General features: G+C 59.7%; 114 protein-coding genes and 1 pseudogene (1 of these 115 running past the window's edge). 26 read left to right on the forward strand and 89 right to left on the reverse strand.

Translation table 11 applies throughout. The annotated features are described in order from the left end of the window. Positions 1–123 (reverse strand): annotated as a pseudogene (locus LNV07_RS09085) (IS66 family transposase); the annotation flags it as partial. A gap of 114 nt (positions 124–237) precedes the next feature. Here LNV07_RS09085 and tnpB point away from each other — a divergent pair. Then, on the forward strand, positions 238–564 hold the full coding sequence (gene tnpB / locus LNV07_RS09090; RefSeq protein WP_263570852.1) for an IS66 family insertion sequence element accessory protein TnpB: 327 nt from the start codon (positions 238–240) through the stop codon (positions 562–564). Positions 565–647: 83 nt separating this feature from the next. On the opposite strand, the gene LNV07_RS09095 is transcribed toward tnpB, so the two are convergent. The 34 genes from LNV07_RS09095 to LNV07_RS09260 form a co-directional block, all read right to left on the reverse strand. Beyond that, positions 648–2,522 (reverse strand): polysaccharide biosynthesis protein, encoded by a 1,875-nt coding sequence (locus tag LNV07_RS09095; RefSeq protein WP_263570853.1) that lies wholly within the window; start codon positions 2,520–2,522, stop codon positions 648–650. 97 nt (positions 2,523–2,619) lie between these two features. After that, positions 2,620–3,792 (reverse strand): DegT/DnrJ/EryC1/StrS family aminotransferase, encoded by a 1,173-nt coding sequence (locus tag LNV07_RS09100; protein ID WP_397545553.1) that lies wholly within the window; start codon positions 3,790–3,792, stop codon positions 2,620–2,622. A gap of 436 nt (positions 3,793–4,228) precedes the next feature. Then, positions 4,229–4,888, reverse strand: coding sequence for an acetyltransferase (locus tag LNV07_RS09105; protein ID WP_263570855.1), 660 nt, complete (start codon positions 4,886–4,888; stop codon positions 4,229–4,231). Between the two features lie 84 nt (positions 4,889–4,972). Continuing rightward, on the reverse strand, positions 4,973–5,569 hold the full coding sequence (locus LNV07_RS09110; RefSeq protein WP_263570856.1) for a sugar transferase: 597 nt from the start codon (positions 5,567–5,569) through the stop codon (positions 4,973–4,975). Between the two features lie 52 nt (positions 5,570–5,621). Continuing rightward, complete coding sequence (locus tag LNV07_RS09115) at positions 5,622–6,836, reverse strand: glycosyltransferase family 4 protein (RefSeq protein WP_263570857.1); 1,215 nt, start codon at positions 6,834–6,836, stop codon at positions 5,622–5,624. Between the two features lie 24 nt (positions 6,837–6,860). Next, positions 6,861–7,991 (reverse strand): non-hydrolyzing UDP-N-acetylglucosamine 2-epimerase, encoded by a 1,131-nt coding sequence (gene wecB, locus LNV07_RS09120; protein WP_263570858.1) that lies wholly within the window; start codon positions 7,989–7,991, stop codon positions 6,861–6,863. Further along, positions 7,988–9,103, reverse strand: coding sequence for a UDP-2-acetamido-2,6-beta-L-arabino-hexul-4-ose reductase (gene wbjC / locus LNV07_RS09125; RefSeq protein WP_263570859.1), 1,116 nt, complete (start codon positions 9,101–9,103; stop codon positions 7,988–7,990). The genes wecB and wbjC overlap by 4 nt, the downstream gene beginning before the upstream one ends. A 1-nt stretch (position 9,104) precedes the next feature. After that, complete coding sequence (locus LNV07_RS09130; RefSeq protein ID WP_263570860.1) at positions 9,105–10,139, reverse strand: polysaccharide biosynthesis protein; 1,035 nt, start codon at positions 10,137–10,139, stop codon at positions 9,105–9,107. Between the two features lie 829 nt (positions 10,140–10,968). Continuing rightward, a complete protein-coding gene (locus LNV07_RS09135) occupies positions 10,969–12,156 on the reverse strand; it encodes a glycosyltransferase family 4 protein (RefSeq protein ID WP_263570861.1) in 1,188 nt (395 codons plus the stop codon). Next, the gene (locus tag LNV07_RS09140) at positions 12,141–13,310 is read right to left on the reverse strand and encodes a glycosyltransferase family protein (RefSeq protein WP_263570862.1); all 1,170 of its coding nucleotides are present in this window, start codon (positions 13,308–13,310) and stop codon (positions 12,141–12,143) included. Before LNV07_RS09140 ends, LNV07_RS09135 begins: the two co-directional genes overlap by 16 nt. Then, positions 13,307–14,434 carry a glycosyltransferase family protein gene (locus LNV07_RS09145; protein WP_263570863.1) on the reverse strand — a complete coding sequence of 376 codons (1,128 nt, stop codon included), beginning with the start codon at positions 14,432–14,434 and terminating at the stop codon, positions 13,307–13,309. Before LNV07_RS09145 ends, LNV07_RS09140 begins: the two co-directional genes overlap by 4 nt. A gap of 26 nt (positions 14,435–14,460) precedes the next feature. After that, entirely contained in the window at positions 14,461–15,657 is a 1,197-nt protein-coding gene (locus LNV07_RS09150; protein WP_263570864.1) for an O-antigen ligase family protein, read from the reverse strand. 37 nt (positions 15,658–15,694) lie between these two features. Next, a complete protein-coding gene (locus tag LNV07_RS09155) occupies positions 15,695–16,432 on the reverse strand; it encodes a class I SAM-dependent methyltransferase (RefSeq protein ID WP_263570865.1) in 738 nt (245 codons plus the stop codon). Positions 16,433–16,520: 88 nt separating this feature from the next. Continuing rightward, positions 16,521–17,789 carry an oligosaccharide flippase family protein gene (locus tag LNV07_RS09160; protein WP_263570866.1) on the reverse strand — a complete coding sequence of 423 codons (1,269 nt, stop codon included), beginning with the start codon at positions 17,787–17,789 and terminating at the stop codon, positions 16,521–16,523. Between the two features lie 43 nt (positions 17,790–17,832). Next, a complete protein-coding gene (locus LNV07_RS09165) occupies positions 17,833–18,975 on the reverse strand; it encodes an N-acetyl sugar amidotransferase (RefSeq protein ID WP_318013705.1) in 1,143 nt (380 codons plus the stop codon). 3 nt (positions 18,976–18,978) lie between these two features. Next, entirely contained in the window at positions 18,979–19,746 is a 768-nt protein-coding gene (locus LNV07_RS09170) for an AglZ/HisF2 family acetamidino modification protein (protein ID WP_263570868.1), read from the reverse strand. 2 nt (positions 19,747–19,748) lie between these two features. After that, a complete protein-coding gene (gene hisH / locus LNV07_RS09175; protein ID WP_263570869.1) occupies positions 19,749–20,363 on the reverse strand; it encodes an imidazole glycerol phosphate synthase subunit HisH in 615 nt (204 codons plus the stop codon). A 50-nt stretch (positions 20,364–20,413) separates the two neighbouring features. Further along, a complete protein-coding gene (locus LNV07_RS09180) occupies positions 20,414–20,740 on the reverse strand; it encodes a hypothetical protein (protein WP_263570870.1) in 327 nt (108 codons plus the stop codon). 51 nt (positions 20,741–20,791) lie between these two features. Continuing rightward, complete coding sequence (locus LNV07_RS09185) at positions 20,792–21,967, reverse strand: DegT/DnrJ/EryC1/StrS family aminotransferase (RefSeq protein ID WP_263570871.1); 1,176 nt, start codon at positions 21,965–21,967, stop codon at positions 20,792–20,794. Then, a complete protein-coding gene (locus LNV07_RS09190; protein WP_263570872.1) occupies positions 21,954–22,454 on the reverse strand; it encodes an acyltransferase in 501 nt (166 codons plus the stop codon). Before LNV07_RS09190 ends, LNV07_RS09185 begins: the two co-directional genes overlap by 14 nt. 1 nt (position 22,455) lies before the next feature. Then, entirely contained in the window at positions 22,456–23,514 is a 1,059-nt protein-coding gene (locus tag LNV07_RS09195; protein WP_263570873.1) for a Gfo/Idh/MocA family protein, read from the reverse strand. Further along, positions 23,511–24,833, reverse strand: a complete 1,323-nt coding sequence (locus tag LNV07_RS09200) for a UDP-glucose dehydrogenase family protein (RefSeq protein WP_263570874.1) — start codon at positions 24,831–24,833, stop codon at positions 23,511–23,513. The genes LNV07_RS09195 and LNV07_RS09200 overlap by 4 nt, the downstream gene beginning before the upstream one ends. A gap of 503 nt (positions 24,834–25,336) precedes the next feature. Next, positions 25,337–26,524, reverse strand: a complete 1,188-nt coding sequence (locus LNV07_RS09205) for a GNVR domain-containing protein (protein WP_263570875.1) — start codon at positions 26,522–26,524, stop codon at positions 25,337–25,339. 4 nt (positions 26,525–26,528) lie between these two features. Then, complete coding sequence (locus LNV07_RS09210; protein WP_263570876.1) at positions 26,529–28,673, reverse strand: polysaccharide biosynthesis/export family protein; 2,145 nt, start codon at positions 28,671–28,673, stop codon at positions 26,529–26,531. A gap of 523 nt (positions 28,674–29,196) precedes the next feature. Further along, on the reverse strand, positions 29,197–30,690 hold the full coding sequence (locus tag LNV07_RS25435) for a sugar transferase (protein ID WP_318013706.1): 1,494 nt from the start codon (positions 30,688–30,690) through the stop codon (positions 29,197–29,199). Positions 30,691–30,694: 4 nt separating this feature from the next. Continuing rightward, positions 30,695–31,864 carry a DegT/DnrJ/EryC1/StrS family aminotransferase gene (locus LNV07_RS09220; RefSeq protein ID WP_263570877.1) on the reverse strand — a complete coding sequence of 390 codons (1,170 nt, stop codon included), beginning with the start codon at positions 31,862–31,864 and terminating at the stop codon, positions 30,695–30,697. Then, a complete protein-coding gene (locus tag LNV07_RS09225) occupies positions 31,861–32,562 on the reverse strand; it encodes a class I SAM-dependent methyltransferase (protein WP_263570878.1) in 702 nt (233 codons plus the stop codon). Before LNV07_RS09225 ends, LNV07_RS09220 begins: the two co-directional genes overlap by 4 nt. Then, on the reverse strand, positions 32,559–33,788 hold the full coding sequence (locus LNV07_RS09230; RefSeq protein ID WP_263570879.1) for a glycosyltransferase family 4 protein: 1,230 nt from the start codon (positions 33,786–33,788) through the stop codon (positions 32,559–32,561). The genes LNV07_RS09225 and LNV07_RS09230 overlap by 4 nt, the downstream gene beginning before the upstream one ends. Then, positions 33,785–34,897, reverse strand: a complete 1,113-nt coding sequence (locus tag LNV07_RS09235; RefSeq protein WP_263570880.1) for a glycosyltransferase — start codon at positions 34,895–34,897, stop codon at positions 33,785–33,787. Before LNV07_RS09235 ends, LNV07_RS09230 begins: the two co-directional genes overlap by 4 nt. Continuing rightward, positions 34,894–35,481: an acyltransferase gene (locus tag LNV07_RS09240; RefSeq protein ID WP_263570881.1), complete on the reverse strand. Its 588-nt coding sequence runs from the start codon at positions 35,479–35,481 to the stop codon at positions 34,894–34,896. Before LNV07_RS09240 ends, LNV07_RS09235 begins: the two co-directional genes overlap by 4 nt. Beyond that, positions 35,462–36,709 carry a lipopolysaccharide biosynthesis protein gene (locus LNV07_RS09245; protein ID WP_263570882.1) on the reverse strand — a complete coding sequence of 416 codons (1,248 nt, stop codon included), beginning with the start codon at positions 36,707–36,709 and terminating at the stop codon, positions 35,462–35,464. Before LNV07_RS09245 ends, LNV07_RS09240 begins: the two co-directional genes overlap by 20 nt. Before the next feature lie 23 nt (positions 36,710–36,732). Further along, the gene (locus LNV07_RS09250; protein ID WP_263571261.1) at positions 36,733–37,830 is read right to left on the reverse strand and encodes a DegT/DnrJ/EryC1/StrS family aminotransferase; all 1,098 of its coding nucleotides are present in this window, start codon (positions 37,828–37,830) and stop codon (positions 36,733–36,735) included. Between the two features lie 5 nt (positions 37,831–37,835). Continuing rightward, positions 37,836–38,423, reverse strand: a complete 588-nt coding sequence (locus LNV07_RS09255; RefSeq protein ID WP_263571262.1) for an acyltransferase — start codon at positions 38,421–38,423, stop codon at positions 37,836–37,838. A 2-nt stretch (positions 38,424–38,425) separates the two neighbouring features. After that, positions 38,426–39,484: a Gfo/Idh/MocA family protein gene (locus tag LNV07_RS09260; RefSeq protein ID WP_263570883.1), complete on the reverse strand. Its 1,059-nt coding sequence runs from the start codon at positions 39,482–39,484 to the stop codon at positions 38,426–38,428. A 95-nt stretch (positions 39,485–39,579) separates the two neighbouring features. Here LNV07_RS09260 and lysS point away from each other — a divergent pair, with 95 nt between their 5' ends. Beyond that, positions 39,580–41,103 carry a lysine--tRNA ligase gene (lysS, locus tag LNV07_RS09265; RefSeq protein ID WP_263570884.1) on the forward strand — a complete coding sequence of 508 codons (1,524 nt, stop codon included), beginning with the start codon at positions 39,580–39,582 and terminating at the stop codon, positions 41,101–41,103. Between the two features lie 44 nt (positions 41,104–41,147). Here the strand turns inward: lysS and LNV07_RS09270 are convergent, their stop codons facing one another. The 6 genes from LNV07_RS09270 to LNV07_RS09295 all read right to left on the reverse strand — a co-directional run bounded on the left by LNV07_RS09270 (position 41,148) and on the right by LNV07_RS09295 (position 47,350). Beyond that, on the reverse strand, positions 41,148–41,936 hold the full coding sequence (locus tag LNV07_RS09270) for an enoyl-CoA hydratase (protein WP_263570885.1): 789 nt from the start codon (positions 41,934–41,936) through the stop codon (positions 41,148–41,150). Positions 41,937–41,984: 48 nt separating this feature from the next. Continuing rightward, the gene (locus LNV07_RS09275) at positions 41,985–43,049 is read right to left on the reverse strand and encodes a DUF3108 domain-containing protein (RefSeq protein ID WP_263570886.1); all 1,065 of its coding nucleotides are present in this window, start codon (positions 43,047–43,049) and stop codon (positions 41,985–41,987) included. Between the two features lie 47 nt (positions 43,050–43,096). Further along, complete coding sequence (locus tag LNV07_RS09280; RefSeq protein ID WP_263570887.1) at positions 43,097–44,902, reverse strand: M61 family metallopeptidase; 1,806 nt, start codon at positions 44,900–44,902, stop codon at positions 43,097–43,099. Positions 44,903–44,910: 8 nt separating this feature from the next. Then, on the reverse strand, positions 44,911–45,372 hold the full coding sequence (locus LNV07_RS09285; protein ID WP_263570888.1) for a DUF3429 domain-containing protein: 462 nt from the start codon (positions 45,370–45,372) through the stop codon (positions 44,911–44,913). Between the two features lie 116 nt (positions 45,373–45,488). Beyond that, positions 45,489–46,196, reverse strand: a complete 708-nt coding sequence (locus tag LNV07_RS09290; protein ID WP_397545541.1) for a DsbC family protein — start codon at positions 46,194–46,196, stop codon at positions 45,489–45,491. A gap of 41 nt (positions 46,197–46,237) precedes the next feature. Continuing rightward, positions 46,238–47,350 (reverse strand): FAD-dependent monooxygenase, encoded by a 1,113-nt coding sequence (locus tag LNV07_RS09295; RefSeq protein ID WP_263570890.1) that lies wholly within the window; start codon positions 47,348–47,350, stop codon positions 46,238–46,240. 106 nt (positions 47,351–47,456) lie between these two features. Between LNV07_RS09295 and ychF the strand changes: the two genes are divergently transcribed. The 3 genes from ychF (at position 47,457) to rpoH (ending at position 50,303) form a co-directional block, all read left to right on the forward strand. Next, complete coding sequence (ychF, locus tag LNV07_RS09300; RefSeq protein WP_263570891.1) at positions 47,457–48,548, forward strand: redox-regulated ATPase YchF; 1,092 nt, start codon at positions 47,457–47,459, stop codon at positions 48,546–48,548. Positions 48,549–48,711: 163 nt separating this feature from the next. Next, complete coding sequence (locus LNV07_RS09305) at positions 48,712–49,218, forward strand: chemotaxis protein CheW (protein WP_263570892.1); 507 nt, start codon at positions 48,712–48,714, stop codon at positions 49,216–49,218. Positions 49,219–49,373: 155 nt separating this feature from the next. After that, complete coding sequence (gene rpoH, locus LNV07_RS09310) at positions 49,374–50,303, forward strand: RNA polymerase sigma factor RpoH (RefSeq protein WP_263570893.1); 930 nt, start codon at positions 49,374–49,376, stop codon at positions 50,301–50,303. 84 nt (positions 50,304–50,387) lie between these two features. Here rpoH and LNV07_RS09315 read toward each other — a convergent pair whose 3' ends face one another. The 5 genes from LNV07_RS09315 to LNV07_RS09335 are packed head-to-tail and all read right to left on the reverse strand — an operon-like array spanning position 50,388 to position 54,522. Further along, positions 50,388–51,017, reverse strand: a complete 630-nt coding sequence (locus tag LNV07_RS09315) for an SCO family protein (protein WP_397545542.1) — start codon at positions 51,015–51,017, stop codon at positions 50,388–50,390. Between the two features lie 3 nt (positions 51,018–51,020). Then, the gene (cyoE, locus tag LNV07_RS09320) at positions 51,021–51,941 is read right to left on the reverse strand and encodes a heme o synthase (RefSeq protein ID WP_263570894.1); all 921 of its coding nucleotides are present in this window, start codon (positions 51,939–51,941) and stop codon (positions 51,021–51,023) included. Positions 51,942–51,970: 29 nt separating this feature from the next. Further along, the gene (locus tag LNV07_RS09325) at positions 51,971–53,095 is read right to left on the reverse strand and encodes a COX15/CtaA family protein (protein ID WP_263570895.1); all 1,125 of its coding nucleotides are present in this window, start codon (positions 53,093–53,095) and stop codon (positions 51,971–51,973) included. Between the two features lie 4 nt (positions 53,096–53,099). Then, positions 53,100–53,765, reverse strand: a complete 666-nt coding sequence (locus LNV07_RS09330) for an SCO family protein (protein WP_263570896.1) — start codon at positions 53,763–53,765, stop codon at positions 53,100–53,102. 1 nt (position 53,766) lies between these two features. Next, entirely contained in the window at positions 53,767–54,522 is a 756-nt protein-coding gene (locus LNV07_RS09335) for an SURF1 family protein (RefSeq protein WP_263570897.1), read from the reverse strand. Positions 54,523–54,552: 30 nt separating this feature from the next. Between LNV07_RS09335 and LNV07_RS09340 the strand changes: the two genes are divergently transcribed. Continuing rightward, entirely contained in the window at positions 54,553–54,780 is a 228-nt protein-coding gene (locus LNV07_RS09340; protein ID WP_263570898.1) for a DUF2909 domain-containing protein, read from the forward strand. An 84-nt stretch (positions 54,781–54,864) separates the two neighbouring features. Here LNV07_RS09340 and LNV07_RS09345 read toward each other — a convergent pair whose 3' ends face one another. From LNV07_RS09345 to LNV07_RS09375, 7 genes are all read right to left on the reverse strand, one after another. After that, positions 54,865–55,749 (reverse strand): cytochrome c oxidase subunit 3, encoded by an 885-nt coding sequence (locus LNV07_RS09345; RefSeq protein ID WP_263570899.1) that lies wholly within the window; start codon positions 55,747–55,749, stop codon positions 54,865–54,867. 48 nt (positions 55,750–55,797) lie between these two features. Further along, entirely contained in the window at positions 55,798–56,037 is a 240-nt protein-coding gene (locus LNV07_RS09350) for a DUF2970 domain-containing protein (RefSeq protein WP_263570900.1), read from the reverse strand. Further along, the gene (locus LNV07_RS09355; protein WP_263570901.1) at positions 56,034–56,660 is read right to left on the reverse strand and encodes a cytochrome c oxidase assembly protein; all 627 of its coding nucleotides are present in this window, start codon (positions 56,658–56,660) and stop codon (positions 56,034–56,036) included. The genes LNV07_RS09350 and LNV07_RS09355 overlap by 4 nt, the downstream gene beginning before the upstream one ends. Before the next feature lie 10 nt (positions 56,661–56,670). After that, positions 56,671–56,787 carry a cytochrome oxidase small assembly protein gene (locus LNV07_RS09360; protein ID WP_263533982.1) on the reverse strand — a complete coding sequence of 39 codons (117 nt, stop codon included), beginning with the start codon at positions 56,785–56,787 and terminating at the stop codon, positions 56,671–56,673. A gap of 6 nt (positions 56,788–56,793) precedes the next feature. Then, positions 56,794–58,416, reverse strand: a complete 1,623-nt coding sequence (gene ctaD, locus LNV07_RS09365; protein WP_263570902.1) for a cytochrome c oxidase subunit I — start codon at positions 58,414–58,416, stop codon at positions 56,794–56,796. 39 nt (positions 58,417–58,455) lie between these two features. Continuing rightward, positions 58,456–59,649, reverse strand: coding sequence for a cytochrome c oxidase subunit II (coxB, locus tag LNV07_RS09370; protein ID WP_397545543.1), 1,194 nt, complete (start codon positions 59,647–59,649; stop codon positions 58,456–58,458). A 169-nt stretch (positions 59,650–59,818) separates the two neighbouring features. After that, positions 59,819–60,739, reverse strand: a complete 921-nt coding sequence (locus tag LNV07_RS09375) for a biotin synthase (RefSeq protein ID WP_263570903.1) — start codon at positions 60,737–60,739, stop codon at positions 59,819–59,821. A gap of 22 nt (positions 60,740–60,761) precedes the next feature. Between LNV07_RS09375 and LNV07_RS09380 the strand changes: the two genes are divergently transcribed. Both LNV07_RS09380 and trmL read left to right on the forward strand, forming a co-directional pair. After that, positions 60,762–61,517 (forward strand): ComF family protein, encoded by a 756-nt coding sequence (locus LNV07_RS09380; protein ID WP_263570904.1) that lies wholly within the window; start codon positions 60,762–60,764, stop codon positions 61,515–61,517. A 31-nt stretch (positions 61,518–61,548) separates the two neighbouring features. Beyond that, the gene (gene trmL / locus LNV07_RS09385; RefSeq protein WP_263570905.1) at positions 61,549–62,019 is read left to right on the forward strand and encodes a tRNA (uridine(34)/cytosine(34)/5-carboxymethylaminomethyluridine(34)-2'-O)-methyltransferase TrmL; all 471 of its coding nucleotides are present in this window, start codon (positions 61,549–61,551) and stop codon (positions 62,017–62,019) included. 4 nt (positions 62,020–62,023) lie between these two features. Here trmL and LNV07_RS09390 read toward each other — a convergent pair whose 3' ends face one another. From LNV07_RS09390 to LNV07_RS09425, 8 genes are all read right to left on the reverse strand, one after another. Beyond that, positions 62,024–62,986, reverse strand: a complete 963-nt coding sequence (locus LNV07_RS09390) for a Bug family tripartite tricarboxylate transporter substrate binding protein (protein ID WP_263570906.1) — start codon at positions 62,984–62,986, stop codon at positions 62,024–62,026. A gap of 1 nt (position 62,987) precedes the next feature. Further along, entirely contained in the window at positions 62,988–64,013 is a 1,026-nt protein-coding gene (locus LNV07_RS09395) for an NAD(P)H-dependent glycerol-3-phosphate dehydrogenase (RefSeq protein WP_263570907.1), read from the reverse strand. 73 nt (positions 64,014–64,086) lie between these two features. Then, on the reverse strand, positions 64,087–64,557 hold the full coding sequence (gene secB, locus LNV07_RS09400; protein ID WP_263533976.1) for a protein-export chaperone SecB: 471 nt from the start codon (positions 64,555–64,557) through the stop codon (positions 64,087–64,089). 107 nt (positions 64,558–64,664) lie between these two features. Next, positions 64,665–64,925 carry a glutaredoxin 3 gene (gene grxC / locus LNV07_RS09405; RefSeq protein WP_263570908.1) on the reverse strand — a complete coding sequence of 87 codons (261 nt, stop codon included), beginning with the start codon at positions 64,923–64,925 and terminating at the stop codon, positions 64,665–64,667. 2 nt (positions 64,926–64,927) lie between these two features. After that, positions 64,928–65,338, reverse strand: coding sequence for a rhodanese-like domain-containing protein (locus tag LNV07_RS09410; RefSeq protein WP_263570909.1), 411 nt, complete (start codon positions 65,336–65,338; stop codon positions 64,928–64,930). 115 nt (positions 65,339–65,453) lie between these two features. Continuing rightward, complete coding sequence (locus LNV07_RS25440) at positions 65,454–66,932, reverse strand: methyl-accepting chemotaxis protein (protein WP_318013708.1); 1,479 nt, start codon at positions 66,930–66,932, stop codon at positions 65,454–65,456. A 93-nt stretch (positions 66,933–67,025) separates the two neighbouring features. Next, positions 67,026–67,460 (reverse strand): type 2 periplasmic-binding domain-containing protein, encoded by a 435-nt coding sequence (locus LNV07_RS09420; protein WP_263570910.1) that lies wholly within the window; start codon positions 67,458–67,460, stop codon positions 67,026–67,028. A 13-nt stretch (positions 67,461–67,473) separates the two neighbouring features. Continuing rightward, entirely contained in the window at positions 67,474–68,715 is a 1,242-nt protein-coding gene (locus LNV07_RS09425; RefSeq protein WP_263570911.1) for a porin, read from the reverse strand. A gap of 208 nt (positions 68,716–68,923) precedes the next feature. On the opposite strand from LNV07_RS09425, the gene gpmA reads away from it, so the two are divergent. Genes gpmA through LNV07_RS09440 form a run of 3 tightly spaced genes read left to right on the forward strand, consistent with a single transcriptional unit; the run spans position 68,924 to position 71,739 of the window. Further along, positions 68,924–69,667, forward strand: a complete 744-nt coding sequence (gene gpmA / locus LNV07_RS09430) for a 2,3-diphosphoglycerate-dependent phosphoglycerate mutase (RefSeq protein WP_263570912.1) — start codon at positions 68,924–68,926, stop codon at positions 69,665–69,667. Between the two features lie 24 nt (positions 69,668–69,691). After that, positions 69,692–70,495, forward strand: a complete 804-nt coding sequence (otnI, locus tag LNV07_RS09435) for a 2-oxo-tetronate isomerase (protein ID WP_263570913.1) — start codon at positions 69,692–69,694, stop codon at positions 70,493–70,495. Between the two features lie 2 nt (positions 70,496–70,497). After that, positions 70,498–71,739, forward strand: coding sequence for an LVIVD repeat-containing protein (locus LNV07_RS09440; protein ID WP_263570914.1), 1,242 nt, complete (start codon positions 70,498–70,500; stop codon positions 71,737–71,739). A gap of 106 nt (positions 71,740–71,845) precedes the next feature. Here LNV07_RS09440 and LNV07_RS09445 read toward each other — a convergent pair whose 3' ends face one another. Next, positions 71,846–72,736, reverse strand: coding sequence for a ribose-phosphate diphosphokinase (locus LNV07_RS09445; protein WP_263570915.1), 891 nt, complete (start codon positions 72,734–72,736; stop codon positions 71,846–71,848). A gap of 12 nt (positions 72,737–72,748) precedes the next feature. Beyond that, positions 72,749–74,320, reverse strand: coding sequence for a thymidine phosphorylase family protein (locus tag LNV07_RS09450; RefSeq protein WP_263570916.1), 1,572 nt, complete (start codon positions 74,318–74,320; stop codon positions 72,749–72,751). Positions 74,321–74,436: 116 nt separating this feature from the next. Here LNV07_RS09450 and LNV07_RS09455 point away from each other — a divergent pair, with 116 nt between their 5' ends. From LNV07_RS09455 to LNV07_RS09470, 4 genes are all read left to right on the forward strand, one after another. Next, positions 74,437–75,717, forward strand: a complete 1,281-nt coding sequence (locus tag LNV07_RS09455; RefSeq protein ID WP_263570917.1) for a cyclic nucleotide-binding domain-containing protein — start codon at positions 74,437–74,439, stop codon at positions 75,715–75,717. 130 nt (positions 75,718–75,847) lie between these two features. Next, the gene (locus tag LNV07_RS09460; RefSeq protein ID WP_263570918.1) at positions 75,848–76,063 is read left to right on the forward strand and encodes a hypothetical protein; all 216 of its coding nucleotides are present in this window, start codon (positions 75,848–75,850) and stop codon (positions 76,061–76,063) included. A 161-nt stretch (positions 76,064–76,224) separates the two neighbouring features. Beyond that, a complete protein-coding gene (locus tag LNV07_RS09465; protein ID WP_263570919.1) occupies positions 76,225–78,096 on the forward strand; it encodes a patatin-like phospholipase family protein in 1,872 nt (623 codons plus the stop codon). Between the two features lie 2 nt (positions 78,097–78,098). Then, positions 78,099–80,075, forward strand: a complete 1,977-nt coding sequence (locus LNV07_RS09470; RefSeq protein WP_263570920.1) for a bifunctional acetyl-CoA hydrolase/transferase family protein/GNAT family N-acetyltransferase — start codon at positions 78,099–78,101, stop codon at positions 80,073–80,075. Here LNV07_RS09470 and LNV07_RS09475 read toward each other — a convergent pair. From LNV07_RS09475 to LNV07_RS09490, 4 genes are all read right to left on the reverse strand, one after another. Continuing rightward, positions 80,072–80,479: an ATP-binding protein gene (locus LNV07_RS09475; RefSeq protein WP_263570921.1), complete on the reverse strand. Its 408-nt coding sequence runs from the start codon at positions 80,477–80,479 to the stop codon at positions 80,072–80,074. The two genes, LNV07_RS09470 and LNV07_RS09475, sit on opposite strands and share 4 nt — an antisense overlap. A gap of 14 nt (positions 80,480–80,493) precedes the next feature. Beyond that, positions 80,494–80,835, reverse strand: coding sequence for an STAS domain-containing protein (locus LNV07_RS09480; protein WP_263570922.1), 342 nt, complete (start codon positions 80,833–80,835; stop codon positions 80,494–80,496). A gap of 86 nt (positions 80,836–80,921) precedes the next feature. After that, the gene (locus LNV07_RS09485; RefSeq protein ID WP_263570923.1) at positions 80,922–82,199 is read right to left on the reverse strand and encodes a PP2C family protein-serine/threonine phosphatase; all 1,278 of its coding nucleotides are present in this window, start codon (positions 82,197–82,199) and stop codon (positions 80,922–80,924) included. Between the two features lie 15 nt (positions 82,200–82,214). Then, on the reverse strand, positions 82,215–82,688 hold the full coding sequence (locus LNV07_RS09490; RefSeq protein ID WP_263570924.1) for a hypothetical protein: 474 nt from the start codon (positions 82,686–82,688) through the stop codon (positions 82,215–82,217). A 247-nt stretch (positions 82,689–82,935) separates the two neighbouring features. On the opposite strand from LNV07_RS09490, the gene LNV07_RS09495 reads away from it, so the two are divergent. Further along, complete coding sequence (locus tag LNV07_RS09495) at positions 82,936–83,676, forward strand: Crp/Fnr family transcriptional regulator (protein WP_263570925.1); 741 nt, start codon at positions 82,936–82,938, stop codon at positions 83,674–83,676. Positions 83,677–83,830: 154 nt separating this feature from the next. Beyond that, positions 83,831–86,656, forward strand: a complete 2,826-nt coding sequence (locus LNV07_RS09500; RefSeq protein WP_263570926.1) for an ATP-binding protein — start codon at positions 83,831–83,833, stop codon at positions 86,654–86,656. 3 nt (positions 86,657–86,659) lie between these two features. Here LNV07_RS09500 and LNV07_RS09505 read toward each other — a convergent pair whose 3' ends face one another. The 7 genes from LNV07_RS09505 to LNV07_RS09535 form a co-directional block, all read right to left on the reverse strand. Continuing rightward, positions 86,660–87,397: a PEP-CTERM sorting domain-containing protein gene (locus LNV07_RS09505; RefSeq protein ID WP_263570927.1), complete on the reverse strand. Its 738-nt coding sequence runs from the start codon at positions 87,395–87,397 to the stop codon at positions 86,660–86,662. A 360-nt stretch (positions 87,398–87,757) separates the two neighbouring features. Then, positions 87,758–88,054: a YciI family protein gene (locus LNV07_RS09510; RefSeq protein ID WP_263570928.1), complete on the reverse strand. Its 297-nt coding sequence runs from the start codon at positions 88,052–88,054 to the stop codon at positions 87,758–87,760. A gap of 71 nt (positions 88,055–88,125) precedes the next feature. Further along, on the reverse strand, positions 88,126–88,767 hold the full coding sequence (locus LNV07_RS09515) for an MBL fold metallo-hydrolase (protein ID WP_263570929.1): 642 nt from the start codon (positions 88,765–88,767) through the stop codon (positions 88,126–88,128). A gap of 142 nt (positions 88,768–88,909) precedes the next feature. Further along, positions 88,910–89,098, reverse strand: coding sequence for a hypothetical protein (locus LNV07_RS09520; protein WP_263570930.1), 189 nt, complete (start codon positions 89,096–89,098; stop codon positions 88,910–88,912). Between the two features lie 306 nt (positions 89,099–89,404). Then, on the reverse strand, positions 89,405–89,641 hold the full coding sequence (locus LNV07_RS09525) for a DUF6429 family protein (protein WP_263570931.1): 237 nt from the start codon (positions 89,639–89,641) through the stop codon (positions 89,405–89,407). A gap of 169 nt (positions 89,642–89,810) precedes the next feature. Continuing rightward, positions 89,811–90,257 (reverse strand): DUF4265 domain-containing protein, encoded by a 447-nt coding sequence (locus tag LNV07_RS09530; protein WP_263570932.1) that lies wholly within the window; start codon positions 90,255–90,257, stop codon positions 89,811–89,813. 108 nt (positions 90,258–90,365) lie between these two features. After that, positions 90,366–90,785 (reverse strand): DUF3806 domain-containing protein, encoded by a 420-nt coding sequence (locus LNV07_RS09535; RefSeq protein ID WP_263570933.1) that lies wholly within the window; start codon positions 90,783–90,785, stop codon positions 90,366–90,368. A 183-nt stretch (positions 90,786–90,968) separates the two neighbouring features. Here LNV07_RS09535 and LNV07_RS09540 point away from each other — a divergent pair, with 183 nt between their 5' ends. The 3 genes from LNV07_RS09540 to LNV07_RS09550 all read left to right on the forward strand — a co-directional run bounded on the left by LNV07_RS09540 (position 90,969) and on the right by LNV07_RS09550 (position 93,119). After that, the gene (locus LNV07_RS09540) at positions 90,969–91,214 is read left to right on the forward strand and encodes a FitA-like ribbon-helix-helix domain-containing protein (RefSeq protein ID WP_263570934.1); all 246 of its coding nucleotides are present in this window, start codon (positions 90,969–90,971) and stop codon (positions 91,212–91,214) included. Continuing rightward, entirely contained in the window at positions 91,211–91,606 is a 396-nt protein-coding gene (locus LNV07_RS09545) for a type II toxin-antitoxin system VapC family toxin (protein WP_263570935.1), read from the forward strand. Before LNV07_RS09540 ends, LNV07_RS09545 begins: the two co-directional genes overlap by 4 nt. A 904-nt stretch (positions 91,607–92,510) precedes the next feature. Next, on the forward strand, positions 92,511–93,119 hold the full coding sequence (locus tag LNV07_RS09550) for an outer membrane beta-barrel protein (protein ID WP_263570936.1): 609 nt from the start codon (positions 92,511–92,513) through the stop codon (positions 93,117–93,119). A 66-nt stretch (positions 93,120–93,185) separates the two neighbouring features. Here LNV07_RS09550 and LNV07_RS09555 read toward each other — a convergent pair whose 3' ends face one another. Both LNV07_RS09555 and LNV07_RS09560 read right to left on the reverse strand, forming a co-directional pair. Beyond that, positions 93,186–93,473 (reverse strand): BufA1 family periplasmic bufferin-type metallophore, encoded by a 288-nt coding sequence (locus LNV07_RS09555; protein WP_263570937.1) that lies wholly within the window; start codon positions 93,471–93,473, stop codon positions 93,186–93,188. 100 nt (positions 93,474–93,573) lie between these two features. After that, positions 93,574–94,074, reverse strand: coding sequence for a YHS domain-containing (seleno)protein (locus tag LNV07_RS09560; RefSeq protein ID WP_263570938.1), 501 nt, complete (start codon positions 94,072–94,074; stop codon positions 93,574–93,576). A gap of 68 nt (positions 94,075–94,142) precedes the next feature. Here LNV07_RS09560 and LNV07_RS09565 point away from each other — a divergent pair, with 68 nt between their 5' ends. Together LNV07_RS09565 and LNV07_RS09570 are read left to right on the forward strand one after the other, a co-directional pair. Continuing rightward, a complete protein-coding gene (locus LNV07_RS09565) occupies positions 94,143–94,301 on the forward strand; it encodes a hypothetical protein (protein WP_263570939.1) in 159 nt (52 codons plus the stop codon). Positions 94,302–94,473: 172 nt separating this feature from the next. Next, positions 94,474–95,898, forward strand: coding sequence for an MATE family efflux transporter (locus LNV07_RS09570; RefSeq protein WP_263570940.1), 1,425 nt, complete (start codon positions 94,474–94,476; stop codon positions 95,896–95,898). On the opposite strand, the gene LNV07_RS09575 is transcribed toward LNV07_RS09570, so the two are convergent. Beyond that, positions 95,876–97,972, reverse strand: a complete 2,097-nt coding sequence (locus tag LNV07_RS09575) for an FAD-binding oxidoreductase (protein ID WP_263570941.1) — start codon at positions 97,970–97,972, stop codon at positions 95,876–95,878. The two genes, LNV07_RS09570 and LNV07_RS09575, sit on opposite strands and share 23 nt — an antisense overlap. A gap of 15 nt (positions 97,973–97,987) precedes the next feature. Continuing rightward, positions 97,988–98,608: a glutathione S-transferase family protein gene (locus LNV07_RS09580; RefSeq protein ID WP_263570942.1), complete on the reverse strand. Its 621-nt coding sequence runs from the start codon at positions 98,606–98,608 to the stop codon at positions 97,988–97,990. Positions 98,609–98,982: 374 nt separating this feature from the next. Between LNV07_RS09580 and LNV07_RS09585 the strand changes: the two genes are divergently transcribed. Together LNV07_RS09585 and LNV07_RS09590 are read left to right on the forward strand one after the other, a co-directional pair. Then, positions 98,983–99,459: a rhodanese-like domain-containing protein gene (locus tag LNV07_RS09585; protein WP_263570943.1), complete on the forward strand. Its 477-nt coding sequence runs from the start codon at positions 98,983–98,985 to the stop codon at positions 99,457–99,459. Positions 99,460–99,503: 44 nt separating this feature from the next. Further along, the gene (locus LNV07_RS09590) at positions 99,504–101,627 is read left to right on the forward strand and encodes a putative bifunctional diguanylate cyclase/phosphodiesterase (RefSeq protein WP_263570944.1); all 2,124 of its coding nucleotides are present in this window, start codon (positions 99,504–99,506) and stop codon (positions 101,625–101,627) included. 42 nt (positions 101,628–101,669) lie between these two features. Here LNV07_RS09590 and LNV07_RS09595 read toward each other — a convergent pair whose 3' ends face one another. Then, positions 101,670–105,149: an ATP-binding protein gene (locus LNV07_RS09595; protein WP_263570945.1), complete on the reverse strand. Its 3,480-nt coding sequence runs from the start codon at positions 105,147–105,149 to the stop codon at positions 101,670–101,672. A gap of 121 nt (positions 105,150–105,270) precedes the next feature. Here LNV07_RS09595 and LNV07_RS09600 point away from each other — a divergent pair, with 121 nt between their 5' ends. Further along, the gene (locus LNV07_RS09600; RefSeq protein WP_263570946.1) at positions 105,271–105,873 is read left to right on the forward strand and encodes a 2-hydroxychromene-2-carboxylate isomerase; all 603 of its coding nucleotides are present in this window, start codon (positions 105,271–105,273) and stop codon (positions 105,871–105,873) included. A 211-nt stretch (positions 105,874–106,084) separates the two neighbouring features. Here the strand turns inward: LNV07_RS09600 and LNV07_RS09605 are convergent, their stop codons facing one another. Beyond that, a complete protein-coding gene (locus LNV07_RS09605; RefSeq protein ID WP_263570947.1) occupies positions 106,085–107,092 on the reverse strand; it encodes an alpha/beta hydrolase family protein in 1,008 nt (335 codons plus the stop codon). Positions 107,093–107,500: 408 nt separating this feature from the next. On the opposite strand from LNV07_RS09605, the gene LNV07_RS09610 reads away from it, so the two are divergent. After that, on the forward strand, positions 107,501–108,382 hold the full coding sequence (locus tag LNV07_RS09610; protein ID WP_263570948.1) for an alpha/beta hydrolase: 882 nt from the start codon (positions 107,501–107,503) through the stop codon (positions 108,380–108,382). Between the two features lie 183 nt (positions 108,383–108,565). Here the strand turns inward: LNV07_RS09610 and LNV07_RS09615 are convergent, their stop codons facing one another. From LNV07_RS09615 to LNV07_RS09650, 9 genes are all read right to left on the reverse strand, one after another. Then, positions 108,566–108,835, reverse strand: a complete 270-nt coding sequence (locus LNV07_RS09615; protein WP_263570949.1) for a hypothetical protein — start codon at positions 108,833–108,835, stop codon at positions 108,566–108,568. A gap of 26 nt (positions 108,836–108,861) precedes the next feature. Next, positions 108,862–109,827 carry an RNA polymerase sigma factor SigJ gene (gene sigJ, locus LNV07_RS09620; protein ID WP_263570950.1) on the reverse strand — a complete coding sequence of 322 codons (966 nt, stop codon included), beginning with the start codon at positions 109,825–109,827 and terminating at the stop codon, positions 108,862–108,864. After that, on the reverse strand, positions 109,824–110,351 hold the full coding sequence (locus LNV07_RS09625) for a hypothetical protein (RefSeq protein ID WP_263570951.1): 528 nt from the start codon (positions 110,349–110,351) through the stop codon (positions 109,824–109,826). Before LNV07_RS09625 ends, sigJ begins: the two co-directional genes overlap by 4 nt. Continuing rightward, positions 110,344–110,763, reverse strand: coding sequence for a hypothetical protein (locus tag LNV07_RS09630; RefSeq protein ID WP_263570952.1), 420 nt, complete (start codon positions 110,761–110,763; stop codon positions 110,344–110,346). The genes LNV07_RS09625 and LNV07_RS09630 overlap by 8 nt, the downstream gene beginning before the upstream one ends. A gap of 535 nt (positions 110,764–111,298) precedes the next feature. Further along, positions 111,299–111,367, reverse strand: coding sequence for a Stealth CR1 domain-containing protein (locus tag LNV07_RS25510; protein ID WP_397545554.1), 69 nt, complete (start codon positions 111,365–111,367; stop codon positions 111,299–111,301). Between the two features lie 162 nt (positions 111,368–111,529). Next, positions 111,530–112,060 carry a TlpA family protein disulfide reductase gene (locus LNV07_RS09635; RefSeq protein WP_263570953.1) on the reverse strand — a complete coding sequence of 177 codons (531 nt, stop codon included), beginning with the start codon at positions 112,058–112,060 and terminating at the stop codon, positions 111,530–111,532. 8 nt (positions 112,061–112,068) lie between these two features. Further along, positions 112,069–112,521, reverse strand: coding sequence for a group I truncated hemoglobin (locus LNV07_RS09640; protein WP_263570954.1), 453 nt, complete (start codon positions 112,519–112,521; stop codon positions 112,069–112,071). Between the two features lie 17 nt (positions 112,522–112,538). Continuing rightward, positions 112,539–113,465: a DUF3034 family protein gene (locus LNV07_RS09645; RefSeq protein ID WP_263570955.1), complete on the reverse strand. Its 927-nt coding sequence runs from the start codon at positions 113,463–113,465 to the stop codon at positions 112,539–112,541. A 369-nt stretch (positions 113,466–113,834) separates the two neighbouring features. After that, positions 113,835–114,113 carry the 3' end of a S9 family peptidase gene (locus tag LNV07_RS09650; protein WP_263570956.1) on the reverse strand. Its footprint extends 1,698 nt past the window's final position, so only the last 279 of its 1,977 coding nucleotides appear in the window; its start codon lies beyond the right edge, outside the window; it ends in the stop codon at positions 113,835–113,837.

Raw genomic sequence — 114,113 nt, forward strand, 5'->3', positions numbered from 1 at the left:
CTTGCCGGCCCGACTCTCGGCGAAGTCGTAGACGACGATGCAGCGGTTCTCGAATTGACCCGTGCAGTAGCTCCACAGATAGGCCCGGTGCGTTTTGCCAGCACCGGGGTCAAGCATGGCCACACACCCCAGGGTGGAAACTATTGGACGCTGTTTACCCTGGGAATCTGGAAAGTTTTGCACGCTGTTTCACAGGAAAGGTCGGCAGCCGCTCCGTATCCGTCCGGCCAACCCATCTTGAATCAGCCCATCCGGTCTGTGAGTATTCCGGTCGTGGACATGCGCGGCGGCGCTGAGGCCGCATTGGCGCGGGTGGTCCATGTCTTCGGCCCCGCGCGGCCTCACCACGCCTATTTGTTCGCCAACCGCCGCGTCAATCGAATGAAGGTGCTGGTGCACGACGGCATCGGGGTGTGGCTGGCGGCGCGGCGATTGAACGTCGGCAAGTTCGTTTGGCCGCAGGAAGGCGATACGTTGGCTCTCACTCGCGCGCAACTGGATGCCTTGGTGTTGGGCCTGCCGTGGCAGCGCATCGGTGAGGCCGGCGTTATCAGGGTTTTGTAGTTAGGAAGTAGGTCAAGACCTTCAAGGCCCGCTGCAAAAAAACCAAGTCATTTTGGTCATGGCAGCACCGCCGCAGGCAGGGCTTATCCATAGGTGCCGGTGATGTTCAGTTCTACAGGGATCTGCACAAAGCCAGAGTTCAAGGCCGTCATCTCAGCTGAAAGGCTGTACTCGGGCACCATGCGCTGCAGTTCCGCCAGCATCGCCCTCGCGCTGCCCCGATCACTGGCCAAGCGCAGGGCACTCAACATAGCGTCCAAAGCTATCGGCTCTATGAAACGCTCATGCGCACGCAAGATGCGAGGGTGTTCGCTGAACGCGGCCCCCTCACCAATGAGCAACTCCTCAAACAGCTTTTCGCCTGGCCGCAATCCAACGCACTGAATTTCAATCTCGCCCATCGGCCTATCTGCGGTCTTCTCCGTCAAGCCGGACAAGCGAATCATCGTGCGAGCCAAATCGATGATTTTCACGGGTTCGCCCATGTCGAGCACAAACACCTCACCACCTTTGGCCATCGCACCGGCCTGTATCACTAACTGAACGGCCTCGGGAATGAGCATGAAATATCGAATGATGTCGGGATGGGTGATGGTGATGGGGCCACCTTCCCGAATCTGCCGCCTGAACAAAGGCACCACGGAGCCTGAAGAGCCCAGCACATTGCCAAACCGCACCATCGCAAAACAAGTGCGTGCACCGACCCGTTGCGCGGCCGCTTGAAAGATCAACTCCGAAGCCCGCTTTGAGGCCCCCATGACATTGGTGGGTCTGACCGCCTTGTCGGTGGAGATCAAAATACACATCTCCACGTCACCATCGGCGGCAGCCCTCGCCACATTGAGCGTTCCAATGACGTTGTTGCGCAAGCCTTCCCGCAAGTTGGCTTCGACCAGCGGCACATGTTTGTAGGCCGCAGCATGGTAAACGGTCTGAATGCCATGCCTGCGTATCGTCTCCCTCAGCAACACCTCATCAAGCACCGAGCCCAATACAGCTTGCACTTGCTCAGCTTGGGCCATTTGCTGCAGTTCTTGATCGATGCTGTAGAGCAAATACTCGGAATGATCGAGCAGCACCAAGCGCGCGGGGCCTTGCGTCAGAATTTGTCGGCAAAGCTCACTGCCAATCGACCCGCCAGCACCGGTGACCAAGACGCACTTGCCTTCGATGTTTCGCGCAAGCAAGCCATGGTCCGGCGGCACGGACTCACGCCCAAGCAGATCCATCACATCAACTTCGCGGATGTCAGAAACCCGCACCTGACCCGATACCAAGTCAACCAGACCGGGCAGCATCTTGACCGGCAAACCCGTGCCTTCTAGGCGGGTGATCAAACGCCTTCGTTCGGCAGCGGCCATCGAGGGAATCGCAACCACAATCTGCTGCACATCGAGTCGTCGCAGCGCTTCGGCGAAGGCTGCGGGAGAGTAGACCTTCATGCCAGCCACGGTCTTGCCAAACAACTCGGCTCGGTCGTCGAAGAAGCAAACCGCTTTGTACTCCGGGCTGAATTTCATGCTCAATGAGAGCTGCACACCGGCACTGCCGGCCCCATAAATGGCCATTCGTATTCTGGGGCGACCATCGAAACGCATTGCTTGTCGCAAGATAGCCCGGGCGAAAAACCTCGACAGGATCACATAGAGGGACGCCGTGAACCAAAAGATCAATACCGAAGACCGAGGCACGGCGCGATAGTCCAGCACATTCGCCAAGGTAAAGACCAACACAACCACGATCGCCAAGGAAAGGCAGCTGACCCACACCACCAGCAGGTCCATGTAGCGCACCACCGAGCGGTACAAGCCTGCCGCACCGAGCACCGGCAAGCTCAGCAGTGCGAAAACAATTTGAGCGCCCAGAGCTTTATCGAGTGCCGGCTCCACGGAACCGTAACGAAGCACCACGGCTGCGATCATGCACAAGGGCAAGAACAAGGCATCTGCGCCAATCATCACCCACATCTTGGTGTTTGGATGCAGTGAGACCAGCTCTGTAACCAGCCGCCGACCTAGCCCCGGGGCTTGGCGCTCGGGCGGAGTGAGCTTTGATTCAGTGGCTAGCATTGAAGATCACTGTACGCACGACATCGATTGCCCGTTGGATCGACTGATCCGAAAGGCTTGGGTGAACCAAAAAAGCAAGACTCGTCTCACCGAGCTCACGCGCCACGGGCAGCCGCGCCGACGGGCCCCAGCCTCGATCCACGAAGGCTTTTTCAAGATAGATTTCACTGCAAGAGCCTACCGAACACGTCACCCCCGCAGCGTTGACCTCCGCATTGATGCGATCCCGACTCCAACCCGGCGCCAAACACTCAGGGCGAACAAAGGCATAGCACCTGTAATTGGCATGGCCCACGCCTTCTGCCACGGTCGGTACGCGCAAGCCCGGCAACCCACGCAGTCCCGCCTCAAGGGTCTCGGCCAGATACCGCCTACGGGCGGACCACGCTGGCAGCTTGGCCAGTTGCATACGGCCAACGGCCGCCTGCATCTCAGTCATGCGGAAATTACTGCCAAAAGACTCACTCAACCAACGAAAGCCCGGCGGATGCTGGCGGTTGAAAACAGCATCGAAACTTCGGCCAATGTCCTTGTAAGACCACGCGCGTTGCCAAGCTGCTTCGTCATCCAAGACCAGCATGCCCCCTTCGCCACAGGTCGTGATGATCTTGTCTTGGCAAAAGCTGAATGCGGCCGCATGTCCAAATGATCCGACCGGACGGCCTTTCCAAGTTGCACCATGGGCCTGCGCGCAATCTTCGATGACGACCAAGCCATGCTCCTGCGCCAGCGCCATGATCTCGTCCATCGGGCAGGGCCAACCCGCCAGATGCACGACCATGATGGCCCGCGTGGCCGGCGTCAAAGCTGCGCGCAAGGTCGCAGCGGTGACGACCTGACTATCACGGTCCACATCGGCGATCACCGGCCTGGCACCGCGCAACACCGAGCAGCCTGCCGACGCAATATAGGTTCGAGCGGGCGTCAGCACATCGTCGCCGGTGCCGATACCAAAAGCGTACAGAGCCAATTCAAGCGCGAGCGTGCCATTGGCCACGGCGATGCCATGCCGCCGTTGAGTGGCCGCCGCATACTCCTGTTCAAACGCTCGACCCTCCCCGCCCGTCCAATAGTTGACCCGTCCACTGCGCATGACCTCGGCCACCTTGGCAACCTCGTCCTCTGCAAAAAATGGCCAATGCTCGGATGCGGTGGCCATCCCCGCCGGCGGCAGATTTTGTTTGGGCGCCGCCAAGTCCGAATTCCGAAAAACAGCTACTTTATTCAGCATAGTTTGTTCATTTTTTTGGCTGGTACGCCAACCACGGTGATCCCAGAGTCAACGTTGCGAATGACTACCGCGCCTGCGCCGACAGTGGCAGCGGCCCCTATCATACAAAGAGGCAAGATGGTCGCTCCGATACCGATCCAGGCTGCCGCACCGACTTTGACCGCGCCACCCAACAAAGCCCCCGGGCAAACATGCGCACCATCGGAGATTTCGCAGTCATGTTCAACCACCGCCCTTGTATTCACAATCACAGCGTCGCCAAGTCTACAGTCCGGATTGAGCACCGCTCCAGCACACACAACCGTACCTACGCCGATCTTCGCTGAGGGGCTAATGATGGCATCTTGCCAGACTCCGAAAACGGCTATTTGTTGTCGAGTTGCATAGGCCGAGCCGGATTACCCACAACGGTTGCGCCAGGTGCGACGTTTTTTGTAACAACAGCCCCCATTCCGACTACAGCGCCACGCCCTATAACTAAAGGTTGGCCGGGCTTCCCTTGCCGCAAAATAGCGCCTGTCCCTATGTATGCATGGTCTTCGATCACAACGTTACCATTGCACTTCACGCCCGGGGCAAAGGTTACGAAATCGCCAATTACACAGTCATGCGCTACGTAACTGTAAATATTGGCATGAAACTGTCGGCCTACTTTTATATTACTGGTCAAGGTCACAAACGGGCTTAATACTTCTCCAGGGCCAATCGCCACCTCATCCATTACCACCACGTTGAGCGCCCGCACAGAAAAAAACTCGACTTTATCATTCAAGCAACGCGCAGCCAGTACTTCTCGAATAGAGCTATTGGCAATTGCCAGACAAACATGATGAGAAACCGCCGATTCACTAAGCCACTCAGCATAGCTAAGTACGCGATGACCATTCATCTGAGAGGCGGGCGGGTTGTCGTCAACAAAAACCAAGTCCCAAGGCTGCTCCATGGTTTGGTGTAGCTGCTGGCGCATAAGGGGTAATACTTCACGACCAAACCCGCTGGCTCCAAAGATGGCAAATCGCTTCATAATTTACTCTCTGTAAACTCGCTAATCGATGCAACTAAGTCAGCTACCACCCGCAGCCGCGTGCACCCATGACAACGAGGCGACTCACCTTGTACTGGAGCCAGTGAATGGATTGGCGGTCTCGACACCCGGTGCAGAGATACCGTCTCGGCGCAACACCCGCTGAAACGTCAGCAAAAGTATTCTGACATCCAAGCAAAACGACCGGTTGTCGACATACCACACGTCGAGTTCAAACTTTCTCTCCCAGCTGATGGCATTACGCCCGTTCACCTGAGCCCAGCCGGTGATGCCAGGGCGAACCTCGTGCCGGCGAGCCTGCTCGGCTGAGTACAAGGGCAAATACTCCATCAAGAGTGGCCGCGGACCCACAAAACTCATGTCGCCTTTGAGCACATTCCACAATTCAGGAAGTTCATCCAGGCTGGTGGCGCGCAGAAAACGACCATAGGCAGTGAGGCGTACGCCGTCGGCCAATAACCGCCCATCCGGCCCACGTTCGTCTGTCATGGTTCGGAATTTGAACATCTCGAAGGGCTGGCCGAATCGCCCTGGGCGGGCTTGCCGAAAGAAGACCGGGCTACCGAGCTTGCGCCGAATCTGCCACATCAAAAAAAGCAGGGGCAAGCAAAGTAGCAGCAGCGCAAGGGTGGCCAAAAAACAATCAAGAATTCGCTTCATATTTAGCTAGCTAGCAAAATTTCGATACAAATTGGCAGCCAAAAACCCCAGACTAACACGAACTATTCCCGGCGGCCAAACGCGCAAATATCGTTCCGAATTTAGCCACACCAACCTGCAAGGCTAGGTTATTTGAGTAATAACTCTTGCCTCGACCACCCATTTCCTCCAAATCATCCAAAGGCATCGACGCAAACCGGTCCGCAGCAGATGCCAATGCTTCGGCATTTTCTGACTCGACCACTAGCCCGCAGTCCGCCCTGGTCACTAGCTCTGCAGCATCCCCCTCAACTGCCATTAATAATGGCTTACTTACCGCCATATAGGCTTGAGTCTTAGAGGGGATGGTGACTTCGAACAGCGGATCTTTACGCAAATGTACAAGCAACACATCTGATGCCTCCAAAAAAACGCCAACTTCAGCCATTGGCACAGGAGGGAAGAAAACAATATTTCGCAGAGATAACTCTTTGGCTTTAAATTCAAGCCTCTCCACATCAACCCCGCCACCCAACATAACAAAAGTCACACGCGACTGACGAGCCTGTAACAAAGCAGCAGCATCCAAAACAGAGTCGAGCGCCTGCGCCCGCCCCATATTCCCAGCAAAAACAATTCGAAAACGCTCATTTCCAGGAAAGTTGCTAGGGATATTTCCTTTTGGAGCGGACAAGGCTGTCTCATCGGCCCAGTTGTAAATCACATCCACCTTGGAAGAACTGACTCCACGCTGCTCTAACAGAGTTTTAAACCCTGGGGACAAAACTACAATATGATCCACTCGCCGATAGACCCACTTGCAAACCAACTGGACAACGTTCAATGCGCGCGCGCTGCTAACCATGCCTGTAGAACGCAAGGTGTCGGGCCACATATCCTGAATATCATACACAACCGGGACGCCGCGAAAAAACCGCACCAAACTAGCAACAACACCCACAGTTAAAGGTGGATGATAGGCATAAATAACATCCGGTCGTTTTGCCATAAACAAGCCATAGAGCAACGCGGAAAAAGAAAAGCTGACGTAATTCACTACTCTTTTAAGCGCCGAAGGGCCGTGATTTGGGTACAACGGCACGCGCGTCACCTGTATGCCATCGACAATTTCTCGCCGCAACATACTAACCCGATAACCCGGATAAATTTTCCCGCCTGGGTAGTTAGGAAACCCAGTTACCACTTCAACATCAAAGCCCTGCCGAACCAACTCACGAGCAAACACCAGGCCTTTGAATGTCGGCTCTGGATCAAACCACTGCGTCAACAGAAGTATCCGTATCGGCATACCTTAGTACCTTCTCCAAACTACGCGATTGACGTAATCCGTATAACTATGAATCACGCGAAGTACTTTGTCAGAAACATTCGGCACACTATAATCTTGCACTTGGCGAATACATCTTTTCTCGCCTCGCGACTGATTTTTTAAAATCTCTAAGGCCTGGCGGATTCGCTCAACATTTAGTCCCACCATCATGACCGACCCCTCCTCCATACCCTCCGGACGTTCATGTGCCTCGCGCAAATTGAGCGCTGGAAAGTTCAAAATAGACGATTCTTCAGTAATAGTGCCGCTATCCGACAGCACAGCACAGGCGCGCATCTGCAGATTCACATAATCATGGAACCCGAGTGGCTTTAACAAGCGAACTTGGGGATGAAAACTCACACCCTTGGCGGTGATTCTTTTCTGGGTGCGCGGATGAGTTGACACGATGACCGGCAGACCATGGTCCTCCGCCAACGCATTGAGCACTTCGCACAATTTTGCGAAATTCGCATCAGAATCAATGTTCTCCTCGCGGTGAGCACTGATGACGAAATAACGATTTGCTTCCAAACCCAGACGCTGCAGCGCATCTGAGGTCTCGATCTGGGGCCGATAGTGACTTAACACCTCAAACATCGGACTGCCAGTTTTGATCACCTGATCAGGCGGCAGTCCTTCACGCAACAGATACTCGCGGGCGATATCGCTGTAAGTGAGGTTGATGTCGGCAGTGTGATCAACGATGCGGCGGTTGGTCTCCTCAGGCACGCGTTGATCAAAGCAGCGATTGCCGGCTTCCATGTGGAAGATAGGGATCTTGCGGCGCTTGGCGGGAATCACGGCCAAGCAGCTGTTGGTGTCGCCGAGCACCAGCATGGCTTCAGGCTGGGTTTCTTCCAGGGCCTTGTCTACCGCAATGATCAAGTTGCCAATGGTTTGGGCCGCATTGCCGCCGGCACTGTTGAGGAAGTAGTCGGGCTTGCGCACCCCCAGGTCGTCAAAGAAAACCTGGTTGAGCTCGTAGTCATAGTTCTGGCCGGTGTGCACCAGCACATGGTCGCAATGTTCATCCAAACGGGCCAGTACGCGTGACAAGCGGATGATCTCGGGGCGGGTGCCGACGACGGTGACGACTTTTAGCTTCTTCATGCTTGGCTAACTTTTTGGGCGACGGTGTCGGGCTGCTGGCGGTCGAAAATCTCGTTTGCCCACAGCATGACGATCATCTCGTCGTCGCCAATATTGGTGATGTTGTGCGTCCAGCCCGGCACTGTCTCGACGATGCGGCCCTCGCCACCCTGCGTGACGATCTCATGGGTTTCGTTGCTGACGATGTGCCGAAAGCCGAAATGTGCCTTGCCTTTGATGACCAGGAACTTCTCGGTCTTGCTGTGGTGGTAATGCTCGCCGCGAGTAATGCCAGGGTGCGCGGTGAAATAGGAGAACTGCCCGCAATCGGGCGTCTTCAGCATTTCAACGAATACGCCGCGCGGATCTTCGTAGCGAGCCACCTGGTAGTCGAAGGCCTCAACTGGCAAGAAGCTGACATAGGTCGAGTAGAGCGCGCGTGTCAAACCGGTGCCCACGCGCTCGCTGACCATGCTGTCGCGGCTGTCGCGGAAGGCCTGGATTTGGGCGCCCAGTTCGCCGACCGTGGTTTCGTATTCGGGGCCTGCGTGGCACAGGCCTGAAGGCGCGTTGGCATCCCCGAGCAATGCGCAGAAATGGCTCAGCACATCGTCGACATAGACCAAGCGCAAGGGTGCGTTGGGATCATTGATGGTGATAGGGAGTCCGCGTGCGATGTTGTGGCAAAAGGTCGCAACGGCGGAGTTGTAGTTCGGGCGGGACCACTTGCCAAATACATTGGTCAAGCGAAACAGGTAGACGCCGACGCCGTAACTTTGCCCATAAGCAAACAAAGCATCCTCGGCTTGGCGCTTGCTCAGGCCGTAGGGGTTGCCATACAGTGCCTGTGTTGACGAGGAGTAAGCCACGCGGGGTTTGCGCTCTAGGCTGGTCATCGCCTCGCAAAGCATGCGGGTGAATGAATGATTGCCCTGATCGAACTCTGAGGCTTCTTTAGGACGATTTACTCCGGCCAGATGGAAGACGAAATCGACGCCGTTCAAAAGGGCGCGCAAACCTTCGGGCTGAATATCGTGCGGGATCAACACTTGATCTGTGAACGCCATTTCCTGCAGCCGAACCTGCAAATTGCTGCCGATGAAGCCGCGAGCTCCGGTGATTGCGATGCGCATATCAGTCCTCCGCGTGAACGACTTCGCCGTTGGCGATGCGCCGCATGTAGTCCAGCTTCAGCAACAAGGTCTGCATGGCAGGGCCATCAAGACGCTCCGTGTTGTGAGAGTTGTAGTCTTCGCTGGCACTGATGTTGATCTCACCCTGCTCGACAAACTTGCCATAGTTGAGGTCGCGGCCGTCCGGCGACACGCGGAAGTAAGCACCCATATCCTCCGCCGCAGCGCGCTCTTCGCGGCTGAGCAGCGCTTCATAGAGCTTTTCACCATGACGCGTGCCAATGACGCGAACTTCATGACCCTTGCGATTCATCAAACCCAGAATGGCGTGAGTCAGCACCTGAACCGTTGCTGCAGGTGCCTTCTGCACAAAGATATCGCCGTTGCGGCCATGCTCAAATGCATAAAGCACCAACTCCACGGCGTCATCCAGCGTCATCATGAAGCGGGTCATGGCTGGATCGGTGATGGTGATCGGCTTGCCCGCCAAAATTTGCTCGACGAACAGCGGGATGACCGAACCACGCGAGGCCATCACATTGCCATAGCGCGTTCCACAAATCACGGTTCCCGTGCCCTCAAGATTGCGCGAAGCCGCGACCATGACCTTCTCCATCATGGCCTTGGAAATTCCCATCGCATTGATGGGATACACCGCTTTGTCGGTGCTGAGGCAGACCACGCGCTTCACGCCAGCCGTTACGGCGGCCTCCAACACGTTTTCTGTTCCCAGCACATTGGTGCGCACGGCCTCCATCGGATGGAACTCACATGAAGGCACTTGCTTCAGCGCGGCGGCATGAAAGCAGTAGTCAACGCCGCGCATGGCTGCAGCGACGCTGCGGATGTCACGCACGTCGCCGATATAGAACTTCAGCTTGGGGCTGCCATATCGCTTGCGCATATCGTCTTGCTTTTTTTCATCGCGACTGAAAATACGGATTTCACCCAAGTCGGAATCAAGAAAGCGGCGCAGCACGGCATTGCCGAAGCTGCCAGTCCCGCCGGTGATCAGGAGAGTCTTATCTTTGAACATAGTGCGAATTCGGCATTGTGTATGTGTGTAGTAGCGCAGCGCAGAAAAAATCGTCCTTCTGCTGCGGAGAGAGGTAGTTAATCAGGAAAACTCGATATTTCCATTTGAATACGAAACACTGCCAACCGCGGACTCGATACCCCGAACACGCCAAGCACCGCTATGCCATCAGCAAGCCAGCCCGCAGAGGACGGTCCGCCGCACTTCTAGAGGTGGGCGCAAGTAGCGACCAAAGTCAATCTCTATGCGACTCGCCCGGAGATCGTGAGCGCCAGAATATATCATAATATCAACAGCACCGGTCCATTGCAATAACAGTGGAAATACAATGGGGTACCGAAATCTATTCTTCGTAGAGATATCGGAAACACTTTTCAAATTTTCACCCCCCAATATCTCAATCGAAAATATATACAAATGTTGCCATGCCAGGCTGCATAAATACTGTTTTCAAGGTCTATTTTTCGGTCCCTGAGCCCCTCCCCCCCCTTGCCTGCATCAAAAAATTGCTTACAGCTTGTTCTACGGGGTCAGTATTTTCCGGGCAAGGTGCCTCACACTGCATTTTAGCAACCTGCTAAGGCCTCGGGCCTAGAATGGCGGGGCTTTGTTGTGAAATACTGTAAACTATTAATTTAATATAAACTGAATGTATAGCGGGATACCGATCAACTACTTTCAAGAGCGAGTATCTAAGACTTCAAAGAAAATCTAGCGCTTTGCTACCCAAAACATTGAACCGCAAGACCGATCTATGCAGTCGATGCCTTTCAACTACAGACGCTCTAGTTTGGTCCAACGCCCTGAAAAGCAACCACGGCATCATCGATTACCGCCGAAAAAGGGCCCTATTCGCCGCCAACGCATCAACATCTTGAGTTTGGGAATTTGCAAATTTTTGGCACTCCTGCCGCAAATGCGCCCACTTCACATCATCAAACAACGCGGCCTCCTCTAGCGCCTGGACGAAATCCGCCGGCACATCGAGAGATATGTCCCAGCCCAACTTTCGCCGCTCCAAATCGCGCCACGGCGTCTGATCGCTGACGAGCACTGGGACGCCGGCTGCCCAAGCCTCCAAAAAAACATGGCCAAAATTCTCACCGAGTGTCGGCAAGAAAAAAACATCGTGTTTTGCCAAAGTAGTAACAACCTGTTCATGAGGAACACTACCAGCATAAGTAACTGTAATGTGCTTTGGCAGTTCATCGATAAGATTTTTACACAATCGCCAATAGTCTGGATCTTCCAGCGGGCCATAGATGGTGAAACGCATCGGTACGCTGACGTGAGCCAATATATTCAATGCAAAACCCAAATTCTTCTTCGGCGACAAGCGCGAAAGGAAGCAAACACTTAAACACCCTGCACCTCTCCCACCGCAAGCGCTAGAAATACCACCATTTAATAGCCCACTACTTAAGAGGTCGGCGGCAACCAACATATTGGAAGCCTGAACGATACTTCCCGCCTCAACTTCAAACGTCCTTTTTATATCGACAGACTCGAAATCAGTGGATGCATGCCAAATTACATCGCGATAAATGCCAAAATGCCGCGCCAATTTTATATAAACAGATTTCTTCCATGACTTCAGCTTAAGCGCACCAGACGAAAACTCCCCGCGCGGAGCCAAAACGACGGGCTTTCTCGCCGCCAACCTTAGCCACAAAATAAATAAAGGTAAAATTGAAAATTTCACACCAAAAAAACTATTCAAATACAAAATATCATACTTTATTTCGCGAAGCAGTCTTATTAAATTCAGGAACGAACCCACTGAGGGACTCGCATAGAAAACCTTTGAAGGACCAATCTCGTTCCATGAATCAACATTGACATTCTCGTAAGACCGTTTGTCATCGAGATCCCGATCCGAACTGACGATTAGAAACTCAAACTCATCTGACAGACGGGCCACCATATTTTCGATGCTTCGAATAGGCCCGCCACCACGGTAACCGGGCACATAAAACGCCGCAAAAACCAATACAATTGGCTTCACTGATTGGGGCACCGGATTTCCTCACTTAAGTCTGGTCGTAAAGTATGAATAACTTTACGAATGCACGAACTCCAACTATGGCTGGACCGCATAAGTTCGTGGAGGTTTCGAATACGATCGGGACTGATCATTTCGACAGCTGCGGTCAAAATTGATTTCAAATCAGAAAGATCGTCCGCAACAACACATAAATGCGCACGCAAATCCTCAGGTATTGCATGAAAGTCATTCACCACAACTGAGCCAGGCGCACAAAGGATGTTAAATAGCTTAGACGGAAAGAAATAGGCCTCGTTGAGCCCCAAACTATACCGCAAGCAAAAGTTCCAACTCGCCCTTAACTGCCAAGCCAATACGACTCGTTCGGGTTGAAATCCATGGAAAACAATGCTCTCAGACTGCATCGCGACCTGTCGAACGTGTCGCTCAAGAGACCCTCGACCAAAAACATGCAATTTTTGCTTTATGCCACAAGCCACCCATTGGTCTACCAAAATATCAATGCCGTTGTGGGGTTCAAGAGCTCCAGCAAATACGCCGACTTCCTCCAACCTCTGTTCTGAGCCTTTCATCATTTGATCTGCAAAATCGGTAATTCCGCCCTGGAAGACAAAGCACTTTCTGGGCAAGAAGTTAAAGTCGTCAATGATTGCCGAACTGATCGGCACTATCATGTCAAAGCGTTTGGAGAGGACCAGCGAAGTACGCTCTGCGAGTGCCCGGAGCCCACTTTTAGACAGTTGCGCCTTCCCGCTCTCTATGTGTATGTCCTGGATAAAAATTGCCAATGCACTGCCACGGCGACACAAACGAAAGAGCAGAAGCGCGATATTTTCAAAGACATAGGAGTTGTACTGCAGACATAACTGAGGCCGAACCACCAACAGACGCATTAGTAGCCTCAGTGCGAATATCAAGTGTTTAAGTACGGGCAAGTTCAGGTATCCGATAAATTCGATAGCTCCCTCGGTCCGAGACGGAGCGATGAATGCGCCACGCGGCCAAAATGCCTGAGGTGTCATGACAAAACAGGCGGCCTGTTCAACGCCGCACTGCTGGCGGATATCTTGGAAAATTTGTCGCTGAACCTGGTTGCCAGCAACTGAACTGGCCTGCTCGAGTTCCTGAGATAAAGGCGCGAAATGCCCAACAAATACGATTTTCATGATACGACCTCAGGCAGCAAAGGGGAATCTGCGCCTTCGATAAGCGCCCTAAGGGTCGAGCGGCGTGTCTCCCAAGTGTTTTCTTGGGAGACACGCCGTCGGCGAGCAGCATAGGCAGCCGAGTCCTCCTCAATTGCCCGCAGGCACAAAGAGAGAAATTCATCGTGCGTGGCGGCACGATAAATCAAACCAGATTCGACCAGCTTCAGGTTTGGCATCCACGTCGTGACGACAGGTCGCAAAGCGCTGAAATAGACGAACATTTTGTTAGGCAACTCCATCACCGCCGCTTGCTCTGCAGTGCGGTAGTGATACGGAACAATGAGCACTTCGTAGCGAGCGAGCAAATCGACTGCCTGCTCTGCAGCTACTGCAGGCAGGACATCAAATCGCTCTGGAAAACGCTCTTGCAGCCCTGCGATCAGATGCGCCGTTCCGATTACAGGCCCGATCAGGGCCACATACCAACCGTTGTTGAGTAAGAAAGTCAGTAAGTCAAAATCAATTCGCCAATCAATGTAGCCAAAGAAGCACACCGAACGCTCTAACCTCTCGCTATTTGAGAAGTGATCAAGCGGCAATACCTCGCAGTTGTGGCCAGGATACATGACGTGTACCGGCTTGCCGTGTTGCGAGAGCTTTCGCGCAATGACTTCAGAAACACTGACGACACGGTCGCACAAAGCTATTGCGCGGGCCTGGTCGCGCAAAATGATTTTTCTGGCAAATAGACTCCCTGCCATTGATGCGTGATCATCATTAGCTACATAGATTACCGGAACATGTTGGAAACGAGCAAGTAGAGTTGGATAGTTTGATGTAAAACAGAACACTGCGCTGATATTCGCCGTGTCGACCAATCGCCGGCCCAGTTGCCACGCCAGTATCCGCTCGTAAGCCAACCGGAGCGCGGGGAACCGTAAAAATAGGCGCAAAGGCACTGGGGGGCCGGCCAAGCTTATGACCCGAATACTGCCATCCATTCGGTCAGTATTGCATGCTGGCTTGCGTAAACCAAACGGCAGCGTCACATAGACGATGTCAGAGTCTTGGGACAACACCTCAGCAAGCTGCCTGCGTAGCCGTTTTGGTTCGTCCCACGGACTAACAGTCAGCAAGAGCACGGTTTGCCTAGCAACATTGGACCTGTTCACGAAGTCAACTTTCGAGCCATTGGGTAAGTGTTCAAGGAGTTTCTTTGGCTGGTTTTGGTCCGAGCCGTATCAATCTGTCCAAGCAACGTAAAAAGCAACAAGTACATCGGAAACAGACGATAGTCGTCTATTACTGTATTTATTAAAAATGGAATCAGGAATACTCCGAATAGCAGCACCTGTGTCCGCCGACGAGGGTATACGAAATACAAAATCATCGGCAGAGCGAATACGCCGTATGCAAGGTTAAGGCGAATAAGGTCTGAGTGCGGCCGAAACTCCGATCCCGCACGTTGCAAGTGGTAGCCCGACCCAAAGGGCAGGAGATTCAGATTTTGCAGAAAATATGCGTACTTGCCAGCGCGACCGCCGCCCAGTTCATCCTCCTGCTCGAAGCGGCCTTCGAAAACAGCGTAGGCTGCAGAAATCTCCTCGCTGAAAAGGATGGCGAGCAACCCAACAAAGAGGCCAATGAACAAAATTATGCGAACTTTCTTACCCTGTGGTGCGGGAGACCCGTACATCAAAAAAGAGAAAATTAAAAGCAAGGCGAGGAAAGCACCTCGCGACTGCGTTGCCACAACAGTGATCGTCGCGAGCGTCGCGCAAAAAAAAGTCCACCTGATGTTGCGCTCTATCGACAGGTAGGCAACGAGAGTGAAGCATAAGAAGAAGCCAGCCGTGTTCGGGTCGGAGAAACAGTACGCGAACCGAAGAGTAGATATGGCATCCTCCAATTGATTCTGCATTTCGGGGTAGATGAAGGTAGCTATTTTTGTGTAAAGCCCGGAATCCCAAAAAAACAAAAGCATTGCGAAAAAAACCCATATATAAAAGGCCCGAAGCACCTTCACGAGCTTAGGTCTAATCATAGGTAAATCTACGCGGTAGAAAAAGAATAGAAGAATGGTTAAGAGCTGGAATACTCGTTTGAGGCTCTCGTTTGGCATAAAAATGCTGTCAAATATGGTGCCGTAGGTCACGCAAAAAAACATTGTTGCGCTCAGAGCGCTCCAGCAAATCACGCCGCGCCACCTTAACCGCTCCCGAACGAGACTACCAATGATGATCAGTAAAGAAATCGGGATACCAAAAGCGAATAGCAATCGCGGAAGAAACAACAAATCGATAAACACAAGGACTGCCAGCGCTGTCGTCAGATGTTTCTTCTCTCGCCGAGGGCAATCATGCATAGGTTGAGTCCAAAGTCATCGAGCCAAGGTTTCGTTTCTAGGAGGCCGCCACATCCCCGCGACGCAGGACAGCAATATTCACATTCCCTTCAAACAACGTAGAGACATGCAAGAGCTGAAGAGTCGGGCATTCACGCTGCAGGAACGCTTTCCAGCTCTCAGGACTCCAAAAATTGATATGTTCGATAAGGCTATCCACCCGTCCATTTGGAACCGTCAAGATCAAAATACCGCCCGAACGCGTCGCGGCCTCCAACTGCGCAAGCGCCTTGTGAGGAAACTCCAAGTGCTCAAGCACCTCCGTACAGAAAACCACATCGAAAGTACTTGGTACTGTGTGATAGATATCGTGAATGGTGAAGGACGAGCCGCAGAACTTCTTGCGCGAGTACTCGATAGCTTGGGCGGAAAAGTCATAGCCATGGAGCGAACCGGGCTTGAAGTTCTTCCGTATTTCACTGAGCAGATACCCTACACCACAGCCGACATCGGCTACATCTTTGCCGTTTAGAGTAAGCCCCTGCTCCTTAAGATAACGGACAACACCCTCGTAAAACGAGACTCGTTCCGGGCTGTAGTAGTCTTCGACTGCCGATGTGTCTTTATAAAATGAATCATACAGAGTGACCGAATTTTCTTCGTGCGGCGACAATTCTCCTGTGTTGAAGTACTTCGCGGCGAGCGGCTTGGGGCTAGCGATGCGGGAAACCTTTAACCCAAAAAACTTGAAAAAATTCCTTATTGAACGCTTCAACAAAGGCGATGTTTCTCTCATATCTATTGAACTCAATTAGTGTTGATGAAGTACATTTAATTTTGCGGTTGCGGCGTTGCAGCTCAGTATGGAAAAGAAATTCTGTTATTCAATATCCGCGCGAGGACTCAACCAACGCGATCCTCCAGCCATAAGCGAGGTACATGGCATAGATGGAGCTATTGATAACAACGATCAGTCTCAATGCCACCCACGGATCACCGAGCGACCAACCAATCACCATCGACGCCAGCGACGATGCAGCGAACATCAGCTGCCCGATTAAGTCGATCTTCATACGGTTCCGCACGTAAAGACTCGAGGAGAGCGGCGAGGCGAGCAGTCGTATGAAGTACAGCGGCGAGAGGGCTTCCGCGATTTGACCCGCTGTACTCCACTGGGCACCGAAGATCGTCATGAAAATAGCCTCGCCAAAGATCATCATTGGCACAAAAATTCCGGTTGCGGGAACTAGTAGCAGGAAAAAAGTGCTCGAATATTCCTGACTGAATCCACCTGTTGTAGCGGCAAGTTTCGTAGCCCTAACTCGAAATACAGACCCTATAGCGCCCCCAACTGTATTCAGCGGTGCGAGCAAGACACGATCGACGAGGACGTAGAAGCCCAAGAATGAGGAACCAAAACATGCGCCGAGAAGCAGCGTAGGCAGTTGACTACCCAAGACTCCGATTAACGAAGAGGGAAGATCGACGCGCGGATAGTTAATATACCTCTTGGCGACCACCACCAATCGGCGTCGTGATACACGTGGCCACAACGGCAGGCCGGACATGGCCCACGTCATGGTCGCTACGATAAAGAGCGCAGCCAAAGAGGAGAGCAACAAGCCCCAAACCCCAAAGTGCAGCCAGCCGAAGGCTACCGATAGCGCGGCGGAAATCAATGATCCGGCTATACGAGCAGCGGCAATGTCGCCATATCGCGCATTGCGAAGCAAGTAAACGGTATAGCCCGTTTGCACCGCGGTAAGGAATACTCCCAATGGCAACACCCACAACCACGGACGACCAAACTGCTCACCTAACACGCCTGGCGCAATTTGTGACCAGCCAATGAGCAGGGCAGCACCAATAGGAAGCACAGCAAGAGAGATCAGAACTACCAAAGCAACTAGGGCCCGTGCAATGGCGTCGCTGCGCGGAGTAATTACGGCGGAGTCGTAACGGGCGGAGGAAAGCAAGGCCAGCACCGCAATCGCCGATGTGTAAAGCGCGTATGAGCCCCATTCGTCCGCCGCGTAAATACGCGTGAGAACCGGGCTGACGAGTAGGCTAATCGCCTGGGCAGCCATCGACCCGGTTAACAGAAGTGAGGCGGCTCCAAGGCGACCACGCAAGAAAAAGCCTAGCTTGCTCAAAAGAAGATCAGATACCGCATTGGGATTTAACGCTCATAACGTTCTAACCCCCAACAGACAAACCAGCAAGGCGCCTGAATTGCCCATAGAACATCATGAAGCGATTCCATGCCTCCCTTTCTGAGGGATAAAGTGAGTGCGGCTGCGTTGGTCGAGCAAGATATTCCTGCAAATTCGTCGATGTCCAACCCATCTTTTTTAGGAAATAGGCTTTGTCAGCCTCCAGCTCCAGAAGAGTGGGATAAGGTATTTGTTCAATCATGGCAAGCGCCTCGTTGCGCCCCATTTGACCACTGACGACTAGTGCGCTGAGGTGGACTCGACGCTTGTCCACGCCAAACTTCTGAGGAAGAATGTAGCCTTGATAGAAACGAGTGAACACCGACTCGTAGTGCTTGTAGGGGTAGGGCTTGTAATTGAAATTCAGTTGCAGGTCGACCAATGCGGAGGCCTTGGTATAGTCCAAGTAGTCTAGGAAGGACACCCAACGATACCGCTGTACAGTCTGGTACCAGAAGTTCCTAAAAGCTCCTATAGCCGGGAAAGTCGTCAGCTTCGGGCCATCAAAGCGCTTTGAGATGCCTCGGATATTCCTCGCATCAAACTTGAACCAATTCCAGTCAGAGGGAATCCGTAACCCCTCTGTGGCTTGGTTTGTACCGGCCAGAATGTACTTTACTTTACGCGAAACAGCCTGCTCATAATTAACCGCCAACATAGCATTGTCGTATAGCAATTCCACGTCAATTACGTCGGCGTCAAAAAACGTTTGCATCAACCCACGGTACTCGGACCAGTCAATAACATGAGTATACAAGTCTACATCAAGTTTCTTAACCAAGTTTTCGATGTTGCTCTGGGCTAATTCCGAGTTCCAGCCATTGTCCATATGGACGGCGAGAGGGCGTAACCCGAGCCGCTTAGCCTGAACTAGAGTCCATGAACTGTCGAGCCCCCCAGAGACACCGACAATGCAATCGTAAGGCTTTCCGCGCCCTTGCGATTTAACGTTCGCGATAAACGCATCTAATGCGAATTGCTGAGCTTCCGGCGGCCGAGCAAGGAGTTTCCCAACACTCAGGGAAAACTCTGTGCAATAGTTGCACAGGCCACAGGAATCGAAGCGGATATCGCTTACGCTGGTATCCATCACACAGCGGGTGCAAATACGGTAAGATTTCATCATTATTTATGAGCCCTCCCCAAGAACGGCATCAATTTCGTCCGAACTTGGATAAGTTATGAGCACGGCCCTATGTGGTCCATGGTAGACAAAAAAGGCACCTGCGGCCACTGCACAGGCACCACTACGGAGGCCGTTCGCGATATCCGCAAGTTTGCCAACACCACCAGAAGCAATAACAGGCACCTCGACTTGTTGGGCGATGTCCCGAATTAGTTTGAGGTCCATCCCAGCCATTTCTCCGTCACGATCAACGGAGTTTATGAGTATCTCGCCTGCGCCTGCCCGCACTACGCGCGCAACGTAATCTTGCCAACTGCAGGTATGGTATTTTCCTGCTGAAGCTGAATAGAGCCGACGGCGCCCGAGCCAGTCGGTCTTGATATCAATAGAAGCAACCACGCTTTGGTTACCGAACTGCTTTGCAAGATTACTGACCAAATCAAGTTCAGCTAATGCACCAGTTTGGATGCTAACCTTCTCGACACCGAGTGCGAATAGTCGCCGGGCCTGTTCGACGGTTCTAATCCCTCCACCGTAGCACAAAGGCATAAAGCACTCAGCCGCGAACTGTTCGATCAGGGTGTAATCGGGACCTCTACCATCCCTACTCGCATCAATGTCGAGCACGATCAACTCGTCGACCTCTTTCTCATTGAAGATGCGAATCGCATTAATCGGATCGCCTACGTACTTCGGATTTTTAAAATTTCGTGTTTTGACCAAACCGCCGCGGCGCAGCAGTAAACAGGGAATAATGCGTTTTCGTAGCATGATCAAAGATCGCCAAAACGCTTCATCAGCGCCATTCCGTACCTGTGACTCTTCTCGGGATGGAATTGAACCCCGTAAAGATTGCCGTGACTAAATGCCGCAACGAATTCATGACCATGGTTAGATGTCGCTACTATGTCGTTCGGTTCCCGGCAATGCACATAGTAAGAATGGACGAAGTAGTAACGCTGACGCACATCGTCGAGAGAAACCACTCGATCTTCTCGAGTTAGTTTGATCGTGTTCCACCCCATATGTGGCACTTTAAGATTTGGTTGGTCAGAAGGGATCTGGAACTTGCGGACATCGGCGTCTACCCAACCAAGTCCGAGCCGATTGCCTTCCTCACTTCTACAACACATAAGTTGCATGCCCAAGCAAATGCCGAGTATTGGAACTCGATTTTTCAGGGCAGCTTCAGCTAGCGCTCCAGTCAGCCCAGCTGCTTGCAACTGAGTCATTCCGTAATCGAAGGACCCAACTCCTGGAAGCACTAGTTTGCGTGCTGCTAACACACCCGTAGGGCAATCTACAAATTCAGTTTCCTGTCCGAGCGCGCGAAACATATTAGCGATCGAATTGATGTTCCCCGACCCGTATGAGACGATTGAGATCATTAAGCTTCCATTCAGGGCGATTGCACAAATATTTCTGCTAAATAGCAGGCTTAGTTCCTGTACCGTAAATTAATCATGGATACCTCAACAATGCTGCATGGAGAACAGGGTTTCACGGGACGCGACACTCTTGGCAACTTCCATTCGTTTGATTCCGAAACTGCTTTGCTGGACTTGTCCTGCTTAATCAAGTTCGATGCAATGCGCCGCAGGATTTCAACCTTCTGCTGACTGTCACCGCTGCGAATGCGGCAATTGTCCTCGCTGAAGCTCATGTACTCGTCCAAGAGGGAGGGGCAGTAGCGACCACGCGGATCCTCCAGCGCCGCAAAACACCTCAAAAATCTCAGTGCGGCTGCTTGTTGTTCTGTGTTCAACGACAGCTTCTGTCGCTTACCATGCGCCGCCCATTTGCGGTCACGTCTAATTCAAAAATTGCCACTCGGCATCATGCAATCACCATGAGCTTCCTTCGTGTTCAAGGTGCCGTTCCCGAATGCAGCAATTGACGAGGCGACGTACTCTATCTGCTCATGGGTCATTTCTGGGAAGATCGGCAGCGACAAGATGCGGCTCTGGTCGTGGTGTGCGTTCGGGAAGTCCGACGGCTGGTGACTTAGAGACTTGTAGCACGGCAGGAACGGCAGCGCGACTGGGTAGTTCACCACAGTCTGGATGCCCCTGGACTTCAGGTGCGCGGCCAGCGCGTCGCGGCGCTCGTGCCGGATTACGTACAGATGCCAGACCGGCTCCCGGCCTTGCGCGACCACCGGGAGTCGAACGCCGGCAATGCCCGCAAGGCGCTCCTGATACACCGCAGCCAGTTGCTGGCGGGCGTGGGTCCAATGGGTCAAATGACGTAACTTGACCGATAGGATGGCGGCCTGCAGACCATCCAGTCGGCTGTTGATGCCTTCGATCTGGTGATCGCCCTTGGTCAGGCCGCCGTGGCGTGCGAACATGGCCATGCGCCGCGCCAGATCGGCATCATTGGTCGTGACGGCACCTGCATCGCCCATCGCGCCGAGGTTCTTGCCGGGGTAGAACGAAAACGACGCAGCATCGCCGAAGGTGCCGACCAATTGGCCCTTGTAGCGAGCTAGGTGAGCTTGAGCGCAGTCCTCGAGCACCCAAAGACCGTTTGGCCGGGCCAGGGCCATGATGGAGTCCATGTCTGCTGGTTGGCCGAAGAGGTGCACCGGCACGATGCCCACGGTACGCGGGGTGATCAGCGCGGAGATCTTGGTCGGGTCGATCGTATGGGTGTCCGGGTCGGTGTCGCAAAAAACGACCTTCGCGCCCAACTGAGAAATCGTCTCGGTCGTGGAGATCCAGGAGTGCGCTGGGGCGATGACCTCGTCTCCCGCCTTGACGCCGAGCGCGTGCATCGCGATATAGAGCGAGTCCGTACCGTTAGCGCAGGACACGCAGTGCTGCGCGTTCATCAGTTCGGCGAAGGCTGACTCGAAGCGCTCTACGAAAGGACCACGAATGAAGGCCGACGTGCGGATGACCTCGGCGATTGCTTCGTCAATGTCCGTCTTGATCGTCAGGTACTGCGCGTGTAGATCCGAGAAGGGCACGTAAACGTCATTGATTGCCATGGTTGGGTGGGTCCTCTGAATGCATGGGGCGCAGGAGGCGCGCCGGATTTCCGACGTAGAAGCCAGATTCTGAAATGTCGCGGGTCACGACGGCACCGGCACCAATAACGACGTCATCGCAAATGCGCACGGGCATGATCGTCGCGTTGGAGCCGATCGACACCCGGTCGCCGATATTGGTTGACCGCCAGAGTTCCTGGCGGCCACGCGCAGGACAGCCAACGGCAAACACGTCATTGATGAACATGACGCCGTGGCCAATGAAGCAGTCCTCGCCGATGGCGACCAACTCGCAAATGAAACTATGCGATTGGATGCGCGTACGCGCACCGACGGTGACACCCTTCTGTATCTCGACAAACGGGCCCACGAAGCATTGGTCGCCGAGTTCGCACTCGTAGACGTTGGCTGGTGCAACAATCTTCACACCACTTCCGCAACGAACGTCCCGGATTGCCGCGTTCAGCACCGCGGGTTTAGCGTCCATATCAGCACATTCCCAGTTTGCTGTGCACTGTCTTCAGGGGCAACTCGACTTCCCGACCACTGGCCATCGACTCGTAGAGCGCGGCTACCAATTCCAGACTGACGCGGCCTTCGTGTCCGTCCACCAGAGCTTGCTCTCGTCCTTCGAGTACCGCGACGACATGTTCGTAATACGCTTGGTGGCCGAAGCCATAGACATTGGGTGGATTGACCGAAAAGCGGTCCATGACCTCGCTGTCCTCGGGCTTGGAATCCACGAAATTCCAGTGGCGTATCTTGTTAACGGCGAATCCGCCGATCTCCACGGTGCCGCCGGATCCGAGTACGGACAACGATCCCTCAAGGTCCTTTGGCCGGGTGGCATTGGTCGCTTCGACTATTCCCACTGCGCCGCTACGGAACTTGATCGTTGCGACTGCCGTGTCTTCGGCCTCGATGTCCACTAGCGCCCGCACCCCGCGAGCGTGGATGCTCTCGACGGGGCCCATGAACCAGCCCAACATGTCCACGTGATGGCTGGCCTGGTTTGCAATAACGCCGCCGTCTTGAGCCCAAGTGCCGCGCCATGCGTCTTGAGCGTAATAGCTTTGGTCCCGACACCAGCGAACCCGCACCGTGCCGAGCACGAGTTGGCCGAAACGGCCGCTGTCCAACGCCTCACGGGCCTTGACCACCGGCACGTTGAAGCGATTCTGCTTTACCACCAGCAGATGCACCTTGTTGCGTTCGGCTGCCGCAATCATCGCGTCTGCATCTTCAAGCCGTAGCGCCATTGGCTTCTCGACGATGACATGCTTTCCGGCATTGGCCACCATGATGGCGTGCTCGGCATGCATGCCGCTGGGCGTAAGCACCGCTACTGCGTCAATGTCCTTCATCGCCAGCATGCCGTTGATACTGTTGAATCCAGGAACGCCGAAGCGTTCAGAGAACGCCTTCAGTCGTTGAGGCTCAATATCGCAAACCGCCGCGAGGCAGGCGCCGACAATCTGGCCGGTGCCGAGCAATTCAGCGTGACGCTTGGCAATGCGGCCGCAGCCGATGATAGCGATACGAATCATGGTCTTCCAATACAAAAATATTCAAGGCCTGCTTCTCTGGCTTGAGTAGGGTCAAAAATATTGCGTCCGTCGAAAACGATCGGGGTCAAGAGCTTTGACGTAATCGCATCAAGGTCTGCACTTCGGAACTCTTTCCATTCCGTTACAAGCACTAACGCGTGGGCACCTTCCAGAGCCCGCATCGCGTTGTCAGAGAATTGCATCGCTTCAGAAATACTGATAACTCGACGGGCCTCTTGCGACGCTGCTGGGTCGTAAGCGGATATGGTTGCTCCGGCATTGAGCAAATAGCGAATTAGCACGAGACTGGAAGCTTCGCGCATATCGTCAGTATTGGGCTTGAATGCCAGCCCCCATATTGCGAAATGCCGACCCACCAAATTTTCACCAAATCGCTCTGATATTTTCGCGGCAAGCACATGCTTCTGTGCCTCGTTCGCTGCTTCGACAGCGCCAAGCACTCGGAGTGGGACTTGGTGGTCCGCTCCGATTCTTATTAAGGCTTGGACATCTTTTGGAAAGCAAGAACCACCGTACCCGCAACCAGGGTAAAGAAAATGTGTACCGATGCGTGGATCTGCGCCTATGCCGCGACGTACTTGATCAATATCTGCACCAACTTTCTCGGCCAGCATGGCCAGTTCATTCATGAAGCTGATACGAGTGGCGAGCATCGCATTTGCTGCATACTTCGTCATTTCGGCAGAGCGCGAATCCATCAACATTAGTTTGGTATGGTTGCGCTCGAAAGGTGCGTAGAGGCGTTTCAACGTATCGGTGGCAGCTGTATCCTCCGAGCCGATAACGATTCGATCTGGGCGCATGAAATCTTCTATCGCCGCGCCCTCCTTTAGAAACTCAGGATTCGATACTACAGCGAAATCCAAGTCTAAACCTCTGCCACTCAAAGTATCCTTGATTATTTGAGAGACCTTGGCCGCAGTACCGACAGGTACGGTACTCTTGTTCACGACGATGCGCGCGTCATTCATCATTTCACCGATGGCACGGGCAGCTGATAGTACATACTGGAGGTCCGCCGAGCCATCTTCACCGCGGGGTGTTCCAACTGCAATGAATTGCAAGTGACCGTGTTGAACGGCCAATTCCACATCAGTCGTAAACCGCATCCGGCCAGCCGCCACATTAATGCGCACCATGTCACTCAAGCCGGGCTCATAAATTGAAATTTCACCGGCTTTCAGAGCGGCTATTTTCTCGATATCAATGTCAAGGCAAAGTACGTCGTTACCAATGTCCGCCAAACATGCTCCGGTGACGAGCCCAACATACCCACTTCCAATAACTGTTACTTTCATAAAACTATTCCTCCCTACATGAGTATCTATTCGTTGTAGTCGTAAGCCTTGAAGCCTGCCATCTTGACAAAGTTGTGGTGCCGATCCGAGGTGTAGTCGGCCTCGACCAATTCGCCAAACGTGGCGGGGGCATACAGCCAAGCTTCTCATTGGCTTTGGTCGGATCGCCAAGCAGGGCTTCGACTTCGGTAGGCAGGGTAGTCCAGCAGAATGCTATCGTCCCGGAACTCACTCGAGGCCAGAGCGGCGATGCCACGTCGCACCGCCTGCCCAATCGCTTTAAGCTTCGCCGACTACAGCGCCCCATAGTTAGGCACTTCGGGGCACTGCCCCACAAAGCGCAGCGCCCTTCACCGCACATGACATGGTCTGAATAAAGTTCGACTGCGAATGGTGACATGATCACTCGAGACCCGGCAGGTACGCAGTTACATTGCATGCAACAGGACTCAAGGCCGGAGTCAGGATAGGAATTGAGACCACCCACATCTGAACGCAGTCCATCAGCTTCGGCCCAGTGCTCGTGCAAACGCAAATCGCAATCGAGCAATTTGTTCTACAGCTGCAGGCTTTTTGACAAATCCGTGCAGGGCGCTGCGTGCAAAAACGAACAGCAGCAAGAACATGGAAGTTGTCACCATGACCAACGTAGCAATCAAAGCCTTCTTGGGCTTGCTCTTGCGCTCTGGAGGCTCTGCATAGTCAACAATTTGATTAACAACATTCTCACGGGCCTCGTCAACTTTTGCTGACTCATACTGCCTGGCCAAAATATCGAAAAGTACCTCTTGATATTTTACATTACGGAGCAACCCAAGATAGTCGGCGTCAGAAGGGCCGGGGGCTCCGGTAGACTTATTTAGTTTCACCAATTGACCGCGCAGTGCCGCGAGTTCGGTTTGCCCCTGCTTGTATTCCGGTGCCGATTCCGACAGAAAGCCACGCATGGTAACGAGTTTAGTTTCCTGAACAGTAATTTGGGCTTGCAATTGAGCCACGGCAGACACAACGGCACCGGAGGATTTGAGCACCGAACTATTGATGCCGCTCGCCTTCAACGCCTGCTCTGCTTGAGTTAACTTTTCTTTGGTTTGGGTAAGCTGCGCTTCAAAGAATATCCGTCGGTGCTGAGCTTCAGTGATGGTCATGCGCTTCAGCAAATTGCCCATCTCTTCCACATAAGCATTGGCAAGTTGCGCTGCAACAACGGGATCTCCATCGTCCACCGCCACCGTAATGAAGCCATCTTTTCCAGCTTCAATTTTTGTTCTGCTTTCAAGTGCCTTACGAGCCTGCTCTTTGAGTCTCGCCTCGTAGCGCCCCATCAATTGGAAACGGACGATCAAGGCATCTTGAACCGAGTTGGATTTCAAAAAACCAATAAATTGGTCATTGGGGTTTTTGATACCGGCTGCAGAACCGGCCAAGCCACCGAGGGCACCTAGGCTCTTCAGCAGGACCGCCTCGCCGCTACTTTGCTGCTGCGGAGGCATGAACTTGGTGGTCGCGGTAAAGGTGGGGGGAATAGTGAAAGTGATGCCTAAGGCAAGCAGGCCGGCGGCCAACGGGCCCAACACCAGCAAGCGCAGGTTGTCGACGACTATTTGCAGCAAGTCGAGAAGGCTGGTGTCCGGACTGTCTTCATCGTGAAGGGTGCTTTCGGTCATGGTCTGGATGGTTTTTTCAGTCATGACTTCACAGCGATTTAATTGATTTGAGCGCCGCAACGCTTAAGCCAAAATTGGCAAGAATCTGCGTCCAGTCTTTGACGCCGCGAGTGATGACGCTATAAGTGCTTTCACGGTCAATCTTGCTTGGCACGACGACCGTATCGCCGGGCATGAGTTGCCGTGCCTCGAACCCGCCACCTAACAGACTGCTTTGATCGCGCCTAGCCATCACACTGCCGTCGGCTCGCAAAACAAAGGCTTGATCGAGATCGGCCTCTTCCGTCAAGCCTGCTGACTTCAAAACGTCCGCGACGGTTTTGCCCTGCTTGAACAAGAAAAGGTTTTCGTTGTGAACCGCACCAAAGGCCGAGACAAAACCAGGAACGGAGGGGATGTAAAAGGCGTCCCCGTCTTCGAGCGGCAGAGCCGGCAGCGCAGCCAAGCTCTTCGATTGGGTATCCAATTCAAGCGTCATTCGACCATTGCTCTTGAAGTCTTTGAGCCGCTCCACCTGGGCTTTCAATTGGAGCTGCTGCTGCTGCTGCTGCTGCTGCGCCAGCGCCAGACCCGCCGCGTCCGTCCCTCGATTGGCGACTAGACTGTTGGCCTGCGCTTGGCCTTGCGCCTCCAGACGTCGGATCAAGGTATCCAAACCAGCTTGCTGCTTGGCCCGTACCGATTCGCGACGGAACTCGGAGCCAAACAGATAGGCTTGCGGCGTCAAGCCGCCTATACGTTGAATCAAATCGGGCAAGGTTTCACCAGGGTTGGCTTGATAGACCCCAGGGGCAACTACTTCGCCTTCTAATCGCACCAAGCGTGCTTGCCGCTCTTGAGGTACTCGCAAATCGCTCTGATTCAAGACAGTGATCACATCCCCGACTTGCAGCGGCAGGTTATGTGCAGGGTCTTTTTGCAACACAGCCTTACCTAAATTGAATGGGATCAATGCCGTGGTCAAGGTGTTCTTGTCCATTCGCTCGATGACCGCGTAATCCCAGTTAATTTGGTCATCCGCAGCCCGGATCCGCTTGCTCAGATCAAGGCCTGCAGCCGAGGTCGCTCGCTCGTTTTGCACCAATAAATTCTTGCGCCGGAAATAGTCCCCGGTGATCAATGCTTCCCGGTCAGGAATCAAGTCGAGCACCCTCATGCCTTCAAACCAGTTGTATCGCAATGGGGCCGCCACAGCGCCTTGCAAGGTCACGGCATTGGCGAATGCGGGGCTGATGCCAAACAGGACCAACACATCACCATCCCGAAGGTTCTGGCGCAGCCCCGGCTCATTCAGCACGATCTCCTGGACCTGCCTTGGCGGATTGCTGTCGCGCACGATGCGCTCCAACAAGGCCTTGTTGACGGTCGCTAGTGTTGGCACGCCGCCGCCCAGCGACAAGATGTCGGCCACGGTTGTGGCCGAGGGCTTCAGCTCAAATATCGCGGCTTGATCAATCGCGCCTGTGACGGCAACGCGGGGCCCGACCGGCGGAATCACGATGACGTCACCCGACAGCAGAGCCAAGTCCTTGGACTTGTCGCCGCGCGCGATGAAGTCGTACAAGTCGATCGTGCTGATCGTCTTGCCATTGCGCTTGAGCGAGATGTTGCGCATCGAGCCGCCGGCCGTGGGGCCGCCGCTGACGAACAAGGCGTTGACCAAGGTGCTCAAGCTGGAGACATGGTAGCTGCCGGGTTGCAGCGCATGACCCACCACATAGATTTGAATACCGCGCAAACGCCCCAGTGTGGCGCTGGCATTGAAGTTGGCATACACCTTGGCCAAATGCCGACTGAGTGTCTTGTCAAGATCCCGCAGCATCACGCCGCCAAGTTGCACCACGCCGACTTTGGGCAAGTTGACTTGACCGTTGCGGTCAATCGTCAGATCGAGACTGAAGTCCACCGGACCCCAGACTTTGAGTTGAATTTCATCTCCGCTGCCCAAGACATAGCTGTCGGGGGCGGGTATTGCGCTATCCGCTGCGTAGGTTTGCGGCGATTCAAACAACTCGCGGCCAAAGATGGGCAGCAACTGTCCTGTGGACTCTTGCACAAATCGCTGAAACTGGCTCGGTTGAACTATGCGAGCCGGCAGCTTGCGGCGTCCTTCTTCAGCGCCGTCTTCGGCACGGTCGGAGTCCGCGCGCGCCCGTTCTTTCTTGGTTCGCACGCCAGCCCTGTCCGCCGTGTTTGTTTGTGGCGCCTCAATCGTCGCTTCTGACATGGGCCCAGTGCCTGGGCGCTGGCCCATATTGGCATTGACAGCCGCGTCTGCACCAAGGCCTAAGGCCGCACGGGACCTCGCACCGGCACCCGCCGGCACGCCCCCTAAGCTCGGATTGACACCTGCGGGTGCCGCCCCCAAAACGACGGGTGAGGCTGCCGCTGCTGAACCGCTCGTCTGCGCCTGCGAGGCCAGGCTGAACACAATGGGCAACGCAGCCAGAATTGCACGTACGCGAGATGACTTCAACATGGATATTTTTTGAAATTTACGGTTATGAATCTACTGCGCAGACTCCATGCGGCCCCGCAATACCGAGGGAATGCTCAAGCGAACCCTCATCTGCCCTGTTCACTTAAGTCGAATCAATGGGCATAACAGCTTAATAGGCGCGAAGTATAAGGTAGCAATTTCACCTATCCCGCATCAGTCTATGGCTCCATCAACAACGGATTCGGCTATGGCGACCTCAAGAGTTTCGAAACAAATCCTTCACGCCCCTTTGATCTGCTGATCCATCTTCGAATTTTTGCTGCGCAGCATCATTCGTCTCCTCGCTCAAGCCCATCTGCGCCGACACCGTCATCACGATCAAGCCCGTCTGCCTTGCCATCAAGACCAGCCCCTCCCGCTGCTCAGCCCCGAGCCCAGGCATGGCCAAGATGACATGGGTTGCGCCAGCCAGAATGTGCGGGAGGCACAAGTCGGGCAATTTCCCCTGCACCCTGACGCCAGCGATTCTCAACTCCTGCTTGGCCGGGTCGTCATCCAACAGAGCCAATACCGTCCAGCCATCGTGCCCATGAAGCGATGTCATCAGTCGCCTGGCGGCATAACCTGCACCAAGCACGATGGCGCGCCGCGGCTCATAGGATTCACCGCTCGTCCGGGCCCGCGCTTGCTCCCAAACCAAGCGATAGACCATGCGCGTGCCCGCGAGCGCAAAAATACAAAAGAAGGGGTGGAGCACCAGAACTGCCCGCCAAACCCCGACCAACTGGGCCAGCAAGATAGCGACTGCACTGATCAAGCCCGCAGCCAGGCTGGCCACAACGATTCTCCTGAAATCATCAAAGGCAAAGAATCGCCAAGGGCTGCGGGGCACGCCCGCAAACAGCATGCAAAGCAGGTAGACCACCACCACCCCGAAGGACACATAGTCGTCATACCAAGGGCGGCCGGGTTGCCAGCGCTCGAAACCCAAACGGAACAGGTAAGTGATATGCCAGCAGGCCAAGATCAGCAGGGCGTCAACCAAAACCGCCACGCGTCGATTGCTGGGCCGTAAGGCCGACATCGCCTGATCCAGCCAGGCCCACAGTTTGGGGTTGTTCATGAAATCGAAACTCCTCGGCATGGACAAGTTCGGTACAAAAACCGTGCGTAACGTTAAACCTATGACCCGCAAATCGGTGCTCAAACTTGGGGCGTCCACATAGCGCAACGCATATTGCAGCTTGATTGGCAATATCGTTTCAATGTATTCCCGCTCCGGATCACTTGTTTGCGCCAGCAAGTCACTTTCATCTCGGTATCGTACCGAGGCGAAGTCCGTGATGCCGGGCCTAACGCTGAGCAAGCGGTCGCGCCATTGCGGTGGGTAGTGCTCAACGTAGCGAGGCACCTCCGGCCTCGGCCCCACAAAGCTCATGGTGCCGCGCAGCACGTCGAACAACTGGGCCAACTCGTCAAGCTTGCTCCGTCGCAAAAAGGCACCCACGGTCGTGATGCGGGCATCGCCTGCCACCGTGAGTTGCAAACCAGCAGCGCTTGGGGCGGCAACCGTCATGGTTCTGAACTTGTAGATGTCAAACAGCTTGCCATAGCGCCCGACCCGCTGCTGCCGGAAAAATACCGGGCCGGGCGAATCTAGCTTGATGCTGAGGGCAATCAACACGAACAAGGGGGCGAGCAGCAAGAGCCCAACAATCGCCAAGCAAATATCGAAACAACGCTTCAACATGGCGTCACTGCGAAAAACCCAGAGCCCTTCGTATCGCCGCAGCCACCCGGTCGACATCGGCGACGGTCATCAAGGAATAGATTGGCAGGCTGACCATGCGTTCAAACGCATATTGGCTATGCGGGAACTGTTCCACGCGCAGCTGATAGCGGTCGCGCCAATAGGGGTGCAAATGTAGGGGAACGTAATGCACGCTGCACCCTATCCCCGCCTCATAGAGCTTCTGCACAAAAGCATCACGACCCAGGCCGGCGCTATCCTTGAGCTGGATGACAAACAAATGCCAGGAATGCATATCGCCTTCCGGAGCCTGCGGAGGCAAGACTACAGGCAGTTCGGCCAGAACTTCCAAATAGCGTTGGGCCAATTCGGCGCGCCTAGCTTGAAATGCCCGCACCCGACGCAGCTGATGAATCCCCATCGCCGCCGCAATATCGGTCAGGTTGTATTTAAAGCCCGGTGCCACGATCTCGTAATACCAGCTCGGCACCTTGGACGTAAAGCGGTCAAAGGCGTCACGACTCATACCGTGCAATCGCATCACCCGCGCGCGCTTGGCCAGCTCGGCATTGCGCGTCACCAGCATGCCGCCCTCGCCGGTGGTCATGGTCTTGTTGGCATAGAAGCTGAACACCGTCGCATCGCTGCCCATAGTGCCGATCAGCTCGCGCTCCAGCGTCGTCGGCAAAGCGTGGGCTGCGTCCTCCACCACGCGCAGGCCATGCTTGCGGGCGATGTCGAGGATGGCAATCATGTCCACCGCCAGGCCGGCGTAATGGACCGGGATGATGCATTTGGTGCGCGGCGTGATCGCGGCTTCAACCAGCTTCGGGTCGATATTGAGGGTGGCCGGGTCGATGTCGACCAAGACTACATCGGCGCCGAGGTAACGCACCACCTCGGCGGTGGCGGTGAAGGTGTGGGTGGTCGTGATGACTTCATCGCCGGGGCCGATGCCGCAGGCTTCCAGCGCCAGATGCAGGCCGGCCGTGGCTGAGTTGACGGCAATGCATTCGATTTGAGGTTCGCCGAGAAAGGCGGCGAAATCCTGCTCGAAACGCTTGGCCTTGGGCCCGGTGGTGACCCAGCCGGAGCGCAAGGTGTCGACCACCTCGTTGATTTCGTCCTCGCCGATTTCGGGCAGGGCAAAAGGTAAAAACGGCAAATCACTCATGGTTTTTCGATCACGGCCAGCACATGGGTGCGCAGCCAGGGAATGCTGTTGAACAGGGAATAAGCGCTTGGATGCAAGCGGCAGACGATGCGGGCCAAGGGCGGCGCGAGCGTGACGCGTTGCCATTTGATTCGAGCGCCCGGGAATAACTCCCGCACACGCCCCAGCGGCACGCCGCGCACATCCGGGTTACGCGGATTGTCGACGATGAAGTCATACCAAAGGATGGCGCCGCCCGGTTTGAGCCAGCGCCACATCGATCCCGCCAGGGCTGCTTGCACCTCGTCCGACAAAATCGACGAGAACACCGTCGATTGCAGCACAAGGTCTTGACTGCCGGGCGCAATGTCGGCGTCGGCGGCATTGCCCAGCGTCAGCGCAAGCGAGGCGGGCAGCAACTCGCGCGCTTGCGCATACCGCTCGGGCAAGAGCTCGATGCCGCTGAGATGGGTGGATAGGAAGCCGATGCGCAACATCTCCAGCAAATTGCCGCCGGCGCCACAGCCGACTTCGGTCAAGCGCCAGTCGGCGGGCCTGCCCGAGCGCTTGGCCAATAGCCGCAGCAGCGCGCGCTGGCGTTCATGCAGCATCTGCCAGACCTCCGAGCGCAGCAGGCTGTAGCGGTCGGCAATGGCGGCGCTAGAACGCCGGCCATAACGCTCGGCAATCGCGGCCAGTTCCTGCTGTTCTGGCTTCATTGACCGACAGCCTGAATAAACTTGGCCGCCAACACCGGATAGCTGTGATGCGCCAACACAAAGGCGCGCCCGCGCTGCCCCATCTCGGCGCGCGCTTGCGCACTCAAGGCCGCCAGCTGCAAGGCGCCCTGCGCCACCGCGGCCGCGTCCTCGGGCGCCACCGTCAGCCCCGCGCCGGCTTCGGCCACCGGGTCATTGCCGGCCTCGACCGAATGCAGCACCGGCCGCTCGGCCATCATGTAGTCCATCAACTTGTTCGGCGCGATGCCGAAGCGATAGATGGGCGTGCGCTGCCAGCCGATATAGGCAATATCAAACCGATTCAAGAGTGCCGGAATCTGACCCTTGGGAATCGGCTCGAACAGGCTCACCTGGCTCAAGCCCTCGCTGCGCACACGCTCCGCCAGCCTGGCCTTCTCATGCCCGCCGCCGACCATCACGATGGCGATCTTCTTGCCCTCGGGCGTGGCGGCCAACAACTTGGCCGCATCGAGCAACACATCCAGCGCGTTCGGCAGGCCATGCGAGCCAGCATAGCCCAGCACCACCCGCCCGCTGGCCCGCAACAGCGCCAGATGCGCCGCGAGATCGGCATTCAAGGCCTCCGTCGGGCCCGTCCACTCATCCAACGTGATGCCATTGGGCACGATATGCAGCTTGTTCAAGTCCAGCCCATGGGCGGCCATATGCTCGTGCACCTTGGGCAGCATCGAGACCACCGCATCGGCATCGCGGTAGGCATCGTTCTCGGCCTTTTGGCACAGCATGGCGAAGGGGTGCCTTGGCGACATGCCGCTCAATTCGATCGGAGACAAGGGCCACAGATCATGCACTTCGTAGACCAGCTTGGCCTTGGCCAGCTTGGCGATGCGACGGGCCGGCCAGATGTCCATCGGGTAGGTGCTGGAGGCAATCACCACATCGGGTTGGAAGTTCTCGGCCAGCGCCTCCGCATCGCGCCAGACCTGACGGCAAAACGACCAGATATTGCGCACACGCCCCAAGCCATTGCCGGCATAGGCAGGCGTGCCGTACCAGACATAGGAGACGCCATCAATCGTCTGCCCGCCGGCCTGCGGCTGCGTGCTTCGCACATGCGAATGCGAGGCCGCCAGGATCAGCACCTGATGGCCGGCGCGCCGCCATTCGCGCGCCATGTAGTAGGGGCGAAACTCCATGCCATGCTGCGGCGAGCCGGCGTAATGGTTGATCAGCAATATCTTCAATTCGGCATGTCCAGCTGTCTGAGTTTTTGCAAGAAGCGCTGCACGGCCGGCGCAAACAGACCATGCTGAGCGACCCAGGCACGATTGTTCGCCCCGGCGGCCTCGGCTTGCTCGGCCAGCGCCAAGACCCGCGCGGGAAGCATTTTGGGGAGATTGGCCAGGGTCAGGTCATCCACAATCAGTCCGCGCCCGGCGCCCTCGCACAGCAGTTCGTGATTGGCCGGCAGATCGGACAAGAGTGGCGCACAGGCATGGGCCATCGCCTCCAGCACCGACACCGACACCGAATCACTCTGCGGCAGGCTGATGTACCAACGGGCACGGGCGTAATGCAGAGCCTGAGCCTTGGTATCGAGGCGCCCGACGAATTGCACCCGTTCGGCCAAGCCCAGCTTGTGCGTGAGTACCTCCAGCTCGGCACGCAGCGAGCCATCATTGGCGACCACCAGGCTGGCCTCGGGGATCTGAGCGGCCAGCGCGGCAAAGGCCTCGATCACGAGTTGCGGCCGGTAGATCGGCTCCAGGCCGCGATTGGCGAAAAACAGCCAAGGCTGCTTGCGCACATTGGCCTTGGGCATCGCTTCCAGACCGAAGGGAAAAGTCATCACCTCGCCCGCGCCCAGCTCCTGCATGCGTGCGGTCATATGCTGCGAGTCCGAGGTGCAGAGCGCGCAGGCTCTGAGCACTTGGGTCGTTAGCCAGCGATAGGCAACACCCAGATTCGGCGTTACCAGAATATCGCTGCCCCAGGCCGAGCCAATGATGCGCGCGCGCAGGCGCCAGCCGCGCCGCGCCGCCCAGGCCAAAGTGCCATGCGAGGTCAGGTAATGGGCGTGCAAGAAGTCGGCATCGACGCGCTTGAGCCAGGCGCCCAGGCCGGGCAACTGCATGAACAAACCCAGATTGCCGCCGCCATGGTCGGGCTTGGTATTCATCGCATAGCGTCGCGCGGCCGGCACCAGCGCCTCAAACTCCGGCGTGAACCCCCGTGATGAAGCGGCCCACAACTCGAACCCCGGCGACTGCGCCAGCGCGCGCGCCCATTTGAGAAAATGCGGGCTTTCTCCGTCGCCGATCAGGACCAACTTCAAAGGCCTTGACGGATTCACAGCGGCAACTCCTTGGCCCAGGCTTCATAGTGAACGGCGAGCCAGGGGTGCGCCGCCAGCAGCAGGGCATCGGCGGCCCGCACATCGCCAATCTGCCGGGCCGGCTGACCCGCCATGATGGCAAAGTCAGGCACCTCGCCGCGCACCTGCGAGTAGGCGCTGATCACGACACCCTTGCCCAGCACCGCGCCGGCCTCGATCAGGCTGTGCGGCCCGACAAAACTATAGGCACCGATGCGGATGGGCGCCTTGACGAAGCCGGGCCGGTCGCCGACATGGGAGACATATTGACCCCCTAACAATCTGATCGAGCGGTGCGAGCTGTGAGTGACGATGCTGACGAAGTTGGTGATCTGCACCCCCTCATCGATCTGCAGACCGGCCGTGGCATCAATGAAGTTGAACTGGCCAATGAAGACATGATCGGCCAGGCTCAAGCCCCGTTCGCCCTCGATGCAGGTGCTCGGCGCGATACGGCTATGGGGCAAGGCGCGCCCATCCGCCGCCCGCTCGCCAAAGACGGTGCGAAGGCCGGTCGCCCAGAGCAGGCGGCGCCGCCAATGGTTAAGCCGGGACCGAAACATGTTCATCAGCACAAGGGAAGTCCTGCCAATGGGCCAAGGCCCAGAAGAAGTAAACAAAGTAGCCCAGCATAGCGGCCGACACGCCCCAGGCTGCACCGATCAAGCCACCAAGAGCCAGGCCGCCGGCGAGCCCCGCCACAAACAAGAGCTGCCCGGCCAAGGCCAGCCGCAGGCCCCAGGCCTGTGCGCCCCAAGCCATCATCGCCACCGACAGCGGCGAGGCCACAAAATGCAGCGCAATATAGGGTGACAAGGCCCGCGCCACTTCGCCCGCCTCTTGCCAGCGCTCGCCAAACAAGGCGGCAAAAGCCCATGGCCCCCAGACGAACAGCGCCAGCATCAAGGCCAGCCCGAGCAGCAAGAGCAAGCCCATGGTGCGCCGCACCAGCGCCAGCGCCTCGGCGCCATTCACCGCCGCGACCAGGCGCGGATACAAGACCTGCGACAAGGCGCCGCCGATCAGGCTGGCCGGGGCTTTCGAGTAACGCAGGGCCAAGGCCCAAAACCCGGCCGCCGCGTCACCCGTCCATGCGGCGATCAGCAACATCGCCAGGCTGTCTTGCATGGCGCCGGCAAAGGCATGCGGCGTGTTGAACAGCGGGAAGTCGCGGTGCTTGGCCGCCATCGCGGCCATGGCCGAGCGCGGTATGCGCCACAGGCCCGCCCAGCCCCCCTGCGGTGCCGGCCTGGCCAGCAGCGCCGCGGCAGCCAAACCCGCCAGCACCGGCCCCAGCAGCAGCCCCAGGGCGCCCAGGCCGGCCAGGCCGAACAGCAATTGCAACAGCGCAGCGCCGCCATATTGCAAGACGCGTGACAGCGCCAGCCATTGAAAGCGCCGGGCGCTTGTGGCCCACATCGTCAGCCATTGCGTCGCGGCAGCGCTCCCCACCACCAGCGGCATCAGCCAAACCAGGGCCAGGTCTTGCCACGCCCACCAGATCAAGCCGAACACCGCCGATGCCGCCGTGACCGCCAACAACAAGCGGGCACATAGCGCCATCAGCACCGCCGCCCGAGCCGCATCGGTCTCCATCGGCAGCGCGAATTCGTAACGAGCACAGGCCACCACGGCCACATTGCTGGCCAAGGCCCATAGAAAAGAGAACTGGCCGAATTCGGTCGGCGAGTAGATGCGCGTCAACCAGGGCCCCAGCAGCAAGGGCAATAGTTGCGCCAGCGCACCGCCGGCCAGCAGGGTCAGCGTCGCCCGCAGCAGGCCCCGGCTCATGGCGGGCTCATGGCAGGCTTGGCTCAAACCTGCAAAGCGCGAACCAGCTCGGCAAGCACCTTGGCCTGCTGCGCCTCGCTCAGGTCGGGGCTCATGGGCAAGCTCATCACGCGCTGCGCGGCGCGCTCGGCATTCGGGAAGCTCTTGCCCCGCCCATATTGCACATAGGCCGGCTGCTGGTGCAGCGGCTTCGGATAATGGATCGCGGTCGGGATGCCGGCGGCATTGAGCGCTTGTTGCACGGCTTCGCGACTTTCAACCTGCAAGGTGAACTGGGCCCAGACGCAATCTCGGTCCGCGCGCAGGCCCAGCAGCTGCACAGGCAAGCCCTGCATGAGCGCTTGGTAGCGCGCTCCCAGCGCCAGCCGCCGCTCGATTTCCCACTCGAAACGCTCCAGCTTGGCCAGCACGATCGCGCATTGCAGCGTGTCCATACGGCCGCCCACCCCCAAGCGGGTATGGGTGTAGCGCTGGCTCTGGCCATGCACGCGGATTTCGCGGGCGGCCTGCGCGAGCGCATCGTCATCGGTGAACAGTGCGCCGCCATCGCCATAGCAGCCCAAGGGCTTGCTGGGGAAAAAGCTGGTGGCGCCGAAGGTGCTGAGAGCACAACTCTTGCGGCCCTTGTATGTCGCCCCGAAACTCTGCGCGGCGTCCTCGATCACGGGCAAATTGCCGCGACGGGCCGCAATCGCGTTGATCTCATCCATATCGCAGACCTGCCCGTACAGGCTGACCGGCATGATGGCGCGTGTTTTTGCCGTTATGGCCGCCTCGATCAGGCCCGTATCGATATTGCAGGTATCGGGCTCGATGTCGACAAACACCGGCACGCCGCCCAGCAAGACAATGACTTCGGCGGTGGCGGCAAAGGTGAAGGGCGTGGTGATGACCTCGTCCCCCGGCTTCAAATCGAGCGCCATCAAGGCGATCAACAGCGCCTCGGTGCCGCTGGACACGGTGATGCAATGCTTGGCGCTGGTATAGGCGGCCAGCGCCGATTCCAACTCCTTGACCTCGGGCCCCATGATGTATTGGCCATGATCGAGCACCGCCTGTATGCGCGCATCGATACGCGGCTTGAGGGCCGCGTACTGCGACTTCAGGTCGATAAAGGGCAATGCGCTCAAGACAGGTTTCCTTCTTCGACGAGGCGACAGACCTCGCCCTGGAGTTCATAACGGTCGCCGGTATGCGGGCATTGGGCGAAGCCCCTGGCGTCGAAAGACAACTTCTCGCCGAAACGGCTCATCCAGCCGATGCGCTTGGCCGGCACACCGACCACCAGCGCGAAATCAGGCAGATCCTTTTGCACCACCGCGCCGGCGCCAACGAAGGCATAACGACCAATCTCGTGACCACAGACGATGGTGCAGTTGGCACCCAGCGTCGCGCCCTGTTTCACCAAGGTGCGGCGGTATTCGTTCTTGCGCGCCACGGCCGCGCGCGGGTTGTAGACATTGGTGAACACCATGCTGGGGCCGCAAAAAACATCGTCCTCCAGCGTCACCGCGTCATAGACCGAGACATTGTTCTGCACACGCACGTTGTTGCCAATCAACACGTCGTTGCCGACATAGACGCCCTGCCCCAGCGCGCAGCGCTCGCCAATGCGCGCACCGGCGCTGATATGGGCGAAATGCCAGACCTTTGTGCCTTCGCCGAGTTGAGCGCCCGCGTCGACGATGGCTGATTCATGCTGCCAATAGCTCATCATCAGAACACCAAGGGTAGGCCGACGCGCTGGCCGTCGCGAGCGCTGCGATAGGCGGCGATCAGAATCTCCAGCGAGCGCAGACCCTCATAACCGTCCACCTGTGCGTTGGCCTCGCCGCGCAGCGTCTTGATGACGTTATCGTAGTAAAGCGGATGGCCAAAGCCATAGACGCTGGTGGATTCGTAGTTAGCGCTCAGCACCAAAGCATCTTCGGGCCGCTCGTCGGCGAATTGCCAATGCTCGATCTTGTTGACCGCCGTGCCGCCGATCTTGACCGTGCCTTTTTCGCCCAGGATGGTGATCGAGCCTTCCAGGTTCTGCGGATAGGTCAGCATCGTCACATTGATCGAGGCCAGGCCGCCGTGGCGCAGGCGCACGCTCATCACGCCGGTATCCTCGGCCTCGATGTCGCGGTCCAGCGTGGCGGTATAGGCATGCACGCTGTCGACCGGGCCAATTAACCAGTCGAGCAGATCGACATAGTGGCTGGCCTGATTCATGAAGGCGCCGCCGTCCAGATCCCAGCGGCCGCGCCAGGGCGAGGCGTCGTAATAGGACTGCGGCCTGGTCCAGAACACATTGACGGTGCTCAGGAAAATGCGCCCGAAGCGGCCTTGCTGGATCGCCTCGCGCACCTTTTGCACCGTCGCGTTGAGCCGATTTTGCTTGACCACGAAGAGCTTCACACCGGCGTCGCGGCAGGCCTGCACCATCGCAATGCCTTCGTCGAGCTTGGTCGCCATCGGCTTTTCGCTCAGCACATGGCGGCCGCTAGCGGCCACCAGCTGCGCTTGCTGTGGGTGCAGGCCGCTGGGTGTGGCGAGCACAACGATGTCGGCATCGCTGCCCGCCAGCAGCGCCTCCAGCGAGGGGAAACCCGCCGCGCCGCTCAAAGCCACCGCTGCCGCCAAGGCCTCGGCTTTGGTGTCGCAGACCGCCACCAACTCGGCATCGGCGCCATGTGCTTTGATCGCTTCGATATGGTTTTTCGAAATACGCCCACAGCCCACCAAGGCGAAACGGATAGCGCGATCGACGATGGGCAAACTGGGGCTCATGGCAGGCCAAAAAGAGAGAAGCGCCAGATTCTACGGGGGGCAAGCCAGCGGCCCGTCTAAAATCGCGGCAAATTCAATCAGTTGACGCCCTCCAGATGACCCAGCACACCCCCGCCGCCCCGCACCACAGTCCCGTCGCCATCGACGAGAACCAACTCATCACCGAGCGCCGCGAGAAGCTCGCCGCGCTGCGTGCCGTCAATCCGGTCCCCTTTCCGAACGACTTCAAACCCCAGCACCGCGCGCTGCCCTTGAGCCAGCGCTATGGCAATCTGGAGAACGAAGAGCTGGAACCGCAAGCCGTGGCGGTGTCGGTCGCGGGCCGTTTGATGCTCAAGCGGGTGATGGGCAAGGCGAGTTTTGGAACGCTGCAAGACGCCACCGGCCGCCTGCAGCTCTTCATCACCAAGGACGGCATCGGCGAAGAAAACTACGCCGCCTTCAAGCATCTGGATCTGGGCGACATCCTCGGCGCCGAGGGCACGCTGTTCCGCACCAAGACCGGCGAGTTGTCGGTGCGCGTGACCAATCTGCGCCTGCTGACCAAGAGCTTGCGGCCGCTGCCGGACAAGTTCCACGGCATGGTCGACCAGGAGCAAAAGTACCGCCAGCGCTATGTCGACCTGATCACCGACGAAGCCGCACGCGCCCGCTTTGTGGCCCGCTCCAAGGCGGTGTCCTCGATCCGCAGCTATATGGTCGAGCATGACTTCCTGGAAGTCGAGACGCCGATGCTGCACCCGATCCCCGGTGGCGCCAACGCCAAGCCCTTCATCACGCATCACAACGCGCTCGATCAGGAAATGTTCCTGCGCATCGCGCCCGAGCTGTATCTGAAGCGATTGCTGGTCGGTGGCTTCGAGCGCGTGTTCGAGATCAACCGCAACTTCCGTAACGAAGGCATCTCGGTTCGGCATAACCCCGAATTCACGATGATGGAGTTTTACGCGGCCTACTGGACCCACCATGAGCTGATGGACTTCACCGAAGAGGTCTTGCGCCACGCTGCCCGCGCGGCCACCGGCTCGGCGGCTATTCACTATGCCGGCAAGCCGGTTGATCTGGACAAGCCTTTTGCCCGCCTGTCGGTGCGCAACTCGCTGGTTGAGCATGCCGGCTTGACGCCGGACGAAGCCGATAACGCGCTGGTTCTGCGCGAGCGCCTGGCCGCCTTGGGCGAAGCCGCGCCCAAGCACTGGAATCTGCCCGAGCTGCAATTCGGCATGTTCGAGGCGGTGGTGGAAGAAAAGCTCTGGCACCCGACCTTCATCATCGACTACCCCGTCGAGGTGTCGCCGCTGGCGCGCGCCTCGGACGCCAACCCCAAGATCACCGACCGCTTCGAGCTCTTCATCACCGGCCGCGAATACGCGAACGGCTTCTCCGAGCTCAACGACGCCGAGGACCAGGCGGCGCGCTTCCATGCGCAGGTCTCGAACAAGGATGCCGGCGACGAAGAGGCGATGTTCTTCGATGCCGACTTCATCCGCGCGCTGGAATACGGCATGCCACCGGCCGGCGGCTGCGGCATCGGCATCGACCGGCTGATGATGTTGATCACCGACAGCCCATCGATCCGCGATGTGATTCTGTTCCCGGCGCTGCGCCGAGAAGCGTAAACAAAGCGAAGGCGGCCCGATTTTTCGATGGCCGCTTTTTTTGTTCAGCTCTGCGTAAACCCCGGCTTGCGCTTGTTGATGAAGGCGTCCATGCCCTCGCGCTGATCATCGGTACCGAATAGCGCATGGAAGTAGCGCCTCTCGACCGCCACGCCGTCCTTCAACGGCCCTTGGTAGGCCAGGTTAACGAGTTCCTTGATCAGCATCACCGAGGGTCCGCTGAAGCCATTGATGGTCTCGGCGGCAGTCAGCGCTTCTTCCATCAACTTCTCGGCCGGCACCACACGCGACACCAGGCCTGCCGTCGAGGCCTCGGCCGCGTCCATCATGCGGGCGGTCAAAAGCATGTCCATCGCCCGGCTCTTGCCCACCGCGCGCGGCAGGCGCTGCGTGCCTCCGGCGCCAGGGATGATGCCCAGCTTGATCTCGGGCTGGCCGAACTTGGCCGTGTCGGCGGCGATGATGAAGTCACACATCATCGCCAGCTCACAACCGCCGCCGAGCGCAAAGCCCGCCACCGCCGCGATCACCGGCTTGCGGATCAGCAGAATGGTTTCCCAGTTCTTCGAGATCAGGCCGCTTTTGAAAGCGCTGATGAAGGTGTGCGGCGCCATCGTCGGGATGTCCGCGCCGGCCGCGAAGGCGCGCTCGGAGCCGGTCAAGACGATGCAACCGATGCTGTCATCGGCGTCAAAGGCCAGCAAGGCTTGGCCCATTTCATCCATCAATTGGTCATTCAGCGCGTTCAGCTGCTTGGGCCGGTTCAGCGTGATCAAGCCGGTCTTGCGTTCGCCGTCGCCGCGTACTTCGGCAATGATGCATTCGTAGCTCATTGGAGTTCTCCTGTGAATTGCTTGGCCGCCACTATAGAGCCAGCGGCCTCAGGGTGCGGCCTGCCTGGGCGCTGAGTTCAACATCAGATCGATAAAGGTCTGCTCGTCTTGCCGAATGCGCAGCCGCACGGGCAGGTATTGCAGCGAAGGCGCTATCCAGACCTCGGCGGTCAAGTCGCCACCTCCGGCCGCCTTCGAGGGCTTCAAATGCCAGGTCGCCAGCGGGCCCATCGGCGTTTGCAGCTCCTCTTCGCCCAGCACCTCGTAGCGCCACAGGTATTGACGCTTGGGCAATACCAGCGGGATGTCGATCACATGGCCCGCCTTCAGCGGCTCACGGCCGGTCAAGAACAGCCAGGTCAGCTGCACGAATTGGCTGGACGCATCCTGCACGCCGGCCGGCACCGGCTCTCGGTTGCCATTGGGCATGGTCACGCTGTCACCGTGAAACAGCAGCGTCGAACGCCGCCTCTGGGCAAACATCACCCGTGTGTCTTCGTCATAGCGCAGCGGGTTGACGCCGGCCGGCGTCAGCCGCCCGTCGCTGCTCATGCGGCGTGAAATCAGCGGGGCGAAACTGGGACCTATCGCCACATCCAGATGCATCTGGTAGTGCTGACCTTGCCGTATCCACTCGACTTGCGCGTTACCGTGCACCTCGCCACGGTAATTGCCGCTCAAGCGGTAGCGCAGCAGGGTGGAGAGCGGCCATTCCGGGCCGGGCTCCGCCTCTTCAGAGGCAGGTTCGCTGGCGGCCAAGGCGGGCGGCTTGGGCTCGCTACCCTCGCCTGGCTGCGGGCCAGGTTCCGGCGCCGAAGCGGCGGGCTCCGGCGTGGTTGGCTCGGCATCGCTGGCGGCCTCGGGCGGTTCCGGCACAGGCGACTCTGGCGAAGGCATTGGCTGCGGCGCTGCAGGCTGAAGCTTGGGCCTGGATTTGGGTTTGGCGGTCGGCGCAGCCGGGCGAATAGCAGGCACGGCCGCCTTCAACTCCCGGACATAGGCCACCACCAAGCGTTTGGGCATAGGCGCAACGGCCTCGTCCCAACTCAGGCGCAGCCTATGAACAGCCTCACCCAGCCATAGGTGCGCCAGCAGCACCGGCAGCAGCAACAAGGCAAGCCACCACGCTCGTCTTCTTGCCGTGGTCGCAGGCTTTACCGTCAGCCGCCCAGCCATGCCTTGCGCAGACTAGCGGCGCGCACCGGCGCCTTCTCGGCGAGACTGAACAACACCGGCTCGCAACTGTCGGCATTGGTGGACGAAGCCAGCCCGGACGCCGGCAACTGCGTCGCCAAGGTCAATAGGCGCTGATCGCGCGAAACCAGGAAACTCAACTCCATCGTGCCCGACAGGGTCAGCGCGGCATCCTCAAGGCGACGGATACGCCAGCCATTGCAGCCCAAGATTTCATCCCCGGCACACAAGCCACCGGCCAACGCAGCCGAACCGACAAGCACCTGCTTGACGGACAGGCTGGCACCGGCGCCCGCCCCCGACTCGTTCACACGCAGGCCCAGGCGTTGCGCGAGCGTCGACTTGTCGCTGCGCAGCTGCACCGCGATTCGCTCGAACAAGGCCGGCAGCGGCAGATCGTCGGTGCCATGCACCCATTGCTCGAACCGTTCGGCCAAGGCGCTGCCCCCCAGCTCGGTGATCACGGCCAATATGTCCGCTTCGCCAATGGCGCCACATGCGCCGGTAGTCAAACCCGCATGACTGCGCTGCCAAAGCGCGCGCATCAACTCATCAAGACTGCTTGGTGCCGTGTCGGCGCTGCGCAAGCTCAAGTCCAACGCCAGCGCCACCAAGGCACCCTTGCCGTAATAGCTGATCGTGCTGTTGGGTGAGTTTTCATCCGGCCGGTAATACTTGATCCAGGTGTCGAAGCTGGACTGAGCCAGGCTCTGCACCTTGCGTCCCGGCGTGGCCAACACCCCGTTGAAGTTGGCGGCCAGCAGTTTCAGATAGCGCGCCTCGTCGATCAGACCGCAGCGCACCAGCATCAGTTCGTCGTAATAGGACGTAAAGCCCTCAAAGAACCACAACAGCTCGGTGTAGTTCTCCTGCGCATAGTCCAGCTCGGCAAAAGTATTCGGCTTGAGGCGTTTCACATTCCAGCTGTGAAAATACTCGTGGCTGATCAAGCCCAGCAAGCGCACATAGCCATCACTGACTTCCGTTTGACCGACACGCGGCAAGTCACGCCGAGGCGCAATCAATGCGGTGCTGGCCCGATGTTCGAGGCCTCCGTAAGCGTCTTCAACCGCGTTCAAAAAGAAGGTGTAACTGCCAAAAGGCAAGGGGCTGTGACGCTTGGCCTCAGGCCCATGCCAGAAGGCCAATTGCGCCTCGCAAATGCGCTGCGAGTCGACCAGCAAACGTTCGGCATCAAAGGCCGGCAAGGCCCCGCTAACGACCAGCTTGTGGGCGACTCCGCCGGCCTGAAATTGACCCTGCCAGAACCGCCCCAGCTCGAAGGGATGATCCACCAGTTCGTCGTAATCTGCGGCTTGATAGCGACCGTCGGGCGTCTGCGTCATCGCGGTGGCGACCTGCCAGCCCTCGGGCAGGGGGCCGAACGCGATCGCATGGCTTTCATGCTCACAGCCATGCACCTTCAGACACAGGCCGGTGCCATTGAAGAAGCCACGGTCGGCATCCAAAAACGCTGCGCGCACAGAGCTGTCAAAGGCGTAGACCCGATAGCTCAACAGCAAGGGTTCCGCTGCGTTGCAGCGAAGCTGCCAATTGGCCTTGTCCAGCTGTTCAAGCGCAAGCGGCTGGCCGGCCTGAGTCACCGTGAGCCCGCTCAGGTGGCGGGCAAACTCACGCACAAGGTAGCTGCCGGGGATCCATGCCGGCAGGCTGACCCGCTGCAAGTCTGCGGGTGCGGCAATTGTCAATGTGACCTTGAAGACATGGGTCTTGGGGTCGGCAAGCTCGATCAGATAGTGAATGCTTGTCATCGCGAATCTCAGCTCCCGGCCGCAGCCAAAAAGCAGCACAGGGCCGCCACCGAGCTGAGCCGAAAGCGCAGCGTCAACCAGGCCGCCGCACCCAAAGCCGGGTAGTGGCGCCTATCCACCAGATAACACAGCACCAGCATCACACCATGCAGAACAAAGCCCGAGGACGGCGGCATCAGCACCGCCACGATGGCCACCAGCGAAGGCACAACCCCCCAGACAAAGGGCTGTGCTTGTGGCGCCGACTGCCGAAAAGCCAGCCCCCAGTGGATGCCACCCAAGAAGGAGATCGTCACCGCCGCGAAAGCCGACATCGCCTGGGTGACATGGAAATAGGCCTCCGGGCTGTAGCCGCCCAAGAGCCAGACCAAGGCAGCCCCCAGCGCAAAGGGGACCAGCCCGAGATAGGCAAGCTTGACGGCCATCGGGTTGAGTGGCAGCGGTGCAAGAGTGTTAGCGGCGACGGGCATGCTGCGAGTTCCGGAGCTGAAAATAGTGAGGCCAAAGCCCCAAGTCGAGGTGCTGCCGGCTGAAAAAACGTCGGCTGAAAGTACGCATCAGAGCTCGGCCCCGCCGAGTTTCGGCCTTAGGACTTGCCGATGCTCTGCAGGCGCTTTTCCAATTGTTCGGCGCTCAAGGCACCAGGCGCACGGCTGCCGTCTTCAAAGATGATCGCCGGCGTACCGCTGACATGACTGCGCTTGGACAAAGCGAGATTGCGTTCGATCGCGCCGTCATCACAGGCGCCCACAGGCTTGGCCGGCGCCTTGCCGTCCAGCATCCAGGCGCGCCAAGTGGCTGTGGAGTCCTTGGCGCACCAGACCGCGCGCGCCTTCTCTGGTGAGTCGCCACCCAGAATCGGAATCATGAAGGTGTAGACGGTCAAGTCTTTGACGTCTTGCAAAGAGCGTTCGAAGCGCTTGCAATAGCCGCAGTTCGGGTCGGAGAAAATCGCGATGCGGCGCTTGCCGTCGCCGGTTTTCCATACCACCGCGTCTTTGAAAGGCAGGTTGGCAAAGTCGACCGTTTGCAGCTTGGTGACGCGCTCCTCGGTCAGGTTTTTGCGGGTGCGCAGATCGATCAACTCACCTTCGATCAAATAACTGCCGGTCGCATCGGTGTAGCGAATTTCGTTGCCGATGCGGATCTCCCACAGCCCGGGCATCGGGCTGGGCCTGACTTCCTCGACCTTGGGCAGGCCGGCCAAGCGCTCGGCCAGGCTTTTGCGAATCACCGCCTCATTCGCCTGCGCCAACAGGGGCAAGGCCAGCAGTAGAGCACCAGCAACTGTCATCGATGTCAACTTCTTCATAGGTTCAGAACCAAGCAAAAATATCAAAGACCCAAGGCTCGCGTCGTCAGCCAACGCTTCAAGGGGGGAACAGAGTTCAGTGCGCTCAAGCCCTTGTTGCGCAACTCACGCACAGGCATCGCCTCACTGGCAAAAACTTTCAAAAGCACATCGGTCAACTCGCCCATGGCCCAATTGGGCGCCATCCTTGCACGCGCGAAGCGGCGCAAGAGGCGCTCATCGCCGGCCGAGCGCCAGGCTTCTTTGGCGGCCAGCACCCCAACCAAGGCGGCCACATCGGCCAAGCCCAGATTAAGGCCTTGACCCGCCAAGGGATGCACCAAATGGGCCGCGTCACCCAAGAGCACCCAACCCGGCCCTTGCACGGGCTCGGCCCGCGCCAAGGCGAGCGGCCAAGCCGAACGCCCACTTGCCAGACTCAGCGAACCAGCCTCGCCACCACTGGCGGCGTTGAGCGCCGCTTCAAACTCGGCCACGGGCGCTGCCAGCAGATCAAGCGCTTGCTGCTCGGGCAAAGACCACACCAAACCATACGACGCACCGGCATTGGGCGCATCGATCGGCAGCAATGCCAGCACATCCGGCGACCTGAACCATTGGCGGGCGACGCCTTGATGGGCGCGATCGGTGACCAAGCGCGCAGCAATCGCGCGCTGGCCATAAGCATGGGACTCGAAACGCACGCCCAATTCGGCACGCTGCAACGAGTCGCGACCCTCACACAGCGCCGTCAAATCGGCCAGCACCGGCGTGTCAACGATTTGCACATGGGGAGAAAAACGCAAGGCCGTGGCGAGTTGCTGCTCCAGCGCGCCGGCGTCGACGATAAAAGCCAACTCGGACACGCCCTGCTGCCAGGCTGAAAATTCCAGCAAGGCGCCGGCTTGATCACCGCTGACCTTGATGTCGTAGACCGGGCTGATGGCATCGGCGGGCAATGAATCCCAAACCTTGAGTTCGCGCAACAAGCGTACCGAGGCTGCGTTCAAGGCATAGCTGCGCACATCTTCGCGCTGGGCAGGGCTGACGTCGGCGCTGCCCAGCAAGGCGACGCGCATACCCTGCGCCCCCAGGGCCAGCGCCAAGCTGCGCCCGACACATCCCGAACCACGAACCAAGACCTCATATCTATGCATCCGGCCATTGTAGGCAAGCCGCCGATGGCCTCCAGATCGGGACTTTGCGCAGGAGCGACTAAAATCCCGCCTTTGCGTCTCCCGCACCACACCCAGAAAGCCTTCCATGAGCCTCAAATGCGGCATCGTGGGCCTGCCCAACGTTGGCAAGTCCACCCTTTTCAATGCGCTGACCAAGGCCGGCATCGCCGCCGAGAACTACCCCTTCTGCACGATTGAGCCGAATGTGGGCGTGGTCGAGTTGCCCGACAAGCGCCTCGCCGCCCTGGCCGAGATCGTCCACCCCGAGCGCGTGCTGCCCGCCGTGGTCGAGTTTGTGGACATCGCCGGCCTGGTGGCCGGCGCCTCCAAGGGTGAAGGCCTGGGCAACAAATTCCTCTCCCACATCCGCGAGACCGACGCCATCGTCAACGTGGTGCGCTGTTTTGAAGACGGCAATGTGATTCACGTCAGCGGCAAGGTCGATCCGATCTCCGACATCGAGGTGATTCAAACCGAACTCTGCCTGGCCGATATGGGCACGGTCGAGAAAAGCTTGCACCGCTACAACAAGGTGGCGCGGGCCGGCGACAAGGACGCCATTGCCTTGGTCAAGGTCTTGGAGAAATGCGAAGCCGCGCTGAACGAAGCCAAACCGGTGCGCGGCATTGACTTCAGCAAGGAAGAGCTGGTGCTGCTCAAGCCGCTATGCCTGATCACGGCCAAGCCTGCGATGTTTGTCGCCAACGTGGCCGAAGACGGTTTCGAGAACAACCCCTTCCTGGATCGCCTGACCGAATACGCGACGGCCCAGAGCGCTCCGGTGGTGGCGATTTGCGCCAAGACCGAGGCCGAGTTGTCCGAAATGTCGGATGAGGACCGGGCCATGTTCCTGGCCGAAATGGGCCAGGATGAGCCGGGCCTGAACCGCTTGATTCGCGCCGGCTACAACCTCCTGGGCCTGCAGACCTACTTCACCGCCGGCGTCAAGGAAGTGCGCGCCTGGACCATCCACAAGGGCGATACCGGCCCGCAGGCCGCCGGTGTGATTCACACCGATTTCGAGCGCGGCTATATCCGTGCCCAGACCATTGCCTATGAAGACTTCATCACCTACAAGGGTGAACAAGGTGCCAAGGACGCCGGCAAGATGCGCGCCGAAGGCAAGGAATATGTGGTCAAGGATGGCGACGTGTTGAACTTCTTGTTCAGCTCCTGATTCCACGCCCCGGTCACCGGGGCTTTTTTTTGCGCATTACCCGAAAGAGACGCCATACCGGGCCTGATTCAATGACTGGATCGCCCGGATCGGCGCAAAATGGATTTCGGCACAATTTCAATCTCTAGGCCTTCCCGCAACGCTTTGCTAGCCCGTCCAATCCATGAGCACTACCGCACTGGTTTCATCTTCCGGCTCCAACGCCACTTACTCGTCGGATCAGGCGCGGCCGGGATCAAAACAATTCCTGACCTTTCATGTGAGCACCGAGGAATACGGGCTGGACATCCTCCGGGTGCAAGAGATTCGCTCCTATGAGCCACCGACGCGGGTCGCCAATGCGCCCAATTTCGTCAAGGGGGTGGTCAATTTGCGCGGGGTAATCGTGCCCATCGTTGACCTGCGATTGCGCCTGGGTCAAAGCGGCGAATACAACGCCTTCACCGTGGTGATCGTCTTGAACGTTTGCCAGCGCGTGGTGGGCATTGTGGTGGATGCGGTGTCTGACGTGCTGGAGCTCAACAGCGACCAGATCAAGGCCAGGCCAGAGGTGGCTGCGGCCCTTGATGCGCGCTTCATCACCGGGCTTGGAAAGATCGGCGAACGCATGCTGATCCTGCTCGATATCGAAGCCATGGTGGCCAGCCCCGACTTCGGCTTGATGGATTGAAGATCCGCTAAATTTCCGAAAAGTTAGTAAGCACCCTCGCTGCAGCCCCGCTTTTACGTGGGGATATTTTAGAAACCCCGAACTTTTGGCACTCCTCTTGAGGGAGTGCTAACATTGTATTTGTCGACCTGAAAAGGTTTGCTTTGCGAAAGAAGATGACGATGTCTACCCCCTCTGCTTTGACGGTACGTGACCCTTGGTCGCTGGTGCCCTCTTTGGGCAATCTGGATGCTTACATCTCCGCCATCAACCGCCTGCCCCTGCTGACCGCCGAAGAAGAAGGCGCAGCCGCTCGGCGCCTGCGCGACAGCGGCGACGTGGAGGCTGCCGGGAAATTGGTGCTATCCCATTTGCGCTTGGTGGTCTCGATTTCGCGCCAGTACATGGGCTACGGCCTGCCGCAAGGTGATTTGATCCAAGAAGGCAATGTTGGCCTGATGAAAGCGGTCAAGCGTTATGACCCGGATCAGGGCGTTCGCCTGGTCAGCTATGCGATGCACTGGATCAAGGCCGAAATTCACGAATATGTGTTGCGCAACTGGCGCATGGTGAAGGTCGCCACCACCAAGGCCCAGCGCAAACTGTTCTTCAATCTGCGCTCGATGAAGCACAGCATGAAGGAAGACCAGTCGGACGATATGAGCCACCGCAACAGCTTGACCGAAGCGCAACTGGATCACGTAGCGACAACGCTCAACGTGAAGCGCGAAGAAGTGCTGGAGATGGAAACCCGGATGTCGGGTGGCGATGTCGCGCTAGAGCCGCAGACCGACGATCATGGCGATGGCGGCGAAAGCTATGCACCCATCGCCTATCTGGCCGACGAAAGCCAGGAACCAACTCGGGTGCTGGAAACACAGGCCCGCAATTCCTTGGCCAGCGACGGCATTAACCAGGCGCTGGAGGCGCTGGATGAGCGCAGTCGGCGCATCGTGCAGGAGCGCTGGTTGAACGTCAATGACGACAATAGCGGCGGCATGACCTTGCACGAACTGGCGGCCGAATATGGCGTCAGCGCGGAGCGAATTCGCCAGATCGAGGTGGCTGCAATGAAGAAAATGCGCAAGGCCCTGACGCCGGCCTGATTTGCATCTGACCACTTTGAAAAAAGCCCCAGAGCTTCGCAGCCTGGGGCTTCTTTGTTTTGGTGCAGCAGGCTGGGGCTGGCCTTAACTCTTCTCCGCCAACAGCAGCTTGATGTCGTTGGCCAAGGCCGGCGCGCCCGAGCCATAGCGTGAGAACACCCGCACCCGGCCCTGACCGTCGAAGATGAAACTGGCGGCCGTATGGTCCATGGTGTAGCTCTCGGGCGTCTTGCCCGCCACCTTGGCAAAGTAAATCTTGAACTCCTTGGCCACCGCCTTGGTCTGCTCGTCGCTGCCACGCAAGGCGACGAAACTGGGGTCAAAGCTGGCCACATAGGCCTTGAGCAAAGGCGCGGTATCGCGCTCCGGATCGACCGTCACGAAGATCCCTTGCACCCGCTCGCCGTCGGCGCCCAATGATCGTTTGACCTCGGCCAATTCGGCCAGGGTTGTCGGACAGACATCGGGGCATTGCGTGTAACCGAAGAACACCACGGGTATCTTGCCCTTGAATTCGGCCAGGCTGCGGCTGCGGCCGTCTTGGTCGGTCAAATTGAGGCTGCGAGCGTATTCGGCACCGGTCAGATCAACACCCTGGAACGCGGTCTTGGCCGTGCCACCCAATCCGAGTTGATCGCAGGCCGTCAAAGTCATGCCAAGACCCAACAAGGCTGCCAAAGCGATCGAGCGCTTCAATCCAGGTAGATTTTTCATTGTTCAGGTCGTCCAAGGCAGCAAATAGTGATCGATCAGCAGGGCCGCAAACAACAGCGACAAATGCAGAATGGAAAACCGGAAAGTGGCGCGCGCCAACTCATCCGAATACTCAAGCCAGAGCTTCCAGGCATAGGCACAAAAGCCCAGGCCAAGCAGCACCGCGCTGACCAAATAGATCCAGCCGCTCATGCCAGTCAAAAATGGCAACAAAGTTGCAGCCAACAAGATCCAGGTATACAAAAATATCTGCAAGCGGGTGTACTGGGCACCATGCGTGACCGGCAACATTGGCAGACCCGCCTTGCGGTATTCCTCGGTCCGGTACAGCGCCAAGGCCCAGAAATGCGGCGGCGTCCACAAGAAAATGATCAGGCACAAAAGCATGGCCTCGGGCCCGACATCACCGCGCAACGCAGCCCAACCCAAGACCGGCGGCATCGCACCCGAAGCCCCGCCGATGACGATGTTCTGCGGCGTCATCGGCTTCAGGATAACGGTGTAAATCACCGCATAGCCAATGAAGGTCGCGAAGGTCAGCCACATCGTCAGCGGATTGACCAAAAACCACAAAATTGCCATGCCAATACCACATAGGAGCGCCGAAAAACTCAAGGTCTGAACCCGGCTGAGCTCCCCCCGAGCGGTCGCCCGCCACGCAGTGCGCTTCATCTTGGAATCAATTTGCTGCTCGACCAGACAGTTGAACGCCGCCGCTGCAGCAGCCACCAGCCAGATGCCCAGGGTAGCCGCCAGAATCACCCCCCATTGCGCACCGGAGGGCAGGCCTGGAATGGCCAAAGCCATGCCGATGATCGCGCAAAAAACAATCAACTGAACCACGCGCGGCTTGGTCAATTGGTAGTACTGCTGCCAAGTAGAACTTGGCGACGCCTTGGCGGTAACAGGAGGGGATGAGGCCATAGGAACTTAGAGTACGTGAAATTTATGTATCAATGGCAAATTGGGCGGGCTTGGCGGAGCCGGGCCAACAGCATCGTCAGAAGAACCAACAATGCTGCGGCTCCCCCGCTATGTGCCAAGGCGGCCAACAGAGGCCAGTCCAACACAATATTGGACACGCCGCTGAGCAATTGCCAGGCAGCGACCAGCAATAACCGGCGCGCCCAAAGAATGGCCTCGCGCTGACCTGTGCGCCACAGCCGCCAAGTGAACAACAGCAGCGCCGAGAAGACGACCATTGCGCCAATCCGGTGAGTCAGATGAATCGCTGTCAAGGCGGCAAAGGGAAGCCAAGCACCGTCCGCTCCAACACCCAACTCGCGCCAAAGGGTAAAGCCATGTTCGAAGTCCAGTGCCGGCCACCATTGGCCGGCCTGACATTGCGGAAAGTCCGAGCAGGCCAAGACCGCATAGTTGGTGCTGACCCAACCGCCCAAGGCCACTTGGACCAGGCTGAGCAACAAAAGGACAACTGCCGCCCAGCGAAAGCTCCCGCCCAGCGCCAAGGGCTTGGGTTGATAGGCCTGAGCCTGCCATGCCAGCAACATCAGCAAACCTACGCCGCCCAGCAGATGCAAGGTGACGATGGCGGGGAATAGCTTCATCGTCACCGTCAAGGCTCCAAACGCGCCCTGCAAGCAGACCCAGAGCAAGGTCAAGCTTGCCCACCAAGGGGATACCGGGCCGGCCGCCTTCTTGGCAGCCAAGGCCTGCCGCCAACTCATCGCGCACAAGGCCAGAATCAACACGCCCACTGCGCTGGCTAGATAGCGATGCACCATCTCGACCCAGGCCTTGCCATGCGTGACCGGACCGGTCGGCATCGCCGACTGCGCCGCGTGGATCGAGTCCCGCGCGCCCAGCGGCGAGGCGCTGCCATAACAGCCAGGCCAATCGGGGCACCCCAGGCCGGAATCGGTAAGGCGCGTGAAGGCACCAAACACCACCAGATCAAAGGTCAGGAACAAAGTCAGCAAGCACAACGCTCGCAGCCTGGCCTGCGGGCCGGCACCGGCCGTGCGCATGCGCAACCATAGCAAGGGCCCGCATGCCAGCAAGGTACCTAGCCCCGCCAACTGCCACAAGGGGGTGAAGTCGAACGCTGCAGCAGTCATAGACTCAACGCCCGGCCTTGTCCCAACTCGAATTGGCTTTGAGCAGGCGATTCAAATCGCTCTTGACCCTTGAGGGATCAGGTGTAACCGGCGACCTGAGCATCCAACGCCCCATCGGATCAATCACGAATAAGTGATCCCGCAACGCCATGCCAGCCGCCGGCTTCAACCAAGCCTCCAACTCTGCGCGAGGCGCACGCAAGACGGTCACCGGCACGCCTTGGGCCAAGGCTTGCTGCAAGGCCGGCGTCAGAGCGGCGTCATCGGCCAGCAGCAGAAGTTTGTCGACCTTGTCGCGCTCCTTGCCCAACATTTCTCGTAACTGGCGCTGCATAAAGAGCTGTCGTTCACATTCGGCATCGCAGTCACCCGCCTGCACCAAGGTCAGCAGCCATTGGCCCTTCAACGACTCGGAAGCCACCGGCTTGCCGGCTAAATCATGCAGGGTCAGGTTTGGTGGCAGGTCAACCGTGGGGGTGATCAGCTCACCATAGGCTTGGCCTCTGGGCTGTATCACGTAGAACGTGAAGTACGAAGCCAGGACAGGCGCCGCGCAAGCAGCGATCACCAGCATCATGCGTACGCGGCCACCACGGGTACGTTGCTGCATGGCGACCTCCTGCAGGTCGGGCATGCCGTGCACCGTCATGGCGACGGGGTCGCGATCCAAGTCAAGACGGCTTGGCTTGTTTGCGGATGCGTTTTGTTTGGAACCAGACATAGAGACCCAGAATTAAGGCGGACAGCAAAAACCATTGAAAGGCATAACCATAGTGCTTGTGCAGGCCCGAATCCGGCGGCTGCCATTCACGCAACAGCCCATCCGCAACGGCTTGGCCGTCGCTCCGGGCGGTTGCAAGCTGCAGCACAGTAACCGGCAAAATTGGTTTGTCGATTTCTTGCGCGAAGGCTTGAAGGTCGAGATTTTGCCGGATCGTGCCGAGCGGTGCTGCGGCAAACTCGTAGACCTTGGACGGCGCCGCAATCAAGCGGCCGGATACCGTCACCAATCCCGTCGGCGTAGGCACGCTTTGCAGGCGCGTACGGTCAAGCGCGTCACGCGGCGACCAACCGCGCTGCACCAACACCACCTCGCTGCGGCCCTCAAGCTGCAGAGGCGTTAGGACGAAAAAACCGGTTCGCCCGCCCATCGCCCGGTTATCCAAGAACACCGTGCGCTCGCTCAGCCATGAGCCTCGCAACAAGACCCGACGATGCAACTGCGCCTTGGCGAGTTCGTCCTTGCCGACCACTCCGCTCAATTCAGCGGATTGCAATGGCGGTCTTTCGCCATTCGCCACTACAGCGGCTTGCAGGGCTTCCTTTTGCTTGGCCCGGTCCAACTGCCAAAACCCCAGGCTGAAGGTCAGAGCAAGCGAGAAAATCGTGCCGAACAACAAGGCAACGGCGCGAACAGATAGCTTCATGGGCAAGCGCACAGCGGATAATCGCCGCCCATGAAAACAGTATTTCTATTGGCCTTCATTGGCATTATTGGAGCACTCGGCGCCGCCGGCCTGTTCATGCTCAAGAACAGCAGCGGCTCCGACAAGAGCAAACGCGGCCCGAATATGGCCAGGGCCCTAGCCTTGCGCGTTGGCATCTCGGTGGCCTTGTTCTTGTTCATCTTGTTCAGCTATTTGATGGGTTGGATCGAACCCTCGGGCTTGCCGATGCGCCAGTAAAGAGCCGAGCGCCACACCAAAAGGAAAAAGCGCCGCTGACCGCGGCGCTTTCTTTTTGCAGGGGAGCCACTGGCCCCCTAAGCTTTACATCCAATAGACAATCACGTACAGGCCCAACCAAACCACGTCCACAAAGTGCCAGTACCAAGCCGCACCCTCGAAACCGAAATGCCGGTCCTTGGTGAAGTGGCCTTTCTGCAAGCGCAGCGTGATGAACAGCAGCATCAACATGCCGACAAAGACGTGGAAGCCATGGAAACCGGTCAACATAAAGAAGGTTGAGCCGTAGATACCCGAGTTGAGCTTGAGATTCAACTCGGTGTAGGCATGGTGATATTCGATACCTTGCAAGGTCAAGAACGTCACACCCAACAGCACCGTCATCCACATAAAGCCGATCGTCTTGGCACGATTGCCTGCGATCAGAGCATGGTGAGCGATCGTCAGCGTAACGCCCGAAGTCAACAGCAATGCAGTATTTATGGTCGGCAGCGGCCAAGGACCCATGGTGCTGAAAGGCTCAACCGTTCCCGCGGGCGCAGCCGTTGCTCCGGCAGCGACGCTTGGCCACAAGGCCTTGAAATCCGGCCACAGCAGTGAGTTTTCCAAACTACCCAGCATCGGCACCGAATGCACGCGAGCCCAATACAAAGCGCCGAAGAAGGCGGCAAAGAACATCACCTCGGAGAAGATAAACCAGCCCATGCTCCAGCGGTAGGACAAATCGATGCGGTCGCTGTATTGGCCACTCTCGCTCTCGCCAATCGCCTGGCTGAACCATTGCGTCAGTACGACAGCAAACCACAGCAGGCCAAAGCCCAAGGAGTAGGCACCCCATTGATGGTCATTGATCCATTGGCCGGCGCCGAGGATCACGAAGAACAGGCCGATGGCGGCCATAACCGGATGCCGTGATGGCGCCGGGACAAAGTAATAAGGGGTCTTGCCCGTGGTGGTCGCTGCCGACATAACTCTTCTCCTCGAACTAAATTCAGTCCTGATGACGCTTGATCGAATCTAGGTACCGGCGATACCGCTGCCAATGACCCATTGGACCAGCATCACCAACACCAACACGAATAAAACAGCCCCAGCAATCCCGGCAATGATGACATGCACCGGATTCAACTGGGCCACATCTTTCTCATAATCGGCGCCACGTCGCACGCCGAAAAACGACCACGCCACGGCCCTCATCGTTTGCACAAACGACAGAGGCCGAACCGCGGCTTGTTTCAAATCTTCGCCGGCCTTCATGACGCCGACCCCTTCAAGGAATGGCTCGACGGAGGCACCGCTGCCGTCTTCTTCACCCCCTTACCAGCCACCTCAAAGAAGGTGTAGGACAAGGTGATGGTTTTGACGTCTTTGGGCAACTTGGGATCGATCACGAACACCACCTGCCAGCGCTTGGACTCACCTGGTTGCAAGGTGTATTCATTGAAGCAAAAACACTCCAACTTATTGAAATGCGCAGTCGCTTGCTTGGGTGCATAGCTGGGAATCGCCTGTGCAGACATCGTCCTGTTTTGCACATTGCGAAACTCATACATCACCGTCGTCAATTCGCCCGGATGCACCGTCAAATGCTTGGTCGCCGGGCTGAATTCCCAAGGGCCACGCGAATTGGCGTCAAATTCGATCTCGATGCTACGGCTGTAGTCGATCTGGGTGTTCTTGACATCCTCCGCCCGCACCGCATGCGCGCGCTCGGACAAAGAAAGCACATTGACCCCGAGCGCCGTGCATATGGCTCGGTACAGCGGCACCAAGGCATAGCCAAAGCCGAACATCAAGGCCGTCACCACGACAAGTTTGCCCACCAAGTGCAGGTTATCCCTGCGCAAGGCTGCTGCAAACGTCCAGGTGTCGGTCTTCATGCTCATTAACTTAGAAACCGAACAGCATGATCTTGCTGACAAAACCAACGCCGAACACGATCGCAACGCTAAGCAGAATCAGCGCCAAGCGCCGATTGCTTTTCTGTTGTTCAGGAGTGACTGCCATGCTCGTTCAAGCAATGATCTTGGTGGCCGAGGCATTCAGCTTTGGCGGTTCCTCAAAGGTATGGAACGGCGCCGGTGACGGCACTTCCCACTCCAAACCTTCGGCACCTTCCCATGGCTGCTGCGGGGCCTTTTCGCCCTTGCCGCGCATCATGGGAAGAACCACAAACAAGAAGAACCAGACCTGCATCAAACCAAAGCCGAAAGCGCCGACCGATGCGATCGCATTGAAGTCTGTGAACTGCATTGGATAGTCGGCATAACGGCGCGGCATACCGGCCAGGCCCAAGAAATGCATCGGGAAAAAGGTGATATTGAATGTGATCAGCGAGCCCCAGAAGTGGAACTTGCCCTTCCATTCCGGATACATCACGCCGGTCCACTTCGGTGCCCAGTAGTAGTAGCCAGCGAACATCGCGAAGAGTGAACCAGCGACCAGCACATAGTGGAAATGCGCCACCACGTAGTAGGTGTCTTGCACCTGGATGTCGATCGGAGCCATCGCCAGGATCAAACCAGTGAAACCACCCATCGTGAACACAAAGATGAAGCCCACCGACCACAACATTGGTGACTCGAACGTCATCGAACCGCGCCACATCGTCGCCACCCAGTTGAAGATCTTCACGCCGGTAGGTACCGCGATCAACATGGTTGCGTACATGAAGAACAACTGACCCGTCACCGGCATGCCGGTGGCGAACATATGGTGTGCCCAAACGATGAAGGACAGGATCGCAATCGATGCGGTGGCATAGACCATCGAAGCGTAGCCAAACAACTTCTTGCGAGCAAAGGCCGGCACGATCTGGCTGACGATGCCGAAGGCCGGCAATATCATGATGTAGACCTCGGGATGGCCGAAGAACCAGAAGATGTGCTGATACATCACCGGGTCACCGCCGCCGGCAGGGTTGAAGAAGGAGGTACCGAAGTGGCGGTCGGTCAGCGTCATGGTGATTGCACCGGCCAAGACGGGCATCACTGCGATCAGCAAATAAGCCGTGATCAGCCAGGTCCAGCAGAACATTGGCATCTTCATCAACGTCATGCCAGGAGCGCGCATATTCAAAATCGTCACAACGATATTGATCGAGCCCATGATCGACGAGGCACCCATGATGTGCATGGCAAAAATGCCGGCGTCCATCGACGGACCCATCTGCAGCGTCAACGGTGCGTAGAGCGTCCAGCCGGCAGCGGGTGCGCCGCCCGGCATGAAAAAGGACCCGACCAGCATCAGTGCGGCCGGAATCAACAGCCAGAAGCTGAAGTTATTCATGCGCGCGAAAGCCATGTCCCCGGCGCCGATTTGCAGTGGAATCATCCAGTTAGCAAAACCGACGAAGGCCGGCATGATGGCGCCGAACACCATGATCAGGCCATGCATGGTGGTGAACTGATTGAACAGCTCCGGATTGAAGAACTGCAGACCCGGCTGGAACAACTCGGCGCGAATACACAGCGCCAAGATGCCGCCGATCATCAGCATCGTGAATGAGAACAGCAGGTACAGGGTACCGATGTCCTTGTGGTTGGTAGCGAACACCCAGCGACGCCAGCCCTTTGGGGCGTGATGATCGTGGTGGTCATGAACGTCGTGACCGTGATGGTCAAGCACTGCACTCATGTTGTTTCCTTATTCGATGCTTGTTTGACGTTCAGGCGCCTACTTGCGCGCTGCCAGGACTTCGGCGGGCTGCACCAATTGGCCGGTCTTGTTCGACCAGCTGTTTTTGGTGAAGGTAATCACAGCAGCGAGATCCGTATCGCTGAGCTGTTTCCAGGACGGCATGGTGTTTTGATTTTGGCCGTTCAAGACCACCGCGACTTGCTTGAGCTTGTCGTCGCTGAGCACGACGGCGGCGCCATCAAGCGGCTTGATCGGACCCGCACCCTTGCCGTCGGCCTTGTGGCACGCAGCGCAATTGGTGTTGTAGACCTTTTCGCCGCGAGCGACCAATGCCGGCAACTCCCAGACCTTACTCGGATCATCGGCCTTGGCGGCCATGACCTTCTTCTGTTCATTGACCCATTGCGTGTACTCGGCGGCCGAAACCACCTTCACGTGGATGGGCATATAGGCATGTTCTTTGCCGCACAACTCGGCGCATTGACCGTAGAAGTTGCCTTCCTTTTCGGCCTTGAACCAGGTGTCGCGCACAAAGCCGGGGATCGCATCTTGCTTGACGCCGAAAGCCGGCACCATCCAGGCATGAATCACATCATTCGCGGTTGTGATGATGCGGATCTTCTTGTTAACAGGCACCACCAGCGGATGGTCGACGCGGAACAAGTAGTCATCACCGGCAGGCTTGCCGGAGTCCGACATCTCGCGCTGACCCGCGTCCAATGCGGAGATGAAGCCGATGCCTTCGCCCTCGCCCTTCAGATAGTCATAACCCCATTCCCACTGATAACCGGTCGCCTTGATGGTGACATCGGCATTGGTGGTGTCCTTCATGGCGACCACCACCTTGGTCGCCGGCAGGGCCATCAAGATCACGATCACAAACGGAACGATGGTCCAAGCGATCTCGACCGCGACGCTTTCGTGGAAATTCGCGGCCACCGCACCCTTGGACTTGCGATGCTTGAAGATCGAATAAAACATCACGCCAAAAACGGCCACGAAGATCAGCACACAGATGATCATCATGAAGTTGTGCAGCCAAATTTGGTCGACTGCGATTTTGGTCACCGGAGGATGCAGGTTGAGCTGATTGACGGCCGGGCCGCCCGGCAGATCATTCACCGCCAAGGCCACTTGCGTCGCCAGCGTTGCACCGGCCGCAAGTGCCAATTGCCCCACTTGCCCCAAACGGCGCGCGGCCTGATGCACTCGTGCGTTCATCATTTTCATGGTCGTCACTCTTGTTTCTAATTCAATTCTGGGAAGCCGCGGTTTCAGCTCGCAATTTGAGCCAACTCAAGCCTGCCGGCAAGTCCTGACCCTAGACTACGGGGTCAAATGTTGACTAATTAAATATTTTAGCCTACCGCCATCACTGCTTTGTGGTCTTTGCGGCACGTCATGCACCCGATCTGCGAACCATCGCTCGCATCTCCTCAAGAGAGAAGCTGGTTTCAGCAGTAAGCTGCACTCTTGGTTTGGGCTTGAACGCGTGGCCATAGACCACTTCCAGGCTCAATCTCAAGCGCCCGTCTGCGGCCCGCAAGCTCTCCAGCTCGTTCAATAATTTTTGCCGCCAAGCGCGACCCCGAAGACCCTTGAATCGGGTTGGAGCCATATTTCCGCCGAGCGCACGCAGATCCCGCAGCAAGGCATTGCCATCCGACCAGGTCAAGGTAATCCGTTCTTGATCCATAACCGGATCGGCGAAACCCACACCCACCATGACATCACCGATGTCGTGCATATCCCACCACTCCGGCGCGGTCTTGCCCCATGCCATGCGCTCGAAGATGGGCCTCAATTCAACAAAACTATCGGGGCCGAGGCAGGAGAACATCACGAAGCCATCAACCGCCAAGGCCGCATGCCACGCGGCCAGGGCAGCCGGCAAATCAGTGTTGATGTGCAGACACATATTGGCCCAAACCAACTCTGCCCGCCCCGACGCGACGGCCTCGGCGGCTTCCACGGCCACTACCGCATCGCCGCGCAAAGCCTGCCACCAGGCGCGCTTTTGGCCCGCCTCGCTGCGGGCAAGCAAGAGCGCGGAAGGCTCGACGCAGACCTGTTCGGCCTGCGGATAGGTGGTGCCGAGCAAAGCCCCGGCCGCACCCAGAAAGGCCGACCACTGCAACACTCGGCGAGGCTGCAGCTTGATGATGGGCAGCCGTTCGGCCATGCGCGTCGCCACTTCGAGATGCAGCCAAGGCGGCGTTTCTGCCTGCGCCAAGCGGCGCATATGGCGGGCAAGGGCCGCGGCATCCACTTCACGCGGTCCGGCGGCTTCGTTCTTAGGGGGGGATGACGAGGCAGACATTGGCGGGCAGTATATTGAAGCCATGTCCGAGCGAGCCCTGGCACCCCCTCGACCCAACGCGGTAGAACGGGTCTTGATGCGTTGCCCGGGCCAATGTGCGGTCTGCCGGGCCTGGTGCAAACAGCATGTCTGTGACGAGTGCCTGCTGCGTTATGCCCGGCCGACTCCGCGTTGCTGGACCTGTGCCGCGCGCTTAAGCCCGGCGCTTGCCGGGCGTCTTGAGGCCAAGTGCGGCGCCTGCCTGCGCAAGCCGCCACCGCTGGACCGCACGATTGCCGCACTCGACTACGGATTCCCCTGGGACGGACTGCTGCAGCATTACAAATTTCACCAAGCGATCGAGTTGCGTGAAACCCTGCTGGAGCGCCTCAACCAAGCCCTCGGCATGGCCGGCGCCGAAGCACCGGATTGGCTGCTGCCCGTACCCCTCACAGAGACCCGGCAGCGGGAGCGAGGCTACAACCAGAGCTATGAATTGGCGCGCACGCTGGCCCGGCACCGCAAGCTGCACTGCGACCCCGACCTGCTGCTGCGGGTTCGCAACAGCGCCCAGCAAGCACAGTTGCCGCTGGCCGAGCGTGCCGCCAACGTGCGGCGAGCTTTTGCCGTCAACCCCATACGCGCGGCAGAATTGCGTGGCAGCCATGTGGTCTTGCTCGATGATGTAATGACCAGCGGCGCGACCTTGTTTGAAATCGCCCGCGTATTGCGCAAGGCCGGAGTGGCCAATGTGCAAGCCTGGGTGGTGGCAAGGACACCCGATTCCGCCGTCGACTAAGCGGCCTTTCCCAACAAGACCCAAAGATTCCATGTTCCATATCGTGCTGGTGCAACCAGAGATTCCACCGAATACCGGCAACATCATTCGCTTGGCCGCCAATACCGGCTGCAGCCTGCACCTGATCGAGCCGCTGGGCTTTTTGATGGAGGACCGCCTGCTGCAACGCGCCGGGCTGGACTATCACGAATACACCGCCGTCCACCGGCACGCCAGTTGGGCCGCCTTCATGGCCCAGCAGCAGCCCGAGCCAGAGCGCATGTTTGCGTTTACCACCAAGGGCAGTCGGCCATTTTCAGAAATCCAATGGCGGGCCGGCGACTACTTCGTTTTCGGCTCCGAAACCGCCGGCCTGCTGCCGGCCGTGCGCGAGCAATTCGCGCCAGCGCAACGCGTGCGCCTGCCCATGCTGCCCGAGCAACGTAGCCTCAACTTGAGCAATAGCGTGGCGGTGGCCATCTTCGAGGCCTGGCGGCAGAACGGCTATGCGGGTGGAATTTGAAGGCCTATTCGGCCTGGATACCGGCGCGTTTGATGAGCAAGGCCCATTTCTTGCGGTCAACCATCATCAATTGCTCCAAACCCTCAGGGGTCGTCGCGGATGCGCTGAAATAATGAGTTAACAGCCGGGCGCGCATTTCATCGCTGCGTACGATTCCCATCAGCAGTTGCGAGAGTGTCCGGATGACCTCCGGCGGCGTCTTTGCCGGCGCCAGCAAGGCTTGCCAGGATTGCGCCTCAAAACCCGCAAAGCCCTGTTCCGCCAAGGTCGGAAACTCCGCCAAGGCGGCCGAGCGCCCCAAGCTCGTCACCGCAAGTGCAGCCAATTTGCCCGCCCGCACCTGCGGCATCGCCATCGCCGGCACCATGAAGGCCGCCTGCACTTCGCCGGCCAGCAGCGCATTGACAACCTGCGGAAAGCCTTGATAGGGCACATGAGTCAGCTCGATGCCGGCGCGCGCCTTGAAGTCCTCCATGGCCAAATGGGCCGCGCTACCGTTGCCTATGCTCGCGTAATTCAGACCACCCTTGCGTGCCTTGGCCAAGCGCACAAAATCGCTGACGCTACTCACTCCCAATCGCGCATCCAGCACCAGCAGATTGGGCGAGGTCGCAACCACGCCTATGGCGGCCAAGTCCCGCAAGGGCTCATAAGACAGGCGTCGGCTCAGCAGCGGCGCCACCGTCAATGGCCCTTGCGTGGTGAACAGCAAGGTGTAGCCATCGGGCGCCGCCTTGGTCACCATGCCGGTGCCAATATTGCCGCCGGCACCGGGCCGGTTGTCGATCACGATCGCTTGACCCAGCGCGGCAGCCAAGGGCTCGGCAATTACACGCGCGATCAAGTCGGGCGAACTGCCGGCCGGAAAAGGCACGAGCAGCTTGATGGGCCGCTGCGGCCAAGCCGCCCCAAGCAACGGCAAGCTCAAGCCCGCCAAGCCCAGACCGACAAGCTCGCGCCGCCGCATCTCAGTGCTCGGACCTGGCCTGCCGACCCATCAGCAAATCAACCGCAGCCACCGGGCTCAGCCGCCCCTCCAGCACCGCCACCACCGCCGCGGTGATGGGCATGTCGACACCCTTGAGCTGCGCCCGAGCCAACACCGTCGGCGCGCTGTAGACACCCTCGGCCACATGACCCAGATCGTGCAGAATTTTCTCCAGCGGCAAACCTTCGGCCAGCAACAGGCCGACGCGCCGATTGCGCGACAAATCGCCGGTTGCGGTCAGCACCAGGTCACCCATGCCGGACAAGCCCATAAAAGTTTCGCTGCGCGCACCCAGCGCCAACCCCAAGCGCAGCATCTCCGCCAAACCCCGCGTGATCAAGGCGGCACGGGCATTCAAGCCGGGTGCATCACCGATCACGCCGATCCGCTCGGCTCGCAGGCGCAGACCGTCGGCCGTGCCGACCGCAATCGCCATCACGTTTTTGACCGCGCCGCCGACCTCGACACCGACCGGGTCGACCGAGGTGTAGACGCGCAGGCGCTCGCTGTGAAAAGCCGCCACAGCGGCCAGCGCCAGCTCGGCGTCCTCGCTGGCCGCGACCAGGGCAGTCGGCTGGCCCGCCGCGACCTCCTGGGCAAAGCTCGGCCCCGACAAAATGCCCGCGCGCAGGCGCGGCTGCACCTCCCGAGCAATCTCGTGCCCCAGCAGGCCGGTGCCGGCCTCAAAACCCTTGCACAGCCACAGCACCCGGGCGCCGTCAGGCAAGCCGGCCAACATGCCGCGCAACGCGGCCATCGGCGTGGCCACCACGATCAGGCCCTCATCATCTTGCGTGGCATGGGCCACGGCGGCGGCCAAATCGGCTTCAATCCGCAGCGCAGCAGGCAACACCGCCTCGGGCAAATATTGCGTGTTGCGTGCCGATGCGCGCATCACGGCGACCGCGGCAGCATCGCGCGCCCACAGCATCACATCATGGCGCGCGCTGGCCTGTATGGCCAAGGCCGTTCCCCAGGCGCCGGCCCCCAAAACGCTGATCTTCATAGGCTTGCTCGACAAAAAAGTACGCGCCCCGGCTGCCTGAAGCAGCGTGGGGCGCGTTGCATGCGGGGACGAATTAGTTCAGCGTTGGCGAGGCAGCGGCTTCGCGCTGCGCTTGCTGGGCTTCGAACATGGCCTGGAAGTTGACTTCCGTCAGCAGCACCGGCGGGAAACCGGCACGGGTGCAAACGTCCGACACGATGGCGCGCAGATAAGGGTAAATCATTTGTGGGCAAACGATGCCCAAGATGCCTTCGACCTGCTCTTGCGGCACATTGCGGATCTCGAAGATACCGGCTTGCTTGGCTTCGATCAGGAACAAGGTGCGCTCGCCGACCTTGGTGGTGACGGTGCCGGTCACGCAGACCTCGAACACGCCTTCGGCCACGGGCTCGGCCGACAAGGCCAGATTGATGTCAACCTGCGGCTGCGTCTGCTCCAACAGGATTTGGGGCGCGTTTGGCTGCTCAAGCGACAGATCCTTCAGATACATGCGCTGAATCTGGAACACGGGGGCGTTGCTGGGGATGTTGTTCTCTTCGGACATGATTGCTTTCAAATTTGAGTGAGGCCCGGCAACTCTTGCTGAGGGCAGCGCCGGCAATTATCGCCTAGCGTTTATGACCATTCGCCGGGGGCTTCCCCCTCTTGAAATTAGGACGCTTGCAACAAGGCCTGCAGGCCGCCGCGCTGGTCAAGCGCGATCAAATCATCGCAACCACCGACATGGGTGTCGCCGATGAAGATTTGCGGCACCGAGCGGCGGCCGGTCAGGGCCACCATCGCGTCTCGCTCGGCCGGATGCAGATCGATCCGCACCTCGACCAACTGCTCGACGCCGCGCTGCTTCAGCAAGGCCTTGGCCCGCACGCAATAAGGGCAGACTTGGGTGGTGTACATCTTGACGGTTTGCATGCTCAGGCGCTCTTCTCGACCGGCAGATTGGCTTCGCGCCAGCCATTCAGCCCGCCAGCCAGGGCCTGGGCATTTTCATAACCAAGCTTGCGCAGCGTCGCGACCGCTCGGGTCGCCCGCGCCCCGCTCTTGCACAAAACAACCAAGGGCAGGGTCTTGTTGGACGGCAAGGACTTGTGCCCTTCCAGCGCTTCCAAGGGGATATTGCGGGCACCGGCGACATGACCGGCGGCAAACTCGGCCGGCTCACAAACGTCGATGACCACCGCCTTTTCGCGATTGAGCAGGCGTACCGCCTCGGCCGGCGACAGCGCCGCTCCTTGGCTGCTGTTCACCAAAGTGGGCCACAGCAACAGGGCGCCGGACGTCAACGCGGCCAACACCAGAATCCAGTTATCGAGCAAGAATTTCAAAGGGGGCGTCCGGTTAATGAAGGAGAAAGAGGCGGAAAGGCCGTGATTATAGAAAAAGGCCCGCCGGTATGCCGGCGGGCCTCAGGAAATGACCTTGAATGTCAAGATTTGCGGTTCAGAGCTTGAAGGTCGCGACCGCCGTTTGCAAGGTCTGAGCCTGGCTCTCAAGGCTGCTGGCCGCCGCTGCTGCCTGCTCCACCAAAGCGGCATTCTGCTGCGTCATCTGGTCCAACTGAGTGATCGACTGATTGACCAGACCAATGCCCTGACTCTGCTCGCCGGTGGCTGCGGTGACCTCGCCGATGATGTCCGACACCCGCTGCACGCTGGCGACGATCTCGTTCATCGTGCTGCCGGCGTTCTGCACCAAGCGGCTGCCGGTTTCAACCCGGTCAACGCTAGCGCCGATCAGAGACTTGATCTCTTTGGCCGCCTCGGCGGAACGTTGAGCCAGCGAGCGCACCTCGCTCGCCACCACCGCAAATCCGCGCCCCTGCTCACCCGCCCGGGCGGCTTCCACCGCCGCGTTCAAGGCCAGGATATTGGTCTGAAACGCGATGCCATCGATCACACCGATGATGTCGTTGATCTTCTTGGAGCTGGTGTTGATCTCGTCCATGGTCGTGACCACTTGGCTGACCACTTCGCCGCCCTTGCGTGCCACCGTGGCCGCCGAACCCGCCAGCTGATTCGCCTGCGCCGCCGCTTCGGCGCTTTGACGCACGGTGTCGGTGAGGGTTTGCATATTGCTGGAGGTCTGTTCCAGCGAAGTTGCCTGCTTCTCGGTACGCATCGACAAGTCATGGTTGCCGGCCGCAATTTCTCTCGACGCCACCGACATCGAATCGGTGCCAGAGCGCACATTGGCGACGATGGCGGCCAGGCCTTGCGAAACATCTCGTACCGCGCCCAGCAGACTGTCATCGGCGCCCGGCGCCACCGTGATCGACTGCGACAAATCACCGGAAGCGATCAGTCGCATCACATCGCGGGCATATTCGGGCTCACCGCCCAACTGCCGCCAGACACTGCCAATGACCAAGAAGGAGCCGAAGCCCAAGGCCACCACCACCACCAAGCCGCTGATCAAAATCGCCGCCAAGCTTGCTGAAACGCCCGCATCGGCACTCTTCAGCCCGCTGTCAAAACCTTCGCTCGCATCGCGTCTGGCCTTGGCGACATCGGCCTCAAAGACCTTCAGCGCCGCCTGCATCTTTGGAATTGCACCGGCCTGATCGCCTTGCTTGATGCCCAAAAACAACTGCGCCGTTTCGACCGAGGCAGCAAAGTAAGCCTCAAACGACACCTTGAGCTTACTCGCCGTCTCCGCCTTGCCGTCAATGCGAGCAATCGCTTCGAGCAATTTGCGAATATTTACGGCGCGCTCATTGGCCTCGTCGAGGCGCTTCTTCTCGCCCTCGGCCACCGCGCTTTGAATCGTCGCCCCCAATGCATCCATCTGCGCGCCCATTTGGGATGTGGCATCAACAAAGGGGTAGTGCACCTGGTCGACAGCATTGATGGCCGATGATGTGCGTGCCGAAAATACCCACACAACGGCGATGCCGACCGCAAAAATCAATGCAGCAAACACTGGCAGAAGCCAGATTCTCGTTCTCACATTCATTCGCTTCTCCTGTATCGGTGCGCCAAGCATTGCCGGCGCACCTAGGCCCTAGGTGAAAAATCAGTCTACGCTCAAGACCACCTTGACGCTGGCATCGACCGCCGATTTTTCGATATAACCGATCGCATCCGGGTTAGCGGCAACGAACTTCTTGACATCGGCGGCGGTGGCCAACTCCTTGGGCGGGGTGGCCTTGCCGGAAAATACCAAGCGCGACCAAGCCGCCTTGACCTGCGCCGCTTGCTTGCCGGTCACCTTGCTGTAGAACTGCTCACGAGCAGCGGCCGATTCGGGCAGGTCGGTCGCCAGCGCTGCGGCGCCACTGGGCAAGGCATTGCTCTTGCCCAAGAAAATGGCACTGACTTGATCCGCCGTCATCGTGGCCGTGGGACTCTTGGCATTGACGATTACGGCCACTTGTGCCTGAGCCATGCCGGACAAAAACAGAGTCGAAGCGACCACCAGTCCACCGAAGATTTGATAGTTAATTTTCATGCGATCCTCCCACTCAGAACACGAAATCCACAGCCACGCTGTAGACGTTGACCGTGTTCTTGCCGGCAATAAAGGCCGCCGACGGCGAGGAGAAGAGGCCGGGGCCATCCGCCTTGATTTGCTCGTACTGTCCCTTCACCGCCACATTGCGGTAGGCATCCCAGCGCACACCCACAGCATTGGTTTTCTGCTGGTTGCTCTGCGAACGCAAAGTCCCATCCACCAAGCCCTTCAGATCTGCGGTCAAACCAGGAATCGGCACACCTGCGGGGATATTGTTGTCGACATTTCTCGACTTCTGGCTGAGGTCGGAGATCGTCACATAGGGCGTGAACTTACCCAGACGATAGCCCAGCGTTACATACCAACCGTCGGTATCGGGCACATAGGAGTCGGTCCGCCTCATGGTGTACTCGGCCATTGCCAGCCAGTTATCGCGGTCGAGCGTGACACCGAAACCGGTGAAAGTGGCCTTCTTGTCGGTCGCATCCATCTGGTTGCCGGCCGCTGCGGCGCCGGGTACCGGCACTTTTCGTAGAATGCCGACCAATTGATTCAGCGAGGCGCTGGCCACCGTCAACTTGGCATCGACATAGCCGGCGCGCAAGGTGATACCGCCATCCAACTCCACCGAGGCGCTGAAGCCGATCATGTTGTCCATCGAGACATCAACGCCTTCGAACACTGACTTGGACTTGCCTGCGAAAACCTGCAGGTTCGCCGTTGCGGACCCCAAATTGGTTTGATAGTTGACGTCACCGCCGTCGAAGTGGCTGACCGGCACCTGTCCGTACACATCTTGCGGCGGGCGCAACCAGGTATTGGCATAGCCGACGTCGCGGAAATCCGACACCGCAAAGAAGGGCGCACCCATGCGACCCAGGCGAATCGACAAGGCCGGGCTGAACTGGGCCTTGGCAAACGCCCATTCAATCTCGGGCTTGTAGCTGCCGTCGCCATTTTGTTTGGACAGCACCTGCATGGTGGCCGAAAACATCTGATTCAGCTTGGCATTGACCTGCACGCCGAGCTTGGTGTCCACGCCGCCGCTCCAGGACTTGGAGGCGCCTCGCGGCTGACCGGACACGACGTAAAGTGCCTCATCGGAGTTGGTGCCGACCGCCCCCGCCGTAGCAAAGCCCGAGAGCGAGAAGATCGAATCTGCTGCGGCCGGCTCTTGCGCCTGGGCCTGTGTTCCGACGCCCAAAACAGCCAGCGCCAGCGGCGACAAGCAGCCCAAAGTCAGTCTCTTCATATTTTTTCCTTTTCTATTGTTAACCAGGCGATCACACGCATGACATGCGAAAGCCGCCCACGACATTGATCGTCATATCGACCGAACGTAACAAGTCTGTAATCTTTCTTTCGATTCAATCGCTCGAAAAGCCGACCCAGAGTCCCAACGGCGCACCGATAGAATCCGCCACAGCCCAATTGGGCGGCCACTCTGAAGATCACATTCCATGTACAAACTCGTGCTCATTCGCCATGGCGAATCGACCTGGAACCTCGAAAACCGTTTCACCGGCTGGACCGATGTAGACCTGACCCCCACCGGTGTGGAGCAGGCAAAACAGGCCGGACGCCTGCTCAAAGAGGCGGGGCTGGACTTCGACATCACCTACACCTCGATGCTCAAGCGTGCAGTTTGGACCCTTTGGCATTGTCTGGACCAAATGGATCGCACATGGTTGCCGGTTGTCCACAGTTGGCGCCTGAATGAGCGCCACTATGGTTCACTGCAAGGTTTGAACAAGGCCGATATCGCCAAGCAATATGGCGACGAGCAGTTGCTGGTGTGGCGCCGTTCCTACGATACGCCGCCTCCGGCGATGGAACCTAGCGATGTGCGCAGCGAGCGCAGCGACATCCGCTACGCCAAGATGAACCCGCTCGACATCCCCTTGACCGAATGTCTAAAGGACACGGTCGAGCGCGTGATGCCGTTCTGGAACGACAGCGTGGCGCCGGCCATCAAGCTCGGCAAACGCGTCGTGATCGCCGCCCATGGCAACAGCATCCGCGCCCTGGTCAAGTATCTGGACGAGATCGGTGACAACGACATCGTCGGCGTCAACATCCCCAACGGCATCCCGCTGGTCTATGAGTTGGACGCCAACCTGAAGCCGATCAAGAGCTATTACCTGGGTGACGCGGAAGCCGCCGCGAAGGCTGCTGCGGCCGTGGCCAGCCAAGGTAAGGCCTGAGCCCAAGGCATTGCCGGGTACGCCGTGCCTCGCTTTGCCGCCAACCTCAGCATGCTCTACACCGAGCATGCATTTCTTGACCGCTTTAAGGCTGCCGCTGCGGACGGCTTTAAGGCGGTCGAGTTTCTTTTCCCCTACGAATACCCGCCCGCCGCCTTGGCCGATTGCCTGCTCCGCCACGGCCTGAGCCAAGCCTTGTTCAATGCCCCGCCCGGCGACTGGGCGGCCGGCGAGCGCGGCCTGGCCTGCCTGCCCGGACGGCAGGCCGAGTTCAGGGCCGGGCTGGATCGGGCGCTCGACTACGCGGCCGCGCTGAACTGTTCGCGTATCCATGTGATGGCCGGCATTCAGCCCGAAGATGCGAGCCCAAACGCATTGCAAACCAACTACCTCGACAACCTAGCGTGGGCCGCCGAGCGAGCTCGGGCGCAAGCGGTGGACATTTGCATCGAGCCCATCAACCGGCGCGACATGCCCGGCTACTTCCTCTGCGGCCAGGCTCAGGCCCTGAAGGTGATCGAAACCATCGCAGCCCCCAATCTGCGCTTGCAGTTCGACGCCTATCACTGCCAGATCAGTGAAGGCGATGTGACGAACAAGCTCAGGCAAGCCATCACGCGAGGCGTGCTGGGCCATGTGCAGCTGGCAGGCGTACCGGATCGGCATGAGCCGGACCAAGGCGAGCTCCGCGTGGATGGTCTGTTAGGATTACTCGACGAACTGGGTTATAGCGGCTTTGTTGGCTGCGAGTACCGGCCCAGAGCCGGCACGCGCGAAGGCCTGGGTTGGCTCAAACCTTGGTTCGGCGCCGGCCAATTCAAAGGATAACAATGCAGACCCAGGCCAAGGAAATTCGCAGCAGCGTGACGCTCTACACCGTGATGCTGAGCCTCGCTATCGCGCTGAGCGCCTGCGGCGGCGGGGGTACGGCAGCCAGCGCTGATCCCTTACCGCCGCCAATCGCACAAGGCGGCAAGCTCGTCGGCAGCGTCGCCCGCACCGGCGTGGCCGGCACCTGGGGATACACCGGGCCCGACGGCAATCGCTACGCCATCATGGGCACGGCCAAGGGCGTGCTGGTGCTGGACCTGCGCGACCCGACGCAACCCCGTGTCGTCGATGAGGTCGACGGCCCGACCGACACTAGGCATCCCGGCATCTACTGGCGCGAGATGCGCGTCTATGGTTCGCATGCCTACATCGTCTCCGAGCACAGCAATGTGCGCGGCGGCATCATGATTTTGGATCTAGGCGGCCTGCCTGCCTCGGTGCGCTACGTCAAGAGCGTCACGCCGCACGACGGCGAACTCGCGGCCCACACCGTCGACATCGACAGCGCCCGTGGTCTGCTCTATTTGCAGCGCGAGACCAACCTCGCCGCACCGACGGGAACTGACCCCGCGGATGCTGGCGCCATGCGCCGGGCTTTGTCGGCGGCCGCCAAACCCAGCCACCCGGTCGGCGATGTCGGCCATGGGTCGGTCGAAATCTGGGACATCAAGACCGACCCCGAAAATCCGCGCTACATCAGCACCTTCAACCAGGGTCACAGCATCCATGACATGACGGCCGTGGGTGACTACTGTTACGTCGCCGAGGGCAACGAGAGCAGCTTTTCGGCCTGGAACGTGAAGGACCCGCAAAACCCCAAGCTGATGGTGCGCTGGACGGTCGGGGCCGGTCATTTCGCCCACAATATCTGGCCCAGTGGCGACGGCAGCATCGTGGTCACCACCGAGGAACTTCCGAACGGCTTGCCTGCGCGGGTCTGGCGACTCAATGGCAATGCCCAGCCAACACCAGTTTCCAGCTTTCAGGTCGGCGATGCCACCCCGCATAACGTCATCATGGAAGGCAATATGGCCTATCTGAGTCACTACACCGCCGGCGCTGCGGTTTTTGACCTCAATGACCCCGCGGCCCCCAGACAAACGCTGCATGTGGACACCAACCCCAATAGCGGGCCGGGCCTGATTGGCTGCTGGGGCGTCTACAAATTTCCGGGCCAACCCTGGATGATCTGCAGCGACATCAATGAGGGTTTCAAGCTGATTCAAATCGGCACGCCTTGAAACAAGGCCGGCACTTCAACTCAAAGGCTGGGAACTCTTAGCTTCGCTGAAACGTCCTGTTGTAGCGAGCGGCCGTCAGGCTAGGCGGACGCACCGTAAAAAGTTCTCAGCCTCCCAACTGGCGCCAACCCTCGGCCAACAGGGTGGCCACCGATACCGCATTGCTGGCATGGGCGACCGAGTTGCTGCTCCAGACATGGCGCACGCCGGCGTCCTTCAAATTCGCCAGCGCTTCGCCATTGAAGAGCGCGTGCGTAACAGCTACGTCGACCGAACTGGCCCCGCGCAACAGCAGTTGCTGAGCCGAGCCGATCAGCGTGCGTCCGGTCGAGGCCATATCGTCGAGCAAGACCACGGCCCGGTCACTGACGTCCACATCGGGCAAGGCCAGCGTGACTTGGTGGTCACCCAGGCGCACCTTGCTGCCTATCGCATGCTGCAAGCCGCCGGCCTTGGCCGCTTCGCTGACCCATTGCGCCGATTCCTCGTCCGGCCCGATCAGCAATGCACCCGGCACTTGGCGTGCCACCCACTCGCCCAGCAACTGCGCCGCCGATAGGGTCAAGCCACAGCCTTTGGGCATCACCTCGTCGAGGCTATTGATGCGGTGCAAATGCGGGTCTATGGTCAGCACATGATCGAAGTGATTGGCCAAGAGCCGCGCAATATGGCGTTGGCTGACCGCCTCGCCGGGCGTGAATTCCATATCTTGGCGCATATAGGCCAGGTAGGGCGAGAGCAGATCCAAGCGCTTGGCGCCGAGTTCACGCGAGGTCGGCGCGGCAATCATCAGCTCAACCAACTTGTCATTCGGCTGCTGCAGGCCACGCAGAATCAACACCGTTTCCGGCAGCGGCGTCGGCAGCACCAAACGCATTTCGCCGTCCGGGAAGCGGTGTCGGCTGATAAAGCTCAAGGGCATATTCAGTGCCTCTGCCAACTCCAGCGCCAAGGCGCGCTCATCATCAAAGGCCAGCAGCATTGTGTTTGAGGTCATGGAAATCATTTTTCAAAGAGAGAACATCGCGCCACTGGCGAACTCATGCGGCAATTGATCGGCGGTGCCAATGAGGTAGCCCGATTCCTTTTCGGCATGGGCCAGGGCAAACTGCAAGTCTGCCTCGTACTTGGCGTGAATACGATAAAGGAGCTCACCGGAACGCACCGTTTCGCCCAACTTCTTCACCAAATCCAGCCCCGCACCGGGAACTTGTGGCGCTCCCGCCAGACCAGCAATGCGTGCAATTCGCAAGTTATCGATGGCGATCACAAGCCCCTCGCCGGCCGCCCTGATCTCGGTCGTCAAGCCGCCCACAGCCGGCATTTCGGCACGCCGGCCCTGTGCGTCGATGATGGCATTCATCTGCGCCAGCGCGCGGCCGGAGTCAAGAATGTCGCGAGCGATGTTGTAACCCTCGCCGCCGCGCACATCGGGGTCGAACTCGATCATCCGCCCCGCCAGTCGCAGCGCCTTTTGGCGCAGGTCCTGCGGTGCGCCCGGCTCACCCTGCAGCACCTGCATCACGTCCCGAGCCTCCAGCACCGGGCCGATGCCCCGGCCGATCGGCTGGCGGCCATCACTGAGCACTACATCGAGTTGCAAACGCAGGTGGCTGGCCACATATTCGAACAGCTTCTTGAGCCGCTGCGCCTCCAGCATCGAACGCACCTTGGCGCTTGGTCCGACCGGAATGTCCAAGACCAGATGAGTCGAGCCGGCGGCAATTTTCTTGGACAGGATGGACGCCACCATCTGGCCCGGCGAGTCGATCGCCAGCGGCCGTTCGACCGAGATCAGGATGTCATCGGCCGGCGACAAATCGGCCGTACCGCCCCAAACCAGGCAGGCCCGGGTTTCCTTGACGATGCTCACCATGCGCTCGAAGCTCAGCTCCACCGTGGCCAGCATCTCCATGGTGTCGGCGGTGCCGGACGGCGAGGTGATCGCGCGCGAACTGGTCTTGGCGCAAAGCATGCCATGGGCGCTGACGATGGGCACCACCAGCATTGACGTGCGATTGCCGGGGATGCCACCGATGCAATGCTTGTCGACCACCGGGCCGGCGCCCACCTGGGCATGCCAATCCAGCTTGCGGCCTACCGCGATCATTGCCTCGGTCAGATGCAAGACCTCCTCGCGGTCCAACTCGTATTGATTGGTCGCCACCACGAAGGCGGCCAACTCGATCTTGGAATAGCGCGCCTGCGCCACATCCCGAATGATCGCGAACAAATCGTCTTTGGCCAGCCGCTCGCCATTGATTTTGCGGCGCAGCGCCGCAATCGAAGCCGGTGGCTCGGCATGCGCAATGCTGGCCGTATGGCCATGCGCCACGCCCAGCCGGGCGAACGCGTCCTCGCTGACGCCCAATTCACAGGCACTGACGATGGACTCATCGTCAACCACATTCAAGACCGCCAGAATCACATGCCCATTGGCATGAATTTCCACCTTGGAGAGTGCCTGAAACCCGGCCGCCCGCACCACCGGACAATCGCGATGCAAGTAAGCGACGTTTTCGCGCCAGGTGTCGATGCCGATGCGGCGGATGCTGAGTGAGATCTTGGTCTGCCCGTTCATGCGCAGACTGTAGCGGAGGTCGCTTGCCGCTCCTTCCTGCCAGCTCGGCCGGAACGGAAAAGTTTCATGCTATGTTGTTGCTTCAGTCCCGCCAAAAACCTCATTCACTGCCTGCCATGCACCTGGTTTCCGAGCTTCCCAAGCATCCTCTTGATGACCTTTTGATGGGTCATCTGCCGGCCTTGCTGGGCGACATCGACCAAGCTACGCTGGATTTGCTGCGCCAGTCATTGCAATGGGTCGAGTTGCCGGCCGGCCAGACCTTGATGCGCCAAGGCGAACCCGGTGACGCGATGTACCTATTGCTGCGCGGCCGACTGCGCACCTATATTGCCGAGGCCCAAGGTAGCGGCGAGCAACGCATGGTGCGCGAAATCACCCGCGGCCAAGTGGTCGGCGAGATCAGCCTGTATACCAACGAACCCCGTTCGGCGACCTTGGTCGCCGCCCGTGATTCGGTGCTGGTGCGCCTGGGCAGGGCGGAGTTTGAGCAACTGCTGACCAACAACAAACATGCTTCACTGGTGTTGACCCGGCAAATCATTCAACGCCTGCGCACCGAGAACTCGGCCGTGGCCCACCAGCTGTCGGCCACCATCGCCCTGCTGCCCATCAGCGCCGGGGTCAACCTCAGCGCATTGGCGGCCACATTGGCCGGCCATCTGAGCATCGGCTCGCGCGTGGCGACGGTTGCGCAACCGGTGACGGATGCCGAGTTGGAAGAAATCGAAGCCAGCCACGACTATGTGCTGCTGCTGGCCGACTCTGGGCCCAGCCGCTGGACCGAAAGCTGCGCGCGCCATTGCGACGAACTCTTGCTGATTGCCGACGCCGCGCAAGTGCCCGCTTTGCACCCGACCGAGCATGCGCTGTTGCAGCGCCGGCCCGCCTCCACCGGCGCCCACGAAACCTTGCTGCTGCTGCATGCCAAGGCCGCAGCCTCGCCCCGGGTTGTGCGAGCCTGGTTGGCTTGTCGGCCGACCCGCTTCCATCTGGAACTCCAAATCGGGCTGGACCGCGACATCGCCAAATTGGCCGAACGAATCAATCGCCACACCCAAGGCAATAGCAACAGCCCGCTCCTGCCCTCCACTTGGCGCTTCGGAGCGAGCGGGGACATGGGCCGTTTCGAGCTGCAATTGCGGGAACGTCGGCTGCTGGACAGGGGCATCGAGGTGCCGCTCGGCACACGTGCGCTGGACCTGCTGCAAGCGCTGCTTGAGCGCCCGGGTCGGCTGGTGACCAAGGGTGAATTGCTGGACCGGGTTTGGCCCGGTCTGGTGGTTGAGGAGAACAATATCTCGGTCCAGATCGCCACGCTGCGGCGGGTGCTGGGCCGCGAGTTGATAGGCACGGTGGCGGGCCATGGTTACCGCTTCGAAGCCCGGCTCGAGTAGGGTCGCAAACTGCTGCAACCGGCCGAACGACCGGCCACTGTTTCACACAATCTTCAGAACTCCCAGCAGGCATAGCGTCGATAGTGACGTCAAGCGTCACCTGACAGGCGCAAAGCGAAGGAGCTCTGATATGAACATGATGTTCAAGCGCATTGCCGCAATGATTGACAAGCCGTCTGCGGCCAAAGACCCTCGCTGGGTACCAGGCGCGCCGAGGCTCGGCAATGCCGGCGCAGGAATCACGCGCACGACGGGGGAGGATTTCCGCGACACCGATATCGCCGTCGCCTGGCTTTGCGAAGCCAGCAACAAGACCAGGCTTGCAGACCAAGCCGAGGCCCGTTGAACTTTCGATTCGCTCGAACTTTACCGGCAAGCATAGAAGGCAAGCGGCTTCGACAAAAAACTGCGACGCCCAAGGGAATACCAGCAGAATTCGGCCAGCCTTTGGGATGATTTTCCTGGTATTTTGGCTGACCAATTTCTGTCCAGCGCGTGCGGCGCCCTATGCAAAAGTTCACCGAGCATCCCAAACATCTAGACACCCTGCTGCGCCGGCATCTGCCTGCGCTGCTAGGCGACATCGAACCCCAGTCGGTTGAAGTCTTGCTTCAACATTTGGAATGGGTTGAAATTGCGGCCGGCCAGGCCTTGATGACGCAAGGCGATCCCGGCGACGCCATGTACCTGCTGCTCAGCGGACGGCTGCGCACCTACATTACGAACGAGTTCGGTGATACCCGCGTGGTGCGCGAAATTGGCCGTGGTCAGGTCGTCGGCGAGATGAGCCTATTCACCGACGAGCCTCGCTCGGCCACCCTGGTGGCCATTCGCGACTCGGTGCTGGTGCGCTTGGCCAAAGATCGCTTCAAGCAACTGCTCTCGATCAGCGAGCAGGTCTCGATTGCGCTGACCCGACAAATCATCCTCAGGCTCAAGACCGAAGGCTCGCGCTCCATCCCGGACAAGCCGGTCACCATCGGCTTGCTGCCCATCACCACCAACGTCGATCTCGCCGGGTTCGCCGCTGAACTAGCGCGGCAGCTCGCCGGCATGGGCCGTATTGCCGTGGTGTCGCCGCAAAGCATAGGCGTCGATCTGGAGGACCCGGCGATCTGCGAGCGGCCGCGCTCGGATTTCGCCGCCACCCGCCGCATTGCGGTTCATCTGGATCAGATCGAGTCCGAGCACGACTTCGTGCTGTTGATCAGCGACAGTGGCCCCACCCCCTGGACCGAACGCTGCTGCCGCCACTGTGACGAATTACTGCTGCTGGCCGACGCAGACCAAGAGGCCCAACTGCACCCGATCGAGGTTCAATGCCTGATCAGCCGGCCGCCGCGCACCGATGCGAGCGAAATCCTGGTCTTGCTGCATCCGCAGGAGCGCCAATCCCCGCAGGGCACCTTGGCCTGGCTGGCGCGCCGGCCGCTGGCAGATCATGTCCATATCCGCCCGCAATTGCCGCGCGACATGACCCGTTTGGCGCGCCTGGTCAGCCGCAACGGCGTCGGCCTGGTGCTGGCCGGCGGCGGCGCGCGAGGCCTGGCACATATCGGTATTTACCGCGCCCTGCTCGAGCGCAATATCGAGATCGACCTGGTCGGCGGCACCAGCATTGGCGCGGTGATGGCGGCGCTGGTCGGCACGGACCGGCCGCTGGATCTGGTGACTGCCTCGGCCAAGAGCGCCTTCGCCGCCAATCCGACCGGCGACTTCAATTGGTTGCCGATGATCTCTTTGATACGCGGCCGGCGCCTGCGCCGCGTGGTCGAACACTCGATCACCGAGTTGACCGGCCATGCCGCTCAGATCGAGGATCTTTGGAAGAATTTTTTCTGCATCGCCTCCAACTACTCGCAAGCCCGTGAGCAGTTGCTGGATCAGGGCTCGCTGCTCAAGTCCCTGCTGGCCAGCGTGGCCATCCCCGGCGCGCTGCCGCCCGTCATCCTGAACGGCGACCTGCTTTGCGACGGCGGCACCTTCAACAATCTGCCCGCCGATGTGATGCGCGGACGCTGGGGCATAGGGCGGGTGATCGGCGTCGACTTAGGCTCCAACAAGCCGCGCCGCTTCGAGTTCGAGGAGGTGCCCGGCAGCCTGGCGTTGTTGCGCGACCAACTGCGCCCACGCGCCAAACGCCGCTATCGCTTACCGGCGCTGTCGGCGCTGCTGATGAACGTCACCGTGCTCTACAGCACCTCGCGCCAGCGGCAGGTTCGCCAACTGATCGACCTCTATTTCAACCCGCCCTTGCAGCGCATCGGCATGCTGCAATGGAGCCGCTTTGACGAACTGGTCAAGCTCGGCTACGAGCATGCCTGCGCGGTTCTCGATGCCGACGCAGCCGCAGCCAGTTCGACCTCAACAGGAGTTTAGAGATGGCAAACAATCATGCCGGCGATGCCGGAACGCCTTCCGCAGCGAGCCTGCTGAGCCGCTTGGCCCAGGCCTGGCAGCAGCGCTTCAGCTCGACCAGCAAAAGTGATCAAGAGGCCGAATCGGCCATCGATCCACGCTTGGCCGCCTGCGCCGAAAAAATCTGCACGGCCCAGATGGCGGTCGGCCACATCAAGCCGGGTGATCATGTTTTCGTCGGCACCGCCTGCGCCACGCCGCGCAGTCTGGTAGCTGCAATGGAGGCGCTCTCACCGGCGCCACAAGATGTGGAGCTGCTGCATTTCTTGACCGACCGGGCCGTCCAGCATGACGCGAACGGCGTGCCGCAGACCAAATACCATCACCGCTGTTTCTTCGTCGGCCAAGACATGCGCGCAGCGGTCAAACGAGGCTCGGCCGACTATGTACCGATCTCGATCGCAAGGGTGCCGCAGCTGATCGCCATCGGCCGCATCCCGGTCGATGTGGCGTTGATCCAGGTCTCGATGCCGGACGAATTCGGCTATGTGTCTTTGGGCGTGTCGGTCGACATCTCGCCGGCCGCCGTGGCCAAGGCGCGGCTGGTGATTGCCGAGGTCAACCCCCATATGCCGCGCAGCATGGGCGACTCAACCCTGCATGTGGGCGAAATCGACTATTTGGTGCCGGGCGACACGCCGGTGATCGAATACCTGCACATGACCCAGCAGACCGAGGTGGTCGAGAAGATAGCGCGTTACATCGGCAGCATCATCGATGACGGCTCGACGCTGCAAATCGGCCTGGGCCGTTTCAGCAACGAGGCACTCAAATACTTGAGCGACCGCCAAGACCTGGGCATCCATTCCGACGTCATCACCGACGCCATCATCCCGCTGCTGGAGCGCGGCATTCTGACCGGTCAACGCAAGAGCAATCAACGCGGCAAGATCGTCACCAGCTTCGCGATGGGTTCACGGCGCCTCTACGATCTGATCGACCGCAACCCGATGTTCTCCTTCCAGCCGATCGAGGCCGTCTGCGACGCCTGGACGCTGGGCTCGCAGCACAAGCTGGTGTCGGTGACGCAGGCCTTTGCGGTTGACCTGACGGGGCAAGTCTGCGTCGACCAGTTCCAGGGCGATTTCTATAGCGGTGTGGCCGCCCAAGCCGAGTTCCTGCAAGGCGCCTCGCGCTCGCCCGGCGGCAAGGCCATCATTTGCCTGCCCTCGACCGAGGAAGACGGTCACAGCTCGCGCATCCGCTCCGCCCTGCTGGCCGGCGAGGGCGTGGCGATCCCGCGCAGCGATGTTCATTACGTGATCACCGAATACGGCATCGCCTATTTGTTCGGCAAATCGATCCGCGAACGCGCGGTGGCGATGATTCAGATCGCCCACCCGGATGCTCGCCAGGCCTTGTTCGAGCAGGCGCAAAGCCTGGGCTATATCCCGGCCGATCAAACGCTGCGCAATCTGCAGGCCTATGCAGTCGAGGAAGAGCGTCAGCTGCAGTTGAAGGACAAGCGCCCGGTCTTGCTGCGCCCGGCCAGCCCCAACGACGGCGACGCGATCCGCGGCCTCTTCCACCAATTGCCCGAACACGACATCTACACGCGCTTTTTCCGGCGCCTGCGCGGCCTCTCCAGCCGCGATGTGCAGCGTTTATGCAATTTGAATTCGGAGACCGAGGTCGGCATGGTGGCCTGCGTCGGCACGCGCGAGAACCCGAAGATCGTCGCCCACGCGATGTATATGGTCGACCCCAGCACCAATCTGGCCGAAACCGCCTTCATGGTGCATCCCGACTGGCAAGGTCAAGGCCTGGGAGCGCTGCTTCAACAAAGAATGAGTGAGCATGCCAAGGCACGCGGTGTGCGCGGTTTTGTGGCCGAGGTGCTGTCGACCAATGAGCACATGATCAAGCTGGCGCGCGGCCTGGCCGACAACGTGCAGATCGAGAGCCTGGGTTCATCGGTGAAGATCACCAGCTTGCTCTAGCGGCGGGCCAAGGTAATCGTCAATCGATTACGCCCTTCGCTACGGACATAGCTCACCGACTGGGCCCGTTTGCGTACCAGCATCAGCCCCAAGCCACCGGGCGAAGCCTCGGCGATGGACGCCGGCATCACGGGCTCGGCCGCTTGCTCGGGGTCAAAAGCGATGCCCTCGTCCTCGAAACGAAGATACACCGACTGCTCATCCGCCCAGGCGCTGAAGTCGATCTGGTGCAGGCCGGCATCCTTGAAGGCGTGCAAGCAGACGTTCATCAAACTCTCTTCCAGCACCAGTTCCAAGTTGAACAAGACCTTGGCCGGCAATGCCTGGGGGGCCAGATAGGCCAGCAAGGCCAAGCGGGCCGTTTCGAGCGACTCCAGTCGATTCGGCAGGGACAGGCTCAACATTCGAGCGGCACGGTTTAGGCTTGAAGAAGATCAAGCGCTTGTTGTTCGGTCGCCACCAGCGGAATGATCTGATCAACGGCGGCCTGCTCCAGCAGGTCTTGCACCATTTCTTGGGCGCCGAACAACACCATCTTGGCGCCCTTCGCGTGCAACGCGCGGGCGCTGGAGATCAACAAACGAATACCCATTGATGCAATGAAGGGCACGGCGGCCAAATCGATGATGGCGTGCTGCCCGGTGGCGGCGGTGGACGCCGTGAACCGAACCCCGATTTGATCGGCTCCGGTGGCATCGAGTCGGCCGTCAAGCCGAACGCATTTTGTGGTGCCGCCAATTTCAGTGATGACCAGTTCCATTGCTCTTCCTTGTTAGTTGATGGGCGCCCGCCAAAGCCCGGCCAAGCCCAGCCCAATCTGCCAGCCTAAGCAAATATTGTGTCAACTCAATGACTGTGCGGCGGCGCACGCTTCAAGAGCAGCATGGTGATGTCGTCCTCCTGCTCGGCACCTTGGGCAAACGCCCGCACCTCCGCCAGAATCAGCGCCGACAAAGCTTCGGCCGACGCATCGCAATGCTGCGCCAGCAATTGCTCGACCCGCAAGCGGCCGAACTGCTCGCCGTTCGCGGCCTCGTACTCGTAAATGCCATCGGTCAGCAGACACAAGATATCGCCCGGCGCCAACTCGATCTGAACCGGCGGGCGCAAAGCCACAATCGGCATCGCCCCCATCGGGAAACTGGTGGCCTTGTAGCTCACGCAAGCCTTGCTTGCCGCCTGGAAATGCAGGATCGGGCCCTGGCCGCCGCTCAAGAAGCGCAGGCCATGGCTGTCGGTATCCAAAAGGCCGATGAAGGCCGTCACAAAGCGGCTGTCCGCCAAGGTCGCGGCGAGCTGATCGTTGACCTTGCGAAAGGCCGTCTCCAAGTCCGCCCCCATGGAAAAAGCCATGCGTAACATCGCGTGCATCTGCGTCACCGACAAAGCCGGCGCAATGCCGTGGCCGGTCGCATCGCCCAGCACCAGCAGCAGCCCCTGCTCGATGCGGGCAATGTCATAGGTATCTCCGCCGGTCAAGGAGGCCGGCAGAAATGTGCCATGCATGTCATAGCCGGCAATCTGGGGCATGGCCGCCGGCAGCGTCGAGAGTTGTACCGCGCGCGCCAATTCCAGCTCCTGACGCATGCGCTCGCCTTCCAGCATCGCCGCCGTCATGCGCACCCGACTCAAGGCCATCGCGCATTGGGCCGCCAGCGCCTCGGCCAGCGGCTCGTCCTCGGCCTCGAACACGCCGTCCATCCGGTTCAAGACCTGCATTACCCCGACCAATTGGCCGGCATGATCGATCAAGGGCAGCGTCAGGCTGCATCGCGTATGGAATCCGGAAACCCTATCGATCTCGGCATTGAAGCGTGGGTCGGCATAACAGTCGGGCACATTGATCACGCAGCGATCCCGCGCGCAGGCCCCCACCAGACCCGCACCCACGGGCAAGCGCACCTGCGCCAAGTCCTTTGAAATTTCCAGCACCAGTTCCGCCGAGGCCCTGTCCAAGAGCCAGATCGAGCTGCGCTCGGCATGCAGCACCTGACGCGCGGCGGCCGTCACGGTCTGCAACATCGTCGGCAAATCAAACGGTGCCGCGAGCGCACGCGTCACCGCCAGCAGCGCCTGCATCTCCTCCTGGGTCAGGGGCTGGTGGCTGGAGGCTTGTGGGCTCATAGGGAAGCTAAGGTCTCAATGCAGATCAGGCGAGAACGCCTCTTGCAGCCGCCAGCCCTGCTGCCACAAGGCCTGCAGCGCCTGCTCCAGGACCGCATCGCGCAAGGCCTTCGGGCTCTGCCCAGGCCGGGCCAAGACAGGCGGGCTGAGCCACTGAGGCTGGACGTCGGTCGAAGGGGCAGCGCGCCACAAGGCCAGCCGCCAGGCTTGCTGTGTGCCGTAACCCTGGCTTTCATCGGCCAGCAAACCCAGCCAATCAGCGCTGCGCACGCCGTGAGCCGCTCGCACTATGCGGGCCGCCGAGGCTCGCCGAGGCATAGGCATCAGGGCCTCGCCCCAGGGGCTGATCAGATGGCGGGTGGCGCTTGCCGCCTGGGCGGGAATAGCCGCCTTGGCGGTTTGAGGCGGCACGGCCTGGCCGGCCCCTGCGGCCTTCGTCGATGCAGCGCGGCGGGTCAACCACCGATCAAAAGAAGCGAGACTTTGCATGATGAAATAAATAACTCCGAGTGCCCTGACACCGGCGTTTGCCGGCCCAGGGCATCTCGGAGCCGCAACGCTTTAGCCGTATTTGATAGCCCGCCCGCAAGTAGTTGGTAAATCGGCGGTGACGCCGTTTGAGTGACGTCGAGACGGATTGTAAACGCGCTTGAGCCACGCCAAAAGCGGCAGGTGCACGGAAAATGATGGCATCGATTTGTGATCGCTTGCTCCGAACAATGCACAATTTGCCTCCTTGACCACAGCAGAGACCGAGCCCTTGAACGAGTGGATTTCACAGGCAAGCAGTATTTCCAGTGCCTGGGTGGCGGCCGTCTTGGCATCACCGCAGCAGACATTGGCTCATCTGGCGGCTGCAGTCGGCATCGGCATGGTGATGGCCGGCGCCTTGGCAAGAACCATGACGCCGCTGCGCTGGCTGGCCGTCGGCAGCAATGTGGGGCTGATGATTTACGGTGCGCTGCGCCCTTCGCCGATCACGTTTTGCGTCGCCGCCGTGCTGCTGCCGGTGAACATCTACCGCGCCATCGAAGTGACCAAGCTGACGCGCCGGGTGCACCGCGCCGAGGCCGCCGCCGACCACGCCGGGCTCTGGCTCAAGCCCTATATGAAGGCCAAAAAACTCAAGGCCGGTCAGACGCTATTCAGCAAAGGTGACCCCGCCGAACATCTATTCCTGCTGGTCGAGGGGCAAATGGAGTTGGTGGAGTTGGGCAAGGTTTTGGAGCCCGGCCGCATCTTTGGCGAAATCGCGCTGTTCTCGCCGGATCGGATTCGCACGACCACCGTGCGCTGCGTGACGGCCTGCACCGTGCTGCGGATTCATGACAGCACCGTCAGGCAGCTCTACTACCAAGACCCTGCCTTTGGCTTCCACCTGATCGATTTGCTCGCCAGGCGTTTGAGCGGCGATGTGCAGCGGGCGCAAGCCCAGTTGCGTGAGGCCAAGGGCGAGCTGGCGGGTCAAAAAAAATAGCAGGCCGAGAAGCCAGCTTTTTGGGCCCTGCCCACAATGTGGTGAGTTCGCACAGGGCCCCGCACAAGTTGGGTGACAAGGGCCACGCCGACTTTCTACAATGCGCCCTCGATGCCAGGGCGATCGCTTTGCGCGCACAGGGTTCCCCTCCAACATGTCAGAAATACGCGCGCTGCTGTTGACCGACGTGGTCGACAGCACCAAGATGTCCGAGAAACTGGGCGATCAGGCCATGGCCGAGGTCTGGATCCAACACGACCGCGTGGCGCGTGATCTGTTGCCGATCTGGCATGGCCGCGAGATCGACAAGACCGACGGCATGCTGCTGCTGTTCGAGCGAGCCGACGACGCCGTGCGTTATGCGTACGCCTACCATCAGGCCTTGGACACCCTGCCCGTGCCGCTCAAAGCGCGCGCCGGCCTGCATGTCGGCCCGGTGATCCTGCGGGAGAACAGCGCGGAAGATGTGCTGCGCGGCGCAAAGCCGCTCGAAGTCGAAGGCCTGGCCAAGCCCACTGCGGCGCGCATCATGTCGGTCGCCGGCGCCGGCCAGACCCTGCTCAGCGCCGAAGCGCGGGCCGCCTTGCCCGACTCCGAGCTGCTGGTCGAATCGCGTGGCCACTGGATGATGAAGGGCGTCTCCGAACCGCTCGAATTGTTTGAGGTGGCGGTCGATGCGACCCAGTTCTGCGCACTCACCGACGGCGAGAAGGTCTACCGAGTCATCCGCAACGGCGAGCGTTGGTTGCCGGTCAAAGAAATTCCTAACAACCTGCCTCAGCAGCTCAGCAATTTTGTCGGCCGCGAGCAGGAGCTGCGCGACATCAAAGACCTGCTCGGCAGCGCCCGCTTGGTCACGCTGCTGGGTATGGGCGGGCTGGGCAAGACCCGCTTGAGCCTGCAAGCCGCCGCCGAGCTGATGCACCGCTTCCCCGATGGCGTCTGGTTTCTGGATCTGGCCCCGATCACCGATCCGGCGCTGGCCTTGAGTGAGGCGGCACAGGTTTTGGGGGTGCGAGAGGAGCCTGACTGCAGCTTGCTGCAGTCGGTCTGCGCCCATCTGAAGCACCTGCGCGTGCTGATGATTTTTGACAACTGCGAGCATCTGATCAAGCCGGCCGCCGCGCTCGCCCACGCCATCGTGCGGGCCGCGCCGCATGTGCGCCTAGCCGCCTCCAGCCGCGAGGCCTTGAACATCCCCGGCGAGCGCGCTTATCCCATCATGCCGCTTAAGCTGCCGCCCGCCGGGGCGTCGCTGGCCACCTTGATGGCTTCGCCCGCCGTGCGGCTGTTTGTTGACCGCGCCCAGGCACACAAGGCCAGCTTCGAGCTGGACGAGGCGCAGGCACCCGCGGTGGCCGAACTGGTGGCGCGACTCGAAGGCATCCCGCTGGCCTTGGAGTTAGCCGCCGCGCGGGTGCGCGCGCTGTCGGTCGCGGAGATCAACCGCCGGCTCGATGACCGCTATAAATTGCTAACCGGGGGTTCACGCGTGCTGCAAGAGCGCCAGCAAACCTTGCGTGCGCTGGTCGATTGGTCATATGACATGCTGCCAGAGATCGAGCGCAGCCTGCTGCAACGCTTGGCTGTTTTCAGGGGCGGCTTCGACCTCGAAGCCTGCGAAGCGGTCTGTGGCAGTGAGCCGATGGCACCGGAAGATGTGCTCGATCTGCTGACCGCCTTGATTGAAAAGTCACTGGTGATGCGCATCGACGGCGCTGACGAGTCGCGCTACAAGATGCTGGAGACGATTCGCGACTATGCGCTGGAGAAGCTGATCGACTGCGGCGCGGCGGCGCAATTCGGTGCCGCCCATTGCATGTATTTCTTCGAGCTCTCCAAGCAGGGGCGCAATGGCATGCGCGGGCCCAAGCAGGGCGAATGGCTCAACCGGCTGGAAGCCGAGCATGACAACTTGCGCGCCGCCCTCGGCCTGGCGATGGCCGACCAAGGCAGCGTCGACCCTGTCGTTGCGGTCAAACTGGCGGTGGCCCTGCAAGGCTTCTGGATTCTGCGCGGCCATGCCAGCGAGGGTCGCGCCGCGCTGCAAACAATGCTGCAATTGCCGGCCGTGCTGGCCTCGGACATGGTGCACGGCTTTGCACTTTATGTGGACGGCTGCCTGGCTTGGAGCCAGAGTGACCATGCCGCTGCGTTGGCCCACCTGGCCACCTGCCTTGAATTGCGCCGCAAGCTTGGCAAGCCCGAGGAGACCGCCGCCACCTTGTCAACCCTCGCTGTGGCCCGCCTCAGCTGTGGCGATGCCGATGGTGCCTACGAAGCGGCGCTGGAAAGTCTGGCCTTGTTCCGCGACTGCGCCTATCGGGTTGGCGAAACCACCGCCTTGCTGCAACTCGGCCAGATTGAAACCTATCTGGGCCATTGGCCGCAAGCCCAGGAGAATCTACAAAACGCCTTGAAGTTGGCGCGCCAGATCAAGCACCCCGAGACCGAGGCCGAGGCCGAACTGGCGCTGGCGCAACTCGGCTTCTATCAGGCCGATATGGCTTCGGCCGAGGCTGCGTTGGCGCGCTCGCTGAAGATTTGCCTGAGTGCCGGAGACCGGCGCGGCGCCGCCAATGCGCTGGGCTGGCAGGGCAAGCTCGACGTACTGGCGGATCGTTTGCCCTTGGCTCGCAGCCGCTTGGCCGAGGCGCTGGCCGCCTTCAACGCCTTTGATATGCGCGAACAATTGCTAGCCGGCCTTGAAGACCATGCAGCCCTGGCCTTGCGCTCGAACCAGGCAAGCCGGGCGATCGCGCTCGCAGCGGCCGCCGAGCAGTTGCGTCACAAGGCCGGCCTGCCTTTGCCCGAACATGCCAAGCTACTGTGGCAAGCGCTGCGGGAGCAATTGAGTGCGGCCTGCCAAGAGGAGCAAAGCTTCCAATCCGCCTGGCAAGCCGGTCAGGGCTGGGACACCGCCGAGGCTTTGCGTCAGGCGCTGGCCCTGTCCTTGACGGCGGGCCAGATTCACCACTGATGATCAGCGTAGCCTGGCGCGGCGTGTCAAGGCCAAGGCGCCAAAAGCGCCGAGCAACAAGGCCAGGCTGCCTGGCTCAGGAACCACACTAACTTGCTGCGTGGTAATGATCGGATCCCCATTGCCATCAACGCCGGTCACCGTGCGCAGCAAAGCTACCCCGTCGCCAAGACGGCTCACACCGACATCATTGTTATGGCGGATCAACATCGAGTAATTGTCGTAACTGGCGTCATAAATTTCGCCAGAGCCGCCCAAATTCACTTCCAGCTTCGCCAAGCCGGAAGCAAGATATCGGAAATTGAAATAGGGGCCAGGCTCAAGCGGGCCGAAGTCCAAACCGGCCTCAACATCGGTCTGAAAACCGATCAAATAGCCCAGGGCAAGGTCAATGTTCAAACTCAGAACATTCATATTGAAGGTCCGGGTTACCGCACTGCTCTCATTGCCGGTGGTCAACAGGGTCAGGCTGACATTCGCGACGAGCGGACTCCCGGAGGTATCCACCAATTGAGTCCCTGTGCCCACAGGAGGAATCAGCGCGTCGGGCACATAAAAAGAGTAAGTGCCCCGGTACGACAAGGTGGGCAGCACAGACCCAAACTCAGGATCGAAATTGCCTGTCACCACACCCGCTTGCGCGCCGCCGCTCAAGCCCAGGCATGCGCCCAACAATAAACCGGCCAAGCGCTTGCTTACGCCCATGCCGCCCAAAACCTTATCGCCCAAAAAGCTGCTCATAAATTTCCCCAATTCCATTTCCATACTTTTTTAGAATCGCTGTGACCTGCAAGTGTCCTGCCCCTGCCCGCCAAGCTCACAAAATTGGCCGAAGCACAGCAGATGAGAACCGCCAAGCAATTGATGATCTCCAAGTGCCGGCAGGTTAACGCCTCTCCCACGGTTTTACGAGTTCAGCCCCTATGGAAAATTCCCGTTTCACCCCCCTCGAATAGGGGGTTACTTGTCGGCACCAACAAGAAAACAAGGGATTACCCTGAAAAACCAACAAACTCCGAGGACCCAAGGTCCGAAACGAGAGGCGTCGGCCGGTTTGAATTCCGACTAAGGGCCGCGTTGTCAGACCCGCAGGCTCAAAGATCAGACCGGCACCTTGCGATCCTCAAAGGCCTTGGCCCAATGCAGGATCTCCCAACTCTCGCGCAGGCCGCCGGTGTAGAACGGGTCTTGCTTCAACAAGGCTTCGGCGGCCTCCTTGCTCTCGACCTCGAGCACCCACAGTCCGCCCACCGGCGCTTGCTCGGGCTCGTGCCGCAAGGACCCTCCTACCAGCACGCGTTCGCGCTCTTGATCCAGCCATGCAATATGAGCAGCCATCAGGGTCTGGCGCAAGGCCAAGGAATTCGGCTTGTCGACAAAGCGAATCGCAAACAACATGAGCAAGATCTTTCGTTGAAAAAATGACTATCGATTGGGGACGTTGAATGTTGGCTGCGCTGCGCTTGGTTTCAGCGTTCGCCCACATAGGGGTTGCTGCGCCGCTCGACGCCAAAGCTGCTCTCCGGCCCATGGCCCGGAATGAACACCGTGGCGTCGCCCATCGGCCATAGCCGCTGCTGGATGGATGCGATCAAAGTATCTTGGTCGCCACCAGGCAAGTCGGTGCGGCCTATGCTGCCGGCGAACAGCACGTCGCCCACAAAGGCACGCTCAATGGCGGGCGAATGAAACACCACATGGCCCGGCGTGTGGCCCGGGCAATGCCGCACATTGAGCGTCTGCCGGCCTATGCTGACCGTATCGCCATCGGCCAACCAGCGCGTCGGCGTGAAGCTCTCGGCCGGCGGAAAGCCGAACATCTGGCTTTGTTTGGCCAGGCCGTCGATCCAGAACTGATCACCCGGATGGGGGCCGATGATGGGCAGATGCTGCTCGCGCGCCAATTGCCCGGTACCACCGGCATGGTCGATATGGGCATGGGTCAGCCAGATGGCCTTGAGCGTCAAGCCCCTTTTCTGCGCCGCCTCCTTCAAGCGTGGCAGATCACCGCCGGGGTCTATCACCGCCGCGTCCATGGTTTCGTCGCACCAGACGAGTGAGCAGTTCTGCTGAAAGGCGGTGACGGGGATGGTCAGGTAACGAAGCGTCATGGGGCGAAGGAGTCGGATAACAAAGTTTCAAAATTGAAAACATAGTTTCAAAACTGCGTTTTCGGGATGCGACCCATAGCAAAACATAGTCTCAAAACGCGTTGAACCAAAACAACTTTTGGGCGAGTAGGTGCATTGAGGTTCACGGCAAGGCGGGCAAGCCCAGCGCTTTGAAGAAGGCATAGTGTTTGTCCCGTGCATCCTTAGTGGCCTGCTCCAAGCTGACCGGCTCGGTATTGATTTCCTGCCAATCGACTTCAACCTCGCGAATTGCCATGCTGATGTAACGAGAGACTTCCGGGTTGAAGTTGTTCTTCTCGATCTCAGCCATGTCTAAGCGGCAGGAGTATCGCTCGATTCGGTCCGAGCCATGCTGGTAGGTGTCGGGTCGCGAATGTGCAGCGGTCATTCAGGTGAGGAGTTCACGAAGTCCTCGGTCAACATCAGCCGAATGGCCGCTGCTTGACCCGCCGAATGGGCGCTAACGACCCTATAGGAGTCGCTCGGTCCTTCATCGTCAGCGGCGGCAGCGTGCCCGAAGCTGTCATTTGATGCAGGCGTTAGGCCGACAATGGGCAACGCAAAGCAGACACAACAGTAGCAAGACTGGCCTCCACAAAGCTGACATTGGGATCAACTACAGCTTCGGCTTCTTCCCAAAATGCTTAGCCGCCAAGGCCTTTGCCTTTAATAGTCCTTCTTCTGTCAAATACACAGACTCATGCCGCCCATGTGGGTCAGTGATCCAGCCCTGCTCATGAAATGCTTCCATCACAGAAAAGGGATACCGTTTCCACACGCGTCCGCTTTCGAACTCGAATGCGCCGAGCAGTGCGAGAACAGCTTCTTGTAGCTCGGCTTCATCGTATTCCATGGAACCTCCGACTGGCAGTGAGTTCGTCACCATCAAGAATCTCGCAACTAGCCGGAAGTGTCAACAAAACCGATTCAAGCCCCAGGTTGCAGCCAGGTGGCCGCGCGGAGCTGAAAATATACAGGCAGCGTAGCGCGGCCAGCTGGCGGAGGTCCACTCGAGCGACCGGTTAGGAGTCATTGAGCCGCCAGGAAGGGAAGGCAACCGCCAGGCCCTTTGTTTCAAGCAGACTGAGATAGTTGTCAAGACGTTCCACATCAACCTCCAGAGGAACATTCACCGAGCACACACCGCACTGGGATGACCAAGCGGTGTGGCAACCAAGCTTATGAAGCGGAGGGAGCAAGGGTTCTACCTCCACATCATCAGTTCGAAGGAGCCAGACCGTCGAATTGGCTGATTTTTCAGCATGTTCCCATGACCACACCTGTTCATTCTCGACATCCAGTAAGCGGATCTTGTCGCCAACCGAGAGATGCTTGACAAACAGAGGTGCGGCTTGCGCCTCATAGGTCTCGCCAGACTGAATGAACGGAAGCGACTCTGCAGCCACTGGCGGCCAATCGTCTTCGACTTCAAGCCGAAATGTGAGCGATACCGACCGATGGGACTTCATGACGCCTAACGTTCGAGCTGAGTGGACGGAGCCAGCTGGCCGCGCGGAGCTGAAAATATACAGGCAGCATAGCGCGGCCAGCTGGCGGAGGTCCACTCGAGCGACCGGTTAGGCCTCATCTTGCCGCGCTTCGAGCAGCATCTCACATGCCGCTGAAAAGAGTACATTGACATTCACGGACTCGCCTCGCTCTATTCGTTTTGAGATCGCGGTGAGTGGGAACGAAAGCACAGACGAGTTCTCGAATCTCAACGCTGGATCTCTTCCATATTCGTCTTCTACGGCAACCCAGTGCATCCCCAGCTTTTGTGCAAGGGCGTCGCCAAAGGTGATGCCGAGGCATTGCAGTTTGAGTGTTTCGGCGGGCTTGATCCACTCGTTGGACAGGATCGTGTCCAAGAGTTGTAGCTTTCCCTCCAGGGTCTCGTATTTGTGCCGCGCATCAGCTTCGAAGTGGTTCCGTACCCAGTCTCGCTTCGCCTCGACATCCTTGGTGTCTTCTTCGTTGGGGGAGTGAATCCGCTGCATTGTGTGAGGCCTAACGTCGAAGTTGAGCCGCGAGCGGCGGCTGGGCACGGAAGGCCCAGAATGAAATGGGGGCCTGCAGAGACCAGCCGTTGCGAGTCGGCTCGAACGCCGGGTTAGCCCGCAACACCTTGACCGACGCCGCCAAATGGAACCATAATGGTTTCATTATGGATGGAGAATGACGTGCCCACAACTTTGACACTGAAGAATATTCCTGACGCCGTGTATGACCGACTGAAGCTTGCTGCAGAAATGCACCGCCGGAGCCTGAACAGCGAGGCCATCGTGTGCCTTGAGTCGGTATTGTTGCCAACAAAGATGATGCCCAGCGAGCGGATTGCCCGTGCGCGGGAACTACGTGCAGCCTTGCCCACTGGCAAATTCCGCGCGCGTGACATTGATGCCGCGAAGCGCGAGGACCGCCCATGATCGTGGTTGATTCCAACGTGTTGGCGTATTTGTATTTGCCTGGTGAGTACACAGCAGCCGCCGAAGCGCTACTTGAGCAGGATTCGGATTGGGCTGCGCCTATTCTCTGGCGCAGCGAGTTCCGCAACATTCTGGCGGGATACATGCGGCGCAAAGCCATCACATTTGAACAGGCGAACAGTCTCCAACGAGAAGCAGAGAGCTTGCTTGAGGGTGCGGAGTTCGAGGTTGAATCTCTTGCTGTGCTTGAACTCGTGCGCGACAGTGACTGCTCCGCATACGACTGCGAGTTCATTGCCCTTGCGATGAAGCTCGACACGAAACTGGTCACCATGGACAAGAAGCTTCTACGAGCGTTTCCGAAGCGCGCCATTGCTCTTTCTGCGGGCTAACGTTGATTAGGGCGCAGTGCGCCCATATTCGACGCCAAGCCTAGAAATGGCTCAATGTAGCGCGCCCACTGTCGGTTATGGGCGCACTGCTTGGGTATGCGCCCATAACCGACAGTGGGCGCAGCGGAGATCGGCTTGGCGTCAAATTTCATGATGGTGCGCGGCAAAGCATTTCCTTGAAGAACAACTTGGCGGCACATAGACTGTATGAATATACAGCCACTGAACTTGGCGTCTAAGCCCATGTCTACCTCCACCAGCCCGACATTTGGATTCTCCAAAGTAAAAGTCCACCGTAATCTGCCGCCGTTGCTATCTAGTCGTCTCAATCAAGTTCGTGAGCGAATCAGATACTTGCATTACAGCGCCCTAAAGCCCAATTCAGTGTGAATGTCTCCCTGTTGTCCGTAGGTCTCTCGGATAGATGACTTCATGCTCGCATGCCGCCCAGTGCGAAAACATGCCAAATGAATAGAGGGGATGGTGGCATCTGAAGGGAAGGACGGAATCATGAGCAGTGACAACGGCTTTTGAGACTATGTTTTACGTTATTGCTCGACGACATCGGTCGCCCGGTCAAAATTTTGAAACTATGCAAGGCGCGCATTGACCGCTCTTTCGAACAACAACACAGGAGCAGAGTTTTGAAACTTTGTTATCCGATTCCTGGCGAGCAAGAGGTGAGAGCCAATATGGCTGCAGATTATCGACAGCTCCAGGGCAAGGGCATTCGGTAGCGAGTTTCAGTACCAAACGGCGCGCCAGATTGAACAAGTTTCAAGCCGCTGGCGCGCAAACGCATTCAAAGAAACACTGCGTTCCGTCGTAGCCCGAATGCAGGCAAATCCCATCGGGAACAAGCCAACAGCGCTCGGGACGCGACGCAACCCAAGGAGTTTTTCTGATGTTGAAGAAGCAGCAAGTTTCGTTTTCCAGTTTGATCGCGACATTGATCGCCACCCTCGGCTTCGCCGCTGCCGGCAATGCCGCCGCGGCCGGCCCACAAGCGCAGGCCGAGGCCTATATGGGCGCCAACGTCGGCCTCTACAGCAAGTACGACATCAGCTGCAGCGCCGGCCAGAAATGCGACAAGACGGCCAGCTTCGGCGGCAAGATTTTTGGCGGCGTGATGTATGAGCAATGGGGTGTTGAGGCGCTGGCCTTCGGCACCGGCAAGGGCGAAGGTACGCTCAAGCAGGGCGGCAAGGACGCGCAGGGCAGCGTCAAGATGGGCGGCCTCGGTGTCGTTGGCGTCTTGCCGCTCAATTTCGGTGACTTCTCGCTCAAGGGCAAGCTCGGTGCGGCCTACACGCATGGCACGGCCAGCTACAAGAGCGGCGCCAGCGACAGCAAGAACAGCATCGCTCCGCTGTTCGGCGCCGGCCTCGGCTACGCGTTGAACAAACAAGTTAGCTTGACGGCCGATGTCGACCATATCAGCGCCAAGTACAACAAGGCCGGCGACAAGGCGGCCGTGAATATGTTCTCGATCGGCGCCAGCTACAAGTTCTGAGCGGCCATGCAGCGCCAGCTTGCTGGCGCTGCGGTCTGACCGAGCAAGGCTCGGCGGGGGGGCTCGCTAGCCCTTCTTGGCCGCGAATTTCGCCTTTGCTTCGGCCAAGGACAAACCACCCATGGGCTTGCATTGGCCCTTGGGCACCAGCTTCCACTCGCCGGCATCGCCGTCAAGCTTGGACTGGCCGGCACAAGAATGGCTGCCGGCCAGATTGGCGCAGTCGTTTTGACCCGCTTTGGCGACACCAAAGCATTTTTCCTTGCTGGCGTCGGCTGCCTGCGCAGCCTGCACCGCGCCCAAAGCCAATGCACAGGCCAGCGCTGCACCGACCGTATTTCGATAGCGACTCATCGTTCATTCCTTGATTTGGCTGGGAGCGCCGTCAATACGGCCGGCCCCAAGCTCGCTGTTTGAAAATTGGCCCGTTGCCCGGCGACGCGGGCACCGAGCTTCAAAGGTCTTTGGGCGCTTTCGCCTTGATCAAAGGCCAGGCGCTGCCCGCCTTGACGAGGTTGCCGGGGATGTCTTCGCTCCACTTCTTCTGCACGTCTTTGTTGACGTTCAGATAGAGCTTGCCACCGACGATCTTCCAGGCCGCCGGGTCGCCGTCGAGCTTCTTGTCCAGTGCCACGCCCATCGCGCAAAAGCCGCCGAACTGAGGTGCGTACTTGGCCGGATTGGCCTTGAAGGCATCACGGTTGGCGGCGCTACTGAAGTGATAGGTCGCACCTTCATGTGCGGCCGAAAACTCGGCCTTGCCCGCAGTCGGGCTGCCGGCGCTGAAATAGGCGACAACGTCATGCCCTTTGACCGCCAGATGTTGCGCGTCCACATTCAAGGCGCTGGTCGAATTTTCGTCATAGGCATGGGCGATATTGGGAACGACGGCCATGGCGGCAACGGTTGAAATCAAGGCAGCCAACAAGGTGCGGCGGGCAAAAACGGCTTTCATAGGAGACTCCAAATGCGCTCATCAAACGAGCATTGCTGACAGTTTTCAGCTCAGGTCAAGCGCCCGAAATGGACCGCATCGCTGAGCTTGCTTTGCATCGCTTCGGTTGGAAGCGAGTGACTGAACTGTGCGCGATCTGCCCGGTTTGGAGAATCACCGCGCGCTCCAAGACAGCATTGCAGAAAGTGGAACAAACAGCCGGCTTGATCCTTGAGCCTGAGCGCTGAACCCGAGCGCCGGCCGGCGGCAGTCATTGCTTGATGCGAAAGACACTGTTTTCCAGAACAAGCCTATTGAATGGTCATCAAGGGATGAATCGCTCCGACAATCCGGCTTCTCTGCGCTTCGGCTCATCGGCGCCCGAAACGCGGCCATCCCGCCCTTGCCGACCTTCATCCCATGCATCCATTGACCCCGTTCCCCCGCCCATCGCGCAGCAAGATCCGCGGCGAAGTCTCAGCGCTCTGGCAGCTCGCCTGGCCGATTCTGATTGGCCAATTGGCCACCGTCGGCATGTCGGTGGCCGACGTGGCCATGGCCGGCAATGCCTCGGCGCAAGATCTGGCGGGCGTCTCGCTGGGGGCGTCGATCTGGAGCATGGTCATCATCACGCTGATGGGCGTGATGATGTCGGTCAGCCCCATCGTGTCCCATCATGTGGGGGCCGAAGCCTTTCACCTTGTACCCCATGTGGTGCGCCAGGCCTTGTGGAAGGCCCTGGGCCTGGGCCTGCTGGCCGTCGCCGTGATGAATCTGGCCAGCCTCGTGTTCGACCTGCTGGAACTGGATCCGCTGGTGCGCGATCTGGCCAAAGACTTTGTCCACATCACCAGCCTCGCCCTGCCCGCCTTTGCCTGCTACCGGGTGCTGTATGGCTATAGCGCCAGCCTGAACCAGACCAAGCCGTTGATGATGATTGCGCTCGCCGCCCTGGGGCTCAATGTGCTGCTCAACTGGCTGCTGATTTACGGCCACTGGGGGTTTCCCAAGCTGGGTGGCCTGGGCTGCGCCTGGTCGACGATGCTGTGCGTGTGGTTCAACCTGGGCGGTCTGCTGTGGTGGATGCGCCGCAGCCCGGCCTACCGCAGCACCTGGCCGCTGGCGCAATTTGAAGCGCCGCATTGGCCCGAGATCCGCAGCCTGCTCAAGCTGGGCCTGCCCATAGGCGTCACCTATTTTGCCGAGAGCAGTGCCTTCAGCCTGATTGCCTTGCTGGTGGCCAAGTTCGGCACCACCCAGGTGGCCGCCCATCAAATCGCACTCAACTTCGCCTCGCTGATGTTCATGCTGCCGCTGAGCCTGGGCATCGCGCTGCTGACCAGGGTCGGCCAATCGCTGGGCGCGGGCGACGCGTATGAAGCGCGCTTTCGCTCCTGGGTGGGCGTGGCGACGGCCTTGATCTTGGCCTGCGCATCGGCGGCCTTCATGGCCTTGAGCAGCCAGCAGATCGCCGGGGCCTACACCAGCGATGCCGCGGTGGCCGCGCTGGCCGCGCATTTGCTGATCTTTGCGGCGATTTTTCAACTCTCGGACGCGACTCAAGTCGCCACCAGTTGCGCGATTCGCGGTTACAAGGTCACGCGCGCGCCGATGGTGATTCACCTGACCGCGTTTTGGGGTTTCGCCCTGCCCTTGGGTTGCGCGCTGGGGCTGGCGCCGCCATGGCTGCCCTGGGGCCCCAGGCAGGCGATGGGTGCGAGCGGTTTCTGGATCGCGCTGATCGTCGGCCTGACCATCGCGGCGGTGGCGCTGTCGGCGCTGCTTCGCCGGGTGGCGCGGGAACGGTTGCCGCAAGCCGGCCCTAGAGCTTCAACACCAGCTTGATCGGCACCGCTTTGCCAGGCCCTTGCTCACGCGGTGCCGCCGGCATCGCGCAGCAGATCAAGGCCTCGCCGGGCGCGGTCTTGAAGGCCGGGGCCGATAGGTAAGTCACCTCGCCCTCCAGCACCTGGGTGCGGCAGCTGCCGCAAGACCCGCCCCGGCAACTGAACTCAGGATTGAGGCCGCGCGCCTCGGCCAGCTCCAGCAAGCTGCCGCTGGCCGGCGTCCAACGCGCCTCTTTGCTGGATTCGGCGAACTGCACCGCCACATCGCTGCTCGCCACCGGCGCCAATTCAGGCGCCGCGACAAACGCATCTTGGCGCCGCTGCATCGAAGCCGGGCCGAAGGCCTCGGCATGAATCCGCTCATCGCTGACGCGCAAATCACGCAGTCCGTCATAGAGGGCCTGCATAAAGGGCGGCGGGCCGCAGAGGAAGAAGTCATGGTCATCAAAAGGCAGCTTCGCCTTGAGCAGGGCCATATCGATACGGCCCTGCACGTCGAAGTCGCGCCCCGCGACAATGCCTTCCTCCGGCGCATCGGTCACCCGCAACACGCGCACCGCCCCGTTGGCACGCTGCACCAACTCCGCCAGTTCGGCATCGAAGCCGCGCTCGGCATGGTTGCGGGTCGAGTAGAAAAAGTAGGTCGGCCTAACTCGCCGTTTGCGCAGGCCTTCGAACACCACATGGCGCAGCATCGACAACAGCGGCGTGACGCCAATGCCGCCGGCCAAAAGTACCAAGGGGCGGCGCTCCAGCGCGTCGACCGTGAAATCACCCTGCGGCGCGCGTGCCTCGATCAGCTCGCCAAGCTTGAGCCGATCGTGCAAATATTCCGATACCCGCCCGCCCCGCTTGATGCTGAGGCGATAGTAGAAACCGTCGCTGGGAGCGGCCGACAAGGTGTAGGTGCGCATCAAAGACACACCGTCCACATTGACACGGATCGGCAAATGCTGGCCAGCCAAAAATGGCAGCAAGGCGTGACCATCGGCCGGCTCCAGATAGAAGCTGCGCACCGTGCTGCTTTCATCCACCACACGGGCGAGTTTGAAGGGCCTCCAGCTCTTGCTCAACGCCGCTGCCGCGAGGCTGGCCTCGGCCGCTTCCCAAGACCCTGTCATCAAAGAGTTGGGCGAAAACTGTTGCAGCGCCCAGCGCAGGGCCAGCGCGCCGCGCCGGCGCAGCACCTGCGTGATGCGGAAGGTCCAGATCCGCTCGGCGCCTTGAAAGGCAGCGATTTCCGGTCCTTCGAACTGAATCTGGGCCTCACCGGCCAGTTGCAAAACATCGCCATTGCTGAAGTCGACAAAGACCAGGCCTGCGCGTGGATTGAGCAACAGATTGCCGAAGGTATTGAAATGCATATTGCCGGCGAAGTCCGGAATGCGCAGCAGCTCAGTCCCCTGCGTCTTCACAAAACCCGGCTTGCCGCCACGGTGCGACACATCGACCGTGGGCAAAGGATGATCTGCCTCGCCGCCTGGATGGGCACTGGCCACAAAGAAGGTATCGGCCGCAGCGATCAGCGCCAGCGCCTCGGCGTCGAGCGTCGGCAACTGCTCCAGCGGCGCCTGGTGTTCGTCGGCGGGTGGCCGTGCGAAAGAAAAATCGCGGTGCTGAATGTATTGCGGGCAGTTGCCGAAGGCATGCCCGACTTGCAGCGAGAAGCCGCCCTCGTCGGCCGTCAATACCCGTCCATTCAGACGGTTACGCCGGCGGCTGTGCAGCTCGATGCCGAGCAGGCCGATCGGCGCATCCGTCCGCAAGGCGGTGCGCACCGGGTCGCCCCGGCCCGGCAACGCACCGACTTCGAGCCGCGTCGGCTCGGGCGAATGCATAAAGCCGGGCTGGCCCTCGATCAGGCTGGCCCAGGGCTGGCCCTGGGCATCCAGCGCGCCGATCACCATGAAGGGCAGCTGCTTGTAAAAGTCCCGATGCTGATCGGGCATGTAGTCTCGGATGACCCGTCGGCCGAACGATTCCAGCTGCGCGGCATTGCCCATGCGCTCGTGGATGCTGCGCTCGCCGCTGTGCCAGGGCGAGCCCGCCGGAGCCGTAAATTGCTGAGCCATGACGGGTTCTCCTGATCAGGCTGCCAGACCTACCGGGGTCTTTTGCATGCCGACAAAACCGGGCAAGGCTTCGATGCGGGCCAACCAGGCGCGCACATGAGGGTAAGCGTCGAGCGAGACATTGCCTTCCGGTGCATGGGCAATATAGCTGTAGTTGGCGATGTCGGCGATGCTGGGCTTGGCGCCGAGCAAGAAGTCGCGCCCGTTCAGTTCGGCATCCATCACCTTCAGCAGACCATGCGCACGGTTGATCACCTCCGTCGCGTTGAAGCCGGCGCCAAACACCGTCACCAAGCGCGCCGCTGCCGGGCCGAACGCCACAAGCCCTGCCGCCACCGACAACCAGCGCTGCACGGCGGCCTCGCCGGCCGCGTCGCTGGGCAGCCAATCGCTATTGCCATATTTGCGCGCCAGATAGACCAGGATGGCATTGGAGTCGGCCACCACGGTGCCGCCGTCGTCGATCACAGGCACCTGCCCAAAGGGGTTCAGCGCCAGAAAGTCGGCCTGCTTTTGAGCGCCTTTGCGCAGGTCAACTTCGACCAACTCGGTCGGCACATTGAGCAAGGACAGGGCCAGACGCACACGGTGAGCGTGGCCGGACAAAGGGAAGGTGTAGAGCTTGACTGCGGACATGGGATTCTCCTGAAGATGATGGGCTTGGTTGCCGGTTCGCATCGCTGCTGAACTTGGCAGCGAATGAACGAACTGTCCTCCAATCGAGCCCGCGCGAGAATCACCGGCGCGCTCAAGACACTATTGCAATTCACGGAACAACCGCTGATGAACATCCCCAAAACTCTTCATCGGTGTGAGTCACCGCGCAGGGCTGCTTGAGCTATCGTGGCAGTACAGCCATCTGCCATCTGCCATCTGCCATCTGCCGACCGGCAAATGGCGCCCGCTTAGGGCATCCAGCTCAAAGTCGGCAATTCCTGACCGATACTGAAGCAGGGCCTGAGCTCGGCAGGAGCTTGCCCGGGCGGTCAGCCCCATTCTTGGAGGTTCATATGAGCGCGCGTCGAGTTCTTTTGAAGCAGATATTGGTCACGGCGCTGGCCGGAACATGGGCCATTGGCTTGCCCGCCTGGGCTCAAGACAAGCCGCAAACCCCGCCACATCTGGCCAAAGGCAAGGTCATCAGCCCGCAGGAGGCGAACGCCTTGCTGGCCGGCGGCAAGGCCGTCTTCATCGACACCCGCAGCCCCTTGAACTTCGCCAAAGGGCATATACCCGGCGCGCGCTCGGCGTTCTACAAAGAAAAGAGCGAGTTTGCCGAGAACTTCGACGCCGCGCTGGACAGCTTCGACTTCGGCAAAATGCCGCCCGACACACACACGATATTGGTTTTCTACAGCGACGGGCCGACCGGTTGGAAGTCCTACAAGGCGGCCGTTCAAGCCATCCGCAAGGGCTATCTGAATGTGCATTACTTGCGCAGCGGCTGGGCCGGATGGGAAGCCGCCGGCCTGCCGGTGCAAGAATAGAAACCTCTGCTTCTGGAAGCATTCACCCACCGGGTCCGCCGCCCATGGCCTCCTTGACCGAGACATCGACAAATCAAAGCGCGCCGGCACGGGCTCGCCGCAAACGCTTGACCCTGCGCCAACGGGTGACGGTGGGGGCGACCGGCTTGGCTCTGTTGGCGGCACTGATGCTGCTGCTGGCCAGTTCGGCCTTCGATCGCATGAAGCGAGCGCAAGCCCATTCCGATTCGGCGCATCACCTGACCCTTGAAGGCCAAAGACTGCTGCGCATGGGCGGCGAGTTGCTGTTGTCACAGGGTTCTAAAAGCTCGCGCGATGGGCTCAGGTCTTCCGTTGAATCGCTGTCCGGCCATTTGGAGGCACTGGCGCCGGACGACCCTGTGCTGGCCGAAGCCGCCCTCAAATGGCCGCCGCTGCGGGCACGGGTCGAGCAACTGCTGGCTTTGCGCTGGATCGATGTACATGACGACGACACCTTGATTGCCTATGGTCGCCTCGTCCAAGGCATGGAACGGCTGAAGCCCATCCTTCAAAGTGCTCAAGATCAGGCCGAACGGACGGCCAGCGCTGAGCTTCAAACCGGCGAGCTGTGGCTGATGGGCGGCCTGCTGGGCCTGACCACTCTGGCGGCCTTGGGCGGTGTGACCTTGGTACGCCTGCTCGACCATCAGCTGGGCGGCGACCCCGGGCTGGCAAGGCGCATTGCCGGAGCCATCGCCAATGGCGAACTGGACACGCCGGTGCCGGTGTCACCCGAGCATCCCAAGAGTGTGCTGGCCGCGCTCGAGCATGTCCGGCAACGGCTGCTGGATCGCCGCACGATCGAAGCGCAGGTGCAGTATCTGGCTCGCCACGATTCACTCAGCGGCGCACTCAACCGCGCCAGCTTCAACGAGCTGCTGAATGTCGCCTTCGCCCAGGCCCGGCGCGGCAAGCAGGGCCTGGCCGTGATGTACATCGATCTTGACCATTTCAAGGCGGTCAACGACACCCTCGGCCACGCGCATGGCGACGAGGTCATCCGCATCACCGCCAAGCGCCTGCGCGAACTGCTGCGCCTGGGCGATCATCTGGCCCGGCTTGGTGGCGACGAGTTTGCCATCATCGTGCAGCAAATTGCCCGCCCGCAGGACTTCGACGTACTGGCCCAACGCATCATCGATTCGCTGACGCAGCCCGTATTGCTGGGCGCCCATGCGGCCCGTGTCGGCGCCAGCATAGGCATTGCCCAATATGGCGCCGATATCGCCGACTGCGAAGAGCTGATGCACAAGGCCGACCTGGCCATGTACCGGGCCAAAACCAAAGGTCGGGGCTGCTGGAGTTTGTATGACGAGCAACTCGACGACAAACTCAAGGACCAGCGGGAGCTGATGAACGAGTTGCGCACAGCAATAGGCAGTGAACAGCTGAGCCTGTATTACCAGCCCATTTTTGCAAGCGACGGCCTGCGACTATTGGGCCATGAAGCGCTGCTGCGCTGGGCTCACCCCAGCCGAGGCATGGTCAAGCCGACAGACTTTACCGGCCCGGCCGATACCGCAGGCCTGATGCAGGCGCTGGGTGAATGGGTGCTGCAAAAAGCCTGCTCCGACGCGATGCAATGGCCGAGCCCGCTGGCGGTGTCGGTCAATCTGGCCGCCTCACAACTGCGCCAGGACAAGCTGGTCAATTCGGTCGCCGCCGCCCTCAATGCCAGCGGCCTGCCGGCGCTGCGCCTGAACCTGGAGATCAAAGAATCGATTCTGCTGCCGCAGCACGAGGCTGTGACGCACACCCTGGTCGGTCTGTCGAGCCTGGGCGTGGGCATCGTGATGGATGATTTCGGCTCCGGCCCGGCCAGCCTGTCCTATCTATGGCGTAGCAAGTTTGAAAAGCTCAAGATCCACCGCCATCTGATCGCGACACTGGATACCGACCCGCATGCGCAGCAGGTGGTCGGCTCCATCATCGCGATGGCGCATTCGCTGGGTCTCAGCGTTAGCGCTGCGGGCGTCGAACGCCAGGAGCAAATGCAACTATTGCAAAAACTTGATTGCGATGAGGTGCAGGGTTATCTATTTGGCCGTCCAGACTCGCTGCCCGCCCTGCTCGCCAACAACGCTGCGTCAAAAAATAAATGCTCGGGCCAATCGGCGGGCTCCGCATCTTCCGCCGCCCAAAGTTGAATATCCCGGCCAGCATAGTGCCGCCGGGCGTGCAACACCGCATTAGAGCCGAATCACATTGACGGCATCCCCAAACACCGCACGCACCGCCGGCAACAAATGCGCGTGGTGACTCAAGAAAATCACCTGCGTGCGCTCGGATAGTTCGGCCAAGGCCCGCAAGCCGGCCTCGGCGCGGCCATCGTCATAGTTGATGAACAAGTCATCGGCAACAAAGGGCAAGGCATGTACCGGGTCTTGCGCGATGTGCAACTCCAGCGCGGCCAGCCGCAGCGCCATAAAGAGCTGATCACGCGTGCCCTCGCTCATGCCGGCCACCTCAACCAAGCGACCATCGGCGCGCAGGCCGTGCAGCGTCAGGGGCTGCGCCTCAAAGTCGACGCTGAGGCGTTGGAAAGAGCCCAGTGTCAGCCCGGCAAAAATCTCACCGGCACGCCCCAACATCGGACCCTGCTTGGTTTCGCGGTAACGATCAATGGCCCATTTGAGCAGCCGCGAGGCGGTGTAGACCTTGACATAACGCTCCGCCGCATTCGCCATCTTCGCCAACGCATCCTGGCGCTGGCCTTCGGCCCGGGCGGCATCGTCTTGGCCGGCGATCAGATTCAAGGCCGTCTGCGCCTGGTTCAACTCGGCCGAGAAGCCCTCGCTTTGCTGCTGCAATTCGGCGATCTTCCGCGCCAGATCGGCCACCGCCAATGGGATCTGCGCGGCATCGGTGGCGGCCACCTCGGACTCCAAGACAAGCACATCCAAACCATCACCACCTTCGGCCAAGGCAGCCTCGGCGGCCTGCAGCGCAGCTTCGGCTAGGCGGCGCTGTTCCGAGGCTGCGATGCGGTCCCGCAAGCCTTCAATGGCCTTGGCATCGCACACATCATTCATGCCGGCACGCTGCAGCAAAGGCTGCAAACGGCCCGCCGCTTCGCTCAGGCGCAGGCCGGCCGCAGCCGCCTTGTCCTCAAAACCCGCCAACTCTTGGCGCAGACGAAGCGCCTCTTGTTGCGCGGCCTGGGCTGCGCCCAAATTCGCCATCAGCCCCTGCACCGTCGAGTCGGTAGGCCCGCTCAAGGCCAGGCCCAGCGTTTCGGCACAGGCCGCCAGTTCCGAGTCGAAGTCGGCCAGCTCGCGCTGCATGGGTTCAATCCGCCCCAGGCGCAGCTCACGCATCTGTTTGAGGGCGAGGTCGATATCGGCCAGCGCCGCACAAACGCCCTCGGCGGCCGCGGCCGACAGGCCCGCTGGCTGGCCGATTTCTTGCAAGGCCAGAGCCCAGTCGCCCTGCCATTGTTCGAACTCGGCCTGGGCCGCCTGCTTCTTGTCGAGCAACTGCTGCGCGATCCTGCGCCCGCCCTCAACTTGCCGCGCCAACGCTTCGGCGCGCACCGTCGCGGCGGCTGCCGAGGCAAGGGTTTCAGCGGCCAGCGCCATCAGCGTCTCCAAGGAATCGCCGGCATCAAATTCAACTTTGGTGGCCGCCAAAGATTGCATCAAATTTGCCCGGCATTCAGTCGTCAGCTTCGCGCCTGCTTGCAAGTCCTGCTGCGCCGTGCCTAGCAAATCCTGCGCATCAAGCACTCGCTGGCGCGCCTGCCGCCAGGCAGTCAGGTCCAGCGCGGCCATCCCGCCCAGCCCCAGGCTTTCGCTCAACACCTGCCACTCGACGCCATGCGCGCGCGCTTCGTCCGCCTGTGCATTAAGCGTTATGGCGAGCTCGGCGTTTTGCTGGCGCAAGCGCTCCAAGGCTTCCTGCTTGGCCTGCAACTCGCTCGCCTCCCGCGCTTTGGCATGGCGTTGATCGGCCAAACCATCGGCCTGCACGATGCTGGCCTCAAAGCCCGCGGCCGCGGCCTGCAACTCGGCCTCGCCTTGTTTGATGAACCGCCATTGCGCGTCACGCCCCGCCCGCGCCTGCGCCAACTCGGCCGCGCCAACCGGCCGATGCGCTTGGGCGTACTGTGCGATTTCCAGTTCCAGGGCCGCCACGCCCGCCCTCAGTTCGCCCTGCCGCTCGTTCAGGGCGCGCGTCTTGCTTTGCAGATCAAGCTGGCGTTGCAGACGCTGCTGCAAGGCCGCCTCGGACGGCAGGCTCAAGGCCCGCAACACCGCGACATCTTTGTCCCAGCCCCCCAAACCGGCGCGGGCGTTCAGCAGGTCACGCTCGGCCTTGGTCACGGCGGCCTCTTCGCGACGCGCAATGGCGCGCACATCGCCGAGCGCGCGCGCCTGACTCAAGGCCACGCTCAAGCTGGCCGGCAATTTTGGCGTCGCCTGGCCTTGCAGCTGGGCCTCCAAATCCTGAATTTCGGCCTTCTTTTCGGCCTCGACGGCGGCTGCATGGCGGCGGGCTTGATCCAGCAGGCCAAAGCTCTTGGCCAGACCAGCGAAAGCGGTGCGCGTCGGCAGCGAAGGCATGCGCAAGGCAAGCGCTGGCTCGTCCAGCTGCGGCCAGCCCAAGCGGTGCAGCTCGGCCTCGATCTGCTGCCAATGCCCGGCCAGCTCGGCCCGGCAGCGCGAAATTTCTCGCCCATGGTTGCGGACTTGCTGGCGGCGCTGCTCAAGCGCCAGGATCTCGGCCTGCTGCCGCAGCAAGGGCTCATCGACCCGCACAAGCGCGAGCCGCTCGGCCGCGGCTTGGGCTTGGGCATTGAACAGCTCCTGCGTGCGGGCGGCACTGGCCAACTCCACTTCGACCTCACTCAAGATGCGCGCCGCATCCGTCGGCAGCAAAGCAATCTGCTGGAGTGTGTTCAATGCGATCCGCGCCGCATCCTTGTGGCGCAAAACCGGCGCCACCCGACGCACCCGTTCAAGCGCACTGCGCTGTAGCTCCAACTCGTCCAAGCGCGCCCGCAGCTGGGCGCGCGCCTGCACCTTGTCCTCCACCTTGGCACGCGCGTCCAGCCACTCCTTGGTGCGCACCGTGCTGAGCTTCAGCGCCGCGTCCGCCGCGGCCAATTCATCGCTGGCAACATAATAGGCACGTTCACCGGAGCGCCGCTTGGCCCAGAGTTTGTCGGCTTCGGCGTCCAGCTGTTCACGCACTGCGGCCAGGCTGCCAATGCCGGCGGCCGACTGGAACAATATTTGCCCGAGGTCGTTGGACGCGCTCAGGATCGCATTGCCGCCCGCCTCCAGGCGACCATGGTCAAGCCCGAACATCTGATCAAAAAAGCTCCGGTCGCTGGCGCCCAGAAAAGCCGCCAAGGCGGCTTCCGGCAAGACCTGACCCCGCAAATCAAACAGCGACTTGGTGCGCGCCTTGCTGCGCTCGAACTGCAACTGCGCACCGCCATGTTCGATACAAGCACCCAAGCGCATATCGGCCTTGGCATGCAGGAAGTCGTAATTGGAGCGTGTTTCGATGCCAAACATCAAATCCAGAATGGCGCTGCGGGTGGTTGACTTGCCGGCCTCGTTGGCGCCGACGATCAGATGAAAGTCCCGCTCCGCAGCGGGAAAGTCCATGCGCTGGTCGGTGAACTTGCCATAGCGTTTCAAATCTAGTTGCTGGATGCGCATGGCGACATTTTGGAAGGTTTATCTGACTTCGGCTGGAGGGTCATTCCTGGCCCGCGTGGCACGCCACTCTAAGCCATCAACGCACCCTACAATCCGCGCCAAATCACCGGAGTGAATCCACATGTCTGCGCCCATCGACTTCTACTTCGACTTTGCCTCGCCCTATGGCTATATCGCAGCGCAGCAGATCGACAAGATCGCCGAACGCCATGGCCGCAGCGTGACTTGGCGCGCCATCGTATTGGACGCGAATTTCCAGTCCCTTGAGCGGATCCGCATTCCCAATAGCGTCATGCGCAGCGACTACATTCGCCGCGACGCCGAGCGGCTGGCCACTTTCTACGGCGTCGAGTACCGCACGCCGAGCAATCTGGGCGCCCACACCGAACAGGCCGCGCGGATTTTTCATTGGGTGCATGACCGCCAACCTCAGCGGGGTCGCGACTTCGCCAATCGCGTGATGAAGGCCTATTTCGTCGACGACAAGAACATCGCGTCCGAAGACGTGCTGGGCGCCATCGCCAGCGACATGGAGATCAGCGCCGAGGATCTTCAAGAAGCCAGCGCCAACCCGGCCAGCCGCTCGCGGCTGAAGGCCGAGGTTGATATGGCGGAGGCTCGCGGCGTCTTCGGCTCGCCCTTCTTCATCGTTGAAGGTGAGCGCTTCTGGGGCAACGACAGGCTGCCTCAGCTGGAACGCTGGTTGTCCGGCGGACCGTACTGAGGTAACTCGGTACGGCGTTGCCGTTCAGAGCCCCTCCCAGCTTGGGCAGTTGAGCCGGCCGTCCGCAAAGTTGTCCGGATCGGTAGTTTGCTGGCGAGGCCAAATGCCCTCGCAGGAATTGACGAGGCCTTCAGACTCAAGGCCCAATACTGCGTACTGAGTACTGAGCGCCGCGAATCAAACGAATCAAACGTTCAGGCGATTGGCCGAATCAGTTCCCCGTCCCGGCTCTCAGCGCTTTGTCCAGGAAGCCTGCGGCAGCAGCATTGAAACTCGCATGAAATGCCGCCCGGTCGAAGCCGACGTCACTGACGCAAATGGCAGAGGCTATCGACGCCAGCGCGGCGCTGCAAGGTGCCAGAAAATCGAAGTGCCCGGCATTGGGAACCACCCGATAGTCCGGCGCCTGCGGCAGCGCGAGCCGCACCGCTTCTGCATAACGTGGGTGCGGCACCAGCACATCCTCGCCCGCTCGCCAAAGTTGCACGGGCACCTTGACGTTCTTGAGCCCATCCGGAGAAAACGTGAACCCGAGTGCGGGCGCGGCCACCACGGCGGCCTTGATGCGGGCATCCGCAGCCGGGGCTCTTGCGGATGTGCGGGGTACTGCGGGATTGCTGCTGCTCTTTGCGAGGAGTCGGCACGCAAAGTCTGCGGTGTATTGGCCGCACATCGGCTCTATCGTCGAAAAATCAGGAATGCCACCGATGTTCACCAGCGCGGTGAAGCCGCCCGCAGAGAAGCCGAACATGCCGATGCGCGCGGGGTCGATCAAGGCACGATCACCCCAAGTCGACAGCATGTGGTCAATCACCCGGCTGATCTGGCGTGGCCGGTCCATCACATCCACGCTGCGGCTCTGGTCCGCGTAGTTGTCGCCCGCGTGGGTGACGGCCGCCACGACAAAGCCGACATCGGCCAAGGCAATAGCCGTGTCGAAATGACCGAGGAAGGAGCTGCCGGTTCCATGCGAGATCAGCACCAGCGGCAGGGCCCTGCCTTCAGCGGGGCCATTGACCGCGACGTTCATTACGATCGGCCCCATCGCAATGGGCTTAACCGCAGCCTGACTCGGGTACCAGATGCCGATTTCCAGTGGTTTGCCTTCGGCATCGGCGGCAAAACCATGTTGAAAGCCCGCCGCATGGGCGCAACTTCCGGAGAATGCAATGGCGAAAGTGGTGAGAGCAGCGAACAGCTTTAAAGTGAGCGTCTTCATGGGTGATGCATCTTTGGTGTCGATGAGGTCGGATTCTGTGCATCAACTTGCAGGCAGTCATGCCCCTTGCGACAAAGCGCGGATTCGCTGCGCCAGGTGCCCCAGCGCGGTCGCGAAATGCGGTCATGCAGCCCGCGAGCGCAAGCGAAATATTCACTTGTCATCATTGCGCCCATTCAAAAAGCAAGGGGACCCGCGCGGAGGCCATTTTGCTCATCAAGGGTCGACCGACAAAGTCAAAGTACCCATTGCACTCGCCCATCGCGCGAGATCGCTCGACGCTGGAAGGCTGACTGCTGATGCCCGGTTTCACAGCGCCTATAGCGGTCAATGAATATTGGAAGCTCGCCAGCGACGCCTAGTAAACCAGCCTGCATCCACCAGCGCACTCACAACGTATATACCTCTATGACATGGAATAGAACGGTACTCATCGTTGGCCTAGGGCTGTTGGCATTGCTGATCGCGTTGGGCGCGTTCGCGCCACTCAATGCGCTGAATGCACTTGCTAGCACCGATAGCCACACCCGCGCGACCAATATCCCCTATGGCGCCTTGCCGCGTCAGCGCCTTGACATCTACAGCCCAGACGGCGTGATGCCTGTTGGCGGTTGGCCGGTGGTGGTGTTCTTTTACGGCGGCTCTTGGAACAGCGGTGAACGGGCGCAATATGGCTTCGTTGGCGCGGCGCTGGCATCGCGTGGCATCCTGACTCTGGTGGCCGACTATCGCCTCTACCCTGAGGTCCGCTTCCCCGACTTTTTGACCGACAGCGCTCAGGCGCTGGCTTGGGGGCTCACACATGCTGTCAACCACGGCGGCAACCCTCGACGGGTGTACGTGATGGGGCACAGCGCAGGCGGGTATAACGCCGCAATGTTGGCGCTGGATGGGCGATGGCTGTCAGCTACAGGCCACTCTCCGCGTGAACTGGCCGGCTTCATAGGTTTGGCCGGGCCCTACGACTTCCTGCCAATGACCAATCTCGACGCGCAGCCTGTGTTCTTTCACCCCAACTACCCGCCCGATACGCAGCCGATGGCATTTGCCAGCACTGCTGCGCCGCGGAGCTTTCTGGCTGCAGGCAGCACCGACTCGTTGGTAAACCCAGAACGAAACACGGAGGCCTTGGCGGCCCGGCTATCGGCAGCCGGCGTGCCTGTCAGTTTGCACCGATACGAACACGCCACCCATGCGACGCTGATCGGCGCCTTCGGCCTTCCACTGCGATGGCTGGCGCCGGTTTTGGACGACGTGGCCAGTTTCGTGCTGGACTCATCGGCCCGCTAGCAGCGCTGAAGTTGAGTGCCCAAAACGGTCGGCGAACCGAACGTCAGCTGCGCGGCGCTTGTTCGAACTGTCGGCCTGGCACAGGCCGAAACATCTGGGGGCTCTGACTACGTGGCATCTCAGTGCCCATACCGGTCACGACCCGGCGGTCAACTGCAACACCAAAAGGCTGGTTGAGGCTCTTCAAAAGCAAGACCTGACCCTCGCCTTTCGACCCGCGGCCAGTGCTTCGACGTAGGACTCGCCAGCCAAGCCGAGCGGGGCGGCGAAGCGGTCGATCGCCAGCACGCGCAGGCCCTGCGCTTTGGCCTCGGCGTCAAAGACGGCCGCCTCTGCCGGCGCACCGGGGGCACCCTGGAAGTAGATCAGCAGCATACGACCGGTGACGGCGCCATATTGACTGAAGGGAATCGGACCGGGCAAGGCTTGAGGGGCGGCAGTGAGGCTTGTCATTGTCGTGAGTGAATGCCCCAAGAGCGTCAGCCATGCTCGTTTGATCGCTGCTCAGTAGGCAGGTGGTGCGCCAGCTCCCGGCCGAACAGATGCCGCAGCTTGACGGGGTTACGAATGATGTAGACCGCCTGCAGCCGGCCGGGTGCGGCCGCGCCCGCCGGCGCCAGGGCGACGGCCTGCAGCGGTTCGCCCGCCTCGGTGTAGATCACATAACCCGGCAAACCATTGACCGTTGCCATGCGGTAGCGCAGTCGCGCCAGGTCGATGGCTTTGTTGAAGCCGACCAGCACCTTGGCGATGTAGGCGCCGCCCCGCAGCGCTTGCGGGACCGCCGTGGCGAGGCCGCCGCCGTCGGAGATCAGCTCGGCGTCTTCGGCCAGCACGGCGGCGAGCGCGGCCACATCGCCTCCCAGCAAGGCCTGGGCAAAGGCCGTCAGCAAGCGCTGGCGTTCTTCAGCAGCCACCTCGCAGCGCGCATATTCGCCCTTCACCCGCGTGCGGGCGCGGCTGGCCAGTTGGCGGCAGGCTTGCTCGCTGCGCTGCAGATGGCGGGCCACCGCTGCATAGTCCAGGTCGAACACATCACGCAAGAGGAAGGCGGCCCGCTCGAGCGGGCTGAGGCGCTCAAGCGTCAACATGAAGGCGACCGACACGTCCTGCCCAAACTCGGCGCGGTCTTGCGGGTCGGGGCTCCAGTCCTGCGCCTCGTCGACCAAGGGCTCGGGCAACCACATACCGACATATTGCTCGCGGCGCAGCTGGGCCGAATCCAGGCGGTCCAGGCAGAGATGGGTGACGATGCGGGTCAGGTAAGCGCGCTCATTGTTGACGCTGGCCGGCGGCACCTCGCTCCAGCGCAGCCAGGCGTCTTGCACGATGTCTTGGGCATCGGCACGCGAACCGAGCATGCGATAGGCCAGCGCACGCAGGTGGCGGGCATGGCCTTGCTCGAAGCTGCGGGCGCGCTCGGCATCGGCTTGCTGTTCGCTCATGGTTTGACCTCCAAACCTTGACAACTCGCTGGCGCCAGGCCCAGCGCCTGCTTCATGGCGGGGAAGCTGCGCGCGGTGACCAGCGCCAAGGCCAATGTGGCCAGCGCTCGCGGGCCCCAGCGGGCGACGACCTGCTCGCACCAGGCGGCGGTATCGGGCGCGTGGTCCAGTACCGCTTGCGCATACATCCAGGCCAATCTGGCGTCGGCGCCGAGGCGCTCGGGCGCGCCGGCCACCCAGGCTTCGCGGTCGGCCTGCGCCACGCCGGCTTCGCGGGCCATGTCCAAGCTCAGTTGTGCGCAAGGGCCGCAATCCTCGCGGCGGATGGATAGGAACTTCACGGTGTAAAGCGCGGCCGCCGGCACGTCCTGGCTGAAAGCGCCATTGTCCAGCACATGCCTGAAGCGAAAGAAGGCCCGCGGGCTGAGGGCAAACAGCTGGCGCAGGTAATGCGTGTCGTAGTGGTAGCGGCGCTCGAACTGCAGCGTTTGGCGGCGTACCAGCGGGGCGAGCCAGTTAAACATGGGCGACTCCCTGGCCGAGTGCTTGCCTCTGTTGCCCGTCGATGCCGCTCAAGTAAAGCGCCAGCAAGGCGGGCAGCACGACGCCCGGCGCGTCCTGTGCAAACCGGCTCCAGCCGCAAATGCCGACCGCGACTTCCCACAAATGAACGCCGGCATGCAGCAAGAGAAAGGCGGCGCCTGCGATAGCCGCGCCTTGGCCGGCCGAACTCCTGCGAGCGTGCCAAGCCAGCCCAAGTGCGACCACCAGATAGGCGCAGCCGACATCGCGCACCAGATGCGGGTTGAGCGGCCCGGTCGCCCAGAGCCCCGGCATGCCGTGGTACCAGGTCGATGGGGCGAACAACATCGCGCCGCCATTGAGCAGCAGGCCGGCGGCGAGCAAATACCTCAGGGTTTGTTTCAGCGTCTTCATCGTCTTGAGTCCTTGGTGGTCTTGTGGATGCAATACCTATAAGACGAAGCAGCCCGGTGGTTTGTGACATGGCCCGGATAGGGGCAAGGCAGAACAAGGCCCCATGCACCAGGAAGCAATTTCGGCAACACTGAAACGTGCAGATCAGCGACCTCTATGCCCACGGTCGAGGCGTCGCGCTATACCTAGCTCGGCACGCCAAAGGTGGTCCGCTGCCCGCCAGCCGACCACTGACCGAAGATGGTTGCGTATGCCGAGCCCAAAAGCCACTTGCTCCGATTTAATGTGGCCAGCTATTCCGATTCGCCATGGCCAGTCGTAGCCGGTTCAGTCAGCATAAGTGGGTAGGCTAACAGGGGCTGCAAGGTCCCCATACCGGCCACCTCCAGCATGATTCAGCCCGAATGAGCGTCAAGAGTTGATGCTGGCGGCGCGCCAAGCGCCTCAGCCAAGCGACGCTGGCCTTGCCATGGGGAATTCCGGATGGGTCAACCGTTCCAGCGTCGTCATACTTGCTGTGGGGCGGTTGAATTTCCTATCCGTAAACCGGGTCACTGCCGTCAACCCAGAGGTAGACGATGTCGACCGCGTCGCTACCCGGCACCGAATTCGCCCCCCATCCAGCCCCGCAGGGCGAAACCCGACCGAAGGGTCAATAAGTCAAAGGCCAGTGGCGCGGATGCCGTTCAGGCTCAAAGTTCTCATCAGACCGCCAATGTGCAGGATCAAGCCCATGCCGGGCTTCCAGGCCCTCGGCTCGCCGGGATCAGGGCAGCAGGTCGGCAATGGCATCCCAGGCTTCGGGCGCCACCCGTCCTTCATAGCGGGCGATCACACGCTGCTGACCGTCGATCACCAAGGTCAGCGGCAACTTGGGGCGCATGGGCTGCGAACCCTCTTGGCGCAAGGCCATCATGCCGCTATTGGCGCCAGGCTGGGTTTGCGAAACAAGCGCCTCGTAACGCAGCCAGTCTTCGGCACTGCTGTCCATATTGACGGTGAGCAGTACGAAAGGCTTGTTTCGCCAGCCGGCCAGATTGGCCCGCATCTCGGGCAGGCTGTCACGGCAGACCGCGCAGGCGGTGGACCAGTAAAACACCAAGGCCACCTTGCCCTTGATCAGGCGTGACTCAAAACGCTCGCCCTTCATATTGCTGGCGCGCAGCTCAAGCAAGCCGCCGACGGCCGCACCCACAGGGGCGGCGGCAGTTGCTGTGGCAGCCGGGCGACCCGGGCTGATCTGTCCCTGGGCGGCGCTACAGGTCAGCAGTAAAACAAACAAGCCGTGTGGTTTCATAGGCAGCTTCAAGGCGTGTTGACGATATCCCGGTGCATGGGTGCCAAGCGCGCCAGCATCGCGTTCTGAGCGCGGAAGGGAATGCCTTTTGCGTCCATCGCCAGTTGCAGCACCTCCACCAGCGCGTTGAAATCCTCTCGTTGAATCGTCATGCCGGCATGGAAGGGCTTCATGGCCGCACCCTTGTAGACGCAGGGGCCGCCGGCCTCATAGCAAAGCTGATCCGTCAGTTGTGTCACGAGGCGCTCGCGGTCGCTGTCCTTGAAGAAGGCTTGCATGCGCGGGTCGGCCAGCAAGCGGTTCTTGAAGTCTTCCATCAAGGCCCGGATGCCGGCCTTCTGGCCAAAGGCTTGGTAGACGCTGTCATCCGTGGGTGGTGGGAGTTTGGACGAGGACGCGGGAACTTGCGCTTGCGCGACCAGAACGAGACTGCAAGCGAGCGCGGCAATGAGTTGCTTCATGTTGATGGTCTCAGAGTTCAATAGGCAAACTGGGCCGACAGGTAGGTGCCGGTCTGTCGCTGCGGCTGCACGGCCGGTGCAATCCGGCCCAGGTCCACATAGGCCAGCGTGAAGGAGGCATGTTTGTTGGGTGCCCAAGCGATGAAGACGTCGAACCAATCGTCCTCCTTCAACGCGCCGGTGCCGAGCACGCTCTGATTGAGGTGATCTGGTTTGGCGCGGTACTCGGCACCCACAACCAAATGCTTGCTCAGCAGCAAGGCTAGCGATACCTCGGGCATCAGTTTGTAGTTGCTGCTCTGCGCACCGCCAAAGCCCAACAAGCCATTCTGGTTGGCCTTGGTGGCACGCAAAGTGCCATTCAAGAGAATGCCTTGGGCCAGCAAAAGCTTGGTGGCACTGAGATAGATATCGGTACCACTTTTCTTGGCACCAAGGGGGCCAAACAGCGTTGGGCTCAGAGCACCGGCATCCGTGCGCTTGTGCTGCAGGCCTAGGGCGATCTGGGGCATCAAGGTGTCGCTGTCCAGCACGGCATCGCCGGCCACTCGCAGCTTGACGCCGATGATGTCTTGCTTGAGGTGCAGGCCTAGCAGTCCAAGCGCGCCAAGGTTGTCCTTGGCATCGAAGTCCTGCCTCGCCAGCGAGACCTCAAGGCGATCTCCCCAGCTCACAGCGACGCCATAGGTGGCAAGGGCGTAGTCCTGCGTTTTCACGCCGGTGAGGTGGGCGGTAGCGCCCCACTGGCCGACGGTGGCATAGCTGCCCGTCACGGCCCAGGGTGTGAGCCCGCCCCCGGCTGCCCCGTCAATGCTGCTGACACCGCCTGTCAACAAGAGCTTGCCACTTTCGGCTTGGGCTGATGCGGCGACCGCTAGCGCAGCCAACAGCGTGAGCCGCAGCAACTTGGCGGGCAGGCCGGAGCGAAGTGAGCTTGCAATCATCTTGGGGATCTCCTGCTTGGTGGTGACACGCTCAATACGTGGCCAATACAGATCTGGATGCAAGCCGGCGTGGAGACGTTTACCGTCAACAGCAGCCAAGGGAAAAAACCTTGAACTAGCCTCTCCGACGTGGACCTTGCCTCACCCTGCGCCGCGCTCGGCAATCGGGTTTGGAGGTAGACGCAGACTCTACATCCACATGAGCGACGCCGCAAAGGAAATAGAAAATCGGGCCGAGCCGCCGTGAGGGAAAACGGCCTCGTGCCCCTGACGCCAAAGCGGATCTTGATTGGCAATGCCCCTCAGCCACGCGAATCCTGCGCGGCGGCCCTGGGCTGCATATTGCGGCAGCGACCACCGTCGGCTCGGTCAGCGCAAGGCCTCAGCCAGGAACCGCAGGATGCGCACCTGCAGTTCGTTCCCGGCGCGACCGCCCCCGCCCTGATGGCCTTCGTTGGGCGCGTACATAAATTCAACTGGCTGGCCGCGCTCGCGCAGGTCGCGCACCAGCTGGTAGACCTGCGAGGCCGGCGTGCGCACATCATTGCCGGCGGCAAAGACGAGCATCGGCGCGCGGATTCGGTCCACGTAGGCCGAGGGCGAGATGGCCCGCAGGCTGGCCGCCTCGGACACGGGTACCAGCTCGCG

The organism is Roseateles oligotrophus (genome assembly GCF_025717515.1).
GTDB lineage: Bacteria > Pseudomonadota > Gammaproteobacteria > Burkholderiales > Burkholderiaceae_C > Paucibacter_A > Paucibacter_A oligotrophus.

Bases quoted from the DNA above. Each gene is read 5' to 3' on its own strand.
- LNV07_RS09095 (WP_263570853.1), bottom strand. From the start codon at position 2,522: ATGATTGGCGCAGATGCCTTGTTCTTGCCCTTGTGCATGATCGCAGCC.
- LNV07_RS09100 (WP_397545553.1), bottom strand. From the start codon at position 3,792: ATGGCCACCGCATCCGAGCATTGGCCATTTTTTGCAGAGGACGAGGTT.
- LNV07_RS09105 (WP_263570855.1), bottom strand. From the start codon at position 4,888: ATGAAGCGATTTGCCATCTTTGGAGCCAGCGGGTTTGGTCGTGAAGTA.
- LNV07_RS09110 (WP_263570856.1), bottom strand. From the start codon at position 5,569: ATGAAGCGAATTCTTGATTGTTTTTTGGCCACCCTTGCGCTGCTGCTA.
- wecB (WP_263570858.1), bottom strand. From the start codon at position 7,991: ATGAAGAAGCTAAAAGTCGTCACCGTCGTCGGCACCCGCCCCGAGATC.
- wbjC (WP_263570859.1), bottom strand. From the start codon at position 9,103: ATGCGCATCGCAATCACCGGAGCTCGCGGCTTCATCGGCAGCAATTTG.
- LNV07_RS09130 (WP_263570860.1), bottom strand. From the start codon at position 10,139: ATGTTCAAAGATAAGACTCTCCTGATCACCGGCGGGACTGGCAGCTTC.
- LNV07_RS09140 (WP_263570862.1), bottom strand. From the start codon at position 13,310: ATGAAAATCGTATTTGTTGGGCATTTCGCGCCTTTATCTCAGGAACTC.
- LNV07_RS09150 (WP_263570864.1), bottom strand. From the start codon at position 15,657: ATGCATGATTGCCCTCGGCGAGAGAAGAAACATCTGACGACAGCGCTG.
- LNV07_RS09155 (WP_263570865.1), bottom strand. From the start codon at position 16,432: ATGAGAGAAACATCGCCTTTGTTGAAGCGTTCAATAAGGAATTTTTTC.
- LNV07_RS09165 (WP_318013705.1), bottom strand. From the start codon at position 18,975: ATGATGAAATCTTACCGTATTTGCACCCGCTGTGTGATGGATACCAGC.
- LNV07_RS09170 (WP_263570868.1), bottom strand. From the start codon at position 19,746: ATGCTACGAAAACGCATTATTCCCTGTTTACTGCTGCGCCGCGGCGGT.
- hisH (WP_263570869.1), bottom strand. From the start codon at position 20,363: ATGATCTCAATCGTCTCATACGGGTCGGGGAACATCAATTCGATCGCT.
- LNV07_RS09185 (WP_263570871.1), bottom strand. From the start codon at position 21,967: ATGGCAATCAATGACGTTTACGTGCCCTTCTCGGATCTACACGCGCAG.
- LNV07_RS09190 (WP_263570872.1), bottom strand. From the start codon at position 22,454: ATGGACGCTAAACCCGCGGTGCTGAACGCGGCAATCCGGGACGTTCGT.
- LNV07_RS09195 (WP_263570873.1), bottom strand. From the start codon at position 23,514: ATGATTCGTATCGCTATCATCGGCTGCGGCCGCATTGCCAAGCGTCAC.
- LNV07_RS09200 (WP_263570874.1), bottom strand. From the start codon at position 24,833: ATGAAAGTAACAGTTATTGGAAGTGGGTATGTTGGGCTCGTCACCGGA.
- LNV07_RS09205 (WP_263570875.1), bottom strand. From the start codon at position 26,524: ATGACTGAAAAAACCATCCAGACCATGACCGAAAGCACCCTTCACGAT.
- LNV07_RS25435 (WP_318013706.1), bottom strand. From the start codon at position 30,690: ATGTTGAAGCGTTGTTTCGATATTTGCTTGGCGATTGTTGGGCTCTTG.
- LNV07_RS09220 (WP_263570877.1), bottom strand. From the start codon at position 31,864: ATGAGTGATTTGCCGTTTTTACCTTTTGCCCTGCCCGAAATCGGCGAG.
- LNV07_RS09225 (WP_263570878.1), bottom strand. From the start codon at position 32,562: ATGAAGCCAGAACAGCAGGAACTGGCCGCGATTGCCGAGCGTTATGGC.
- LNV07_RS09240 (WP_263570881.1), bottom strand. From the start codon at position 35,481: ATGTTTCGGTCCCGGCTTAACCATTGGCGGCGCCGCCTGCTCTGGGCG.
- LNV07_RS09245 (WP_263570882.1), bottom strand. From the start codon at position 36,709: ATGAGCCGGGGCCTGCTGCGGGCGACGCTGACCCTGCTGGCCGGCGGT.
- LNV07_RS09255 (WP_263571262.1), bottom strand. From the start codon at position 38,423: ATGAGCTATTGGCAGCATGAATCAGCCATCGTCGACGCGGGCGCTCAA.
- LNV07_RS09260 (WP_263570883.1), bottom strand. From the start codon at position 39,484: ATGAGCCCCAGTTTGCCCATCGTCGATCGCGCTATCCGTTTCGCCTTG.
- lysS (WP_263570884.1), top strand. From the start codon at position 39,580: ATGACCCAGCACACCCCCGCCGCCCCGCACCACAGTCCCGTCGCCATC.
- LNV07_RS09270 (WP_263570885.1), bottom strand. From the start codon at position 41,936: ATGAGCTACGAATGCATCATTGCCGAAGTACGCGGCGACGGCGAACGC.
- LNV07_RS09280 (WP_263570887.1), bottom strand. From the start codon at position 44,902: ATGACAAGCATTCACTATCTGATCGAGCTTGCCGACCCCAAGACCCAT.
- LNV07_RS09285 (WP_263570888.1), bottom strand. From the start codon at position 45,372: ATGCCCGTCGCCGCTAACACTCTTGCACCGCTGCCACTCAACCCGATG.
- LNV07_RS09290 (WP_397545541.1), bottom strand. From the start codon at position 46,196: ATGACAGTTGCTGGTGCTCTACTGCTGGCCTTGCCCCTGTTGGCGCAG.
- LNV07_RS09295 (WP_263570890.1), bottom strand. From the start codon at position 47,350: ATGCATAGATATGAGGTCTTGGTTCGTGGTTCGGGATGTGTCGGGCGC.
- ychF (WP_263570891.1), top strand. From the start codon at position 47,457: ATGAGCCTCAAATGCGGCATCGTGGGCCTGCCCAACGTTGGCAAGTCC.
- LNV07_RS09305 (WP_263570892.1), top strand. From the start codon at position 48,712: ATGAGCACTACCGCACTGGTTTCATCTTCCGGCTCCAACGCCACTTAC.
- rpoH (WP_263570893.1), top strand. From the start codon at position 49,374: ATGACGATGTCTACCCCCTCTGCTTTGACGGTACGTGACCCTTGGTCG.
- LNV07_RS09315 (WP_397545542.1), bottom strand. From the start codon at position 51,017: ATGAAAAATCTACCTGGATTGAAGCGCTCGATCGCTTTGGCAGCCTTG.
- cyoE (WP_263570894.1), bottom strand. From the start codon at position 51,941: ATGGCCTCATCCCCTCCTGTTACCGCCAAGGCGTCGCCAAGTTCTACT.
- LNV07_RS09325 (WP_263570895.1), bottom strand. From the start codon at position 53,095: ATGACTGCTGCAGCGTTCGACTTCACCCCCTTGTGGCAGTTGGCGGGG.
- LNV07_RS09335 (WP_263570897.1), bottom strand. From the start codon at position 54,522: ATGAAGCTATCTGTTCGCGCCGTTGCCTTGTTGTTCGGCACGATTTTC.
- LNV07_RS09340 (WP_263570898.1), top strand. From the start codon at position 54,553: ATGAAAACAGTATTTCTATTGGCCTTCATTGGCATTATTGGAGCACTC.
- LNV07_RS09345 (WP_263570899.1), bottom strand. From the start codon at position 55,749: ATGTCGGCAGCGACCACCACGGGCAAGACCCCTTATTACTTTGTCCCG.
- LNV07_RS09350 (WP_263570900.1), bottom strand. From the start codon at position 56,037: ATGAAGGCCGGCGAAGATTTGAAACAAGCCGCGGTTCGGCCTCTGTCG.
- LNV07_RS09355 (WP_263570901.1), bottom strand. From the start codon at position 56,660: ATGAAGACCGACACCTGGACGTTTGCAGCAGCCTTGCGCAGGGATAAC.
- LNV07_RS09360 (WP_263533982.1), bottom strand. From the start codon at position 56,787: ATGGCAGTCACTCCTGAACAACAGAAAAGCAATCGGCGCTTGGCGCTG.
- ctaD (WP_263570902.1), bottom strand. From the start codon at position 58,416: ATGAGTGCAGTGCTTGACCATCACGGTCACGACGTTCATGACCACCAC.
- coxB (WP_397545543.1), bottom strand. From the start codon at position 59,649: ATGAAAATGATGAACGCACGAGTGCATCAGGCCGCGCGCCGTTTGGGG.
- LNV07_RS09375 (WP_263570903.1), bottom strand. From the start codon at position 60,739: ATGTCTGCCTCGTCATCCCCCCCTAAGAACGAAGCCGCCGGACCGCGT.
- LNV07_RS09380 (WP_263570904.1), top strand. From the start codon at position 60,762: ATGTCCGAGCGAGCCCTGGCACCCCCTCGACCCAACGCGGTAGAACGG.
- trmL (WP_263570905.1), top strand. From the start codon at position 61,549: ATGTTCCATATCGTGCTGGTGCAACCAGAGATTCCACCGAATACCGGC.
- LNV07_RS09390 (WP_263570906.1), bottom strand. From the start codon at position 62,986: ATGCGGCGGCGCGAGCTTGTCGGTCTGGGCTTGGCGGGCTTGAGCTTG.
- LNV07_RS09395 (WP_263570907.1), bottom strand. From the start codon at position 64,013: ATGAAGATCAGCGTTTTGGGGGCCGGCGCCTGGGGAACGGCCTTGGCC.
- secB (WP_263533976.1), bottom strand. From the start codon at position 64,557: ATGTCCGAAGAGAACAACATCCCCAGCAACGCCCCCGTGTTCCAGATT.
- grxC (WP_263570908.1), bottom strand. From the start codon at position 64,925: ATGCAAACCGTCAAGATGTACACCACCCAAGTCTGCCCTTATTGCGTG.
- LNV07_RS09420 (WP_263570910.1), bottom strand. From the start codon at position 67,460: ATGAAAATTAACTATCAAATCTTCGGTGGACTGGTGGTCGCTTCGACT.
- LNV07_RS09425 (WP_263570911.1), bottom strand. From the start codon at position 68,715: ATGAAGAGACTGACTTTGGGCTGCTTGTCGCCGCTGGCGCTGGCTGTT.
- gpmA (WP_263570912.1), top strand. From the start codon at position 68,924: ATGTACAAACTCGTGCTCATTCGCCATGGCGAATCGACCTGGAACCTC.
- LNV07_RS09440 (WP_263570914.1), top strand. From the start codon at position 70,498: ATGCAGACCCAGGCCAAGGAAATTCGCAGCAGCGTGACGCTCTACACC.
- LNV07_RS09445 (WP_263570915.1), bottom strand. From the start codon at position 72,736: ATGACCTCAAACACAATGCTGCTGGCCTTTGATGATGAGCGCGCCTTG.
- LNV07_RS09450 (WP_263570916.1), bottom strand. From the start codon at position 74,320: ATGAACGGGCAGACCAAGATCTCACTCAGCATCCGCCGCATCGGCATC.
- LNV07_RS09455 (WP_263570917.1), top strand. From the start codon at position 74,437: ATGCACCTGGTTTCCGAGCTTCCCAAGCATCCTCTTGATGACCTTTTG.
- LNV07_RS09460 (WP_263570918.1), top strand. From the start codon at position 75,848: ATGAACATGATGTTCAAGCGCATTGCCGCAATGATTGACAAGCCGTCT.
- LNV07_RS09465 (WP_263570919.1), top strand. From the start codon at position 76,225: ATGCAAAAGTTCACCGAGCATCCCAAACATCTAGACACCCTGCTGCGC.
- LNV07_RS09470 (WP_263570920.1), top strand. From the start codon at position 78,099: ATGGCAAACAATCATGCCGGCGATGCCGGAACGCCTTCCGCAGCGAGC.
- LNV07_RS09475 (WP_263570921.1), bottom strand. From the start codon at position 80,479: ATGTTGAGCCTGTCCCTGCCGAATCGACTGGAGTCGCTCGAAACGGCC.
- LNV07_RS09480 (WP_263570922.1), bottom strand. From the start codon at position 80,835: ATGGAACTGGTCATCACTGAAATTGGCGGCACCACAAAATGCGTTCGG.
- LNV07_RS09485 (WP_263570923.1), bottom strand. From the start codon at position 82,199: ATGAGCCCACAAGCCTCCAGCCACCAGCCCCTGACCCAGGAGGAGATG.
- LNV07_RS09490 (WP_263570924.1), bottom strand. From the start codon at position 82,688: ATGCAAAGTCTCGCTTCTTTTGATCGGTGGTTGACCCGCCGCGCTGCA.
- LNV07_RS09500 (WP_263570926.1), top strand. From the start codon at position 83,831: ATGTCAGAAATACGCGCGCTGCTGTTGACCGACGTGGTCGACAGCACC.
- LNV07_RS09505 (WP_263570927.1), bottom strand. From the start codon at position 87,397: ATGAGCAGCTTTTTGGGCGATAAGGTTTTGGGCGGCATGGGCGTAAGC.
- LNV07_RS09510 (WP_263570928.1), bottom strand. From the start codon at position 88,054: ATGTTGTTTGCGATTCGCTTTGTCGACAAGCCGAATTCCTTGGCCTTG.
- LNV07_RS09515 (WP_263570929.1), bottom strand. From the start codon at position 88,767: ATGACGCTTCGTTACCTGACCATCCCCGTCACCGCCTTTCAGCAGAAC.
- LNV07_RS09520 (WP_263570930.1), bottom strand. From the start codon at position 89,098: ATGGCTGAGATCGAGAAGAACAACTTCAACCCGGAAGTCTCTCGTTAC.
- LNV07_RS09525 (WP_263570931.1), bottom strand. From the start codon at position 89,641: ATGGAATACGATGAAGCCGAGCTACAAGAAGCTGTTCTCGCACTGCTC.
- LNV07_RS09530 (WP_263570932.1), bottom strand. From the start codon at position 90,257: ATGAAGTCCCATCGGTCGGTATCGCTCACATTTCGGCTTGAAGTCGAA.
- LNV07_RS09535 (WP_263570933.1), bottom strand. From the start codon at position 90,785: ATGCAGCGGATTCACTCCCCCAACGAAGAAGACACCAAGGATGTCGAG.
- LNV07_RS09545 (WP_263570935.1), top strand. From the start codon at position 91,211: ATGATCGTGGTTGATTCCAACGTGTTGGCGTATTTGTATTTGCCTGGT.
- LNV07_RS09550 (WP_263570936.1), top strand. From the start codon at position 92,511: ATGTTGAAGAAGCAGCAAGTTTCGTTTTCCAGTTTGATCGCGACATTG.
- LNV07_RS09555 (WP_263570937.1), bottom strand. From the start codon at position 93,473: ATGAGTCGCTATCGAAATACGGTCGGTGCAGCGCTGGCCTGTGCATTG.
- LNV07_RS09560 (WP_263570938.1), bottom strand. From the start codon at position 94,074: ATGAAAGCCGTTTTTGCCCGCCGCACCTTGTTGGCTGCCTTGATTTCA.
- LNV07_RS09565 (WP_263570939.1), top strand. From the start codon at position 94,143: ATGGACCGCATCGCTGAGCTTGCTTTGCATCGCTTCGGTTGGAAGCGA.
- LNV07_RS09570 (WP_263570940.1), top strand. From the start codon at position 94,474: ATGCATCCATTGACCCCGTTCCCCCGCCCATCGCGCAGCAAGATCCGC.
- LNV07_RS09575 (WP_263570941.1), bottom strand. From the start codon at position 97,972: ATGGCTCAGCAATTTACGGCTCCGGCGGGCTCGCCCTGGCACAGCGGC.
- LNV07_RS09580 (WP_263570942.1), bottom strand. From the start codon at position 98,608: ATGTCCGCAGTCAAGCTCTACACCTTCCCTTTGTCCGGCCACGCTCAC.
- LNV07_RS09585 (WP_263570943.1), top strand. From the start codon at position 98,983: ATGAGCGCGCGTCGAGTTCTTTTGAAGCAGATATTGGTCACGGCGCTG.
- LNV07_RS09590 (WP_263570944.1), top strand. From the start codon at position 99,504: ATGGCCTCCTTGACCGAGACATCGACAAATCAAAGCGCGCCGGCACGG.
- LNV07_RS09595 (WP_263570945.1), bottom strand. From the start codon at position 105,149: ATGCGCATCCAGCAACTAGATTTGAAACGCTATGGCAAGTTCACCGAC.
- LNV07_RS09600 (WP_263570946.1), top strand. From the start codon at position 105,271: ATGTCTGCGCCCATCGACTTCTACTTCGACTTTGCCTCGCCCTATGGC.
- LNV07_RS09605 (WP_263570947.1), bottom strand. From the start codon at position 107,092: ATGAAGACGCTCACTTTAAAGCTGTTCGCTGCTCTCACCACTTTCGCC.
- LNV07_RS09610 (WP_263570948.1), top strand. From the start codon at position 107,501: ATGACATGGAATAGAACGGTACTCATCGTTGGCCTAGGGCTGTTGGCA.
- LNV07_RS09615 (WP_263570949.1), bottom strand. From the start codon at position 108,835: ATGACAAGCCTCACTGCCGCCCCTCAAGCCTTGCCCGGTCCGATTCCC.
- sigJ (WP_263570950.1), bottom strand. From the start codon at position 109,827: ATGAGCGAACAGCAAGCCGATGCCGAGCGCGCCCGCAGCTTCGAGCAA.
- LNV07_RS09625 (WP_263570951.1), bottom strand. From the start codon at position 110,351: ATGTTTAACTGGCTCGCCCCGCTGGTACGCCGCCAAACGCTGCAGTTC.
- LNV07_RS09630 (WP_263570952.1), bottom strand. From the start codon at position 110,763: ATGAAGACGCTGAAACAAACCCTGAGGTATTTGCTCGCCGCCGGCCTG.
- LNV07_RS09635 (WP_263570953.1), bottom strand. From the start codon at position 112,060: ATGAAACCACACGGCTTGTTTGTTTTACTGCTGACCTGTAGCGCCGCC.
- LNV07_RS09640 (WP_263570954.1), bottom strand. From the start codon at position 112,521: ATGAAGCAACTCATTGCCGCGCTCGCTTGCAGTCTCGTTCTGGTCGCG.
- LNV07_RS09645 (WP_263570955.1), bottom strand. From the start codon at position 113,465: ATGATTGCAAGCTCACTTCGCTCCGGCCTGCCCGCCAAGTTGCTGCGG.